We start from the raw sequence: 110652 nt of genomic DNA, 5'->3' as shown, positions 1-110652 counted from the left end.
CCCTGGTACGCGACCAACGGCGACATCTGGACCCGGTTCTCGCTGCGCGACATGGCCGCCTTCCACGCGGAGCGTGAGGCGACCGCGACGCTCGCGCTGGCGCGGCCGCGGATTCCGTGGGGCGCCGTCGAGACCAACGAGTTCGGGCACGTCCTCGACTTCATCGAGTCGCCTCCGTCGCCTTATCTGATCAACGCGGGCGTGTACGTGTTCTCCCCCGCGTTCGCCGGGCTGCTGCCCGACCGCGGCGACCACGAGCGGACGACCTTCCCCGGCCTGGCGCGCAGGCGCATACTGGCGGGCTATCCGCTGCCGCAGGGCGCGTACTGGCGGGCCATCGACACCGCCAAGGACCTCACGGAGGCCGCCAAGGAGCTGGCTGCCGTGTCGGATCCCGCCGCGCGCCCGGGAGGGCCCGGCGGAGGGCCCGGCGGAGGGCCCGGCGGCCCCGGGGCGCCTGGAGACCTTGGAACGCCCCACACGCCGCGCTGAGGCCCGCCTACGCCCTGCTGAGGCGCGCGTTGTAGCTGCTGGGGTCGCGGTAGAGCCCGCAGAACCGCACAGAGCTGCGTGGAAGCGCTGCGTCCGCTCACGAGCCGCCGCACGCGCGGCAGTTCACCAGCGCGGCGGCTCGGCGCCCAACCCGACAGGAGAGGGCGGCCACCCGCGCCGGGTGGCCGCCCTCTCCTGTCCATCGTCGTGCGCGTCAGCCGAGCAGGCCGCCGATCGGGTTGTGCGGATCGCTGCCGCCGGACGACGAGGAGCCGCCCGTACCGCCGTCGCCGCTGTCGCCGCCTCCGCTGCCGCCACCGCTGCCGTCGCCGCCGCCCGTGGTGCCGCCCGTGGAGGTCGGCCCCTGGCTGCTGGAGGGCGGCGGCGCGGGCGGCGCCACCTGCGGCGGGGCCTGGCCCGTCGTGCCCTGCGTCTGGCTGGGCCGGCCCTGGCCCACGCCGGGTCCCGCGCCGGTCGCGCCCGCCGTCTCCCGTACCGGACCGCTGCCGGGCGCCGCCGGCTGCCGCGACTGCGCGGGCGATCCCGAACTGCTCGCGGAGGGCCGGGACTGCTTGCCGTCCTTGGGCCGGCCGCTCTCCGGGCTGCCCGAGGCGCCGCTGCTCGCGGACTCCTGCGGCAGCGGGTAGCCGGGCAGCTGATTGACCGGGGGCTGGCCCGGCTTCGGCACGGTCACCATGCCGGAGGAACGTACGGCTCCGCCGAGGATCGAGCCGATCAGCAGCGTGAGGCCGATGACGACGGTCGCCATGATCGTGCCCCGGCGCAGTACGCGGCGCCGCAGGTCCCACAGCTCCGAGCGCGGGCCGAGCGTGCGCCAGGCCTCGCCCGCGAGCCTGCCGTCGACCGAGTAGACGGGCGCGCCAGCGATGATCAGCGGGGACCAGGCGGCGAGGTAGATGATGTCCGGCGCGTCGTACGCCGGTACGGTCCGCCAGCTGACGGTCAGCAGCAGCGCGGCCGACAGGAGCGCCCCGAAGGAGGCGGCGACGCGCTGCCAGAGGCCCAGGACGGTGAGGACACCGGCCACGATCTGGAGGAACGCGACGCTCAGGCCCGCGCCCACCGGGTGGGAGAGCGCGAAGTCCCTGAGGGGTTCGGCGAGGGCCCACGGATGCAGGGAGTTGAGCCACTTCACCATGGAGCCGCGTTCGCCGCCGTCGAAGTAGACGGGGTCGCACAGCTTGCCCATACCGGCGTAGATGGAGATGAAACCGAGGAAGACGCGGAGCGGGAGCAGCACCACGCCGAGGTTCATCCGGCGGCCCGGGTAGTAGGCGTGCCGGACGCCCGGCGCCTCACCGGCGCGGGCGCCGCTCCGCTCGTCCGCGTCGAGGTCGTCGTCGAACTCGTCCTCGGGGTCGAAGTCGAGGCCGGCGTCGCCGTCACCGCCGTAACCGCTCCGGCCCGGGACCGGGTCGTAGGCGCCGACGGCCTGCCGCATGGGCGGCAGCAGGGGCGCGCCGGGGCGGGGCCCGCCGACGGCCGGGGTGAGCCTCGTGGCGTCGGAGTCGAGGTCGACCCTGGGGATCGTCTGCGTGGCGCCGGTGTCGTAACCCCCTTCGGGGGTCTCGCCGAAGGAGCCGCCCGCGCGCACCACGGAGGTGGCCGGCGCCGAGCTGTTCCGTACCGCCTGGAGGAGTCCGCTCGCTCCGGGGTCGCCCGGCTCGGACCTGCCGCTCCAGACGACGGGGGCCCGGCGGCGGGCGCCGCCTCCGGGACCGCTCATCGCGGGGATGCGCGCGAGGTCCGCGCCCGCGCGTGCGGGCCCGGTGCGCTGAGGCGATGCGAGCTTCACCCGGAAGCTGGCGTGGTTCACGATGACCTGCGCGGGATCGCAGTCCACCTTGAGCATGCTCAGCGGGGGCTGATCGTCGAACCCGGGCCGGGGCGTTCTGGTGTCCACACTCATCTAACCGAGTGACTGGTGGTTAGGACACTGCCTTGACGTGCGGCATGTGTCCGAGACCCGTCAAGATCACCGCGTGACGGGCCCCGGAAGCCGTGTCAGGCCCGGCGGCGGGACGCTTCGTACAGCACGATGCCCGCCGCGACTCCGGCGTTCAGCGACTCGGCGCCACCCGGCATCGGGATCCGTACGAGGTAGTCGCAGGTCTCGCCGACGAGCCGCGAGAGGCCCTTGCCCTCGCTGCCCACGACGACGACGACCGGGCCGCCGAGCGCCTGCAGTTCGCCGACCTCGGTGTCTCCGTCGGCGGCGAGACCGACGACGGTGACGCCGGCCTTCTGGTACGCCTCCAGCGTGCGGGTCAGGTTGGTGCAGCGGGCGACCGGCGTGCGGGCCGCCGTGCCGGCGGAGGACTTCCAGGCACCGGCCGTCATTCCGGCGGCGCGCCGCTCCGGGACGACGACGCCGTGTCCGCCGAAGGCGGAGACGGAACGCACGACCGCGCCCAGGTTCCGCGGGTCGGTGACGCCGTCGAGCGCCACGATCAGCGGGTCGGCGCCCTCGTCGTAAGCGGCGGCCGCGAGGTCCTCGGGGTGCGCGTACTCGTACGGCGGCACCTGGAGGACGAGGCCCTGGTGGTTGAGGCCGTTGGTCATCCGGTCGAGTTCGGGCCTGGGGGCTTCCATCAGGTGGATGCCGCCGCGGTCCGCCGCGAGCTGGAGCGCTTCGCGTACGCGCTCGTCGTTGTCGATGAACTGCTGGACGTAGAGCGTCGACGCGGGCACGCCGTCGCGCAGCGCCTCGAAGACGGGGTTGCGTCCGACGACCATCTCGCTGGCGCCCTTGCCGCCCCTGCGGGCGATCTGGCGGCGCGCGTTAGCGGTCTGCTTCGCCTTGGCGTTGGCGACGCGGTTCTTCACATGGCCCTTGCGCGCGGACGCGGGAGGCGTGGGGCCCTTGCCCTCGAGCCCACGGCGTCGCTGACCACCGCTGCCGACCTGAGGACCTTTCTTCTTGGACGTGCGGTGGTTTTTGCGCTCGCTGTTCCCGGCCATGACCTACCTGTTTCGTTGCTTCAGAGATGCGTACGCGGCGTACGCGGCGTTCATATGTGAGCGGCGTCTGTGGAGCGGCGTCGCCCACCAGGGTACGTACCCGTGCCACCGTCCGGTCCCGGTCAGTCCGGTCCGGCCGGTCGTGCGCGGTGCGGTCAGGCCGGGCCCAGCGTCCAGCGCGGGCCCGCCGGGCCGTCCTCGATGACGAGTCCGGTCCGCTGGAGCTGGTCGCGGATGGCGTCGGCGGTGGCCCAGTCCTTGCGCCCGCGCGCCGCCTCCCGCTGGTCGAGCACGAGCTGGACGAGGGTGTCGACCACGCCGTGCAGGTCGTCCCCGCGGTCGGAGTCACCGGCCCACTGGGGGTCGAGCGGGTCGAGGCCGAGGACGCCGAGCATCGCGCGTACCTCCGCGAGCCGGGCGACCGCGGCTTCCTTGTCGTCCGCGGCGAGCGCGGAGTTGCCCTGCCGGACGGTGGTGTGGACGATCGCGAGGGCCTGTGGCACCCCGAGGTCGTCGTCCATCGCCTCGGCGAAGGCCGGAGGCACCTCGTGGGCGGCCTCGACGGGCCCCGCCTTCTCGACGACGCGCTGGACGAACCCCTCGATGCGCGCGAAGGCGGACTCCGCCTCACGCAGCGCCTCTTCGCTGTATTCGATCATCGAGCGGTAGTGCGGGGTGCCGAGGTAGTAGCGCAGCACGATGGGGCGCCAGCGCTTGACCATCTCGGAGACGAGCACCGAATTGCCGAGCGACTTGGACATCTTCTCGCCGCTCATGGTGACCCACGCGTTGTGCACCCAGTACGCGGCGAAGGCGTCGCCGTACGCCTGGGCCTGGGCGATCTCGTTCTCGTGGTGCGGGAAGATCAGGTCGAGGCCGCCGCCGTGGATGTCGAAGGCGGTGCCGAGGTACTTGTGGGCCATGGCCGAGCACTCCAGGTGCCAGCCGGGCCTGCCGCGCCCCCAGGGCGTCTCCCAGCTGGGCTCACCGGGCTTGACGGCCTTCCACAGGGCGAAGTCGCGCGGGTCGCGCTTGCACGCCTCGCCCTCGCCGGAGGGCTGGCGCAGGTCGTCGAGGTCCTGGTTGGAGAGCTGGAGGTAGCCGGAGAAGGAGCGGACGTCGAAGTAGACGCCGTCCTCGGCCGCGTACGCGTGACCGCGCTCGATGAGGCCGCGCATCATCTCGATCATTTCCGGGACGTGGCCCGTGGCGCGCGGTTCGTAGCTGGGCGGCAGGCAGCCGAGCGCGTCGTAACCCGCGTTGAAGGCGCGCTCGTTCTCGTAGCCGATGGCCCACCAGGGGCGGCCCTGGTCGGCGGACTTCGCGATGATCTTGTCGTCGATGTCCGTCACGTTGCGGATGAACGTCACGTCGTAGCCGCGGTAGTCGAACCAGCGGCGCATGATGTCGAAGTTCAGCCCGGACCTGATGTGTCCGATGTGCGGCGCGGCCTGCACGGTGGCGCCGCAGAGGTAGATCGAGACGCAGCCCGGCGTGAGCGGGACGAAGTCGCGGATCTGCCGGGCGCCGGTGTCGTACAGCCGAATAGTCACGCGACAAGGGTAGTGCGCCGAGGGCCGTGCCCCGCGACCACAGAGCGACGGGGACACATAAGCGTGACAATCGGCCGGGTCCGCGGGGTCCGGAAAGCACCATTCCGCCAGGTGTGCACGCCCCGCGGGTGCGCCGTCCCCGCAGGGCGCCCGTACGGCCGGACGCCCGCGGGGTGCCCGTACGGTCAGGCCGTACGGACGACGAGCGCCGTGGCGATCGCGGCCAGGCCCTCGCCGCGGCCGGTGAAGCCGAGGCCGTCGGAGGTGGCGGCGGAGACGGACACGGGGGCGCCGACCGCGGCGGTCAGGACCTTCTGGGCCTCTTCCCGCCGCTTGCCGATCTTCGGACGCAGACCGACGACCTGCACGGCGACGTTACCGATGGTGAAGCCCGCGTCACGCACGATCCTGGCCGCCTCCGTAAGGAGGGTGATGCCGGGGGCGCCCGACCACTCGGGCCTTCCGGTGCCGAAGTGGGCGCCGAGGTCGCCGAGGCCGGCCGCGGAGAACAGCGCGTTGCAGGCGGCGTGCGCGACGACGTCCGCGTCGGAGTGACCGGCGAGGCCCGGACCCTCGTCCTCCCAGAGGAGGCCCGCACACCACAGCTCACGGCCTTCCTCGAAGGCGTGGATATCGGTGCCGATGCCCACCAGGGGGAGCGTCATGGGCGGCGGGGTGTCAGAAGCCATCGTTGGCCCTCCTGCGGGCGAGAACGGCCTCGGCGAGCACCAGATCGAGCGGCCTGGTCACCTTGAAGGCCTCTTCGTGGCCCGTCACGACCATCACGGTCGTCCCGAGCTGTTCGACCATGCCCGCGCAGTCCGTCGCGCCGTCGCCGCCGCGTACGACGGTCTCGTGGGCGCCCACGAGCGTGGCCCGGTCGAAGCCCTGCGGGGTCTGTACGGCGCGCAGCAGGGCCCGGTCGGGCGTGGCGACGACCGGTTCGGGCTCGCCCTTCTGGCGGGGCTCGACCTGCTTGACGGTGTCGGTGAGCGGCAGCGCCGGCACGACGGCGGGCGATCCGCCGTGTACGGCCTCGACCACCGCGTCCACCGTGTCGACGGGCACGAGCGGGCGGGCCGCGTCGTGGACGAGGACGGTGGTGATGTCGTCCGGCAGCGCGTCGAGACCGAGCCGTACGGACTCCTGGCGGGTCTCGCCGCCGGGCACCACGAGGTAGTCGGTGCGCTCGGGCAGCGCGTGCTCGTTGAGGAGGTTCTTCACTCCGGGCGCGCCGTCGGGCGGCGCCACCACGACGACCAGCGAGACGGCGCGGGAGGCGGCCATCGCGCGTACGGCGTGGATCAGCATCGGCGTGCCGCCCAGCGCGCGGAGCGCCTTGGGGACGCCGGGGCCGAGCCGTACGCCGCGTCCTGCCGCGGGAATCACCGCGGCGGTGCGGTGCTGGCGGGCTTCGTCTGACATCGGTTGCTCTCCGGCAGGTTTGTATCCGCGGCCGACGTGGGTATGGCCACAGCGTGCCGGGCGCGACGCCTTGACCAGACCCTTCCGTGATACATGGTTGAGTGCGGGTGTTCGGACATGCCGCAGTGCCCGGCGACACAGCGAATTACTCATAGCTGGTCAGCGGGCACCACGGCATTTGACTGCGGCATTGACTGCCTTGCGCGTGCACGTTTAAGGCACCTGCAGTGCACGTCTACTGCTGTTGTGATCTACGGCTTCAGTCGTTACCCGGTCCTGCGCGAACGACTGCTGCCGCGATGGCGATTACCGCATCACGGGACCACCGACGAAACCGGCGGCATCATGATTCAGGACGCCATGATTCAGGACGCGAGGACCTCGTCGAGCAGAGCCTCGGCCTTGTCTTCGTTGGTGTTCTCCGCGAGAGCCAGCTCACTCACCAGGATCTGCCGCGCCTTGGCGAGCATGCGCTTCTCACCGGCGGACAGCCCGCGCTCACGCTCCCGGCGCCACAGGTCACGCACTACTTCGGCGACCTTGATGACATCGCCGGAGGCGAGCTTCTCGAGGTTTGCCTTGTACCGCCGGGACCAGTTCGTCGGCTCTTCTGCGTACGGTGCCCTGAGGACTTCGAAGACCCGGTCCAGCCCATCCTGGCCGACCACATCGCGCACGCCGACGAACTCCGCATTGTCCGCCGGTACACGCACCGTCAAGTCGCCCTGGGCGACCTTGAGCACCAAGTAGGTCTTGTCCACGCCTTTGATCTGGCGAGTTTCGATAGCCTCGATCAGCGCGGCCCCGTGATGGGGATAGACCACGGTGTCGCCAACCTTGAACGTCATGTGACAGGTACCCCTTCCGTGGCTATCCAGGGTAACACGAGAATGCCCTCTTCTGAATGGTGTTTTCGCAGGTCAGGGCGCATCTCGGGGCTTGACAACAACACAAGGAACGTGCTGCGAACGACTTCCGGAACAAGGTATTCGCAGGTCGGAGCGGCTGCGCGGGCGCAGAGAAACCTGTACGTTACGCGCCGCACAACGCGCTCCAAGCGACACGAACGTCCCGATTTGCCGGGTTCTGGACCCGGAACTTTCTGTACTCCGTTCGGATGTCGATCACCCGTACGGACAGAAAAGAAGGGATTCTGAATTTGATCACCACGGGCGCCGCACAGAATTTGCAGGGAATGTGTGGCGCCCGGGGGAATTGATGACCTTGAGATTGTGAACGGCACGCAAAACCGCCGGATCGGATACGCGCCCGGCGCGCCCCGGCGGACGGCGCGGCTCTCCCCCGGCGGACAGCACGGCCGCCCTTCCACGGACCGCGTGACTCCTCGCACCGCGTCGCCGGCCCCTCCCCCGCGGACTTCCGGGAGGCTCCGGGGGCGGGTCGGGTGCGGGACGGCGACAGCGGCTCGGTAACCTGAGGCCGCTGACGCACCTTTAGCGCCTGTTACAGATGTCCCGTCCCAGCCCCTCCGTTCCGAACGTCCTAGGAGTTGCCGCCGCCGTGAGCCGCAGCCTTCGACGCGGCGCCCTCGCCGCTACTGCCCTCGTGTTCTCGCTTGCCTCGCTCTCCGCGTGCGGCGCCGGCAACAACGCGCAGACGCTCCAGATCAAGCCGGACAGCGCCGCCACCACGTCCGGCGACATCACCATCCAGAACGCGACCGTGGTCACCCAGACCGGCGCCGGTGCCGACGGGACAGCGGCGGTCACGGGGACGGTCTTCAACAACGGCAAGAGCCGCCAGACGCTCGACACGATCACTCTGCCGGGCACCAAGGCGACGGTGAAACTCTCCCCCGACAAGGGCACCGGGCCCGTCGAGGTACCCGCCGGCGGCTGGGTCCGGCTCGGCGGCAAGGGCAACGCCTCCGCGCTCATCGAGAACGGCGGCGAGCCCACGCGCGACGGTGACGCCCAGCAGCTCGTGTTCTCGTTCAGCGAGACCGGTGACGTGAAGCTGCGCGCCTTCGTCGTGCCCGCGGACGGTTACGTGGCGAACGTCGGCCCGACCGCGCCGGCCACGCCCGTACAGAGCCCGTCAGGAGCCGCCTCCGGCACTCCGTCCGGCACACCCAGCTCACCGCCTGCGGGACACGGCTCCGAGGAGGAGACACCGGCCGGTTCGGAGTCCTCTGCGGCGGGCACGGCGGGCTGAGCCCGCTCGGTACGCGGTACACGGAAAGGCGCCCTGCCCGGAATCACCGGGCAGGGCGCCTTTTCATGTACTCGCCTGTATTACGGGCCGGTTTACGGCTCGAACTTGTAGCCCAGGCCGCGCACGGTCACCAGGTAACGCGGGGCACCCGGGTCCGGCTCGATCTTTGCGCGTAGACGCTTGACGTGAACGTCGAGGGTCTTGGTGTCACCGACGTAGTCGGCGCCCCATACCCGGTCGATCAGCTGCATACGCGTCAGCACGCGGCCCGCGTTGCGCAGCAGCATCTCCAGCAGGTCGAACTCCTTGAGCGGGAGGTCGACCTTGCCGCCGGAGACCGTGACGACATGGCGGTCCACGTCCATCCGGACCGGACCCGCCTCCAGCGCCGCGGGAGTGACCTCCTCCGGCTCGCCCCGGCGGCGCAGGACCGCACGGATACGGGCCACCAGCTCCCGCGAGGAGAAGGGCTTGGTCACGTAGTCGTCGGCTCCTATCTCCAGGCCGACGACCTTGTCGATCTCGCTGTCCTTGGCGGTGACCATGATCACCGGCACGTTGGACTTGTTGCGCAGCTGACGGCAGACCTCCGTACCCGGAAGGCCGGGCAGCATCAGGTCGAGGAGGACGAGGTCGGCGCCGTTGCGTTCGAACTCGTCGAGCCCCGCCGGCCCGGTGGTCGCGATCGCGACCTCGAAGCCTTCCTTGCGGAGCATGTAGGAAAGGGCGTCGCTGAAGGATTCCTCATCCTCGACGACGAGCACTCGGGTCACGGAAGGACCTCCGGGGCAGGAATCACGGTCGGTTGATCTAGCACGAGACTGGTGTCGCTTGGGTAGAGGGCAAGGTCGTCTTCGTCCGGCCCGGTAAGTGTGCGGTTCCGTACGGCGCCCGCCTCGGGCAGCCTCAGGGTGAAGGTGGAGCCCTGACCCTCGGAGCTCCAGACCGTGACCTCCCCGCCGTGCGAGGCGGCCACGTGTTTGACGATCGCGAGGCCGAGGCCCGTACCCCCGGTGGCGCGGGAACGGGCCGGGTCGACTCGGTAGAAGCGCTCGAAGACGCGCTCGCGGTCCTTCTCCGAGATGCCGATGCCCTGGTCGGTCACGGCGATCTCGATGTCGTCCCCTCCGGAGGAGGGGACACGCTGTACGGCGATGCCGACACGCGTGCGGGCCGGTGAGTAGTTGACGGCGTTCTCGACGAGATTGCCCAAGGCGGCGGCCAGCTGACCGCGATTGCCCCATACATGCAGATCAGCGGTGCCGCCCGCGGCCATCGTGATCTGCTTGGTGGACGCCGCGTGCCGGGACCGGTCGATGGCCTCGGCGACGAGTTCGTCCACGCGTACGGGCTCGGCGTCCTCCAGCGGGTCGTCGTTCTGCACCCGGGAGAGGTCGATGAGTTCCTGTACGAGATTGGTGAGCCGCGTCGCCTCGATCTGCATGCGCCCGGCGAAGCGGGTGACCGCCTCGGGGTCGTCGGAGGCGTCCATGACAGCCTCGGACAGCAGAGAGAGCGCGCCGGTGGGGGTTTTCAGTTCGTGGCTGACGTTCGCCACAAAATCGCGCCGTACCGCTTCGATACGACGCGCCTCCGTCAGGTCCTCCACCAGGAGGAGGACGAGACGGGAGCCGAGTGGGGCGACCCGGGCGGAAACGGCGAGTGCTTCGCCCCGGCCCGTACCGCGCCTCGGCAGATCCAGTTCCACTTGTCTTATCTCGCCGTCGCGGCGGGTGTCGCGCGCCATGTGGAGCATGGGCTCCACGGCGAGCTTCCCGCCCCTGACCAGGCCGAGCGCGTACGCGGCCGAACTGGCCTTGACCACGGAATCGCTCTCGTCGAGGACGACGGCGGAGGAGCGCAGCACGGAAAGGACCGTGTCGACGCCGGGCGGCAGCACGGCGTCGGTATGCAGCGAGGTACGGGTGGGCTTGGCTTGTTCCCGCTCGCTCCAGCGGAACGCCAGCATGGCGATCACGCCGGTACACACCCCGGCGATCGCTGCCAATGCGGCGACAGCCGCGTTCACGTCCATGCCTCCAGGTTATGCATGGACCAGGACGCTCTCCCAGCCGTCCGAGTGTCTACTGGAACACTCGCCTCTCAGAATTCACCGGTGGGTAAGTACCGGTTCACTTGAGACGGCGGCCCCGGACGCGTAACGGACAGACCGTGGGAACCTGGGGCCGGACAATTCCGTGACGCCCGGCCCCGGCCTCGGCAGGAACGTATAAGAACGTACAAGAGAGGGACACACCCATGCGGGACGCGTACCACGAGGAACTGGACTCGATAGGCGAAGACCTGGTCGAGATGGCCCGGCTGGTCGGGTCCGCCATCGGGCGTGCCACCACTTCCATGCTCGACGCCGACCTGAAGCTCGCCGAGACGGTGATCGCGGCCGACCAGAAGGTCGATGACCTGCAGCACGACCTGGAGGCGCGGGCCATCGCGCTGCTGGCCCGCCAGCAGCCGGTCGCCACCGACCTGCGGATCGTGGTCACCTCCCTGCGGATGAGCGCCGACCTGGAGCGCGCGGGCGACCTCGCGCAGCACGTCGCCAAGCAGGTGCGGCTCCGCTACCCGGAGTCGCCCGTACCGCATGACCTGCACACCACGCTGCTGGAGATGGGTCAGCTCGCTCAGCGCCTGATGGCGAAGGCCGCCGAGGTGATCATCACGAAGGACGTCGACCTGGCGCTGGAGCTGGAGCAGGACGACGACGAGATGGACCTGCTGCACCGCACGCTCTTCCAGCACCTGATGGACGACCGCTGGAAGCACGGCATCGAGACGGCCGTGGACGTGACGCTGCTCGGCCGCTACTACGAGCGCTTCGCGGACCACGCGGTATCGGTGGCCAAGCGGGTCGTCTACCTGGTGACGGGTGAGCACGCGGACGAGATCCAGCCGCTGGAAACGCCGGTCGAGGGCGCGTAAGGGCACAACAGCGCGTGGGGCGTGCGCGACGACAGGGGGCGTACGCCTGCGTACGCGCACGTGCGCCGTTGAAGTGCCCGCGGTGGTGGGCATCAAATGGTCGGAGGCGACACTCCGTACGCCTCCGAGGAGGATTCATGGCCGATTCCCCCATCACCACGACCGACACCCACACCCCGCAACAGCCGCAGACCGAAGCGCCGCACCTGCCCCTGCTGGGCGCGTGCGGCTGCGGCTCGGGCTGCGGCTGCGGCTGCCAGGCGGGCTCCCCCTGCCAGTGCGGCTGACTCCGGCGGGCGCATGCGCGTGAGCACGGGAAAGGGTCCCGGCCGTTCCTGGCCGGGACCCTTTTCGTGCGGGGCTCACTTGTGAGGGCTGGTTACTTCTTGCCCTGGTTCTTGACGGCCTCGATGGCCGCCGCCGCGGCGTCCGCGTCCAGGTAGGTGCCGCCCGGCTTCACCGGACGGAAGTCGGCGTCCAGTTCGTAGACCAGCGGGATGCCGGTCGGGATGTTCAGGCCCGCGATGTCGGCGTCGGAGATGCCGTCGAGGTGCTTGACCAGCGCGCGGAGGCTGTTGCCGTGCGCGGCGACCAGGACCGTGCGGCCCGTCAGGAGGTCGGGGATGACGCTGTCGTACCAGTACGGCATCATGCGGACGACGACGTCCTTCAGGCACTCGGTCCGCGGGAGCAGCTCCGAGGGGATCGTCGAGTAGCGCGGGTCGTCGCTCTGCGAGAACTCCGTACCGTCCTCGAGGGCCGGCGGCGGGGTGTCGTACGAGCGGCGCCACAGCATGAACTGCTCCTCGCCGAACTCGGCGAGCGTCTGGGCCTTGTCCTTGCCCTGGAGGGCGCCGTAGTGGCGCTCGTTCAGCCGCCAGGAGCGGTGGACGGGGATCCAGTGGCGGTCGGCGGCCTCCAGAGCGAGCTGCGCGGTGCGGATCGCGCGCTTCTGTACGGAGGTGTGCACGACGTCGGGCAGCAGACCGGCGTCCTTCAGCAGCTCACCGCCACGGACCGCCTCCTTCTCGCCCTTGTCGGTGAGATTGACGTCCACCCAGCCGGTGAACAGGTTCTTCGCGTTCCATTCGCTCTCGCCATGGCGGAGGAGGATCAGTTTGTACGGTGCGTCGGCCATGGGCCAAAGCCTAATCGACCCTTCCTGGCGCCCGGCAGCCTCATCGGGGTGAGCGCCCGGGGAGGTCGGCGGCGGGAATCGAGTGGCGCTCGGCGGGCACCTCTCAGTAAGGTGCACGTGGCGCCTGGGACTCTTACCGTCCGGCATGTGACGCCGCCCTGATGCCGTTCGTTTCCTGATCCGTCCTGGGGGGATGCCGTATGTCTGTCGCCGGTCCTGTACGTGCCGCCCGGGAAAGCGTCTCCGGGCTGCCCCGCGCCTTCTGGTGGCTGTGGACGAGTTCCCTGATCAACCGGCTCGGGGCGTTCGTCGCCACCTTCATGGCGCTCTACCTCACCCTGGACCGCGGCTACTCGGCCTCGTACGCGGGGGTGGTCGTCTCGCTGTACGGCCTGGGCGGGGTCGTCGCCTCGCTCGGCGCGGGCGTACTGACCGACCGGCTCGGGCGGCGGCCCACGATGCTGATCGCGCAGTCCGCCATGTCGGCGTCGGTGGCGCTGCTCGGCTTCGTGCGGGACCCGGTCGCGATCGCGGCGGTGGCGTTCCTGGTCGGCATGGCCGCGAGCGCGTCACGTCCCGCCGTACAGGCGATGATCGCGGACCTGGTCAGGCCGGAGGACCGGATCCGGGCGTTCTCGCTGAACTACTGGGCGATCAACCTGGGCTTCGCCGTCTCGTCGGCGGCCGCCGGCTTCGTCGCGCAGTACAGCTACCTCGCGGGCTTCCTGGGCGAGGCCGCGATGACGCTCGCGTGCGCGGTGCTGGTCTTCCTGAAGGTGCCCGAGACGCGGCCCGAGCGGATGAAGGCGACGGCGGAGAAGCCAGCGGAGCCTGAAGTACGGCTGGGCACCGTGCTGCGGGACGGCCGCTTCATGAGCGTCGTCGGGCTGTCGTTCCTCGTCGCGCTGATCTTCCAGCAGGCGAACGTCGGGCTGCCGGTCGCCATGGGCGCCGACGGCTTCTCCAGCAGCGACTACGGCCTGGTCATCGCGGCCAACGGCCTGCTGATCGTGCTGCTGCAGATCCCGGTCACCCGCTTCATCCAGCACCGCGACCCGCGCCGCCTGCTGATCCTCTCGTCGCTGCTCGCGGGCTACGGCTTCGGCCTGACCGCGTTCGCCGGACCGCTCGCTCTCTACGCGGTCGCCATCTGCGTCTGGACACTGGCCGAGATCGTCAACGCGCCGACTCAGACCGGGCTGGTGGTACGGCTCTCGCCGGTGCACAGCCGGGGCCGCTACCAGGGGATGTACAGCATGTCCTGGGCGGTCGCGGGTCTCGCGGCACCGCTGCTGTCGGGCTACGTCCTCGACCGCTTCGGCGCGCAGTGGCTGTGGGGGACGTGCGCGGCGCTGGGGACGGTGGCGGGGTTCGGCTACTGGCTGCTGATGCGGGGGCTGCCCCCGCAGGCGCAGGAAACGGCGGCCGGCACACTGCCGGCGCCCGCACCGGTCGCGATGCCCGCACCAGCGCCTGTCGTGACGGAACCGCTCGCGGCTGGACCGCTCGTGACGGAACCACTCGCGGCGGAGGGCGGCCCGCTCCCCCGCGTCTGACGTCTCAGGGATGGAACCGAACCGCGAAAGCTTGTCCACCACATCGCATGAGAAGGCGTGAAGGCCGGCGAGTTCGACCACTTCGCCAACCAGTTCCCGTCCGGCGGACCTTCGTGGATCAGCCCCGGGCGTCTGGTGCGGTGCATCGTAAGGCCAAGGATCATCCTCGTGCTGGACGCACTTGGATGGCTCCGACAACGCAGCGAGGCGCCGTGCCAGGCGTTCCGGGCCCACGAAAATCCGCCAGACGGGGGCCTGGCCGCCCTCGCGAAGCCCGCCACCCTCCCTGCCTCTACGGCTTCATCCGGGAGGCTCCCGCATCCCCCATCCCGAGATTGGTCCACTCACGGCAAAGAGTCCGACCACCGGGCCGTGTCCTCGCCGGGCCGACTCCTGTATGCGGCCTCGGTGGAGCTCCGCCTCGCGCAGCATCCCGACTCGCCGTCCAGGGCGCCGAGATGTGGCGGAAGAAAAGCGAGGGGCGTCATCCGGCCGGATGAGGTGGCGAGTTCTGCCGGATGCCCGCAATGAACCGCGATAGCTGAAGAGGTGGCCCCGTACGGTGCGGTCTTCGGCGTGCCCCTGACGGTGCCGATGGTGTACGTACGATGCCGTCGGGTAGCCTCCCGTGCCGGAAACATTTCGGTCGAACAACGCAGAGGAATGAATCACTTCCGGTACACCTCTGTTCGGGGGAGCATCATCGTGGGTGACCAAGAAGCGGACATAGAACGTATCAAGGAGTGTGCGGCAGCGCTGAAACGCGTTCACGACACCTTCTCCAAGAGAAGTAACCCCGCGAAGGCTTTTGGCACGGGGGAACTCGGTTCTCAGAGGCTCCTCGACGCCTTCGACGAGTTCGACAGCAACTGGAAGGTTCGGCGCCGGAAGCTGACCGATGAGCTCCTGTCCCTGCACAAGATCACCAAGACCGCTGCGGACTCCTACGAGCAGGTGGACTCCGAACTCGCCAATGCGCTGCGCGAGTCAGATAAAAGGGACGGGAGAACCGGATCATGACGGCGCGACCGGCAGCGCACCGCTGGGAGGTGCTCGGCGAGCCTTCGGACCCGATACCCGGTGACCCTGATGAGGTGGCGCGACTCGGTAAGGAACTGCGCAGGACCGCTGACACGATCGAGAAGGAAGCCCGCGAGATCAAGGCTCTGTCCTCCGTCGAGAGCTGGAAGAGTAAGACCGCGGCCGAGTTCCGTGACTCCGCCGACGGTGCGGCGGACAAGCTCCGGAAGGCCTTCAAGCGCTACGACGAAGCGTCGCGCGCCCTCGGTACCAAAGTCGTCGACGGAGTATGCGGTCAGGAATACGCCTCCGAACTACTGCGGGCCCAGCAGATGGCGGACAAGGCGCTCGTGGACGCCGAAGCGGCCGACGACGACCTCAGGTCCGCCAAGCGGTCGTTGGACGGGCAGCCGGATGACACCCCCAAGGACGACCCGGACTCCCAGAAGTACGAAAAGAGGAAGGAGACCGCAGCCAGCACTCTCGAGGACGCCAAAAAGGCGCTGAGCATCGCGAAGACCATCCGGGACCAAGCGGCGAAGCTGGCGGCCGAGGCCATCCGGGACGTCATCGAGGAGGATGGCCTCAAGGACGGCTGGACAGACAAATTCAAAAACTGGGTCCACGAGAACGCGGGTTGGCTGAAGGAGATATCCAAGTGGTCCGGGCGGATCGCCCTTTGGGCCGGAGTCGTGGCTCTGACCTTGGGCTGGATTCCAGTGATCGGCCAGGCCATCGCGGTGGTCGCCGACGCCATGGCTCTACTGGTCAGCGTGGTGGCACTCGCCACCGACCTCGTGCTCGCCCTGGGTGGTGAGGGAAGCTGGAGATCAGTTTTTCTGGATGCCATCGGTGTCGCCACCTTCGGCCTTGGACGTGCCGCCATCAGCGGAGCCAAGTCAGCGGCAGCTGGCAGCAAGGCGGTCGCCCGCAGCAACTTGTACAAGAACGCGGTTGCCTCCGGTGCAAGTCGGAAACAGGCGTGGAACCTCGCCAACCGGGGCTCGCAGGGGGCACTCCGCGGAAAGTCGACCGCTCAGGCCATGGCGAGTATGCCGAAGGGCAAGTTCCCCGGCTTGAACAACATCAGGGAGGGCTTCAGCCCCACCGCGATGGCGAAGGACACCGTGGAGGGGGTGAAGTCGGTCAGAAACGCCTTCACCGGGATCGCCGCGCCCCGTTCGGTCGGCACTCTCGACCCCGACCTCGCCAAGGCTGCCGCAGATCTGAGAAGAATTTCGCCGGCCGCCTTGAAAATGCCAGCGGTCGCCTCGGCAGTTGACACCTTCTCGTCCCAGACGAATATATGGGCGGCCTCCACTCTCGTCGGCGTGGCGGCCGGCGCGGAAGGCGCGTACGGAACGGTGACCTCAGCGCTCGGTGGGGACTGAGCAGTCCTACGCACCCCATGCGGTGTACATGCCCCTCTTCCGCTTGCCGCGCGCGTGGCCCGCTCCACCGCCCCACATCGAAATGTGCACCATATGATCCCTGACCCTGTGTCCGCAGCTCTGCCCGAGCCCCGTGAGCCCGCACTGCGTCCGGCTGCGCGACGAGGGCCGGGACTGGAGGTGTGCCGGCTTGCCCGGCTGTTCTTCGACGGCTCCCATCTGGTGCTCATACGGAGGTCCAGTGCGGGGCGGACGGCAGTGCGGCGATACGCAGTCGGGGCCGGACAAAACGGTGTCGTTCAGGCTGTCTTCGTCGACACGGCCGTCGGCGTGCCGTCGGCGTGGTTCGGCGGCCTGCTGGAGGAGCGTCCGCAGCCGTGGGCCGAGGTGCAGCTCCAGGACTCCTCAGGGGGGCTCGTCGGCCGCTTCGACCCGGCGGAGTGGCTGCCGGAGGCCGCGGATCTTCCGCACCGCGGTGTCCACGGCGAGCAACTGCTGGCCCGCTCAGGGGTCTCCGCGCTCCTCGCGGCAGCGGGAATACCGCTGTACACCGCCCGAGACGCGGCCGATCCGCGCATCGTGCGGCGGCCTGGCCGACGTACCGCGATGAGCCCGGGGCCCGCTTTTCCCCACTGGTACACGGGCGTGCGAGCTTCGGCGGGGTGCCTGTGGTTTGCGGCGTTCACGCTGTTGCTCTTCTCCGGGGCCACATCGGCCCCGCTCGTCGTGACGGCGGCTGCCGCCGCTCTCAGCGGGCCGTCGGCTCGGCTCGTGCTGCGTGGCTGGACCCGGCGGCGGCGCAGCGTCTGCCCACCCGTAGTGCTGGCTCGGATCTCTCCTCGACCGGCCGTCGCCGGCGAAGGCGCCGCCCAGGCCGACGGGCTCCCCGCGGCGTCCGTGCGCTTCTGCCTGCACACCGAACTCCGGGTCCAGAAAGACGACCTGGTCCTCAAGGACCTTGCGGGGAGCGAGTACTGGCTGCCGCGACGCGGCCCGCACGCGGTGGTCTCGCTGCGCCAGGTGAGCGACCACACAGGAGCGCTGGTCGGGATCGAGTTCCTCGGCCCCGACACGCAGACTCGGGCGCTTCTGCCCTGGGATCAGTGGTTCGGCGGACTTGGCGGTCACACCAACTGGGCCCAACTGCGGCAGGCCACCGCGCTACCGGTCCAGGAGCGCAGACTCAGCCGCAAAGCCTCCGCGTTCTGGCCCAGGCACCCCGTACTCGGAAGCCGCATGGTTCCTGTGCCCGCGAGGGAGGCCCGAGCCCTGTCCCGTTTCCCCTCCACCGCGGCAGGAGTGTCCTCCACCGCGATCATGGCGTTCGGCTCGCTGTTCTCCGTCATGACCGGGGCGCGTATTGCCGAAGGCCACCCCTGGGCAGGTGCCTCGGCCGTCCTGATGGGCGCCGCGGGGGCCCTGCTCCAGGCCACGCCCTACCTGCTCCACCAACTGCGCAGCCGCCGCACGTTGGAACGCCCCGCACCGACACGGGAGTTGCCCATCACATGACACGTCCCCCAGCAACGGCGCCGAGCTCCGTATCCGGCCAGGACGCCCCGCCGAGCGACTACCGGCTACTGCTGCCCGACGGCTGGTTCCGGATCGATCTCACTCCGCAGAGGCGGGAAGAGTCGGTGACCGCCCTGGTGGAAAAGCAGTTCGCAGGCTACGACAGCGCCCCGCTGCTGAAGGAGGAACTTCGCAAAGACCTCAAGAAGCGCGCTGCGAAGGCCTACCGCAGCGGCGGTATCGAGCTGTACCTGAGTCTCCAACAGGCCGGCCCCTTCACCGTTCCAGCGTCATTGCTCGTCACCCTGGCCCCGCTGCAACACCCGGAACCCCTTCCTCTCGAAGCGCTCGCACAATCGCTCGTCGAGGACGACGAGGACCGCGAAGTCAGCATCGGAGAACTCAGGTCGAGTCCTGCCGTACGTGTCCGCAAGAGACAGCAACAGCCGTCCGGCGAAGCCACAGGACGGTCGGCGATCTCGACCTCCGTCGACTACCACATCCCGGTGCCCGGCTCGACAGCGTTCTTGCTGCTCTCGTTCTCGACCCCCCTGGAAGTCATCGCGGATGCGATGACACATCTCTTCGACGCTATTGCCGACACCCTGGTGTGGGTGGATGGAGCAACCGGACATGACTGATCTGTCCCGCCTGGGGATCGAATGCGGCGTGGACTGGGTCCCACTGCCATTGGCCGGCACCCTGGACCTCGGCCACTGGGCTCGCGAGCAAGCCGAGCAACTCGCGGTGCGGTACGCGCGTGATGGCGAGAAGGGCGATCCGCGCGCGCTCACCAAGGACCTGCGCGCCACCGCCGCCGACAGCCAGGAGCGCACCCCTCTCGGCGCATTCGCCTGGTACGTCAGTGGCTTCAATTCTGCGGCAGCCGTAGCGGAAATCGACGCCATCCATCCCGACGCGACCACACCTGAAATCACCCTGGACTGGCTGACCCGTCTCATGAGCACGGACGACTTCGGCGAGCCCGACGTCAGCCGTATCGCTCTGCCGCTGGGTCCCGCCGTCCGGATCCGCCAGAACTTCGCCGGTGAGAAGAAGCGACTCTTCGGCCCCCGGCCGTTGATCCGCTCGCTGGCGTACGGCGTGCGCCCACCGTCGGAGGACGCGGCTCTCGTGCTGTACGCATCGTGGACCGAATCGGTCCTGGACGAGCCGCTGGAACAGGTCCTCGACCAGATGGCGCGGAGCTTGTCGCTCGGTGCGACGGAGTCCTGAAGTGGGGCGCCCGTGCCTGAAAGTCAGGTGCGGGGCTCCGCCGGGGCGTCGGCCGGTGGTTGGGTCACCCTCGTGCCCGGGTGGAACAGGGAGCAGACGAACGCGAGTGCCAGCGCCGCCGCCATCCCGTAGAACACCACCCTGTTCGCCTCGGCGAAGTCCGTCCTGATCGCGTTCATGGCCTCGCGCGTCGCACGCGCCACGGCGCCGGAGCCGGTCGGTTGCCGGGCGCCGGTGCTGCCCGTGATGGCCTCGGCGACGCCGTGTGCCACGTCGTGCGCCTGCGCCTTCGGGACGCCCTTGGCCGTCAGGGTGCCGATGACCTTGTCGGTGGTGACGTGGGTGAGGACCGTGCCGAACACCGCGAGGCCCACGCTGGCCGCGAAGTTGCGCACCGTCTGCGTGATGCCGGTGACCTCGCCGTACGACGCTCCGATCGCGCGGTTCACCGCGTCCGTCGACGCCGGGGACAGCAGAAAGCCGATCCCCGCGCCCGCCAGCGCCGCGTACGGCCACTGGGCGCTCATCGACAGGTCCGTCATCTTCCCGGCCCACAGGGCGAATCCGACCGCGCCGACGAGCGAACCGAGCCTCAGCGCCGGGCGCGCGCCGCGTTTGTCCAGGATGCGGCCGCCCAGCTGGGACGCGATGGCGAAACCGATGAAGAAGTACAGGAGGAAGAGCGCGGCCTCGTTCGCTGACGAGTTCAGCGAGACCTGTGCGTACACCGACACGAAGAAGAACACGGGCACGAAAGCGAGCATGGCGAAGAACAGCACCGCCATATCGACCGCGAAGGCCCTGTCCCGGAACACCCGGAGCTTGATCAGCGGCACCTCGACGCGCAACTCGTACACGCAGAACAGCGTGAGCACCGCCAGACCGACCACGATGCAGGCCCAGGTCGCGGCGCTGTCCCAGCCCCAGGTGGACGCCTGCTGAAGACCCAGCACCGTCAGCCCCATGCCCGCCGCCACCATCACCGCGCCCCGCACATCGAGGCGTTCGCGGCGCGCGGTGTTCGGGACCTTGGCCATCGCCGTCAGGACGAGGGCGACGGCGGCGACGGGCACGTTGACCCAGAAGATCGCCCGCCAGGTCCATTCGGTGAGCCAGCCGCCCAGCAGCGGGCCGATTCCGGTCAGCGCGCCCGACAGGCCGAAGAACAGCGCGAGCGCCCGTCCGCGCCGGCTCACCGGGAACACGGCGATGACGACGGCGAGCGCCGCCGGGAACATCAGCGCGGCGCCGAGGCCCTGGAAGGCGCGGAAGATGATGAGCCAGGACTGCGCGAAGCCGCCGTGCGGGACGACGCCGCACAGCACCGAGGAGACGACGAAGACGAGCGTGCCGATCACCATCACCCGGCGGTGCCCGAAGAGGTCGGACAGCCGGCCTCCGAGCGCGAAGAACGCGGCCAGGGTCAGCAGATAGGCGTTGATCACCCACTGCATGCCGGAGGCGGACAGACCCAGCTCGTGGATGATCTCCGGCGCCGCGATGACCACGATCGTCTGATCGATGAAGGTCATGGAGACGGCGAAGAGCATCGCCGCGAGCGTCAGAGCCTGCTTCGGTGCCCGGTCCGGCGCCCGGTCCGGTAGCTCGTCAGGCGCTTGGCCGGGCGTCTGGCCGGGCCTCTGGTTACGCGCGCTCCCTCCGGGGCCGGAGTCCGGGGGATCGGAACCCGGAGAGCTGGAGCCCGGGAAGTCCCCTTTGTCCCTCATGCACGGGATCTTGCTGTACGGTCACACGTCCCGCAACCCCGGAGGGCCGCACGGGTCACCGTCCGAACGGGGCGCCGCACACGTCATCGTCCGCAGGGGAGGGACTCGGCGCCGGAGCAGTGGGGCGCCGGGCCGCGCGGCCGTGTGGCGGCACGACCGCGCGGGGTCGAGGCGGCGCTCGGGGAACATCCTTGCCGGTGGCGGCCCCCAGGAACACTCCAGCGACCCAACCTCGCGTGAACTCTGGGTGGTTGAGTGGTGAGCACCGGAGTTACAGGCCGCTCGGACCGGGAGCCGCAAGCCGTCCAGACCCGGAGCTACAGGCCACTCAGGCCGCGCTGCGCCTCGTACAGATTGCGCGGTACGACGGCCTCGGGGCGGCCGTAATGCTCCAGCCGCGTATGCAAGTCACCCTCGAAGTCCGGGACATCGGTCTGGTCGAACTCGCGGACCTCGCTGATGCCCGCCGTCGCGCTGTACGGGGCGATCGTGTCGATCCTGACCAGACCCGCGCGCGCGTTGGTGACGGTGATGTTCCAGTGGGCGAACCGCGCGCCGTAGAGCGGGCCCGCGCTCCCGTCACCGCCGTGCCGGCCGTCGTTGGTGACGGTGATCTCCGTCCGTACGTTGGCGAACGGCATCCCGCGGTGCGTGTCGAACGTGCCCGCCTCCATCCGGCCGCGTGACCAGACGTTGTGGCTGGACAGCCCCTCGACGTTGATGCCGTGCAACTGCGTGCCCTCCGCCGCCGGGACCGCGGGCCGTTCGACGGCGAAGTCCTCGACCAGGTTGTCGTGCGAACCCTCGCGGCAGTAATACGGATGGTGCGAGCCCCGCCCGGTCACCCGGGTGGCGCGCAGTGTGCAGGCCGACGCGGCCACCAGGCCGAAGCCGTTGTCGGTGTGCCGTACGACCACGTCGTACGCCCAGCAGTCGTAAGCGCACTGGAGGACAAGGCCGTTGTGGCCCTTGTCGAGCAGGTGCGGGGACTGCGGCGTCTCGACCGCCTCCAGAGTCAGGCCCTCGACACCGGAGTCGGTGAGCGGGGCGACGGAAGTGGTCAACGCGGGGCACCACTCCGGTCGTACGTCGAGCGGAAGCGGCCGCTCCAGGGTCACTTGACGCCCCTGGACGGCGACGACACGCACCGGCCACTCGAAGGGCGTGTACGAGGTCAGCTTGGTCTTGGCCTCCCAGTCGTACGCCCGCGCGCCGGGGCCTTCGCCCGCGATGTGCGCGAGAAGGGTGTGGCCGGTGTCGTCGGCGAGCCGGAGCAGGACGAGGCGGCCCGGCGCGAGCCGTGTCGTGTCCTCGACGGTCACCGTCCGGTCTCCGCGTACGGCCGGCCCGACGGCGGTGAGGTGCCGCCAGTCGGTTCGTTCGTTGCCCGTCCAGCCCTCGCAGGGCCAGACCTCCGAGGTGATGGCGTCGGTGAGCGCCGTCAGCCGGTCGGCGGGACAGAGCCAGATCAGGCCGCCCGACCAGGACCAGCCGGATTTCCGGCCGCCGTCGCGGGCACCGGAGGGACCGATCAGTTCGGTGAGGTTCTTCGTCGCGAGGAGCGTCGTACGGCCGCTGCCCGCGCCGCGCAGGACGACGCCGCTGTGCCCGACGCGGATCACGTCGTCGATCCGGTACGTACCCGGCGGGACGGTGACGGTGCCGCCGCCGCGTTCACCGGCGTCGGCGAGGGCGCGGTTGATCGCGGGGGCGGCGTCGGCGGAGCCGTCGCCCCGCGCGCCGTACGCGCGGACGTCCGCCACGACGGGCGGACTCGGGAGGCCGGCGGCGCCGGAGCACCGGCCGGCCTGGGCCACGTACGGGATCTGGGGGTGGGTGCGGGGGGACGCGGCGAACTCGCGCCAGAGCGCCGACTCGGACGTCCCTGCGGTCATGTGCCGCGTACCCCTGTCTGCCGGCATGTGGCGCCCGGCCCTCGATGACCGCGGCGGAGTTCCGCGAGGTTCGGAGCGGTCCCAGCGCCCCTGCCGGTGATGCCTGCCCCGTCGCGGCACCCGGCACGCGCGTTCGCCAAAAGTCCAGGCAGCCCCGCTGCCTGGACCTCCGGTCGGACCATGACGACCGGCCGCGATGCGAAAAGCTCCGCATCACAGCCGGTCGCCCAACTAGAACTCGTCGCGCGGGGGCATGGCGTCGCCCTCCGGGACCACGCCTTCGGAAGGCTCCGGAGCCTCACCTTCGGGCAGAGGATAGCTATCGCCGCCGTTCTCCCCCCTCATGAACGTGAAAGTCGGCAGGGCACCATCTTCCAACTGAATGGGTTCGGGGAGGGCATCGATGGGGACGCCGCTCTGGCCGTAAACCGTTCCGTCGCCGGACTGAGGGGTCCAAATTATCTGACTCTGGTTGTCGTTCTGCTGCGCGTAGTCGGGCTCCGGGTTGTAGTTCGGCGGCGCCCAGATGATCTGGTCCGACCCGTCACCGGCCGCGGAGATGCCGGCGAGATCACCCTCGGACAGCTCAACTGTCTCTATCTGATGCTCCATCACACGGCTCCTTCTGGAAAATTAAGGCAAGGCGACCGAAAGGCCATGGGGCCGTTCATTCGGTCCCGAAGGACGACGATGTCCTCCAGTCGGCACTGAATCGGCACCGCCCACCGTGAAACCGGGCGTTGCGGAAGACATGCCCACAAAGGCGAACTCCCTTACGCCGAAGGTGACTTCACAGAGACCGGTGCACGCGCCAGCGAGCCTACACACGGCGTCTTCCCCGTCGGCCATCGCCCGGACGTGGCGAAGACGGCGGTTCGTTCAGGCCGGGCCCGTTCCGGAGAGGCGCTGCGTGAGATGCGTGAAGGCGTCCAGGTTTCGCGTCGACTCGCCCCGGGAGGTGCGCCACGCGTACTCCTTGCGGATCGCACTCGCGAAACCCAGCTCCAGCAGGGTGTTGAAGGAGCCGTCGGCCGCTTCCAGGACCGAGCCGAGCAGCCTGTCGATCTCTTCTTCCGTGACGGCCGCGAGCGGCAGTCTGCCGGTCAGGTAGATGTCGCCGAGCGGATCGACCGCGTAACTCACCACGTAGAGCTTGAGGTTGTGTTCGAGGAGCCAGCGGTGGACGCCTTCGGCGTTCTCGTCGGGGTGCCGGATCACGAAGGCGTTGACGGAAAGGGCGTGTCTGCCGACCCGCAGCGAGCAGGTCGTGGACAGCTTGCGAGTACCGGGGAGAGTGACGACGTAGGACCCCGGCTCGGGGCACTCCCACTCCACCTCGGCATCCTTCAGCGTCTGCTCAATGACCTCGGCCGCGCGCCGGGCCAGCTCGGTCGGTGGGGGTACGTCAGCCATGTTCCGAGCGTACGCCGGAAGGGCGGCGCGCACGCCGTGAGAGCGGCGCGTGCGCCGCGCACGTCAGCCGCGCCGCGTACACCAGCGCCGTCACGCACGCCAGCCGCGCGTATACGTCAGCCGCGCCGCCGGCCCCGGTGCGTACCTCAGCCCTGGTGCGTGTGCGAGCCGCTGCCGTGCTGGGCCACGGCATCCGCGTACACGTCCGCCGTCGCGGAAGCCGCCGCGTCCCAGCCGAAGGACTGCGCGTGATGCGCGGCCGCCGCGCCCATCCCGGCCACCAGCTCCGGCCGGTCGATGAAGCGCCGCAGCGCCTGCGCGTACGCCGCCGGTTCGTGGCCCGGCACCAGGAAACCCGTCTCGCCGTCCCGTACCGCGACCGGCAGACCGCCCACGGACGCGGCCACCACGGGCGTGCCCGCCGCCTGCGCCTCGATCGCGACGAGCCCGAAGGACTCGTTGTACGAAGGCATGACCAGGACGGAAGCCGCGCGGAACCAGTCCGCGAGCTTGTCGTGGCCGACCGGCGGACGGAAGCGGACGATGTCGGCGATCCCGAGGCGCGCGGCGAGCTTCTGCAGGCACTCCGGCTTGGCGAGGCCGGTGCCGCTCGGGCCGCCGACGACCGGCACGACCAGGTTCGTACGCAGCGAGGGATCCTGTTCCAGGAGCACGGCGACCGCGCGCAGCAGTACGTCTGGGGCCTTCAGCGGCTGGATGCGGCCGGCGAAGAGCGGGACGAACGCGTCCTGCGGCAGGCCGAGGCGCTCGCGGGCGGCGGCGCGGCCGTCCCGGGGGCTGAAACAGTCCAGGTTCACGCCGGGGTGCACGACGGCGGTCTTCGCCGGGTCGGCGTCGTAGAAGCGGACCAGTTCGCCGGCCTCCTCCGCCGTGTTGGCGATCAGCCGGTCGGCGGCGCGCACGATCTGCGTCTCGCCGATGACGCGGGCCGCGGGCTCGGGGGTGTCCTCCGCGGCGAGCGCGGCGTTCTTGACCTTCGCCATGGTGTGCATGGCGTGCACGAGCGGGACGCCCCAGCGCTCGGAGGCGAGCCAGCCGACGTGCCCGGAGAGCCAGTAGTGGGAGTGGACCAAGTCGTAGTAACCGGGCTTCTGTCCGGCCCAGGCCTGCATCACGCCGTGCGTGAAGGCGCACAGCTGCGCGGGCAGCTCCTCCTTGGCGAGGCCTTCGTACGGACCCGCCTCCACATGCCGTACGAGTACTCCGGGCGCCATCTCGACGGACGGAGGAAGGCCGCCCGAGGTGGCGCGGGTGAAGATCTCCACCTCGACGTCGATGGCCGCCAGGCGCTTCGCGAGTTCGACGATGTAGACGTTCATACCGCCCGCGTCGCCCGTTCCCGGCTGGTGCAGCGGGGAGGTGTGGACGCTGAGCATGGCCACCCGGCGGGGTTTGCGGGGCTCGGCGGGGGGCTGTCCGGGGACATGCGGCATCGGCGACCCCACCAACGTATTGGCGATCCGGGACACGCGCTGGCCCACGTCTACGATCCTCTCGCTCGGAGCACGACAAACCACAACAGACCACATGACAAAACAGAACAGAACAGGGCTAAGGCACGACAAAAAGAGGGTGCAACTGCCCCTCTGAACCTGGCCAACAGCGGAATGCACTCTTTCATTTCCGGCTTTACCAAAACGTTGCCGACGCCGCCTCAACCTTCGGCCCGCGTACCCGGGGGTGGATACCCTCATCCCCATGGCCGCCCGCTCCCCCTCCTCCCGTCCCGTAGGGACGGTCACCCGCGGCACCACCCACCAGAACCGGCTGCGGCGCATGGACCGCTGGATCACGGCCACGCACGGCCCGGCACTCCGGCGCAGCGACGATCCCCTCGCGGTGGACCTCGGCTACGGCGCGGCCCCCTGGACCGCCGTGGAGCTGCTGCGGCGGCTGCGTACGGCCGAGCCGCGCACCGAGGTCGTCGGCATCGAGATCGACCCGGTCCGGGTCGCCGCCGCACGGCCGTACGAGCGCGACGGGCTCCGCTTCCGGCACGGCGGTTTCGAGATTCCACCGAACGCTCTGTCGCCGGGCCCGGCCGGTCTGTCGCCGGGCCCGGCCGGGCGGCGGCCGCTGCTGATCCGTGCCGCCAATGTGCTGCGGCAGTACGACGAGGCCGAGGTGGCCGAGGTCTGGGCGCGGCTGTGCGCGCGGCTGGCCCCCGGCGGGCTGCTGGTGGAGGGGACCTGCGACGAGATCGGCCGGCGCCATGTGTGGGTCGCACTCGGCCCCGAGGGGCCGCGGACGGTCACCTTCGCCACCCGGCTCGGCTCGCTCGGCAGGCCGTCCGACCTGGCGGAGCGGCTGCCCAAGGCGCTGATCCACCGCAATGTGCCGGGCGAGCCGGTGTACGCGTTCCTGCGGGACTTCGACCGCGCGTGGGCCGCCGCGGCTCCGTACGCGCCGCTGAGCGCGCGGCAGCGCTGGATCAGGGCGGTGGGCGATCTGGCGTCGGACTGGCCGCTCGCGGATGACCCGCGCCGTAGACGGCAGGGTGAAGTCACGGTGAACTGGTCGGCACTGGCGCCCCGTTCGTCCACGTATTGATCGTTTCACCCTTCACCGTACTGATCGTCTGAATGATTAACTCGTTCGAAGTACGGACAGGGTGACGGGGAACGGGGGCGGCACCTCATTCGTCATTCACGCTTGAGTGCCTGAGGTGGCCGGAAAAAGGGGGAAATCGTGAACAGACATCGCTGTGTCATGGCCGCGATCACGGTGGTCTGCGCGCTCGCGGTGCTGTCGGCGCCCGGCCTGACGCCCGGCGCGTACGCGGCACCACCGCTCCCGCCTGCTCCGTCCACGTCCCCTCCGGCGGTCGCCCCGCCGCCCGTTGTGATGCCGCCCGGGGTCGCGGCTCCGGGTACCAAGGGCAAGAAGTCGCTCGAAGTGGTGCGTACGGAGATAGACGACCTCTACCGCAAGGCCGCGTCGGCGACCGACGCGTACAACCTCGCGGAGGAGCGGGTCGACAAGCAGTCGGACGACGTCGTCGCCCTCGCGGACGCGATAGTGCGGGGCCAGCTCCGTATCGAAGCGCTGCGGAAGCTCGCGGGCGCGGCGGCCCGTGAGCAGTACCGGGGCGGCGGGCTGCCGCCGGAGGCCCGGCTGGTTCTCACCACCGACCCGCAGCTCTTCCTCGACGGGGTCGGCAGGATCCAGCAGGGCCAGAAGGCGACCAAGGACCTCCTGGGCGAACTGACCCGCGCGCAGGAAGACTTGGAGACGTACACCCGGGACGCGAGCGCGCAGTGGCAGAAGCTGGAGTCCAGCAGGGCCAAGAAGGAAGAGGCCAAGAAGGAGATCACGAAGCGGATCGCCGCCGCGAAGAAGCTGGAAGCGAGCCTGGAGAAGGACGAGCGCGAGCGTCTGGAGCAGCTGGAGAAGGACGCGGCGGCGAAGGCGCAGTCGGCCTGGCTCAGTTCCGGCGCGCTCAAGGACATCAACCGCGAGGCGAGTCCCGAGGGCAAGAAGGCCGTCGAGTTCGCGCTGGACCAGATCGGCAAGCCGTATGTCTGGGGCGCGGAAGGCCCGTCCTCGTACGACTGCTCGGGACTGACCTCCCAGGCGTGGATCGCGGCCGGCCGGAGGATCCCGCGCACCTCGCAGGAGCAGTGGCGGCAGCTGCCACGTGTGGCCGTCGAGGACATGCGCCCCGGCGACCTCATCATCTACTTCCAGGACGCGAGCCATGTGGCGATGTATGTCGGTGACGGCATGATCGTGCAGGCACCTCGGCCGGGACGGAACGTGACGCTGTCGGGGGCGGGCGCGATGGCGATACTCGGGGTCGTGCGGCCGGACAAGTAGGCGCACGGCCGGACACGGAGTGAGCGAGCCGACGCGCCTGGTGTGGCTCGTGCGGCTGCTGTGCCCGCTCTGCCTGTCGCGCCTCGCGTGCCTGGCTGCGGAGTGTGACGCAGGCCATGGGCAGCGGGGTGTCGGCCGGGTGGAGCGCGTGATGTTTGTCATGGCCACCGACCGCGGCACCCCCGGAATCCCGCCTGATGCGTGCCGGGAAGCGGCATATGACGGTGGCGCTTCTCGGGAGAACCCATTCCACTCGGGCGGCGGCTACCGCTAAGGTCCCCGTCGGTGGGGCGTCGATCGTCGCTCCACCGCGCCCTCGGGGGGAGGGAAGGAAGCCCAGACCGATGCCCGTACCCATTCCCGTACCGCGGCAGCGCACAGGTCCATCCGTGGTGAGACACCGTGCCATGGACACCACCGCGAATCGTGCCGCGCCCAACACAGCGCACAGGCCGGCGCACCAGACCGTGGATACGCCCAGGAGCGCCGACGCCGACGCGACCGCCGATACGACCACCGACACGGACGTGGACCCGGACGTGGACCCGGACGTGGACCCGACCGCGGGCACCGCCGAAATCGGCGACCTCATGATCCTGGTGATCGAGGACGGCCCCGCGCACGCGTTCACCGCGTCCGAGCTGCCCGAAGGCGGCGGGACGCACGTCCGTATCCGTACGGCGCGCAACCTGACCGAGGCCGAGCGGCTGCTCACGGACGACATCGACTGCATCCTGGTCGACCTCGCCCTGCCCGGCACCGACGACCTCGACGAACTGACGCCGCTCAAGCGCGTCCTGCGGCTCGCACCCCGGCACGCCGTACTCGCGCTGGCGGCCGAAGGCGACGCCGCGCGCGCGGCGGCGGCGGTACGGGTCGGCGCGCAGGACTACCTCTTCCGCGACGAGCTGGACGGCCGGCTGCTCAGCCGCGCCATCCGCTACGCCGTGGAGCGCAAGCGCGCCGATGTCGCCCAGCGCCAGCTCACCGAGTCCCGGCTGCTCGCCAAGGAGAACGCGCGCCTTGAGCGCGGCCTGCTGCCCACCCCGCTGCTGCAGGGCTCCGACCTGCGCTTCGCCGCCCGTTACCGGCCCGGCCGCTCACGGGCGCTGCTCGGCGGGGACTTCTACGACACGGTCCGTACGCCGGACGGCACGGTCCACGCAATGATCGGCGACGTCTGCGGCCACGGCCCTGACGAGGCCGCGCTCGGTGTGGAGCTGCGGATCGCCTGGCGGGCGCTCACTCTGGCGGGGCTCTGCGGCGATCAGCTGCTCCACACACTCCAGCAGGTCCTGGAACACGAGCGGGAGAGCGAGGAGATCTTCGCGACGCTCTGCATGGTCGACATCGCACCCGACGGCCGCCGCGCCGGACTCTGCCTGGCCGGCCACCCGGCGCCGCTGATCACCCGGCACGGCCGGGCGGCGCAACTGCTCCCGTACGAGGACGGCGGCCCGGCCCTCGGCCTGCTGCCGCGCGCCCGCTGGCCGCGCAGGCAGGTGGAGCTGGGCGGCTCGTGGAGCCTGATGATGTACACCGACGGCCTGATCGAGGGCTACGTCGGTCCCGGCTCGCGGGAGCGGCTGGGCGAGCAGGGCATGGTCGACATGATCAACCAGCAACTCGCGAAGGGCCTGAGGGACGACGAGCTGCTGGAGGCGGCGGTCGCTCATGTGCGCGAGCTGAACGGCGGAGAGCTGACCGACGACGTGGCGGTCCTGCTGCTGGGACGCGGCCCGGCGACGGCGGCCTGAGGCGAGCCCGGAGTACTGCCCTGAGGCGAACCCACATGACGGCCCGAGGCGACGCGAGCCCTCCGCACGGCCCGCCTCGCGCCCGGCCCGCCTCCGTACTCACGGACCACGCCTGACCGCCGCCGCACACACGCTCACCCGGCGCACCGCCGCACGCACGAACAGACGGTGATCACCCTGCGGCCCGGGCGCGAGCCGCGCCACGCGCCGGGGCGGCTCGGCGACCGCCGTTGACCACGCGCCGGGCGGCTCAGCGGCCGCCGTTGTAGGGCCCGTAAGGACCGTCACTGCTCGACCCGCCCCGGCGTCCGGGGCCGGAGACCGCGCGGACCGCGGGCCGTACGTCGACCATGAACACGATCGTGGCGACGAGCCCGGCGATCTGGAGCATGAACGCGAGCCCGCCGAGGTTCACGACTTGTCCGAGAAGATTCACCGCGACGACGGCACCCAGCAGGCCCATCCAGAAGTTCTTGGTCTTCTTGTCGGCCGCGCGGTAGGCATCTCCGCGGGCCATCACGGCGATGACCAGCGCGACCAGCGCGAGACCGAGGATCGCCAGATCGATCAGCAAGAAGAGAATGCCGAGGCCGAACAACGTGAGCACCGCCTAATGAGTGGTCGTCTGTACCGGTCCGACCGGTCCGTCCGGTCCGCCTGATCTGGTCCGGTCTCGTCAACGTACCCGGAGAACGGGCCGGGCATCCAAGAGATGCCCGGCCCGTCGCCTCCGTTTCGCTGCCCGAGGAAGGCGTTACTCCGCGGGCGGCGGCGTCTTCTTCTTCGCCGCCGTCGTCTTGCGCGGGGTGTCCCTCCGGCCGGCCGGCTTCTTCGCCGCGGCGGCCTGCTGAGCCTCCGCGGCCGGCTTCGCGTCGCCGGGGGCCGTCGTGGCGGTCGACGCCGAGGCGGGCTTCGGGGCCGTCGGTGCGGTCCGCTGCGCGGCGGGCTTGGGCGCGGCCTCAGTCTTCGTCGCGGGCTCGGGCTCGACCGCGACGGCGATCTCGGTGATCTCCTCGGCGGCCTCACCGCGCCACGACCGTACGGTCTGCTCGCCGCGCTCGGCGACCTTCTCGTACGCCTCACGCGCCCGGACCGCGTACTCGGCGGCCACACCCACACTGCGCAGCGCCAGGTCCTGCGCGGATTCGCCCAGCTTCCTCAGATCGGTGTCGAACGACCCGAACACCTCGTTGACCTTGGACTGGACGTTCGCCTGGGCCTCCTTGGCCTGCCCGGTGAACTTGTCCTGCACGGCCTTGGGATCGGTGTTGCGCACGGCGTCGATACGCGCCGGGGCCTCGGCCCGCAGCTGCTCGATCAGACCGGGCACCTTCTTGGCCTGCTCCACGGCGAGATCGGCGGTACCGGCCGCGAAGTAGAGGGGCTTCGGGTCGGTGAGGGTCTTGCGCAGGTCATCGGCGATGGCCATGACTGTGGTCCTTCCCGGATCAGGTTGAGGGTGGTTCGACAGCACTGCCGCCGGCCGTCGGAGGCTCGTCGGCGGAAACGTTTTCCGTACTCGCGGCACTCTGTACGTCGAGCCCGTTCTCCTTGCGGAAGGACTCGTAGATCTGGAGCAGCACCTGCTTCTGCCGCTCACTGATCGAGGGATCGGCCAGGATGACCGCACGCGTCTCCAGCTCCTCCCGCTCCCGCTCGTCGAGCATGCCGGCCTGGACGTACAACGTCTCGGCGGAAATCCGCAGCGCCTTGGCCAGCTGCTGAAGGATGTCCGCGCTCGGCTTGCGCAGTCCGCGCTCGATCTGACTGAGATACGGATTGGACACCCCGGCAGCCTCGGAAAGCTGCCGCAGCGACAACTGCGCATGACGGCGCTGCTCGCGCAGGTACCCGCCGAGGTTGCCGACGTTGAGTGATGCCATGCGCTCCATCGTGCGCCACCCTGCTAACTATTGCAAGCACCCGCTTGCAATAGTGTCCCACCGAACGCCTTCGGGTGGTTGAGCCTGAGCACGATAGGTGTCGTATGTGCAGGACCACTGTCGTCATCCGCGTGCGGCCTCCTCGTGCAGGTGCTCTTGAGTCGGCCTGCGCGGGTCGCCGAAGAGAGGCGTTGTCGGTGGGCTCTGCCATGGTGCGCGTCGTGGATGAATTGGTGGAGCGTGTCGACGGTCAAGATCGTGTGGTGAAGGTGGTCAGCCGTCGGGAGGCCGTCCGGGAGGGTTGGCTGCACCGGGTCGCCGTGACGGGGTGTCGTGATGAGCATGGCCGGATCCTCGTTCACCGGCGGTCGGAGCAGTTGTCGCGCTTCCCCGGGCTCTCCGAGGTCGTGGTGGGTGGCGCCGTCGGTGTCGGGGAGTCCTATGAACAGGCCGCCGCGCGGGAGCCGGCCGAAGAGCTGGGCATTCGTGTACCTCCGTGCCTGCTGTTCACGTGCCTCACTCGCAGCGGTTTGAGCCCTCACCGGCTCGGCGTGCACGAAGCCGTGGTGCCTGACAGCGTGGCCGCCGATCCTGATGAGGTCGCCTGGCATGGCCTGCTGACCGAGCCGGATCTGCGATCGGCCCTGCAGGAGTGGCGCTTCACTCCCGACAGCCACGAAGCCTTCGGCCGGTATCTCGCGTTCCGGACCGCGCAGTCCTGACCGTGCCCGCCTCGCGAGCTGGGACGCCTGCGGTGGCAAGAGGCTGAAGCGGTCGAGGTCAGTCGTCTCCGGCCACATGCCGCGCGAGACTCTCGCGCAGTCCGGCCAGCCGGTCGATCTCGGCGTCCAGGGCGGCGAGCCTGCGGCCGACAACCCCGGGGTCGCCGGGTTCGACAGAACCGCACCGCGGCGGCGGGTCCTGCGCGAGCAGATGGAGACGGTCGGCCAAGCTGCGCAAGTCCTCGATGGTGAATCCGAGGGTCAGCAGGTCGCGGATGATGCGAAGTCTCACGATCTCGTCGGGCCCGTATTCGCGCTGGCCGGAGGCCGTGCGGACGGGCGGGGGCAGTAACCCGCGCTCCTCGTAGAACCGTAATGCCCTGGGCGTAGTACCGGCCGCTGCCGCGGCTTCACCGATCCGCATCCTGTCCCCCGCTCCCCGTCCCCTGTCCGCCTGCGGCCGCCGAACAAGTGCCGCGGCCCTCACTACCGCTACAACTCCACGACGACGGCCCCGTAGTGTCTTCCCTCAATCATTTCCCGCAACGCCTCTGGTGCACGATCGATGCCCGCGATCCGTGTGTGGGGGAAGCTGATCTCTCCCGAGCGCAGCCAGGCACCGAAGCGGCTGGTCCACTCCTTCTCCACGTCCGGGTGGTCCACGCCGCTGTATCCGCGCAGCGAGATGCCCTTGACAACGAGACAGAAGGCATCGATCTCCACCGGCGCGCTACCGCCGGCCCGTTGCGGCGACATCTGCCCCGACAGCGCTCCGACCAGGGCGAACCGCGCGCCTTGCCGCGCCGCGCCGAGTGCCGCCACCAGTTGCTCGCCGGCGACGGTGTCCACCAGGACATCGATACCCTCGGGCGCCGCCTCCGCGAGCTGGGCCGCGATGGCCCCAGCTCCTCGCAGCACGACCGCGTCGTAGCCCAGTTCAGAGATCAGCCGCTCCGCCTTCTCCGACGAGCTGGTGCTGCCGATCACCTTCGCGGCGCCCAGCAGCCGGGCGATCTGCCCGGCCAGGGAGCCCACCGCTCCTGCCGCTCCGGTGACGAAGACGGTGTCCCCCGCGCGGACGCCGGCGAGGCGGGTCAGTGCTCCGTAGGCGGCCGATCCCTGCGAGAGGTACGCGACCGGATCGGGGAGCGTGTCGTCCAAAAGGGTGCACTCGGCGGCGGCCACGAGGGCGTACTCCCGCCAGCCGAGCATGTGGGCGACGGTATCGCCGGTGCGCAGCGGGCTGTCGGACGGCGCGGCCACGACCTCGCCGACCGCGGGACCGAACAGCACATCTCCGTTGCGCAGCGGCGGCAGCGGCACGCCGTCAACCTCCCCGCCGATCAAGGTACGCAGGCCGGGAAAGACCAGGAAGTGCCGGTTCCTGACCAGAACTTGGCCTGCCCCGGGCTCGGGCAGCGGCGTCCTGACGAGGGCGAAGTGTTCCCGCGCGGGCAGTCCCTCAGGGATGGCGGCGAGCCGGACTTCACGGACGGTACGAGGCAGGGCTGCGGTCATGTTCGGCCTCCTGGGCAGGTTCGGGGCAGCGGCACCGCGCGCGTCCGCCGCCAAGGTTGCGGTGACGCTAACTCCTGACGCGCACGTCAGGGTCAAGCCGATTCTGGTCGGTGCTCCGGTGCGGGCTGATCCTCCGAGCGCTGTGTTCGCTCCTCGGAACTGGTGACAGAGGCCTGCGACATGGCCGGTGATGACAAGCAGCGTGCCTTGTTGGTGACGACCGGCTTGCTTCAGGGGACCCGAGAGGGCAGCTCACCCCGTCCCGAAAGTGACACCAATCGTGCTTCGGCACAGGTGTTTTGTGCCTCGTCACGCTCAAGTTCTTTGTAAGAGAGGGCAGTTCGGCGGGGCACCGCGCGCCGCCGTATGCCGTCGCGGGTCTAATTGCCTCGACAGAGCCCGAACGTGGCTGCCAGGCGGCACGCATGACCTATGGAATCGAGTCCCACTCCGCCCGGTGAGCGCCCAGGAAGAGCGCGACGCGCTCGCCCTCCCGCCCGCCCTGTACGACCAGGCTCTGCACCTGCTGAGCCAGTCTCCCGAACAAGTCCCGCCCCGGCGCGGTTTCTCCTTCTCCCCGCGGCCCGGACCGGACACGGTCCCGGTGGACAAGGGCCCGCTGGACGCGACGCTGCCCCGCGAAGAGGCGCAGAGCGCCTTCCGGGATACGCAGCACGCCATCCGAGAAGCGCTGAACCCTCTACCGGCCGACTCGGCCACCCTGCACCGCCGCCTCGCCCCGCTCGGCACGGGCGACCGCCACCTGTACCTGATCCGGTCCGCCGTCGCGAAGCTGCCGTTGCCGGACGATCAGCGGGAAGCGGCCCGTTCCCTGGGCCGGCAGCTCACCCGGACCGGGACCACGGGACCCGCCGTCGCCGTCGGCCTCGCCTTGCTCAGCCGCCTCGGAAAGCCTGAGGACATCCCGTGTCTCGTTGCTCTCAGCGTGTTCCGGAAGTTCACCCGCCTGGCCGTCGACGCGCGGCCGTCATCTGGCTCCACTTTCGCGCGCGCCGCGAAGAGGCCCTGCCACTGGTTCGCGCCCTGTGGACGGGGGACCAGCGGACCATCCATACGGAGCTGGTCGCCTTCCCCGCCAGACGCCAAGTTCTCTGAAGCACCCTCGCCCGCCGGATCGCAGAGGCCGTCCAGCTGCCCGACCTGCTCAATCAGCACCCCTCCGACACGGCTCTGCTCACCCTGGCGGCCAGGCTCCTGGTCGTGACGGGTCGCTCGCATGACGAGCCGACCGACCTCCTCGCCTACCGCGACGCGCCCGCCCTGTACGAGAGCGTCGTGACACGGGCCGGCCTCCTGCCTCCCACCCTCGACACCCACGCCACGATGCTCTCGCTCGCCCTTGACCTGAGCGGCGATCTCGGCATGCTGCTCGAGTGGCCGCCCGGCCGGCGCGAGGCGCTGCTGGAATCACTGGGACGGCTGCTGGCCGAGCCCGAGTGGGCCTCGTTGACGGACTCCGACGCGGGTGCGGCGGACCGGCCGACGGGCGAAGCGGCACAACGGCCGACGGGCGGCGCGGACCAGCGGCTGCGGGCCGAGTGGATCCGGCGCACCGGTCGGCGACCCTTCCGGCGTCCGGCGACGCCCGACAGGCTGCGCGTCGAGGTGGCGGCGAGCCAGCGCTCGTCTCCCGGCTGTCGCCACAGGCACACCGTCACCACCGGCGTGCCGTCCTCATCCGTGAAGGCGGGCTCGTCGACAAGGTGCCGGAAGACATCGGGGACGGCGTCCACCACGCCGGGCCACGGCGTGGGCACGTCGTCCTGGAGGTACGGGGTCAATGGGGACGCGTGATCGAAGCCGCGTGTGTATGCACCGGCGGGAGAGAAGACGACGTCGAACTCGTCGCCCGATCCGTCGCGCATCGAGGCGAGTTCATCGGTCTCCGACCAGTTGGCGTTGAACGCGTAGTACCGCTCGCCGTCCGGGTTCAGCACCGCCTCGGCCATGGCGATCGACCGGCAGAGGTCTCGCAGCGACGGGATGTCGGGCAGCATCCCGGCAACGTCGTGAACAGTCATACGGCACATCCAAGCGGATGCCACTGACACCGCTCCCGACCACCGGCCGGCCGCCGCCGCGCCCGGCGACAGCGCGCGGGACGACGTAGCCGAGCCGGTGTCAGTGCCTGGTGGCATGCTCTGCGGGCATGAGCACCCGTCCTTCGCGCGACATCGCCGACGCCCGCGAACTGATCCGCGCGCGCCTGGAGCCGGCCGTGGCAGAGCCGTTGGCTGCCTTGATCCGGCCTTCCCTGGCGTTGGCCGTCATAGCGGCGGATGACGCGGCGACCAGTGCGGCCGGTGAGAGTGCCTTCGGCGGTCTTCCACGCCTTCCCGCGGACACCGACTGGCCCGCCTGCCTCGGTCGGCCGATGCATCTGCTCGCCCAGCTCGACTGCGCTGCCCTGGCGCCGCTGTTCGACGGGGACTGGCCTCTGCCGACCGACGGGCACCTGCTGTTCTTCCACGACGACGACTTTGCCGCCCCATTCTCCGCCGACCGCGGCGACGACGGCTGCCGCGTCCTGCACGTGCCCGCCGACGCGGCGGTACGGCGGCCGGCGCCGGGAACCGGCAGCCTCGCCGCCCGGCCCTGGACCGCCGGCCCTCAGCCCTCGCTGCCCACCTACATGGACGACGAAGCCATACGCGCGGTCCCTGGCGACGGCCTGGTGCTGTTCGAGCTCGACGAGGACTTCACGGCCCGCTTCCCCACCCCGCGCCAACGGCTCCTCGGCTGGTGCGACGACACGAACACCCCGAGGCCCGAGGGGCATCGCCCGCTCCTGCAACTGGAAGCCGAGGCCGGCACCGCGTGGGGCGAGGTCGTCAACGTCTCCTTCTGGATATGCGAACAAGACCTGCTCGCCGGGAACTTCGACCGCGTCCGCCGCTCCTACGACGTCGCGTGAGCGCGACACCACCGCAGGCGTGGCCACCGTACGGAACCTCTCGCGCGGCCGTGTACCGCTGTCCGCTCAGACACCGAAGCGGAGTTCTGGCCGGGACCAGAGGGTGATGTCGCTGCTGGTGGCGACCGCCAGAACGAGGCCTGAGGGAGAGAAGCCGGCGGCGCGGAATTCCGAGTACCGGGAGTGGAAGACGTGCCACCACGTCCCTCCCGCCGGTCCTTCGTTCAGCCCTCCGTCGGTGGAGAGGATCACCCGGTCGTGGGGCCATTCGGGGCTGACGACGTCCAGGGTCCAGCCGTCCGGTGTGGTGCTGTGCAAACCGCCGCCGAAGAGCCCGGCGATGCGAACCTGGGTGCCCGCGATCGGGCCGAGTCCGGGGCAGCTGAGGTCCGGCGACGCGTCGGGGGTGCTGGTGTCGGGGTCGGGATCCCGGTCGCGGGCGATCTTCTCGCCGGTGACCGCGTCGAACAGCCCATGGCCGTCGCCGGACACGACCATGACGAGGTCGTGCCCGCTGTCGGGATGAACGGCGAAGCCGATGCCGAGCAGCCCGCCGATGGGGATCTCACCGTCCGACACCTGCCGCCACGGCTCCGGGGCCTGCGTGACTGGGGCGTCGATGTAGCGCTGACGCAACTTCTGTTGAAACTCGGTGATCAATTCGTCTCCTCGGTTCTGCCCGCGTCGAGGGTCTCCCGGGCAGCGGCCCCCGCCGCTTGGCCGGCGTGGTCAGCCGCAGGAACAGGTTGGCTGGTGGATCACGCACGGCGCGCCCCGGGTGGGTGCCTCAAGCCGTGAGGAGACGGCTGTCGAAGCCGGCGGCGAGGAGAGATTCGTACGCGGCATGCACGTCTTCCGGGACGTCCTGTTCGATGGCGAAACCGAGCTTCGGATACTCGATCACTCGCTGGAGGTCGCCGACGAGCATGTCCAGGACGAGTTTCTCGTCGCCGATGCTCTTGAGGTAGTCGTTGAACTCCAGTGGCTCCGAGGCACAGATGATCTCGACCTCGGGCCACAGCTTCCGAGCAGTGGCGAAGGAGCGTCGCTCCATGTAGGGCTTGGAGACGAGCAGCACCGTCTTGGGTGTGATCCCGGCGGCGGCCAGCACTCCGCGGGACAGGGTGATGTTCTGGCCGGTGTTCCCGGCGTTCGGCTCCAGCAGGATCGCCTCGGCGGGGACGCCGTGGTCGATGGCATGCTCGCGGAAGTGCACGGCCTCCCCGCGCGGGAACACCTTGGCAGTGGTGGGGCTGTTGCCGCCGGTGAAGACCAGGTGGGGGAAGAGCCCGGCGCGGTACAGCTCGGCGGAGAAAGCCGCCACCCCCAGGTCGTGGCTGCCCAGGCCGATCGCCACGTCGGCGGTCCGGACCTCGTGACGCATCTGGTGATAGTTCCAGATCAGCTCTGCCTGCTGCCACTGGTCCTCGGTGAGGGCCTTCTGGCTGTCGCTCACGCGTGTCTCTCCCTGATCACCGTCGCCGGGGCTCGGCCGGCCCCTCGCTCATGGCCTTGATGCCCTCGATACTGCGCAGTTGGTGCACGAGTCCGAACTGCGCGGCCACCTTCGCGGTCCGGTCGAGGACGACCAGGCCATCATCGCGGGTGTCCCGGTCGGAGAGCAGGATGTGACCGTGAGCGGTGTCCAGTCGCACGCGTTGCACGTGCTCGCGCTGCCCGACACCTACGGCGTCGTGCTGCCCGCCGCCTCCCACCTTGGGCGCAAGGCGATAGAGGCCGAGCGGGAGAAGCGGATCGAGACGGCCGGGGCCCGTCTGCTGCTGGTCCGCGGCACGCGCCGTGCCCGCTCCAGGCACGGCCACTCCAGCCCTGCCGGCGGACCCGTCCGCCGCGAAACGCCGGGACACGCCCCGGCCCCGAACGCCGAGACATGAGGCTCACCGTGCCAGACCCTGTGCAGCAGTTCTTCACCGCGAAGCCCGAATCGGTCGGCCAAGCCCGCGACTTCGCCTTGACCACTCTGTACTCCTGGGGGCTGTCGGCCCACGCCGAGGACATCCGCCTCTGCGTCTCGGAGCTGGCATCCAACGCGGTCGTCCACGGCTCCGCCCCCGGCCATGGCTTCCTGGTCAAGCTCGAAGCCGATGAGGACTTCGTACGCCTGGAAGTGCACGACAGCCGCAGCAGTTGCCCCGAAGTCCGGCATCCCTGCGCCAGTGACCCGTCAGGCCGCGGCCTGCTGATCGTCGAGGAGTTCTCCGACGGCTGGGGGGTCGAGGAGCGCCTGCCGCTCGGCAAGGTCGTCTGGTCCCGCTTCAAGGCCGGGCAGGCGCCGTGCTGACCCTCACGAGCGACAGCCGCCTGCACATCGGCATTCACCCCGTCCCCGCGAACGACACCAAGGGCGACCCCGAGCACTGGCATATCGACTTCCGGTACCTCTTCCACACCGGCGCCGAGGTCGGACCGCTCCCGACCGAAGAGGTCACCGACGCCGCCTGGCGCGAGATCGACAGCATCAGCGAAGACCGCCTCCGCCGGCGAATCGGCAGGGCTCATCGCTGATGCCCTCAGTCGGCCGTCCTCGCTCTCTCCGTCCCTTACGGCGCGGGGACGGCCTGATCACTGCCCACTAACTCAATTGGCGGCCGCGCCGAACCACTTCGGCAGGTGGTCGAGCAGGGCCGCCTGGTCGTCGCCGGCCCACGCCACGTGGCCGTCCGGTCTCAGCAGCACCGCGGGTACGTCCAACTCCTCGGCTACGTCGGCTACATGGTCGACGCGGTCCGCCCAGCCCGCCACGGACAGGCGGCCGGTCCGGTCGAGCAGCAGGCCGCGACCGTCGTGCATCAGTGCGTAGAGGCGGCCCTGCTTCAGGTTCATGTCCCGCATGCGCCGGCCGAGCAGTTCGTGGCCCTCGCCGAAGTCGTAGTTGACGCCGACCGCGGTGATCAAGCCGGTCACGTAGCGGTTCACCTCCTCGAAGTCCATCAGCTTCGAGAACAGCCCCCGCAGCGCGGTCGCGCCCGGGTCGGTGCCCAACAGGGTCATCTGCGCACGGGTGTTGTTCAGTACGTCCGCGCCCACCGGGTGCCGCTCGGCGTGGTAGCTGTCCAACAGCCCTGCCGGTGCCCAGCCGTTGACCTCGGCGGCCAGCTTCCAGCCGAGGTTGAACGCGTCCTGCACGCCGAGGTTGAGACCCTGCCCGCCGGTCGGCGGGTGGATGTGCGCCGCGTCGCCGGCCAGCAGCACCCGGCCGAACCGGTAGCGCTCGGCCTGCCGGGTGGCGTCGCCGAACCGGGAGAGCCAGCGCGGCGAGTGCGCGCCGAAGTCGGTGCCCGCGGCGGCCCGCAGCCCGTGCTTGAACTCCTCCAGAGTTGGCGGAGTCGTACGGTCCTCGGCCACGCCTTCGGCGGGCGTGACGATGCGGTACACCCCCTTGTTCCCGTCCACGTCGGGAATGGCACCGAACCGCAGTTGGGTCTTGCGGACCTCCTCCACGACGGCGGCGACCGCTGCCGGGTCCTCGGTCAGCTCCATGTCGCCCAACAGCGTCTCGACCTTGGCCGGTTCACCGGGAAAGCCGACGCCGAGCAGCTTGCGCACCGCGCTGCGGCCGCCGTCGCAGCCGACGACGTAACGCGAACGCAGCCGCGTGCCGTCCGTCAGCTCGACGGTCACCCCGTCGTCCTCCTGGCTCAGCCCGACCACTTCGCGGCCGCGCCGGATCTCGGCGCCGAGTTCGAGTGCGCGCTCGGTGAGCAGCCGCTCGGTGACCTGCTGCGAGGCGGCGATACCGTACGGATGCGCCGTGTCCAGCCGTTCCGGCCACTGCTTGTGGATACCGCCGAAGAAACCGCCGACCTGGAACTTCTCGCTGACCGCGAGGAACCGTTCCAGCAGGCCGCGCTGGTCCATCAGCTCGACGCTGCGCGCGTGCAGGCCGCGCCCTCGGGACTGCTTTGTCGGCTCGGTCAGCTTCTCCAGCACGACCACGTGCACGCCGTGCAGGCGCAATTCACCGGCCAGCATCAAGCCGGTCGGTCCGCCGCCGACCACGATCACGTCCATCACGAAAACCCCCAGGGAACGAAAATGAATTCCGGCCGGCCGGTTTGACGTTCCCGCGCGGCCCATACGATGCCAAAACCGCACACAATCTACGAACCCTCGGTTTCCGGCCTTCGGTCGGTGATTCTGCGGCACGACCGGGGCCTTGCCGCAAGCCCCCCAGCGCGCTATACGTTGAATACGGAAGGGAGTGGACAGTCCTCCTTTCCTTTTTCACGAGGCACCGGGACCCTGTGGCGGCTACCGTCTTCCGCCATGACCGAAGCGGCCGACGAGGCGACCACCGAAGCGAGCTACCTGCGTGCCACGCGGACGGCCTACGACACCGTCGCCGTCGCCTACGAGGCGCTCCTCCGCGACGAACTGAGCGCCAAACCGCTGGACCGCGCCATGCTCGCCGCGTTCGCCGAATCCGTGCGGACACCGGGCACCGGGCCGGTCGCCGATCTCGGCTGCGGACCCGGCCGCGTCACCGCTCACCTCCGCGCTCTCGGCGTGGACGCGTTCGGCGTCGATCTGTCGCCCGAGATGGTCGCGGTCGCCCGCCGGACGTACCCGGGCCTTCGGTTCGACGAGGGATCGATGACCGGTCTGGACCTGGCGGACGGCTCCCTCGGCGGCGTCGTCGCGTGGTACTCCACCGTCCACACCCCGCCGGAGCTGCTGCCGGCCGTGTTCGCGGAGTGCCACCGGGTGCTCGCCCCCGGCGGCCGGATGCTCCTGGCGTTCAAGGCCGGGGCCCAACGCCGGCACCTGGTCCACGGGTACGGCCACGACCTGTCGCTCGACGTCTACTGGATGCCTCCCGACCAGATCGCCGACCTCATGGGTCGGGCCGGCCTCGTCGTGGACGCCCGGATGGTCCGCGAACCCGATGCGAGCGAGAAACCACGGCAGGGTCGGCAGGCCTTCTTCCTCGCCCGCAAAACCGATGGATCTTGATCGCGGCGGCGGGCCCGCGCCTCCGTGCGATGCTGGGGAGCATGACCCTGGAGGACCTCGTACGGCTGCGCCGCGCGCGGGACACGATGGACCGCGACTACGCGCGTCCGCTGGACGTTCCCGCGCTGGCGCGCGTCGCCCTCATGTCGCCGGGGCACTTCTCGCGCAGCTTCCGCGCCGCCTTCGGTGAGACTCCGTACCGCTACCTCATGACCCGCCGGGTCGAGCGCGCCAAGGCGCTGCTGCGGCGGGGCGACATGAGCGTGACGGAGGTCTGCTTCGCGGTCGGATGTACGTCACTGGGGTCGTTCAGCTCGCGCTTCACCGAGCTGGTCGGCGAGAGCCCCAGCGTCTACCGGGCCCGCCGCCACGAGGCCGGCGCCGCGATCCCGCCGTGCGTCGCCAAGATCCTCACCCGTCCGGTCAGGATGATCGAGGAACCGGTCAGGATCGGAGAAGCGGAATCAGCCGCCGCCTCGTAGCTTCGAAGACATGAACATCAAGCTCGCACAGTGCTTCATCGCCGTCGACGACCACGACAAGGCTCTCGCCTTCTACTGCGACGCCCTCGGTCTGGAGATCCGTAACGACGTCTCGTTCGAGGGGATGCGCTGGGTGACCGTCGGTTCACCCGCACAGCCCGGCGTGGAGATCGTCCTCGAACCGCCGCTCGCCAACCCCAACGCCTCGCCGGCCGACAAGCAGGCGATGGCGGAACTGCTGGCCAAGGGCATGCTGCGGGGCGTGAACTTCTCCACCGACGACTGCGACGCCACCTTCGAACACATCCGGGCCGCCGGCGGCGAGGTGCTGCAGGAGCCGATGGACCAGCCGTACGGCGTCCGCGACTGCGCCTTCCGCGACCCGGGCGGCAACATGCTCCGCTTCACGCAGCCCATCAAGCGGTAAGCACCCGCTCGACCGCGCCGGCGCGCGTCCGTGGGGATGCGCGTCCGCGCCGACAATGGGAAGCACACGCGCTGCTCGGCGCCCAGCCGCACACGCCCGGCCCTTCGGCGCCCAGCCCCTCACGCCCAGCCCCGCACACGCCCCGCCTCACACCTGGAGACCCGATCAGCATGGCCACGAGGAAGGGCCCGCAGTCACCCGCGTCCGTACCGTCGCCCGCGTCCGTACCGCCGCCCGCGTCCGTCCAGTCGCCCGCGGCCCACGCCGCCGACGTCCACGACCTGATCCGCGTGCACGGCGCGCGCGTGAACAACCTCAAGGACGTCAGCGTCGAGATACCGAAGCGCCGGCTGACGGTGTTCACCGGCGTCTCCGGCTCGGGCAAGAGCTCGCTGGTGTTCGGCACGATCGCGGCCGAGTCGCAGCGGCTGATCAACGAGACGTACAGCGCCTTCGCGCAGGGCTTCATGCCGGCGGCGGCGCGGCCCGAGGTCGACGTACTCGACGGGCTGACGACCGCGATCATCGTCGATCAGCAGCGGATGGGGGCCGACACCCGTTCCACGGTCGGCACCGCCACCGACGCCAACGCGATGCTGCGCATCCTCTTCAGCCGGCTCGGGAAGCCGCACATCGGCCCGCCCAACGCGTACTCCTTCAACGTCGCCTCCGTCCGCGCGAGCGGCGCGATCACGATCGAACGCGGCGCCGGGAAGACCGTGAAGCGGACCTTCACGCGCACCGGCGGCATGTGCGTGCGCTGCGAGGGCCGGGGCACGGTCTCCGACATCGACCTCACCCAGCTCTACGACGACTCCAAGTCGCTCGCCGAGGGCGCGATCACCATCCCCGGTTACAAGGTCGACGGCTGGTGGACCGTACGGCCGTTCATCGAGTCCGGCTTCCTCGACCCGGACAAGCCGATCCGCGACTACACCGAGACCGAGCTGCACGACTTCCTCCATCACGAGCTGACCAAGATGAAGGTCAACGGCGTCAACATGACGTACGAGGGCCTGATCCCGAAGGTCCAGAAGTCGTTCCTCTCCAAGGACAGGGCGGCGCTGCAGCCCCACATCCGGGAGTTCGTCGACCGCGCGGTCACCTTCACCGCGTGTCCCGACTGCGGCGGAACCCGGCTCAGCGAGGCCGTCCGGTCCTCGAAGATCAAGAAGATCAGCATCGCCGACGCGTGCGCGATGCAGATCAGCGACCTGCACGCCTGGGTGAGCGGCCTCAAGGAACCGTCGGTCGCGCCGCTGCTGACGGCGCTCGGCGAGACCCTCGACTCGTTCGTCGAGATCGGCCTCGGCTACCTCTCGCTCGACCGTCCTTCGGGCACGCTGTCGGGCGGCGAGGCGCAGCGCGTCAAGATGGTCCGCCACCTCGGCTCGTCGCTCACCGATGTCACGTACGTCTTCGACGAGCCGACCGTCGGCCTCCACCCGCACGACATCCAGCGGATGAACGGTCTGCTGCTGCGGCTGCGCGACAAGGGCAACACGGTGCTGGTCGTGGAGCACAAGCCGGAGACGATCGCGATCGCCGATCACGTCGTGGACCTCGGTCCCGGCGCCGGTACGGCGGGCGGCACGGTCTGCTTCGAGGGCACCGTCGACGCGCTGCGCGGCAGCGGCACGCTCACCGGCCGCCATTTCGACGACCGGTCCGCGCTCAAGAAGAAGGTACGTACGGCGACCGGCACGCTGGAGATCCGCGGCGCGAGCACGCACAACCTGCGCGCTGTCGACGTCGACATCCCGCTCGGGGTGCTCGCCGTCGTCACCGGCGTCGCGGGTTCGGGCAAGAGTTCGCTCGTGCACGGGTCGATCCCGGCCGGTGCGGACGTGGTGTCCATCGGCCAGGGCGCGATCCGCGGCTCGCGGCGGAGCAACCCGGCGACGTACACCGGACTGCTCGACCCGATCCGCAAGGCGTTCGCCAAGGCCAACGGCGTGAAACCTGCGCTGTTCAGCGCCAACTCCGAGGGCGCCTGCCCCAACTGCAACGGCGCCGGTGTCGTCTACACCGACCTGGCGATGATGGCCGGCGTCGCCACCACGTGCGAGGAGTGCGACGGGAAGGGGTTCCAGGCGTCGGTGCTGGAGTACCACCTCGGCGGCCGTGACATCAGCGAGGTGCTGGCGATGCCGGTGACGGAGGCCGCGGAGTTCTTCGCCGCCGGTGAGGCGCGCACCCCGGCCGCGCACACCATCCTCGGCCGCCTGGCCGACGTCGGCCTCGGCTACCTCCGCCTCGGCCAGCCGCTCACCACCCTGTCCGGCGGCGAGCGGCAGCGGCTCAAGCTGGCCACCCACATGGGCGAGAAGGGCGGCGTCTACGTCCTGGACGAGCCGACCGCCGGCCTCCACCTCGCCGACGTCGAGCAACTGCTCGGCCTGCTGGACCGGCTCGTCGACTCCGGCAAGTCCGTCATCGTCGTGGAACACCACCAGGCGGTCATGGCCCACGCCGACTGGATCATCGACCTCGGCCCCGGCGCGGGCCACGACGGCGGCACCATCGTCTTCGAAGGCACCCCGGCGGACCTCGTCGCGGCCCGCTCCACGCTCACGGGCGAGCACCTGGCGGCATACGTCGGCGCCTGACGGACGGCCGCGCGGAGGTATCTGCCGGAGGTCCCCGTGCGGACCCGTACGGAGCAGGCGCACGGGCGTTCTCAGGCGATCCCTGCCCCGGGGCAGGACCGTGTGCTCCTCTGCGGTGGCCGTGCCGGAGAAAAGTCAGAAGAATTCCAGGAGCGCTGTCGATTCGGGTGTCCCTCGTTCGACGCACAGGTGAGAGGCGGCGGAAAGGCCCCGCCCTCCCGCACCGAGGAGTCACCATGCCGCGTTATCTGACACTGATCCGTATGGACGAGCAGACCGTGCCCAGCGGGCCCAGCCCCGAGACCGCGCAGCGGATGGGCGCGCTGTTCGAGGAGATCACCAAGGCCGGGGTCATGCTGGACACGGCCGCGCTCACGCCGACCTCCGAGGGCACCCGGGTCACCTGGTCCGGTGGGAAGGCCGGGTACACCGACGGGCCCTTCACGGAGACCAAGGAGGTCATCGGCGGGTACGCCATCCTCCAGGCGAAGGACAAGGCGGAGGCCCTGGAGTGGACCAGGCGGTTCCTTGAGGTCCACGAGATGGGCGTCACCGCCGAGGTGCGCGAGATCGCCGAGGGCTGATCGGGCGGCCGCTCCTTCACCCCGGCCGCACCCCGCTGCCGTCGCGTTTGCTCCGTCACCCCGCTGCTGTTCTGATGGGTGGACGTGACGGCAGCAAGCGCGACCGAAACGGTCGAAGCGGTCTTCAGGATCGAGTCCGCGCGGATCATCGCGGGAGTCGCCCGCATCGTGCGGGATGTCGGCATCGCCGAGGAGCTGGCGCAGGACGCACTGGTCGCCGCGCTGGAACAGTGGCCGGAGTCGGGTGTCCCGGACAGGCCGGGCGCCTGGCTCATGGCCGTCGCGAGGCGCCGCGCCATCGATCTCGTACGGCGCAAGGAGACGTACGCGCGGAAGATGGCGGAGGTCGGCCGGGCGCTGGAGGACGTGCCGCCGCCCGGCCCGGAGGCCACCGCCGTGAGCGGCGACGACATCGACGACGATCTGCTGCGGCTGATCTTCACCGCGTGCCATCCCGTGCTGTCGGCGCAGGCCCGGATCGCGCTCACCCTGCGGCTGCTCGGCGGCCTGACGACCGGGGAGATCGCGCGCGCGTTCCTCACCTCGGAGCCGGCGGTCGCCCAGCGCGTCGTCCGCGCGAAGCGGGCCCTCGCCAAGGCCGGGGTCCCCTTCGAGGTGCCGTACGGCGACGACCGCACCGCCCGGCTCTCGTCGGTGCTCGAGGTCATCTACCTGATCTTCAACGAGGGGTACTCCGCGACGGCCGGCAACGATCTCGTACGCCCGGCCCTGTGCGAGGACGCGCTCCGGCTGGCCCGTGTCCTGGCGGGGCTGATGCCCGGGGAGCCCGAAGTGCACGGCCTGACGGCCCTCCTGGAGATCCAGGCCTCCCGGATCGGGACACGCACGGGCCCCGACGGCGAGCCGGTGCTGCTCGCCGACCAGGACCGCTCCCGGTGGAACCGCATGCTCATCCACCGCGGCATCGAGTCCCTGCACCGCGCGGGCCGCGGCCCGTACGCCGTCCAGGCCGCCATCGCCGCGTGCCACGCGCAGGCGGTCCGCTACGAGGACACGGACTGGGCGACGATCGCCGCGCTGTACGACCGGCTGATGACGCTCATCCCGTCACCGGTGGTGGAGCTGAACCGCGCGGTCGCCGTCTCCATGGCGCAGGGCCCGGCAGCCGGTCTCGGTCTGCTGGACGACGCGCTGGCGCACGAACCGGCCCTGGCCGGCTACCACTTGCTGCCGAGCGTCCGCGGAGACCTGCTGGAACGCCTGGGTCGTACGGAGGAGGCGCGCGCCGAGTTCACACGGGCCGCGTCCCTGACCCGCAACGAGCGCGAGCGGGACCTGCTCCTGGGACGGGCCGCGCGCTCCGCCGCGTCCGGCTCCTGACCGCGCACTCCTGGCCGGCCGGTCCTGACCGCGCGCTCCCGGCCGGCCACGGCTGAACGCAGTGCTGATCAGCCCGCCGGTACCGGCGCGTCCGGCGCGATCAGCCCCTCCTCGCGCAGCGCCGACCAGAACGCTGCGGGGATCTTCTCGTCCAGTGCCGCGACATCCTCGGCGATACGGCTGGGCCTGGTCGCGCCGGGGATCACGGCGGCGGTCGCCGGGTGCGCCAGGGAGAACTGCAGCGCCGCCGCCTTGATGGCCGTGCCGTGCCGCCGCGCGAGATCCTTGATCCGCTCGACCCTGGCGATGATCTCCGGCGACGCCTTCTGGTACTCGAAGTGCTGTCCGCCGGCCAGGACGCCCGAGCTGTAGGGGCCGCCGATCACGATGTCGACGTCCTGTTCGGCGGCCGCCGGCAGCAGGCGCTGAAGTGCGCGTTCGTGGTCGAGGAGGGTGTAACGGCCGGCCAGCAGGAAGGCGTCGGGCCGCGGCTCTTCCAGGTCCAGGGTGAGTTCCAGGGCTTCGACGCGGTTGACTCCCACGCCCCACGCCTTGATGACGCCTTCCTCACGCAGCCGGGTCAGCGTACGGAAGGCCCCGGTGCGGGCGCTCTCGTAGACCGCGAGCCATTCGTCACCGTAGAAGTCCTGCGCGATGTCGTGCACCCACACGATGTCGAGACGGTCGGTCTTCAGGCGCGCGAGACTGTCCTCGACGGAGCGCAGGGTGGCGTCCGCCGTGTAGTCGTTGATCATCTTGTTGGGCCGTCCGTGCTCGAACAGGCCGCCCTTCTCGCCCAGATCACGGACGGCCGGGTCCTCGGACTCGTCCAGGATCACGCGGCCGACCTTGGTGCTCAGGACGTACTCGTCTCGCGGGTGGTGCGCCAGTACGTCGCCGAGCCTGATCTCGGCCAGCCCCGCCCCGTAGAAGGGCGCGGTGTCGAAGTAGCGGATGCCCTGGTCCCAGGCGGCCTCGACCGTGGCCGCGGCCTCGTCGCCCGGGATCGCGCGGAACATGTTGCCGAGCGGGGCGGTGCCGAAGCCCAGGGGGCCGGGGAGCAGTGGTGCGAGGGTCACGGTGTTCCTTCATGGTGGGGAATGTGTACGGGGGCGGCGTCCGACCGGTGGAGTACGGGTCCGCGCCGCCTGCGCCTTCGAGGCTAGGCTCGGCTTGTTGAGTCTGTCCAAGACTCACTCAGTCATAGTTGAGTCCTCAGAGGTCTTACATCGTGGATCTACGTCAGCTCCGCTACTTCGTGGCCGTCGCCGAGAGCGAACACGTCGGCCGCGCCGCCGAGCAGCTGCACATCTCCCAGTCCCCGCTCAGCCGCCAGATCGCCCAGCTGGAGAAACACCTGGGCCTGACCATGTTCGAACGCACCCAGCAGCGCCTGCGCCTCACCTCCGACGGAAGGGTCTTCCTCGCCGAGGCGCGCGCACTGCTGCGGCATGCCGACCGGCTGGAGAATCTGGGGCGCAGACTCGGCCGTGGCGAGGAGGGAGGGCTGTGCGTCGGGTACGTGACGGACGCCATGCACACGGGGCTGCTCCCGCAGGCGCTCCGGCTGCTGCACAACGACAGGCCGGACGTCCATGTCGCCCTCTACAGCCTCCGGCCGGCCGAGCAGTTCGAAGGACTCAGGCAGCGCAGCCTGGACATCGCCCTCGCGAGCGAGCCGCCCGGTCCTGACGACGCGGACCTCACCGGAGCCCTTCTGCTGGAAGATCCGCTGCTGCTCGCCCTGCCCGCGGACCACCCTCTGACGCGACGGGACCGGCTGATCCCCTCCGACCTCGGCGAACAGCCGTGGATCGCGGTCAAGAACACCCCGGCGCCCGGGTGGCGCGACCGTTTCATCGCTTCGTGCGTCGAGGCCGGATTCAGGCCGAACGTAACGATGGAGGCCGCCGAGCCGCTGACGGCGCTGGGGCTGGTCGCCTCGGGCCTGGGCGCCGCGCTGATCCAGAAGAGCCTGTTGCGCGGCGCGCCGGAAGGGGTCGTCGTCCGCGAACTGCCCTGGTACACAGCGTCAGTTCAGCTGTGGGCCGCGTGGCACCGCATCGACCTGCGGCCCCTGGTCGCCGCGTTCCGCGAGGCGGTCCTGAACAGCGGCGGGTGACCGGGCCGTTCTCCGCGAGCCCGCACGGATCCGCTCCCGCGGGCGCCGTCGCGGCCGGGCGCGCGCTCCGGGGTCCGCGTGCTCAGGAAACGGGAAGATGGCATGTGAACACCCGCAACGGGGTTGGGCTGTTGATGGATCTCTGCGTAACGTATGGGGCTGAACACCCGCCGTGGGGATCGTATGTGACGCTCCGCCATGTCCGTACGCGGCCGTACCGGCATGCCCGGAGACGCCGAGGACAGCAACCGCACGGCTCACTGGACAAGTTGGCGCGCGAGTCGGTCTCCGGGCACCTTGCGCGCGTGCTCCCGTACGACGTACGACCCGACCACCGTCCAAGGGACCCATGACCACGACGACAGCGACAAGCGAACGCCGCGCGCGCAGAACGCGGATCCGGCACCTGAGCGTACGGTTCCGGCTGATAGCGGCCGCGGTGATCGCCATTACCGCGCTGCTCGTCCTGGTCGCCTTCGACTCCTCCTCTGACTGGCAGCAACAGACCAACCTCCGCAACGATTCGGCCACCGGCGAACTGGGCGGCGAGGCGTCTCTGCCGCTCTTCTCCGCCGCACAGGCCGAACGGCGTCTGAGCGCCGTGTATCTGGCCCGTCCGACCGCCGCCGCGAAGGAGGCCCTGGACAAGCAGCGTACGGCGACCGACGCGAGCGCCACGGCCTTCCGGCGCCTGTCGGGCTCGACACTTGAGGTCGACCACCGGCGCAAATGGGAATACGTGGAACGGGTCTACGACCATCTGAGCGCGCTCGAAGCGATCCGGGGCGAGGTCGACGACCGTACGGGAAACCCCGACCGGTCCATCGGCTACTACACCGATCTCCTGGGCAAGATGATCGAGTTCTACCAGGAGCTGTCGGCCATGGACGACCGTGATCTCGCGGTGGAGACCAGGTCGCTCGTCGCTCTCTTCTGGGCGTCCGAAGGGCTGTCCCAGGAGGACATGCTCGTCGCCGCGACCCGCGCGTCCGGCATGATGAGCACGGCGCACCGCACCATGTTCGCCGAGGCGTACGGCACGCAGCGCGTGATGTACCAGCGGTGGGTCGCCCCGGACCTCCGCGCCGGGGAGCGTGCGATGTACGACCGCATCGTCGGCAGCGACGCCTGGAGGACCAAGGAACGCCTCGAACAGGCCATCATCGCCGCACCCACGTCCAACAGCGCCGGTTCGCTCAGCGAGCCGCCCGCGCATCTGGACGAGTGGGACCCCGCCTACCAGCAGATCACCGGCGAGATCGCCGCGCTCAACCTCGCCAGGACACAGGGCCTCGTCGAGCACGGCTACGACCGCTCGGCCCAGATCCGCAACGCGGTCTACTGGAAGGTGGGCGGCAGCGGCGCGGCCGTGTTCGCGATCGGCCTGCTGCTCATCGGACTCATCGTCACGGTCCTGCGCCGCACCGGCGAGGTGCGCGCCGGGGCACTGACCGTCGCCGAGGACCAGCTCCCGCAGATCGTGCGGGACCTGCAGCACGGCAGGAGCACCGACCTCTCCGTTCTCCCGCCGCCGCAGGAGACCGCGTACGACGAGTTCGACCAGATCAGCAACGCCATCGCCCTGCTGGCGCGGCAGGCGGCCGAGGCGGCGCTGACGGTCTACGACGAACGGCGCGGCTTCGAGCAGTTCACGGCGGGCGTGAGCACCCGCGCGGTCGTCATCGTCGGCAGGCGGATGCTCACCCTGCTCGACGAGCTTCAGGAGCGCTACGGCGACGATCCCGAGCTGCTGGGGAAGCTGTACGAGCTGGACCACCAGAGCGTGCGCGTAAGGAGGTTGATCGAGAATCTGCTGCTGCTCTCGGGCAGTGAACTCGACCACCCGCACGACCGGCCCGTCCATGTCGCGAACCTCCTCATGGACTCCGCCGGCGAGTCCTCCGCCTTCAAGCGCGTCGTCAAGGACTTCCGCGCCGAGGCCTGGATCCAGCCGCACGCGGCCGGCGAACTGACCCATCTGCTCTCCGAGTTGATCGACAACGCGGCGACCTTCTCGCCCAAGGAGTTCGAGATCACCGTCCGCTCCATCCAGGCGGCGGCCGGAGTGGCCATCGAGGTGGAGGACCGGGGGCATCCGCTCGCGGCCGAGCAGATCGCGGAGCTGAACGCCCGCCTGGAAGAAGTGCCGTTGTACGGGACGCTCGCCAAGGCGTCTCATCAGCTGGGGCTGTTCGTGGTCGGACAGCTGGCGAAACGGCTGGGCGTCACCGTGACGCTGCGCGAATCGGCGTACCGGGGCGTGCTGGCCACGGTCCTCGTACCCAACGAGCTGCTGACCGAACGGCCGCAGCCACGCGAGCAGTCGGCTCCCCAGGAGCCGCAGCCGTCCGGTGAGCCGGCGCCGCCGGAGACCACCCACAGCGGACTGGTGAAGCGGGACCCGGGCCGGTCGGCGGACCGGAAGAACCCGGCCGACGCGCGCACACCCGCGAGCCCGCCGGCAGGCGGAGAAGCACCGGCACCCGCCCCCGCACAACCGTCGACCGGCCTGCCCGCACAGGCGGCAGCGCCCCGGTTCCGCACCGCCGCACCCGCGGGGCTGCCCCAGCGCCTGCCCGGCACCCACCTGGTGGAACAGCTGCGCGACGACGACGAACCTCCGTCGACCACCCAGCGCCGGCACGCGGTCGACACCCGCACGCTGGACGAGATCCAGGACGCCTTCAGCGCACTGGACGAGATCAGAACCCTCACCCCGGAGAACCACGATGAGCCTCAGTGAGCTGCCCAACGTCATCAAGGCCGAGAACGACGGCGACGCGAAGACGTACGACAACCTCCGCGACAATTTCGCCGATGTGCCGGACGTGTTCGCCCTCGTGCTGCTCTCCAACGACGGCCTCGCGAAGTGCGGTTACGGTCTGGACGACGGTGCTGTCCAGACCGTCGCCGCCGCCTGTTCAGGACTGGCCAGCCTCGGCAGGGGCGTGTCACAGCCCGTCAGGGGCGGCGAGGTGCTGCACACCAACGTGACCATGGAACACGCGCATCTGATCATCACGGCGTGCGGAGAGGGCAGCAGCCTCGTCGCCTACGTCAAACCCGATGGCTCCATCAGCGCCGCGATCCGCGAGACCGTTCGCGTCGCCCAGGCGTTCGGCCGGCAGATGGGCACCGCTGCCCGTCTCCAGTGACCGGTCCCCAGCGCCCGCGCAGGACGCGCACCTTCGCCCTGACCTCCGCCCAGGCGGAGGTGCGGGGCGGCCAGGACCCCTCCGAGCGGATCACCATGGAGTCGCTGATCCGCACGGCCGTCGAGATCGGGGCCGCGGAGAACATCCCCGAGGAGTGGCAGACCGTGATGCGGTGGTGCGCCGGTACGGGCATCGCCGTCGCCGAGATCGCGGCCCGCATGCGGATGAGACTCACGCCGACCACGGTGATGCTCGCCGAACTCCGCGCGCGCGGCCTGGTCACCCACCACGCGCCCGTGAACCGGGCGCCGGATGTCGCATTCCTCCGTAGAGTCAGGAACGGCCTTGCGAACAAGCTCTGAGGCGGACACGACCGGCGCCACCGCGCCCGCCACCGCGCCCGCCACTCTGAAGATCCTCGTCGCCGGCGGGTTCGGTGTCGGCAAGACCACCCTCGTCGGCACCGTCAGCGAAATCCCTCCGCTGCGCACGGAAGAACGCCTGACCACGGCGGGCATAGGCGTGGACGATCTGGCCGGTACGCCGGCCAAGACCGCGACCACCGTGGCGATGGACTTCGGCCGCATCACGCTGGACGACGCCGTACTGCTGCTCTTCGGCACGCCGGGGCAGGAGCGGTTCTGGTTCATGTGGAAGGACCTGCTGCGAGGTTCGGCCGGAGCCGTCGTCCTCGTCGACACCCGGCGCCTGGAACGCAGCTTCGCGGCCGTCGACTTCTTCGACAAGTACGACCTGCCGTACATCATCGCCGTGAACTGCTTCGACGGTGAACAGGCCTACACCGCCGACGAGATCGCCGGCGCCCTGCAGATCGACACGCGCACCACGCCGGTGCTGATGTTCGACGCCCGCAAGCGGACGGACAGCCGCGCCGTCCTCCTCGCCCTGCTGGATCACCTCATCGAGCGGGCGCACATCACCACCGACTGAAACTCTCGACCACCGCGCAGGCAAGTCCGCGTGCCAAGAAAGAGGAATCCGATGCCGACCGAGGCCGCTCCCGCCGGCAAAGCCGATCTGTTCGCCGACGACGTCCTCCACGATCCGTATCCGCTCTACGCGACCCTGCGCGAAACCGCGCCCGCCGTCTGGCTGGAGCAGCACGACGTCTGGGCCGTCACCCGCCACGCCGATGTCAAAGCCGCGCTCGGCGACCCGGAGACGTTCTCCTCGGTGGACGGGCTGGCCCTCACCGAGGCCGCCAACTCCACCATCATGCGCGGCACCGTCCTCGGCTCGGACGGTGCCGACCACGCACGGCTGCGGCGCCCGCTGTCCCGGCAGCTCAACCCGCGCGCCATGCGCGACCTCGTGGACAGGGTCAGGGACCGCGCCGACCGGCTGGTGGCCGGATGCATCGGACAAGGTTGCCAGAGCGAGCGAGCCCCTTTGGGTGAACAGGACTTTTTTCAGGGCGAGTTCGACGCGGCGCTCCTGGCGCAGCGGTTCGTCGCCGACATCGTCATGGAGCTGATGGGTCTGCCGGAGTCCACCCGGGAGAAGCTGATCCACGGCGCGGCGGCCACGTTCGACATGTTCGGCCCGGACAACGACCGGTTCAAGGCCTCGGCCCCGACAGCCGGCGCGATGATCGAATTCCTCTACCAGGAGGTGACCCGCGAGTCCGTGGCGCCGGGGTCCTGGATGGCGGCGATCTACGCGGCGGCCGACGCGGGCGAGCTGGACGAGGCGGATGTGGTGCCACTGATGTCCGCGTACACGGCGGCCGGGATGGACACCACCATCGACGCGATATCCGGCGCGATCCACCGGCTCGCGACCCACCCCGAGCAGTGGGAGCACCTGCGCGCGGGCCGCGCCGACGGCGAGGACGTCTTCCGCGAGACGATGCGGCTGGACGCCCCGATCCAGGCGTTCGGCCGCAGGGCCACCCGCGACACGAGCATCGACGGCGTGCCGATAGCGGCGGGCGAGCAGGTCTGGCTGATCTTCGGCGCCACCGGCCGCGACCCGCGCAAGTGGGGCCCCGACGCGGAGGAGTTCCGGGTCCGGCGTCCGGACACGGCCGACCATCTCGCGCTCGGCTACGGCCCGCACACCTGCGCGGGGAACCACCTGGCAGCGCTGGAGGCCCGCAGCCTCCTCGAATCGCTGGCCGCCCACTGCACCCGCCTGGAGCCGGCGGGCGAGCCCGTACGGACGCTGAACAACGTGCTGCACGGCTGGCGGAGCGTCCCGGTACGCGTCACGGCCGCGTGAGCGTACGAGGCGTACGAGCCTTACGAGGCGTGCGAGGCGCACGAGCCGCGTGAGCCCGGCGCGCCAGGTCCGGCGCGGTGAGGCGCGGTGAGGTGACCGGGGTCGGAGCACGGGCCGACCCCGGTGGCCTTCCCGTCCGTGACCGCGAGGTGAACCCCCACCCGCGGCCCGTGACCGGCCCGTGACGCGTCGCACATTCTGAGCGAAACCGGCCGAACGCCCGGGTCGCGCGTTCATGCTGGAGCCATGAGCGACCGTTTCCCTTGTCCGTGCTGCGGCCACCGCGTGCTGGGAACCTTCGGCTTCTACGAGATCTGCCCCATCTGCCGCTGGGAGGACGACGTGAGCCAGCTCCGCTGGGTGACCTCGCTCGGCCAGAACGGCACGTCCCTGGTGCAGGCGCAGCGCAACTACATGGAATTCGGCGTCAGCGACGAGAAGTGGCGCAGCCACAGCCGCCGGCCGTTCCTGGACGAGCACATCGACCCGGCCTGGCGCCCGGTCGACCTGCGGCGCGACTCGTTCGAGGACCCGTCCGACACCTCGGTCCCGCCCGCTCCCTGGCCCGAGGACCAGCTGACACTCTGCTGGTGGCTCCCGACCTTCTGGCGCCGCGTCAGCCTCCTGCCGCCCGGGTGAAACGCGGCGAGCTGGAGCGCGGTCTACAGCCCGAGGCCCGTGCGCAGGCGGTCGAACGCCTGCTCCGCCGTGGCCACGGCGTCCGGATGGACCTGCGCGGCGCTCTCGCCCGCCGCGATCCGCCGCCAGTTCTCCAGCGCGAGGACACGCTGTACGGCGATGATCTGGGCGGCTGCGAGCCGCCCGCCGATCCCGTCGCCGAGAGCCGCGGCCAGCGCGTCTTCCGAGCGCCGCTGGTAGCCGTACAGCCGGGCGACCAGGCTCGGGGTGCCGTACAACAGCCCGTGATACGCGAGGACTTGTTCGTCGTCATTGAGACCGGTCACCGGGTCGCGCCGCTCAAGACCCGCCAGGAAGTGCCGTTGGAGCGCGTCCAGCAGCCGTTCGCCGTCCGCGCGCCCCGCCACCACCCGCGCCGCCTCGTCCTCGTGGTCCGCGAAGCGGTGCAGGACGAGGTCTTCCTTGGTGGGGAAGTAGCGGAAGAGCGTCGGCTTGGAGACCTCGGCCGCCGCCGCGACCTCGGCGACCGGCACCGCGTCGAAGCCCTTGGCCAGGAAGAGCGCGACGGCGGTGTCGGAGATCGCCTGGAACCGCCGCTGCTTCTTGCGTTCGCGCAGGCCGGGCGCACCGGAGGCGGCGGAGGTGGGTGGCTGGTCCTGGACGCTCATGACCACGAAGCGTACGCAGGATCAGAAGATGTCCGGGCTCCACGGGCGGCGCGGGGTGCGGAACACCGCGTCCGCCAGTGCCGCCGCGCCGGGCTTCTCCTCGCTCAGGACGCCGAGCGCCGCCAGCCGTACGGCCGAGGCGTCGCCGAGGTACAGCGCGCCCAACTCCCGCACGTCCAGCGCGAGGTCGGCCGACTCCGTGGTCGGCGCGCAGGAGGCGCCGGCCGGTGAGACGTCCAGGCGGAAGCGGCCCGGTGTCAGGCCCGCCCGGTCGTGGATCTCCAGGACGAGGGTCCCCGGGACCGCGTACGTACGGGCCTCCAGGGCGCGTACGGCGTCGAGGACCCGCACCCACAGGAAGTCCGCGTGGGCCACGACCCGCGCCGCGCGCGGATCGGGAAGCAGGTCCGGGAGCAGGTCGTCGGGGGCGCGGTAGCCGGTCCTGACCGTGGTGACCCAGTCGATCGAGCAGACGAAGTGCCACAGGGCGCGCTGCGCCGCCGGGGTCAGCGCGAGCAGGTGACGCACGGACAGCGTGTTCCGCGGAGTTTTGTCCTCGGCCCACCCCCCGTCCGAGCTGTACGTGACCAGGCCCTCGATCTCGCCGGCCGCCGAGCGGTACACCGCGAAGAACCGTTCGGCCCACGGCGGCCCCACGGTTTCCTGGCCGGTTTCGAGGCGCCACCAGCGGGCGTCGCGGTCGGTCGCGCCCGGCTGCGTCACCCGGAAGCGGTCGTGGAAATCGGGGCCGAGCTTCCGTACGCCGGCCGGGTCGATCAGATCGATCCGGCCGCCGTCGTCCGGGCCCGCCCAGCGCGGGTCGAGGCCCGAACGCGGCACATCGACGCTCCAGTCGGTGAGCCAGGTGGCGGGCCCGAAGCCGTAGCGTCCGTAGATCGGGTGCTCGGCGGCGACCAGCGTGGAGAGCGCGTCCCCGCGCTCCTTGGCCGCCGCCAGATCCGCCGCCATCATCCTGCTGAGCAGCCCGCGCCTGCGGTGCGTGGCCGAGACGGTCACGTTGGAGATCGCGTTCACGGTCGGCGTCGCGCCGCCGACCAGCGTCAGCTCCTGGTCGAAGGAACGGAACGTCGCCACGCACCGCCCCTCGTCGAACGCCCCGTACACACGGTGGAGTTCGGTGTGGGCGCGTTTGGCCTCCACCGCCTCCGCCGGGGCGAGCTGCCGCAGGAACCCGGTGTCCAGGGCGCGGTGCCAGTCGGAGAACTCTGACGCGGTGACAGTACGGACCTCAAGGCTCATACGCCCCACGCTAAGCGGTCCAACAGACCGGCCGCACATGCGTTTCCACCGCCACTGGCGCGACCCGAACAGCCGGGAGCCGGGAACGGCACGCGGCTCAGAACACCGCGCGCACCCCGCCCACCACGGCCCCGCCGCCCAGCAGCGGCGAGCTTCCGATCCGCCCGACCACCTCGTTCTCGATCCCCAGCAGCTCCAGCGCACGCGCCAGCACCGGGCCGATCGCGCGCGACCCGCCGTCCTCGATCTTGAACGCCAGCGCCCGGCCGTCCGCCAGCGCCACCGCCTGGACCGCCTCCGCGCCCATCTTCGACAGCGCGCCCGGCACCTCCCGCATGAGCCAGGTGTCGTGCCGGCGCGTGCCCGCCACGTACTCCGGGTGGGCGCGCATCGCGTCCGCCACCCGCCGCTCGGCCGTACCGGGTTCCGCGAGCACGAAGGTGCGGAAGGCGCGGGCGAGTCCGGTGAGGCTGAGCGCCATCAGCGGGGCGCCACAGCCGTCCGTACCGACCGCCGCGACCCGCTCGCCGGCCGCCTCCTCCACCACGATGCGCACCAGCTTCTGCAACGGGTGGTCCACGTGCAGATAGCTGTCCGTCGGCCAGCCGTTGAGCGCGCAGGCCGCGAGCATCGCGGTGTGCTTGCCCGAGCAGTTCATCGTGACGCGCTCGCGCACCTGGCCCGCCGCGAGGTACGCCTCGGCCGCGACCGGGTCCAGCGGCAGGTCGGGCGGCGTCTGGAGATCGCCGGCCGTCAGCCCGTACTCGGCGAGCATCGTACGGACGAGGTCGAGGTGGAAGGGCTCGCCCGAGTGGCTGGCGGCGGCGAGCGCCAGCCGTTCGCCCGACAGGTCGAGTCCCGCCCGCAGCAGGGCCGCGGCCTGCATCGGCTTGTTGCTGGAGCGCGGGAAGACGGGACGGTCCGGGTCGCCGAGCGCCCGCTCCACACTCCCGTCGGCGGCGAGGAGCACCAGCGACCCGCGGTGCAGCCCCTCGACGAAGCCGGAACGTTCATCCTCGGCGAGGACCGGCGAGATCCCGGGCGGAGTGGTGGCGGGCGGAGTGGTGGTCATCATCGGCCTCCGGAGCTACGGACCCGGCCCCGCAGGCTTCGTGGGCGTTACGTGAGCAGGTCGTCTACTTGCGCTTCGCCCTCACGGTACCTGCGGGCGATCTCGGCGATGCAATCGTCCGCGGTCCGTTGCAGCAGGTGACGGCGGCGGGAGAGCTGCTGCTCGTGCTGGACGAGACGCGCCATCGCCGTGTGCAGCTCGTCGTCCGTGCGCGCCACCAGATCCGACAGCTCCACCTCGGCGAGCGTCTCGGCGGCCAGCTGCCGGTACTCCTCGCTGCGCGGAACGCCGAGCGTGACATGGCGGGCGGAGGAGCGGTGGCTCGACGGGGCATCGGCGAGGATCTCGGAGAGCCGGTCGACCACCGGGGTCTCGGGCGCGGCTCTGCGGGCCAGTTCGGCCCGCAGGATGTCGATGCGCCCCTGGAGCAGCCGCCGCAGATAGCTGAGGTCGGCCTCGTCGCGCTGCGAGTCGCGGCGCAGCGCGCGCAGTTCGGGCAGCAGCAGCACCGTGAAGTCGTACGGCCTGGGGGCGGGCAGCGCGGGATCGGTGGCGGTCCGCTGCACCGGTGGCCGCGTCCCGGTGCCCGTCGCCGTGCCCTTGCCCGCGCCGGGGCCGGACACGACGGCGGCGCCGCCGAGGGCGCCCGCGCTCGTGGTGCCCGTACCGCTGGTCGTACGGGTCGTCGGTACGGGACCGGGCGGCTGCCCGGCGCCAGATGTGTTCATCACGCGTACTCCCCATCCCTCGACCGGCACGCGAACGCACCGCCTCCGAGCATCGTGCCACTCATGCACCCGCACATGCGGGCACTCTGCACCCGTTCGGCCCCCGATAGGTTGGTCCGTATGCGAGCAGTGGTGCAGAGAGTCGACGGCGCGAGCGTCGCCGTGGTGACCGGGTCGGGGACGGAAACCGTCGGTGAGATCTTCGGTGAGGGACTGTGTGTGCTGGTGGGAGTCACCCATGAGGACACCGCGGAGCAGGCGGAGCGGCTGGCCCGCAAGCTCTGGTCCCTGCGGATCCTGGAGGGCGAGAAGTCGTGTTCGGACACGAACGCCCCGCTCCTGGTGATTTCGCAGTTCACTCTCTACGGGGACGCCCGCAAAGGCCGCCGCCCCACCTGGAACGCGGCGGCGCCCGGTCCGGTGGCCGAGCCGCTGGTCGATGAGGTGGTGGCGCGGCTGCGGGCGCTCGGAGCGCAGGTGGAGACGGGCCGGTTCGGCGCGGACATGCGCGTCTCGCTCACGAATCACGGCCCGTTCACGGTGCAGCTGGAGGTGTAGCTCCCGGACCGTCGGCCCTGCGTCCGGCTCAGGAGGGAGCCGGACTCAGGCCTCCACGACGGTTTCCTGCGCGGCGGCCGTGCCGCCCGCCATCAGCTCCGCGTCCACCGGCACGTTGCGCTTGACCAGCGCCAGCGCGATCGGCCCCAGTTCGTGGTGGCGGGCCGAGGACGTGATGAAGCCGAGCTGGCGGCCGTCCTCGCCGTCGGCGGCGAGCCGTACGGGCGTGCCGTGGCCGGGCAGCAGCACCTCACTGCCGTCGAGATGCAGGAAGACCAGCCTGCGCGGCGGCTTGCCCAGGTTGTGGACGCGCGCCACGGTCTCCTGGCCCCGGTAGCAGCCCTTCGCCAGATGGACGGCGGTGTCGAGCCAGCCCAGCTCGTGCGGGATCGTCCTGTGGTCGGTCTCGAAGCCGAGCCGCGGCCGGTGGCCCTCGATGCGCAGCGCCTCGTACGCGAGGATGCCGGCCAGCGGGCCGTGCGCGCCGGCGTACGCCTCCAGGTCACCGCGCGGCAGGAAGACGTCCCTGCCGTGCGGGGTCTCCCGTACGACGGCCCCCTCCGGCGCCTCCGTGATGGAACCGGCCGGCAGATGCACCACCGCGAAGTCGTCCGTGCGGTCCGCGACCTCGACCCGGTAGAAGAACTTCATCGACTCCAGGTAGCCGACCAGCGCCTCCCGCGTGCCGGGCTCGACGTGCGCCCACACCGTCTCGCCGTCGTCCACGAGGTAGAGCGCGTGCTCGATGTGGCCGTTCGCGGAGAGGATCAGCGACTCGGTGGCCCGGCCGGCCGGAAGCTCGCTGACGTGCTGGGTGAGCAGCAGGTGCAGCCAGGTCAGCCGGTCGGCTCCGGTGACGGTCACCACGCCCCGGTGCGAGAGGTCGACCAGGCCGGTGCCGTCGGCGAGGGCGCGCTGTTCGCGGAACAGGTCGCCGTAGTGCGCGGCGACACCTTCGTCGGGGCCTTCGGCGGCGACGGCTCCGGGCAGGGAAAGCAAAGGGCTGGTGGTTGCGTGTCGCTGCATAGGGATAAGCCTACGACTCGTCCTCCGAAGCGAGGGCGGAGCAGTTCCGGCAGCGGCCGAAGATCGCGAAGTGCTTGAGGTCGGTCGTGAAGCCGTAGGCCTCGCGCAGCTTGTCGGTGAACTCGTCCGCGACCTCGACGTCCGCCTCGATGACGTTCGTACAGTCCCGGCACACCATGTGGATGTGGTGGTGCCGGTCGGCGAGGTGGTACGTCGGCGCGCCGTGCCCGAGGTGGGCGTGCGAGACGAGTCCCAGCTCCTCCAGCAGCTCCAGTGTCCGGTAGACGGTGGAGATGTTGACCCCGGAGGCGGTTCTGCGCACTTCACCGAGGATCTCGTCGGGCGTCGCGTGTTCGAGCGAGTCGACGGCTTCCAGGACAAGCTGGCGCTGCGGGGTCAGCCGGTAGCCGCGCTGCCGCAGATCGCTCTTCCAGTCGGTGCTCACCACAGGGCCAGTGTAGGTGCGACCCGGCGGATCGGGGGGCGCGTGCGCGCCCCCGCTTTCCCCCTCGCGGCTCCTACTTGAAGAAGGCGATGCCGTCGTCGGGCAGATCGCCGAGGTCCTTGGCCCACTCCGCGACCTGTTCGGGAGAGACGACCTTCTTCAGGTGCGCCGACATGTACGGGCGCATCGGGACGTCCGGGGTCGACTTCTCGCCCACCCACATCAGGTCGCTGTTGACGTAGCCGTAGAGCCGCTTGCCGCCGCTGTAGGGACCGGACGCCGCCGTACGCGCCACCGCGTCGGTGACAAGGTCGATCTGCGGCTTCTGGTCGGCCAGCTCGCCGTACCAGACCTCCACGACGCCCTGGTCGCGGACCATCACGACCTCGACCTTGCGGTCCTTGTCGATGCGCCAGAAGCCGGACTCGGACTCGATCGGCCTGACCTTCCGGCCCTCCGCGTCGAGCGCCCAGGTGTGCGAGACGTACTCGACGAAGTCCCGGCCGTCGTGGCTGAAGGTGACTTCCTGGCCGAAGTTGGCCTTCTCGTCACCGGGGAAGTCGAAGACGCCGACGCCCTCCCAGTTGCCGAGGAGGAAGGCGAGGGGGACAAGGTCCGGGTTCAGGTCGGACGGGATCTCGATCATGGGCAGCTCAGGCGATCTGTAGTGGCGGCCGGGTCAGGCCGACGAGGTGACGGAGATGGCTCGACGGGGCCTTATCGCTGGCCCTGGTAGAGCTTCTTCACGACGAGGCCGGTGAAGGCGAGCACGCCGACGCAGACCAGGACGAGCAGGGAAGTGTAGAAGTCCTCAAGCACGGGGTGCTCCTCGGATGCGCGGTGAGTCGGTCAGGGGCCGGGCACCAGCCTAATGGGTGGGTGCCCGGCCCTCTCCCCGAGGCCCGAGCCGGTCTTCGCCGGACAGGACGCCGGACAGGACGCCGGAACCTAGCCGAGCAGCTGGCTCTGCAGGATCACCGTCTGGTGGAAGGGCACGGCGGGAGCGCCGCCCTTCTTCTCGGTGACGACCAGCGCGAGGGTGTCGCCCGCCATCAGGTACGCCTGCCTGACCTGGGTGGGACCGTACGGCTCCGGCTCCACGAACACCGTCTGCTTGACGCCGTCCACGGTGCGGGCACGCGGCCAGCCCGGGTCCAGCTCGGTCGCCGGAGCCGCCGCGAGCGGGGCGGCCGAGGCGTTCAGGACGGCCGAGATGTGCCGCTCCGCGTACTCCTGCGCGAACGCGACCGACCCGAAGCGCAGCAGATAGACGCGCGCGACCGTGCCGTCCGCCATGGTCCAGCCGCGCGCCGCGATGTCCCGTACGGCGAGGTCCCGCAGGCCCGCCCTGAGGCCGTCGCGCTTGTCCGGCGCGTACTCGGACAGGTACGTGTCGGCGCCGGCCCAGCCGCCGGTCAGCTTCTTGTCGGCGGTGGCGCCCGCCGGCGCGGGCAGCACCAGCCGGCGCAGGTCCGCGTGGTGGATCTGCGCCGTGTTGGCGTCGCTGAAGGGGCGCGGGGAACCGGCGGGCAGCGCGGGCAGCGACAGCTCGGGGTAGTCCCAGCGGCCGTCGTCGCGGGTCGCGAGCCCCGGTACGTCGGTACGTTCCATCCCGCTGATCCCGAGGGCCGCGCCGGTGCCGAGACCGCCGCAGACGAGCACCGCGGCCGTCCAGCGGGCGACGGCGCGCAGCGCCCTGCGGGGCGGGCGGGACAGCGCGGCCGGCGCGGGTGCGAGCGGAGCCGCCTGCGGGGCGTGCGACGGCATTGGGGGCACGGCGGACGCGGAGGGCGCGGCGGACGCCACTGCGGGGGCCGGCTCGGGGGCCGGTGCCTCGGGTGTGAGCTGCTCGGTCATATGTACTTCCCCGGGGATGCGATGTGGTCGAGCTGATCGGCGACCAGCCCGACGGCGGCGGACCGGTCGAACGGCTTCGGTCCGTCGGCGGTGACCTGGATGAACAGGTCGCCCTCGTGCGCCAGGCAGATCATGCCGTCCAGCTCGCTCTCGCCGTCCTCGGGCGCGAGGAAGCACGTGGCGTTCGTGTGGCCCGCGACGGAGGGTCCCTTCCGGCCGATGACGGACAAGGCGCGCGACGAGGTCGCGTACCAGCTCCGGGCCGCCTTGTCGTCGGCCATGCGCACGAGGGACGTCTTCACCAGGAGTTCGTCCGTGTCCGCGAGGTACGAGCGCGCCACGATGCCGTCGATGCCCAGCTTGTCGACCGCCTTGTCCATCTCCTCGCGCAGCTCACCCGTGAATCCCTTCCCGGAAGCCTTCATGAGCGCCGTCGCCTGCTGTCCGGAGAGCTGAGCGTCGTTGCCGAACTCGGACACGTCGGGGCCGAGCCGGAAGTCCTCGGGCACCGGCAGCAGCTTCTTGCTGAGATCGGAGTCCGTACGGCCCTTGTCGGCTTTCCCGGCCGGGTCCGCGCTCTGCTCGTGCTTCGGGTCCGGGCTCTGCCACACCTGGGTGGGCGCCGCCTTGTCGGCACCGCCGACCGTGGTCCCGATGTACACGGCCCCGCCGCCGAGTGCGCCGAGAACGAGCACGGCGGGCAGCACCGTCCCGGCCAGGCGCCGTCCGAGGGGGTGTCCGGCCGGCGCGGCCGTGTCCGGTGTCCTGGGCCCGCCGGGTGCTTCCCGGGGTTCCGGGGATTCCTGAGGAGTGGTCACGTTGTCGTCGTTCACAGCCGCTCCAACTGCCTTTCGGCCAGCGTCCGGATGTCCTTCATGCTGATCGGCTTGGCGTCGAAGATCTCGATGGAGAGCACCACGTCGCCCCGCTGAGCGAGCGCGCGGGCCTCATGGAGCGGCAGGTAGCCCGCCTTGGCCGGGGCCTCGTACACCCAGCAGCGGCCGTTGCCGCTTCCCTTGAGCGGCTCGGCCTCGGCGTCCTGGTGATCCAGCATGAAGCCCGTCTGGTCCCGCGCGTATTCGACGGCGTTCAGCTCCGAACCGGCGCGGAACTGGACGAGGTCGATGTACGTCGTACGGTCCGCACCCGAGTCCCATGCCGTGGACGCGACCCTGCGGAAGTCCAGACCCGCCAGGTAGCCGAACATCCCCGCCGCCGAGTCGGCGCCCTCCGCGTAGACCTGCAGCGGCGACCAGCCGTCGACCGATGCCTCCGGCTCGGTGTCCCGCGCTCCGGCCGGCTTGCCGAGCAGCAGCCTGCGCAGATCACCGTCCGTCTTGAACGGGCGTGCTCCCCCGGCGGCGGGCTCACCGGCCTTCCCCTTGGCGGCGGACGCGGGATATGCCAGGGCGGGCTGCGACAGCGCGGCCGCCGGGGTCGGCGGGCGTTCGGCCTGGACGCCGTATCCGACGGAGGTTCCGCCGACGAGGCCGAGCAGCGCCGCCGCGGTGATGATCAGCGTCGTACGGCCGCGTCTTCGCGACGGCCTCACGACGATTGGCTGAGGCTCCTGAGCGTCCGTCTGCTCCGGAGCGGGGAAAGCTTCCACGGTGGTACCCCACAAGACCTGAAGCGCGGATTCTGTTACCCGCACACTCACCTGACCTGCGGAGAGAGGAGGTAGTTGTATCCCGAAGGATTACAGTTCGATATATGAATCCTGCGAAGAAGCTCGTGATCAAAGTGACTGCCGGGGCCGACGCTCCCGAGCGCTGTTCCCAGGCATTCACGGTGGCCGCCGTCGCGGTCGCCAGCGGGGTCGAGGTCTCGCTGTGGCTGACGGGCGAGTCGGCGTGGTTCGCGCTGCCCGGCAGGGCCGCCGAGTTCGAACTGCCGCACGCCGCGCCGCTGCCCGACCTCATCGAGTCGATCCTGGCCGGCGGGCAGGTCACGCTCTGCACGCAGTGCGCGGCACGGCGGGAGATCACGGAGACGGATGTACTGGAGGGCGTACGGATCGCGGGCGCGCAGGTCTTCGTCAGCGAGATCATGGCGGACGGGGTGCAGGCGCTCGTCTACTGACCGGCTGCTCCGGTGACACCGGCTGCTCCGGTCACTGACGGCGGTGCGTGTCGTCCTCGTCGTCCCACGGGCTGTGCCGCGGCGGTTCGTCCCGATCACCGGGCTGCTCGTCGTCCGACCGCTCGTCCCACCAGCGGTCGTCCCTGCCGCGTGCGTTGCCGACGATCGCCGCGACCGGCGGGATGACCATCGCCACGGCGCACATGCCGATGGCCGCCGGGATCGACCAGATGCGCACGAAGGCCCAGGCGGAGATGAAGAGGACCAGACATCCGCCCATGAGTACGAAGTAGCCGCGACGGCGCCGCGTGTACATGACTCCAGCCTACGACCGGACGGCCCGCCCGGCCCGGTCGCGGAATGTCCCCGCCGCAGACGGCACGAAGGGCCGTACCCCGTCCAGTGAGAGCGTCCAACCCCCTGGGGCACGGCCCTTCGGCCGGTCACACATCATGGTGCCCGATGACACGGTCGCGCGAGTGGTTCGGCGGATCTTGGTGCGGTGAAAATTGGCGCGGTGGTGCTCAGACCGCGATCGCGACCTCGGAGAGGCCACCGGTCTGCGCCACGACCGTACGGTCCGCCGTACCACCGGGTACGAGCGCACGCACCGTCCACGTGCCCTCGGCAGCATAGAAGCGGAACTGGCCGGTGGCCGAGGTCGGCACCTCCGCCGTGAACTCACCGGTCGAGTCCAGCAGGCGTACGTAACCGGTGACGGGCTCGCCGTCGCGGGTCACAGAGCCCTGGATCGTGGTCTCACCGGGCTTGATCGTCGAGGCGTCGGGGCCGCCGGCCTGTGCTCCACACATACTGTTCAGTCCTCCGGGTCGGGCGGTCGTGGCTTACTGCGTACGGACGTACTGGCGTAGTCGCGTACGGACTACTTGTTGGCGCCCAGCTCGATCGGGACACCGACGAGCGAGCCGTACTCGGTCCACGAACCGTCGTAGTTCTTGACGTTCGGAACGCCCAGCAGCTCGTGCAGCACGAACCAGGTGAGCGCGGAACGCTCACCGATGCGGCAGTAGGCGACGGTGTCCTTCGACAGGTCGACCTGCTCCTCGGCGTACAGCTCCTTCAGCTCGTCGTCCGAGCGGAAGGTGCCGTCGTCGTTCGCGTTCTTCGACCACGGGATGTTGCGCGCGGACGGGATGTGCCCCGGACGCTGCGACTGCTCCTGCGGGAGGTGCGCCGGGGCGAGCAGCTTGCCGCTGAACTCGTCGGGCGAGCGCACGTCGACGAGGTTCTTCGTGCCGATCGCGGCGACCGCGTCGTCACGGAAGGCGCGGATCGAGGTGTCCTGGGCCTTGGCCTTGTACGTCGTGGCGGCGCGCGACGGGACGGCGTCGACCAGGTCGCGGGAGTCCAGCTCCCACTTCTTGCGGCCGCCGTCGAGGAGCTTGACCGAGTCGTGCCCGTACAGCTTGAAGTACCAGTACGCGTAGGACGCGAACCAGTTGTTGTTGCCGCCGTAGAGGATGACGGTGTCGTCGTTGCCGATGCCCTTGGCCGACAGGAGCTTCTCGAAGCCCTCCTGGTCGACGAAGTCACGGCGGACCGGGTCCTGGAGGTCGGACTTCCAGTCGATCTTCACCGCGTTCTTGATGTGGTTCTTGTCGTACGCCGAGGTGTCTTCGTCGACCTCGACGATCACGACCTTCGGGTCGTCGATGTGGGCCTCGACCCAGTCTGCGTCTACGAGAACGTCGCTGCGGCTCATGCTTTTCTCCTCCGGGGCGGTGTGCGGCGAGATGGTGCGGTGGGTCTGCGGGCACAGAGGCGCGGAGACCGGCTACGGCACGGGTGGCCCTGACGAGGTCGAAGGGCCCGGGGGAAACGCGGGAAGGTGGAAACCCGCTCAGAAAGTGCGACAGAGCATGGCGGCGACGCGGCACAGGTCCACTGCCCGCCGCTTCGTGAAGTCCGCCTGTTGCTTCATGGGTCCGATCGTAGGGACGTCACGGCGGCAATGTCACCGCCGTGTCGAATGATGAGACGGGATCGTCCACCATGCGGGACGAATCCATGACGCGTACGAATCACGGCCGCCCGCGTCCGCCGGGTCGGCCACTCATCGGCCACCCTTCGACCACCCGCAGTCGCCCACTGCCCGCGTGCCGGCCTCCGCCGTCCGTCCGCCATCTGCGGAGCGGACGCCGGAGTCTCACCATACGGCCGCCGCGGCCCTCAGCCGGTGAGCGGAACGTTCGTGCCCTTGCCCGAGAACTGAAGTCCGTCCGGTGTGGCGGCGACCCGGTCGAGCTTGATCGTCGCCGGCATCCGGTCGATCTTCAGGGCGTACTCGTCGATCAGACCCTTCACCTGGTCGTCCAGACCGGGCACCGGCAGGTCCGCGATGTCGACCGTGCGGAACAGGATGGTGTCGCCGCCCTTCAGCGACACCGTGCAGTACGCGGTGAGATCCAGCCCCTTCAACAGCGCCTCGACGGGTCCCGGGACCGGGATGTCGGCACCCTTCAGCACATCGGTCATCGCGCCGGACACCTTCACCTGCCCCTTGGCCGCGCGCTCGGGCCCCGCGTAGCCGATGGTCGCGCCCTTCGGCGCGGCCTGGCCGAGATCCGTGTAGGAGAGGCGCGCCGAACCGCTCGCCTCCCCCGCCGTGGCAGAGGAGAAACTGCTGTCGATCGCGACGTCCTTGAGCACCGCCCGCACCTCGGTCACCTTGACCGAGTGGCCGCCCGCCGTGGCGGTCAGGCCGCCGACGTTGATGTCGACCTCGTCCAGCGAGGAGCCCACAACCTGAGTCAGGAACGGGAAGCCCTTGATGGACACGTCGGGCTTGGAATCCAGCCCCTGACTCTCCTGGACCTTGTCCGCCACCTTGCCCTGGGCGAAACGCACCGCAAAACGGTCGGCGGCCACCAGCAGCCCGCCGAAGACGATCACAAGAACCAGCAGTATTCGCAGTGCTCGCATTACTCGGTGTCCCCCACCCTGGTTGTATTCAGCCCCCTGAAGGACCGTGAGCCTAACCCGGCCCGGTTACGGAAAGGTGCTCAGACCAGGGCCCGGCCCAGAAGGTAGATCGCCGGCGCCGCGGCCGTGAGGGGCAGAGCGACGCCCGCGGTCATGTGCACGAAGCGCGACGGGTAGTCGTAGCTCGCCGCCCGCAGGCCCACCAGCGCGCACACCCCGGCGCCCGCGCCCAGCAGCGCGCCCTGGGTGCCCAGATCGGTGAACCCGCCCGCCAGGACGCCCGCACCGGCCGCGACCAGCAGCGCCACCACGACGGAGACGGGACCCGGCAGCGGCAGCGCGCGGGCGACGGTCGCGGCGGCGACCGCGATCGCGCCCACGACCACCGCGTCGGACACGGCCGCCAGTACGCCGGTGGCGAGGATCGCGAGCGCGGCGGAGGCGACGGTGGCCATCAGGCCCTGCATCCGCTCGTCGGCGCCCGCGCGGCTGCGCAGCTGCAGGACGACCGTGAGCAGCACCCAGACGCCGAGCGTGCCCATGATCGCGGCGGGGGCGTTCTCCTTGCCCGCGACGAGCAGCGCGGCATCGGCGGCGAGACCGCCCATGAAGGCGAGCGCGATGCCCTGCCTGGCGGGCCACATGCCGTTCAGCCGGAACCAGCCGGCGGCCGTGACCGCCTGGAGCAGGACGAGCGGGACGAGCAGCGCGTACGGGCCGAGCGCGGCGCCGCCGGCCAGCAGCAGACCGAGCACGGCGGTGAGCCCCGCGGGCTGGATGCCGGGCGGGATGATCGGCGACCGGCCCTCGGCGCGGGCGCGCTGGGCGTCGGTGACGCGGGCGTTGCCCATGACCGTGGGCGCGCCGAATCCGGCGGACGCGGGGGCACCGCCGGGCTGTGCCTGCGCGGGAGCCGGTGCCTGCGCCGCGTACGCCTCCGCGGATCCCTGCGCGGGTCCCTGGGCACCGGCGCCGGGCGCCTCCGGAGGCAGCGGGTAGGCGGTCTGCCTCGGCAGGTACGCGGTCTCGGCGGCGGGAACGGCCTCGGGGGCGGGGGCCGCGTGTCTCGGCGGCTGCGCGTGGCGCGGCTGGTACGACGCCTGCGCCTGGGGAGCCTGGGGGGCCTGCGGGGCCGGCGCCTGGGAGTACTGCTGTTCCGGCGCGTACGGGCTCGGCGCGGCCTGCTGGACGTACTGCCCCTGCTGGGTCTGCTGAGTGTGCAGCCCCGGCTGGACCTGCTGGGCGTGCTGTCCCGGCTGGACCTGCGGCTGGTACTGGGTGTCCCAGGTCTGGCCCTCCCACGTCTGGGCGGACCGGGGCTCCTCGTGACCCTGACCCTGCCCCTGGCCCGGGAAGTGCGGCTGCCCCGAGCCCTGTGCCTCGCGCCAGGCCGGGTCGCCGTACTGGCCCTGCCCCTGGCTCTGGCCCTGTTCCCCGTACGGATACTGCTGTTCGTCGTCGCTCATGTTCTGCGGTTCACCCTCCTGCGAACGGCGGGAGCACCTCGACCGTGCCGCCCTCGGCAAGCCGTACGGTCTCATGACGGCGGCCTCCCACGGGATCCCCGTCGATGAGGAACGAACATCTCCGGAGCACCCGGACGAATTCGCCGGGGTGTCTCTCCCGTGCCGCGTCGAGCGCTTCGGCCAGGCTGTCCGCGGCGTACGGCTCCTCCGCGATCCCCGCCGCGGCTTTGGCCGCGGCCCAGTACCGGATCGTGCCCGCTGCCATCGCGGACTCCCTTCGTCAGCTCACCATGATGGCCGACGCCCGGCGCCTCCCCACCGCCGGGCGGTCGTCAGCGGGCGGCCAGCCAGTCCCCGATCCGGGCCAGCAGCGCCTCGTCCGCCGCGTTCTCCGCGTGACCCATGCCCGGTTCGAGCCACAGCTCCGCCGGTCCCGCGGCCGCCAGCATGCGCGGGTGGTCGAGCGGGAAGTACGCGTCACGGTCGCCGTGCACGACGAGCAGCGGTGTCGGCGCGATCAGCGGGACCGACTCCACCGGGGACAGCGGTACCGGGTCCCAGTCCCGGCTGTGGATGCGGGTGCGGAACCCGTACCGGCCGACGAGCCGCCCCACAGGGCGCGTCACGATCCAGTGCAGACGGCGCATCGGAGCCGTCCCCCGGTAGTACCAGCGGGCCGGCGCGCTCACCGCCACCACCGCGTCGGTCCGCGACCCGGGCCGCTCCTTGTGCAGCGCCGCGTGCCGCAGCACGACGGATCCGCCCATCGAGAACCCGACCGTCACGACACGTTCATGTCCGAACGAACGCGCCCACTCCACCACCGCCGCCAGATCGAGCACCTCGCGGTCCCCGACCGTGGAACGCCCACCGGAACGGCCGTGCCCGCGGAAGGAGAAGGTGACCACGGCCGCACGGCGTAGGAACACCTGCGCCGCACGGCGTACGGCGGGCCGTTCGACTGACCCGGAGAAGCCGTGGGCGACCACGATCGCGGTTCCGCGCCCCGCCGCCGAATCCCTCCCGAAATCCGCTGTACACGGCTCGTACACCGCCTCGATGAGCACTCCGTCAGCCGTCCTGAGCGCCCCGCGTACGGCCCCCGGCGCGAGGGAGAGAACAGGTGATCTGCGGTCTTGACCCTCTGAAGTGGCAGACATGTGGGTTATTCTGCTGGGTACGAGGATCCGGGCAACGCAGCCCCCGGGTCCTTTTGTGTTTCCCGATCGTTGTTACAGACAGATGAACAGCAGTAACCAGTGTTACCAGCAGTGCCGCATACGTCCTCGCAGGGACCGAGGAGGAACCGACGTAATGGGCAAGCGAACCGCGTACGACCACAGTCCGGCTCAGGCAGGTGAGCGGCGATGAGTTCTCTGCTGCTCCTGACCAACGCCCTCCAGCCGTCGACGGAGGTGCTCCCCGCACTCGGACTGCTTCTTCACCACGTGCGGGTCGCCCCCGCCGAGGGGCCCGCTCTCGTCGACACGCCTGGTGCCGACGCCATTCTGATCGACGGCCGCCGCGACCTGCCGCAGGTCCGGTCGCTCTGCCAGCTGCTCAGGTCCACGGGACCCGGCTGCCCGCTGATCCTCGTCGTGACGGAGGGCGGACTCGCCGCCGTCACCGCGGACTGGGGCATCGACGACGTCCTGCTCGACACGGCGGGGCCCGCCGAGGTCGAGGCCCGGCTGCGGCTGGCCATGGGACGCCGGCAGATCTCGGCCGACGACTCCCCGATGGAGATCCGCAACGGCGACCTGTCGGTGGACGAGGCGACGTACAGCGCGAAGCTCAAGGGGCGGGTCCTGGACCTGACCTTCAAGGAATTCGAGCTGATCAAGTACCTGGCGCAGCACCCGGGCCGGGTCTTCACCCGCGCCCAACTGCTCCAGGAGGTCTGGGGCTACGACTACTTCGGCGGTACGCGGACGGTCGACGTCCACGTCCGGCGGCTGCGGGCCAAGCTCGGCCCCGAGCACGAATCGCTGATCGGGACGGTCAGGAACGTCGGTTACCGCTTCGTCGCCCCGGAGAAGAGCGAGCGGACGGAACGGACCGCTGAAGCACCGCGCCGCGAACGGCCCGAAGAGGGCCAACTCGCCGCGCACGGCGGGTCCGGGAGCAGTGAGCGGGACGCCGGGAAGGAAGCCGCGGTACAGCCTGCCAAGCGGTAGGTCACCACGCGTAGACTGCCGCGCGTGGCCAAGGTGACGCGGGACGATGTGGCAAGACTGGCGGGGACTTCGACCGCGGTCGTCAGCTATGTCATCAACAACGGACCGCGGCCGGTCGCCCCGGCCACGCGCGAGCGGGTACTCGCCGCGATCAAGGAGTTGGGCTACCGGCCCGACCGGGTCGCACAGGCGATGGCCTCACGACGTACCGACCTCATAGGGATGATCGTCCCCGACGCCCGGCAGCCCTTCTTCGCGGAGATGGCGCACGCGGTCGAACAGGCCGCGGCCGAGCGCGGGAAAATGGTCCTGGTCGGCAACTCCGACTACCGCGACGAGCGTGAAGTCCACTATCTGCGGGCCTTCTTGGGCATGCGGGTCTCCGGACTGATCCTGGTCAGCCAGGGCCCGAGCCAGCGCGCGGCCGCCGAGATCGAGGCGTGGGAGGCGCGGGTCGTCCTGCTGCACGAGCGCCCCGAGGCGATCGACGACGTCGCGGTCGTCACGGACGACATCGGCGGCGCGCAGCTGGCGACCCGTCACCTCCTGGAGCACGGCCACCCGTACGTCGCCTGCCTCGGCGGCGTCGAGTCCACGCCCTCCGTCGGCGACCCGGTGACGGACCATGTGGAGGGCTGGCGGCGGGCGATGCTGGAGGCGGGCAAGCCGCTGGAGGGCCGCCTGTTCCAGGCCCCGTACAACCGGTACGACGCGTATCTCGTCGCCCTGAAACTCCTCGCCGGTCCCGACAGACCGCCGGCGATCTTCTGCGCCACCGACGACCAGGCGTTCGGCGTGCTGCGCGCCGCGCGCGAGCTGCGGCTCGACGTGCCGGGCGAGCTGGCGGTGGCCGGCTTCGACAACGTCAAGGAGGCGGGGCTCACCGACCCGCCGCTGACGACGGTCTCATCGGACCGCCCGGCGATGGCGCGGGCGGCGGTGGACCTGGTGCTGGACGACGGGCTGCGGGTGGCGGGGTCGCGGCGGGAGCGCGTGAAGCAGTTCCCGTCGGCGCTGATCGTGCGGCGCTCGTGCGGGTGCGAGCCGGTGGCGGAAGCCGTCGCTACGTAAGCCGGTCGCTGTCCGGCGGGGGCGCCGTCCGGCGGGGGTCGCGTGGTTTGTTGCGCGTTGCGGTCGCTGTCCGGCGCGGTTTCGCCGTCCGGCGGGGGTCGCGTGGTTTGTTGCGCGTTGCGGTTGCGCCGTCCGTTGCGGGCCGCCGTGGGCTGGTGTGACTTGGGTGCGGTCGGTGCCGGGTTCCGCGCAGGGGAAGTGTCCGCCACTGCATGATTTACGGCGTGTGAAGGCGTAGCGGACACCGGGCCGGTCGTTTCTACGCCGCAAAGTCACGCTTTACGTTCTGGACACCACCCCTCCACGGCCCCCTTCCACCCGCGGACCGCCGGTCGCTGGGGTGATCGGGGTGCCGGCCTTCGCCCGGGCCCACGCCGCCGCTCGCCGGGGCGTGGGCCCGGGCCGGATGTTGCGCGTCGAGGGTGCGCTGTGCAGCATGGGCCCTCCGGTGCGGGTCCGGCAGGGTTTCCGCCACTCCACCGCCCCTGCCACCAGCGGACCGCCGGTCACTCCGGGCGCATGAGTGGGCGCTCTTTATATCGGGCATACGTGGTTCTGTCGGGCTTCTCAGGGGCTCTTCAGTCTGTTCTCATCTCGGGCCCCGACAGTCAGTGACATGACGAACTTCCACCGCCACGGCGGCGCCGAGAGCAACGGTCAGCAGCAGCCCCAGCAGCCGTACGGGTGGTTCGACCCGGCTGCCTACCCGCAGTCGCCCGCGTACGCGCCCGTCCAGCCGCCGGAGGGCCACGCGCGCCGGGCCGGTCGGCCGGCGGCTCTGCTCGTGGCCGTGGCCCTCGCGGCGGCGGTCGTCGGTGGCGGTGCCGCCTCGCTGGTGGAGCAGCTGGCCGGCAACGGTGGTGGCGGCACGGGAGGTCCGGGCGTCAGCGGTGCGCCGGTCGCCGCGAGCAGCAGGGGCACGGTCACCGGGGTCGCCGCCGCCGTGTCGCCCGCCATCGTCGAGATCAACGCGACCTCCGACAGCGGGAAGGCGACCGGGGCGGGCGTGATCATCACGTCCGGCGGTGAGGTCGTCACCAACAACCATGTCATCGCCGGGGCTTCGGCGGTGAGCGTCCGGCTCAGTACCGGCAGGACGTACACCGCGCAGGTCGTGGGCGCCGACCCGGGCAAGGACCTCGCGCTCATCAAGCTGAAAGGTGCGAGCGGCCTCAAGACCGCCTCGTTCGGCGACTCCTCCCAGTTGAGAGTCGGTGACGAGGTGGTGGCGATCGGGTCCCCCGAGGGTCTGAGCGGCACGGTCACCAGCGGTATCGTCTCGGCGCTCGACCGCGATGTCACCGTCGCCAAGGAACAGGGCCAGAACCAGAGCCAGGAGCAGCAGGGCGGGGTCGGGGACAGCTGGCCGTTCCGGTTCGGCGGGCAGCAGTTCAACGGTGACACCGGCGAATCGACCACCACGTACAAGGCGATCCAGACCGACGCCTCGCTCAACCCGGGCAACTCCGGTGGCGCCCTGCTCAATATGGCCGGTCAGGTCATCGGGATCAACTCCGCTATCTACTCGGCCGGTTCAGGCAGCAGCGCGGGCGCGGACAGCGCCCCGGCGGGCAGTGTCGGGCTGGGCTTCGCCATCCCCGTCAACACCGTCAAGGCCGATCTCGGCGCCCTGCGCGCCGGCGGCGGCAACTGACCCTCTCAGCACCGGAGACACCGTATGGCCCGCACTGAAATCGACGTCACGCTTCCCGTGGGACCGGCCGACCTGGCACTGCCGCTCGCGCTCGCCCGTGAACTGGCCCGCTCCTGCGCGGCGCCCGGGCGCGAGCGGCGTCCTGTGACGCGCCGCGCCGCCGCCGTGCGACGCTGATAGCGCGCCGTACGTACCACCCACCCGCTGCCGCCGAGCTGACGAGGAAGAACCGACATGAGTGCCGCCGAGGGCGATTCCCAGCGGATCCTGATCGTCGACGACGAACCCGCCGTGCGCGAGGCGCTTCAGCGGAGTCTCGCCTTCGACGGATACGGGACGGAGGTCGCGGCCGACGGCGTCGACGCCCTCACCAAGGCCGAGGCGTACGCACCGGATCTGATCGTGCTCGACATCCAGATGCCGAGGATGGACGGCCTGACCGCCGCGCGCCGGCTGCGGGCCGGTGGTTCGAAGGTGCCGATCCTGATGCTGACCGCCCGCGACACGGTCGGCGACCGCGTGACCGGTCTCGACGCGGGCGCCGACGACTACCTGGTCAAGCCGTTCGAGCTGGACGAGCTGTTCGCCCGGATCCGCGCACTGCTGCGGCGCAGCTCGTACGCGAGCGAAGCGGGCGGTGTCCCGGAGAGCGACGTGCTCACCTTCGCCGACCTGCGGATGGATCTGGCGACCCGCGAGGTCATGCGCGGCAACCGGCGTGTGGAGCTGACCCGTACCGAGTTCACGCTGCTGGAGATGTTCCTCGCGCACCCCAGACAGGTGCTGACCCGTGAGCAGATCCTCAAGGCGGTGTGGGGCTTCGACTTCGAGCCCAGCTCCAACTCCCTCGACGTGTACGTGATGTACCTGCGCAGGAAGACCGAGAGCGGCGGCGAACCGCGCCTGGTCCACACGGTGCGGGGCGTGGGATACGCGCTGCGCGCCCCCGGGGGCACGTCCGGGAACGTCTCCGGAGGCGCCCCCGGGAGCGCGGAGTGAGCTGGCCCGCGGGCAAGGACCGTACGCTCTCGCTGCGGTCGAGGCTGGCGTTGCTGGTCGCGTCGGCGGTCGCGATCGCGGTGGCGGCGGCGGCCATCACCTGCTGGCTGCTGACGCGCGCCCAGCTGGAGAGCGAACTCGACACCTCCCTGGAACGGACCACGGCCTCGCCGGGCTCTGTGCAGGACGCGCTGAACAACTGCGACGCCCCGCCTCCGTCCAGCAAGCCCGGTTTCGCCTACGTCCAGGTGGTCCTGCCCTCGGGCGCCCGCTGCGTCGCGCCCGACTCGCAGCCCGTCAAGGTGCAGCCCGCGGACGTGGCGATCGCGCGCACCCCCACGCACAGCTCCTCCCTGCATTCGAGCACCACCGACGACGGCGCCGAGGTACGCGTCAACACCTCGCAGGTCTCCTTCCGCGGGCTCGGTGTCTTCACCGTCTCCGTCTCGCGCCCGCTCAGCGAGATCGACACCTCGCTGAACCGCCTCGCGCTGCTGCTCGCCGCCGTCGCGGGGCTCGGTGTGGTCGGCGCGGGCGCGGCCGGGCTGTGGGTCGCGAGGACCGGGCTGCGGCCGGTGAACGGACTGACCCGTACGGTCGAGCACGTCGCGGCCACCGAAGACCTCACGGTCCGCATCCCGGTCGAGGGCGAGGACGAGATCGCTCGGCTCTCCCGCTCGTTCAACGCGATGACCGCCGCGCTCGCCTCGTCCAGGGACCGGCAGTCGCAGCTGATCGCCGACGCCGGGCACGAGCTGCGCACCCCGCTCACCTCGCTCCGTACGAACGTCGAACTGCTCGCCCGCAGCGAGGAGACGGGCCGCGCGATCCCGCCCGACGACCGCAAGGCGCTGATGGCGTCCGTCAAGGCGCAGATGACCGAACTGGCCGCGCTCATCGGGGACCTCCAGGAGCTGTCACGCCCGGACGCCCCGGGTCCGGGACCGCTCCAGGTCGTCGCGCTGCACGACATCGTGGAGAGCGCGCTGGAGCGCGCGCGGCTGCGCGGCCCCGATCTGACCATCGACGCGCGGCTGAACCCCTGGTACGTACGGGCCGAGCCGGCCGCCCTGGAGCGCGCGCTGGTCAACGTGCTGGACAACGCGGTGAAGTTCAGCCCGGCCGGCGGCTCGGTGGAGGTGGCGCTCGGCCGCAGTGGTGAGCTGACCGTACGGGACCACGGCCCCGGCATCCCCGCCGAGGACCTGCCGCACGTCTTCGAACGGTTCTGGCGCTCGCCGAGCGCCCGCGCGCTGCCGGGCTCGGGACTCGGCCTGTCGATCGTGGCCCGTACGGTCCAGCACGCGGGCGGCGAGATCGCGCTGCGCCCGGCGGCGGGCGGCGGAACGGTCGCGGCCATCCGGATCCCGGGAGCGGCGAAGCCACCGCCGGACGAGCCGCCGCGCACCTGACGGGGCCGGGCGTCCCGCGGTCTCCCGGTCAGTCCGTGCCGCCGAGGGGGATTCCGGGGCCCGCCGGCTCCACCCGGATTCCCTCGCGCTCCACAGTGATGTGCTGGAGCCGGAGATCGCCGGGGGGCTTCGGGAGCGTGAAGGAGAGCGCGAGCCGGTCGGACCGCTCGGGCAGCCTCAGGTGCGGGAGCGCCTGGATCAGCGCGGGGTCGACTCCGGCCTTCTCCAGCAGCCACGGGTGCTCCGCGACCGCGTCCACGAGGTTCACCTGCGCCGACTGCCGTCCGGCGCGCCGTACGCTCTGCGGCGGCGCCGGCGGTCACACGCCGGCGCCGCGCTGGTGTCAGCCGTGGTGCGGGGTCAGCCGTTGTGCGCGATCAGCGACTCGACCAGTCCCGGCCGGGTGGTGGGGAAGTCCAGCGGTACGATCCCGAGCCCGCGCCAGCCGCTCGCCTCGGATCCGTCGATGAACGCGTGGACCCTCGGGTTGAGGTTGTCGGAGTTCCAGCGGGGCGGCAGGTACGCGGCCGTGGACACGTAGTTGATGAACACCTTGCCCGGCTGTCCGGAAGCCTCGCGGAACTGGTCCTCGATCTGCGGGTACTTGGCGTCCGGCAGCGCCTGGTAGTCGTCCTGGATGTCGAAGAGGTTCCCGTCGCCGTAACGCACCCCGGGCAGACCCGCGTTGTCGGCGAGCAGGACAACGCGTCCGCGCGCCTCACCGAGCGCCGGCAGGGCCGAGTCGAGCCAGAAGAGCGAGCGCCAGCCCTTGTCGTCCAGGTAGGTGTCGAAGATCCGCCGGAATTCGGCGTCGCTCTCCGTGGAGTACTCCTGCTTGACCCGCATCAGGACGGTCTCCGAGGGGTGGGCCTGGAGGAAGTCCCGGCAGGCGCCCAGCACATCGTCGAAGTTGAGGTTCTGGTAGAAGGCCTCGTGGTGGATCGGGAAGGCGTTCTCGAACGCCCGGCAGCGGACGTCGAGGAAGCGGATGCCGCTGTTCAACTGCTCGGCGATGCCGGTCTCCTGGCAGGCCACGTAGAGCCCGCCGACGGTCGCGCCGGAGTCGTGCGTGCCGGGGATGGTCAGCTGGTTGAGGGCCGTCCCGTCGCCGAGGCCGCCCATCCAGTCCGAGACGGCGAGCGTGCTCGGGGGCGCGGCGGGCGAGGCCGCGAGGGCCGGGACGGCTCCCGCGCCGACGAGCGCGGTGGCGGAGACGGCAAGAGCGCCGGCGAGGAAACCTCTGCGGCCGAGCCTGCCCGCTCCGGCGTCCGGGGCTGAGCCGGGGCCTGCGCTGGTGCGAATGTCCATGTCGGGGGGCCTCCGTGGGCCGTGTGGGGGATGTGGAGGAACAGCCACCGAATTATGACCGGTACACGTCACAAGAGGAAGAACAAACGGCCACCGACATGCGGAAGGGCGGTGAGCATCCGCCCACCGCCCCTGAACGCCTGCGCGCTCTCCGCGCCACGCACGCGCTCCGTGCCTGCCCGTGCGGCAACTCGCCGCGCGTTACGGCTCGTTGGCGCCCGCCACTGCTACCGCTACCGCTACTTGACGACCGTGATCCGGTCGGCGGCCGGCGGCGCGAGCGGCGCGTCCGCGCTGGAGTTCGCTGCCAGGTAGGCGTTGAACATGTCCAGGTCCGATGCGCCCACCAGCTTGTTCGCGCCCTCGCCCAGAGCGGCGAAGCCGTCGCCGCCACCGGCCAGGAACTCGTTCATCGCGACGCGGTACGTCTTCGCCGGGTCGATCGCCTCGCCGTCGAGCCGGATCGAGTCCTTCACCACGCGGTCGGCGCCCGACTTGGTCATGTCCAGCGTGTAGTGGAGGTTCTTCGAGATCTGGAGGATCTTCGGCGACGCCTCGTTCGCCCCGCTGACCTGCTGCTGGAGTGCCGTGACCAGCTGGGTGCCCGTCAGGTCCACCGCGTTCATCATGTTCGTGAACGGCTGGACCGTGAACGACTCGCCGTACGTCACCACGCCGTCGCCCTCACTGCCGGAGGCCGCGTACACCAGGTCCGCCCTGATCCCGCCCGGGTTCATGAAGGCGACCTGCGCACCGCCCTTGTCCGCCGGAGCCATCCCCGCCAGCTGCGCGTCCGCGATCACGTCACCGAGAGGCAGCTCGGGCGTGTCCGTGCCGCGGCCGTTGATGTCCGCCGAGATGAAGCCCTGCGGGGTGTTCGCGATCGGCGCCGCCACCTTGTTCCAGCGGGCGATCAGGTCGGTCATGTCCTTGGCCTTCGTCTGCTCGCGGCTGACGATGTGGTTGGCCGACTTCACGCCCGTACGGACGATGTCGTTGGTCTTGCGGTCGTACGTCAGCGTGGTGTCGGTGTAGAGCTTGCCGAACGACGACGCCGACGTGACCATGCGCGGCTTGCCCGACGGGTCGGGGATCGTGCAGACGTACGCGTTGTGCGTGTGTCCGGTCACCAGCGCGTCGACCTTCGGCGAGATGCCCTTGGCGATGTCCACGATCGGCCCGGAGATCCCGGCGCCCGCACTCGGGCTGTCGCAGTCGTAGTCGTACGAGCCCGAGGCGGGCAGGCCGCCCTCGTGGATCAGCGCGACGATCGACTTGACGCCCTGCTTGTCGAGTTCCTTGGCGTACTTGTTGACCGTCTCGATCTCGTCGTGGAACTTGAGCCCCTTGACGCCCTCGGCCGTGACGACGTCCGGTGTGCCCTCCAGCGTCACCCCGATGAAGCCGATCTTGACGCCGCCCTTCTTCCAGACGGTGTACGGCTTGAGGATCGGCTTGCCGGTCTTCTCCGACGTCACATTCGCCGCGAGGTAAGGGAAGTCGGCGCCCGGGAACTTCTTGCCCTTCTCGTAACAGCCGTCCGTCGGGTGGCAGCCGCCGTTCTGAAGACGCGCCAGCTCGGTGGCGCCCTCGTCGAACTCGTGGTTGCCCACGGACGTCACATCGAGATCTATCTTGTTGAGCGCCTCGATGGTCGGCTCGTCGTGGAAGAGCCCGGACAGCAGCGGACTCGCGCCCACCATGTCGCCGCCCGCGGCGGTGACGGAGTACGGGTGGCCCTTGCGCGCGGTGCGCAGCGAGGTCGCCAGGTACTCGACACCACCGGCCGGGACCGCCTCCGTCGTGCCGTCGGCCTTCGTCCGCGTCACGGTGCCCGCGGAGCCGGCCGGCGGCTCCAGGTTCCCGTGCAGGTCGTTGAAGGACAGCAGCTGCACGTCGACGGTGCTCGGCGCCTGGTGACCGTGCCCCTTGCCGTGGCCATGACCGCGGTCATGGGCCGAGGCGGCCGGCATCGCGGCGATCAGCGCGCCTGCGGTGACCAGCCCGGCAGCCGCGGCGAGCACCCGCCCGGCGGCCCGGTTCTTCTGCGGTGTCGCTGACATCGTTCCCCTTGTAAGTGCGGCGTGATGGTGGAGACATGATCGCGAGAAGGCGATCGTGGAGCCTGATCGCGAAGAGTCGTACGGTCCTGCGGGCCCGTGAGAGCGCATGAGGATTCCCGTGCGCAGCCTAGAGTCCACGCGCGTAGCGCGACAGAGATGGCGGGTTACGACCTGGTTGCCATCACGGCAATGCCCCGAACGTCCCCCGCCCCGCCGGACTTCCCGGGCCGGCCGCGCTCCCCCTCCCGGGCCGGCCGCGCTCCCCTCGCCCACCAGCTCCCCGGGCCGCCGAACATCCCGCCCCCGCCGGACTCCCCGGGCTCCGCCGCGCCTCCCGGGTACCGCCGAACGTCCACTCCCACCGGGCTCCGCCGCGTGTCCCGGGCCGGCCGCGCTCCCCTCCCGGGCCGGCCGCGCTCCCCTCGCCCGCCGGTTCCCCGGGGCCGCCGAACGTCCCGCGTCCGCCGCGCTTCCTTCGTCCGCCGCCCACGCGCGAGGCCGGGACCAGGGCGGTTCCGGCTTCTCGGGCCGGGGTCGCCGTACCCTCGACCCCATGACTGACGCAGCAGCCCACGAGCCCGGCCGACAGATCCTGACCCTTGACGCGCTCACCCCCGAACAGGCGGAGGACGTCCTCGGCCTGCTCGCCCTGGCGGCGGAATCCGACGGTGTGCAGGCCGTGTCGGAACAGGGCCGGCTCCAGTTGCGTGGCGGACACCGCGCGGGTGTACGGCACTTCCTCGTCACGGCCGGCGACGAACTGGTCGGGTACGGGCAGCTGGAGGACACCGACCCCGTCGAGGCACCCGCCGCCGAGTTGGTCGTCCACCCCGAGCGGCGCGGCCGGGGACACGGCCGCGCGCTGGGCAACGCGCTGATGGCCGCGTCCGGGAAGCGGCTGCGCGCCTGGGCGCACGGCGGAAAGTCGGCGGCCCGGCATCTGGCGCAGGTCCTCGGCCTGACGCTGTTCCGTGAACTGCGCCAGCTGCGCCGCCCGTTGAACCCGCTGAACATCCCCGAGCCGGTGCTGCCGGCCGGCGTCACCATCCGTACCTTCGTGCCCGGCCAGGACGACGCCGCCTGGCTCGCCGTCAACTCCGCCGCCTTCGCCCACCACCCGGAGCAGGGCGCGCTGACCCAGCGGGACCTGGACGACCGCAAGGCCGAGCCGTGGTTCGACGCCAAGGGCTTCTTCCTCGCGGAACGCGACGGCGAACTGATCGGCTTCCACTGGACGAAGGTGCACGCCGCCGAGCAGCTGGGCGAGGTGTACGTCGTCGGCATCAGTCCCGACGCGCAGGGCGGCGGCCTCGGCAAGGCGCTCACCGCGATCGGCCTGCGCCATCTGGCGGCCGAGGGCCTGCCGACCGCGTCGCTCTATGTGGACGCCGACAACACGGCCGCCGTGTCGGTCTACGAGCGGCTGGGCTTCAGCACGCACGAAGTGGACCTGATGTACCGCACGGAGCACTGACCCGGGCAGCGAGATCCCGGGACGGACGGGAAGCAGGCCCGCCCCGGCGGACATCCCGGACGGGCGGGGAAGCGGGCCCACCCGGCGGAAGTCCGGACGGCCGGGGAAGCGGGCCCCGGGGCCGCGATCCGGAGCGCGGAATCCGGGCCGCGCGGCGCCGGCGTACGCCCGCCCGGCCGCCCGCCCGGCCGTCCGTGGCGCGAATTCGGGGCCGTCGGCCGCCGGCGTACGCCCGTTCACCCGGCGCTCAGGCCTGTGACCGGCGGTGACTCCGGCGCGCGGGGACGATTCCCGCCACCCTCAGCAGGCGCTCCGGGGCTTCGCGGCCCCGGGGGGCCCTGCCGCGCTTCCCTTCACGTCATCTCACCGTTACCGACCATTCAGACGCCCTTGGGACTCTCTCCCAATGCAGCCCGCTGTGCCCCCCGCTCCGAACGGCATGATCCGCCACCTCACCCCCGCTCTCTCCGACGCGCCTGTCTTGCCCTCAGCGCGGAAGAATAGGGATATGAGCCAGCAGCCCGCCGAGGTCCCGGTCCAGCATCCGCAGCCGTCCGTCGGTTTCATAGCCGCCCACCGGCCACATACGGTCTCCGGGCACGCCTCCGATCTCGAACCCGATCTCGACACCGACCTCGACTCCTACGAGGGCGGCACCGGTCCCGACGGCACAGAACTGCCCCAGGGACGGTTCCTCGACCGCGAACGCAGCTGGCTGGCGTTCAACGAACGCGTCCTCGAACTGGCCGAGGATCCGGCCACCCCGCTCCTCGAACGGGCTAACTTCCTCGCCATCTTCGCGTCCAACCTCGACGAGTTCTTCATGGTCAGGGTCGCCGGACTCAAGCGCCGCATCGCGACCGGGGTCGCCACCCGCTCCGCGTCCGGCCTCCAGCCCCGCGAAGTCCTCGACCTGATCTGGACCCGCTCGCGCGAACTCATGGCCCGGCACGCCGCCTGCTACCAGCAGGACATCGCGCCGTCCCTCGCGGACGAGGGCATCCACATCATCCGCTGGCCCGAGCTGACCGAAAAGGAGCAGGCGCGCCTCTTCACGCTCTTCCGCCAGCAGATCTTCCCGGTCCTGACCCCCCTGGCCGTCGACCCGGCCCACCCCTTCCCGTACATCTCCGGGCTCTCGCTCAACCTGGCCGTGGTCGTACGCAACCCGGTCAGCGGCCACCGCCACTTCGCGCGGGTCAAGGTGCCGCCGCTGCTGTCCCGCTTCCTGGAGGCGTCGGCGCACCGCTTCGTCCCCCTCGAAGACGTGATCGCCGCGCACCTGGAGGAGCTGTTCCCCGGGATGGAGGTGCTGGCGCACCACATGTTCCGGGTGACGCGCAACGAGGACCTGGAGGTCGAGGAGGACGACGCGGAAAACCTCCTCAAGGCCCTGGAGAAGGAACTCATGCGGCGCCGCTTCGGGCCGCCGGTGCGCCTGGAGGTCGAGGAGTCCATCGACCCGTACGTCCTCGACCTGCTGGTCCGCGAGCTGAAGATCTCCGACGCGGAGGTCTACCCGCTGCCCGGACCGCTGGATCTCACGGCGCTCTTCGGGATCGCCTCGCTGGACCGGCCCGAGCTGAAGTTCCCCGCGTTCATCGCGGGCACGCACCGCGACCTCGCCGAGGTGGAGTCCGCCTCCGCGCCGGACATCTTCGCGGCCCTGCGCGAGCGCGACGTCCTGCTGCACCACCCGTACGACTCGTTCTCGACGTCCGTCCAGGCCTTCCTCGAGCAGGCGGCGGCCGACCCGGACGTCCTGGCCATCAAGCAGACGCTCTACCGGACCTCCGGCGACTCCCCCATAGTCGACGCGCTGATCGACGCGGCGGAGTCCGGCAAGCAGGTCCTCGTCCTCGTCGAGATCAAGGCACGCTTCGACGAGCAGGCCAACATCAAATGGGCCAGGAAGCTCGAAGAGGCCGGCTGCCATGTGGTGTACGGGCTCGTCGGGCTCAAGACGCACTGCAAGCTCTCCCTGGTGGTACGCCAGGAGGGCGAGAACCTGCGCCGCTACAGCCACGTCGGCACCGGCAACTACCACCCCAAGACGGCACGGCTCTACGAAGACCTCGGCCTGCTCACCGCCGACCCGCAGGTCGGCGCCGACCTGTCCGACCTGTTCAACAGGCTCTCCGGCTACTCGCGCCGCGAGACCTACCGCAGGCTGCTGGTCGCGCCGAAGTCCCTGCGCGACGGGCTCGTCACCCGCATCAACAAGGAAGCCGCCCACCACCGCTCGGGCCGGCCCGCGTACGTCCGCATCAAGGTCAACTCGATGGTGGACGAAGCCGTCATCGACGCCTGCTACCGGGCCGCGCAGGCCGGGGTGCCCGTCGACATCTGGGTGCGCGGCATCTGCGCCCTGCGCCCCGGCGTCCCGGGGCTCTCGGAGAACATCCGGGTCCGCTCGATCCTCGGCCGGTTCCTGGAACACTCCCGGATATTCGCGTTCGGCAACGGTGGCGAGCCCGAGGTGTGGCTGGGCAGCGCCGACATGATGCACCGCAATCTCGACCGCCGCATCGAAGCGCTGGTACGGGTCATCGACCCGGCCCACCGCGCCTCGATCACCCGGCTGCTGGAAACCGGCATGTCCGACAGCACCTCCTCCTGGCACCTGGGCCCGGACGGCAACTGGACCAGGCATGCCACGGACCCGGAGGGCCAGCCGCTGCGGCACGTTCAGGAAATGCTCATAGACGCCCGGAGGCGCCGGCGTGCAGCACCATGAAGTCGACACCGAACGGCTGACCGCGGGCGAGGTCCTGGCCGGATACCTGCACGCCCGGGCCGGGGATTTCCTGCGCAGTCTGCGGCAGTACAGCGAGTGCGGCTCGGACACGGCGGCGGCGGAACAGGCCGCCCGTGCCCTGCGCGGCTCCGCCCGAAGAATCGGCGGCAGCCTGCACACGTACCGTCCGCTGCTCGACCCCGCGTGGGCCGACGACCTGCGTACGGAACTGGCCTGGCTGTCCGGCACCCTCGCGCAGGAACACGCCTGTACGGCCCGGCTGCACCGCCTCGTCACGGCGCTGGCCCGGCTGTCGGGCGCGAGCACCGCCGCCGTACCCGCCGCCCGTGCGGGAACCCCGGCGGCCACGCAGCCGCCCAGCACCCTCACCGTCGGGGCGTCGCGCGCCGGCGCGCTGCTGGAGCGTCAGCTCACGCTCCAGCGGACGCGCTCGCACTCGGCGGCGCTCCAGGCGCTCGGCTCCTCCCGCTTCCACGCGGTCGCGGACGCCGTGGCCGTCCTGGCCTCCGACGTGCCGCTCTCACCGATGACCGCCGCGCCCGCCGTCGAGGTCCTCGCGCAGCCCGTCGAGGCCACCGAAGGGCAACTGCTCGACGCCGTCTCCCGGCTGCCGCTGGAACTCGCCGCGCACCCGTACAACGCGGAGGCGCTGGTGCACGGCCTGGCCACCCCGGCGGACGGTGAGGCGCAGGACGCGCCGTGGCACCACGTACGCCAACTGCTGCGCCTGCACCGCTACGGCCAGGAGGTCTGGTGCGCCGGAGGCGTCCCCGACCCCGTACTGACCGCCGCCGGTCAGACCCTGGACCACCACCGCGACGCGGCAGAGGCCTCCGCCGCCGCCGCGAACGCGGCCCGCACCCCGCGCATCGCCCCCGCGACGGCGTACGCCCTCGGCGTGCTGCACGCCGACCAGCGCCTGGAAGTCGAGGCGGCCCGCTTCGCGTTCCAGCAGGTGTGGCAGCGGACGGCGGTGGTCGCGCCATGAGCGAGAATCAGCACGTGACGAGCGGCGAGAACCAGCACGCCGTGGAAAAAGACGGGGATCAGGACATGGCAGGCACGCACCGGCGCGACGACCTGGTGCTCGCGGCGGGCTGCGTCCTGTGGCGCCGCTCACCGCACGGCGACGGCGGCACCGAGATCTGCTTGGTCCACCGCCCCAAGTACGACGACTGGTCCCACCCCAAGGGCAAGCTCAAGCGCGGCGAGGAAACCCTGACCGCCGCCCTGCGCGAGGTCCTGGAGGAGACGGGCCACCACTGCGCGCCGGGCGCGCACCTGGGCACCATCCACTACCAGGCCCAGGCCCGCCCGAAGCAGGTCACGTACTGGGCCGCGGAAGCCACCGGCGGCGAGTTCAGCGCGAACGACGAGGTCGACCGCGTCCTCTGGCTCTCCCCCGAAGGCGCGAGGGCCCGCCTCACCCAGGCCCGCGACCGCGCCCTGATAGACACCCTCCTGGAAAACCTGCCCACCCTTTCTTAGGGGCTCCGTTCGCCTCCGGGGCGCCTTGTGCCACTGCCGACAGCCGACCGTGCTCGGTTCGTTCGTTCCTCACGGCCTCCGCGCGCTCTCCCTTTCGGCAGCGGCGCGCCCCTTCGGCTCACTCGCCAGGGGACGTGAGGCGGCCCGCGCCGAGTCGTCCGGGGCATTGTGTGGCGCTGCGGACGACTGAACGTGCTCGGTGCGTTCATCCGTCACGAACCTCCACACACGCCCCCTCCCGGCAACGGCACGCCCCCTGGACTCACTCACCAGGGCGCGCTGTTGCCAAGACACCTCGCCCCCGGCCCGCCCCTAGCCGCCCTGCGAGTGAGCCGAAGGGGCGCGCCGGCACAGAGCGCCCCGGAGGCGAACCGAGCCTCAAAAAATACAAGCACCAGTCCGCCCATCACGGTTCACTTTCCGTTCACCTTTCTCCGTCGGCGCCTTCACCTGGTCTGCCTAATTTCGGTCCTACACGGTGGAGAGCAGACAGCTCACCACCAATCACCCCGACGCACGCCGCCCGCGAACCCAAGCAGCCGGCGGCTCTTGGAAGGAAACACCCGAAGTGAAGCTTCTGCGCAAGAACGGGCTGCGCGCCACCGCGCTCGGTGCCCTCGCCGTCTCCGGCGCCCTGGTTCTCACGGCGTGCGGCTCGGACAACAACAGCGGAGAGCAGTCCGACTCTTCCTCGAAGCCTGCGGCCGCTTCCTCCATCGCCTGTGACGGCGCCAAGGGCCAGCTGCGCGCGTCCGGTTCGAGCGCCCAGAAGAACGCTCAGGACGTGTGGGCCAAGGACTACATGGCCGCCTGCTCCGGCGTCGAGATCAACTACAAGGCCTCCTCCTCCGGTGAGGGCATCGTCGCCTTCAACGCGGGCACCGTCGCCTTCGCCGGCTCGGACTCGCCGCTGAAGCCCGAAGAGGTCGCCGAGTCCAAGAAGGTCTGCACCGGCGGCCAGGGCATCGACCTGCCGATGGTCGGCGGCCCGATCGCGGTCGGTTACCACGTCGAGGGCGTCGACAGCCTCGTCCTGGACGCTCCGACGATCGCGAAGATCTTCAACTCGAAGATCAAGAACTGGAACGACGCGGCGATCGCCAAGCTCAACCCCGACGCGAAGCTCCCGAACAAGCCGATCCAGGCGTTCCACCGCTCGGACGAGTCGGGCACCACGCAGAACCTCGGCAAGTACCTCGCCGCGACGGCCAAGTCCGACTGGACGTACGAGCCCGAGAAGAAGTGGCCGGCCCCGGGCGGCCAGGCTGCCTCCGGTTCCTCCAGCGTTGCCCAGCAGGTGAAGCAGGTCGACGGCTCGATCGGTTACTTCGAGCTCTCGTACGCCACCTCGCAGCAGATCAACACGGTCAAGGTCGACACGGGCGCCAGCGCCCCGGTCGAGGCCACCGCTGAGAACGCCTCCAAGGCCATCGCGGCCGCGAAGGTCGTCGGCACCGGCAAGGACCTGTCGCTCTCCCTCGACTACACCACCAAGGCCGACGGCGCCTACCCGCTCGTCCTGGTGACGTACGAGATCGTCTGCGACAAGGGCAACAAGGCCGAGACGCTCGACACGGTCAAGTCCTACCTGAACTACACCGCCGGCGATGAGGGCCAGAAGAAGCTCACCGCCGCCGGTTACGCGCCGATCCCGGCCGAGATCAACGCCAAGGTCCGCGAGACGATCGCCGGTCTTTCCTAATCCGGTCCGATCCTCGCCGCCTTCGCTGAAGGAATGAAGTGACAACGGCCGGTCCTGACCACGAGGTCCGGGCCGGCCGTCGTCCGTCCATCCGGTGCACCGCCGCCAGGGGAGCAGCAGTTCCCCAACCACAGACCGGAAAGATGATGGCTTCCACCACACCGATAGAAACCCCACCCGCCCCACCTGCCCAGCGCCCGTCCAGCAGTTCGACGGGCCGCGCGGGCGACAAAGTCTTCCTCGGCCTCTCCCGCGGCTCGGGCATTCTGCTGCTCGTCGTCATGGCCGCGATCGCCGTGTTCCTCACGTACCGCTCGGTCGTCGCGATCTCGGCGGACGAGGGCAACTTCCTCACCACGTTCGACTGGAACCCGTCCGGGAAGCCGCCGGTCTTCGGCATCGCGGTCCTCCTGGTCGGTACGGTCGTCAGCTCGATCATCGCGATGGTCATCGCGGTCCCGATCGCTGTCGGCATCGCGCTGTTCATCTCGCACTACGCGCCCCGCAAGGTGGCCACTCCGCTCGCCTACGTCGTGGACCTGCTGGCCGCCGTGCCCAGCATCATCTACGGCATCTGGGGCGCGCTCGTTCTTGTGCCCTATCTCGACGGCCTGAACCTGTGGCTCGACCACTACTTCGCGTGGACGTACGTCTTCGACCAGACGCAGCCCGGTGTGGCCCGCAACATGCTCACCGTCGGCATCCTGCTGGCGATCATGATCCTGCCGATCGTGACCAGCGTCAGCCGTGAGGTCTTCCTCCAGGTCCCGCGGATGAACGAAGAGGCCGCCCTCGCGCTGGGCGCCACCCGCTGGGAAGTCATCCGGCTGTCCGTCCTGCCGTTCGGACGCTCCGGTGTCATCTCCGCGTCGATGCTGGGCCTCGGCCGCGCGCTCGGCGAGACGATGGCCGTCGCCACGGTGCTCTCGCCGAACTACCTGATGTCGTTCCATCTGCTCAACCCGGGTGGCGGCACGTTCGCCCAGAACATCGCGGCGAACTTCGACGAGGCCAACGAACTCGGGCGTGACGCCCTGATCGCCTCCGGCCTCGTACTCTTCATCCTCACTCTGCTGGTGAACGGTGCGGCACGCCTGATCATCGCGCGCCGCAAGGAGTACTCGGGAGCCAACGCATGAGCCACGCAGTCATACCGGAAACGCCGGCCCCGGTCCCGCCGTCGCCCCACCGCAACGGCAGCCTCGGCGCCCGCAGTCTCCCGCGCTGGGCTCCGGCCGGCTTCGCCGTCGTCGCGATCGCCCTGGGCGTGGCCATCGGCGCCGCCGCCGGACTGACGAGCAAGGTCCAGTGGGGCCTGATCGCCGTCGTGGCCTTCCTCGTGCTCTCGTACGTCACCACCACGGTGGTCGAGAACAAGCGCCAGGCGAAGGACCGCCTCGCCACCAGCGTCGTCTGGGTGTGCTTCATCCTCGCCGTCATCCCGCTGTTCTCGCTGCTGTACACCACGATCAGCCGTGGTGTGGCGGACTTCAGCCCGTACTTCCTGTCCCACTCCATGGCCGGTGTCCTCGGCTCCGAGCAGGGCGGCGGTGTCTACCACGCGCTGCTCGGCACGCTGGAGCAGGTCGCCATCGCCACCGTCATCGCCGCCCCGATCGGCCTGCTCACCGCGGTCTATCTGGTGGAGTACGGCAAGGGCTCACTGGCCAGGGCCGTGACCTTCTTCGTCGACGTCATGACGGGCATCCCGTCCATCGTCGCGGGTCTGTTCATCCTCTCGATCATGCTGATCGGCAAGATCGAGCCGTCCGGCCTGATGGGCTCGCTCGCCCTGACGATCCTGATGGTCCCGGTCGTGGTCCGCTCGACCGAGGAGATGCTCAAGCTCGTCCCGAACGAGTTGCGCGAAGCCGCGCTCGCCCTGGGCGTACCGAAGTGGCGCGTGATCCTCAAGGTCGTCCTGCCGACCGCGATCGGCGGAATCACCACCGGCGTGATGCTCGCCATCGCGCGTATCGCGGGCGAGACCGCTCCGATCATCCTTCTGGTCTTCGGCAGTCAGCTGATCAACTCGAATCCCTTCGATGGTGCTCAGTCGTCGCTCCCCTTCTACATCTACGAGCAGTACAAGATCGGCGAGACGGCATCGATCGACCGCGCCTGGGCCGCTGCCCTGGTGCTGATCGCCTTCGTCATGATCCTCAACCTCGTCGCCCGCGGCATCGCCCGCTGGAAGGCCCCGAAGACCGGCCGCTGAGGCCGCGATATCCGGCTCCGCGGCGCGGGGCCACGAAAGAAGCAGTGAATTCACATGGCCAAGCGAATAGACGTCAGCGGGCTCTCCGCCTACTACGGATCCCACCTCGCGATCGACGACATCTCGATGACCGTGGAGCCCCGCTCCGTGACGGCCTTCATCGGTCCGTCCGGCTGCGGTAAGTCCACGTTCCTGCGCACCCTCAACCGGATGCACGAGGTCACCCCCGGCGGCCGCGTCGAGGGCAAGGTCCTCCTGGACGACGAGAACCTGTACGGCTCGAACGTCGACCCGGTCGCCGTACGCCGTACGGTCGGCATGGTCTTCCAGCGTCCCAACCCGTTCCCGACCATGTCGATCTTCGACAACGTCGCGGCCGGCCTGCGCCTCAACGGCAGGTACGGCAAGAAGGAACTGACCGAGATCGTCGAGAAGTCCCTCAAGGGCGCGAACCTCTGGAACGAGGTCAAGGACCGCCTGAACAAGCCGGGCTCCGGCCTCTCCGGCGGCCAGCAGCAGCGTCTGTGCATCGCCCGCGCGATCGCGGTCGAGCCGGACGTCCTGCTGATGGACGAGCCGTGCTCCGCGCTCGACCCGATCTCCACGCTCGCGATCGAGGACCTGATCGGCGAGCTGAAGGAACGGTTCACGATCGTCATCGTCACGCACAACATGCAGCAGGCCGCGCGCGTCTCGGACCGCACTGCCTTCTTCAACCTGGCGGCCGTCGGCCAGCCCGGCAAGCTGATCGAGATCGACGAGACCGAGCGCATCTTCGCCAACCCGTCGGTCCAGGCGACAGAGGACTACATCTCCGGCCGCTTCGGATAAGCGACCGGGGATCACTGAGCCGTCCTGCGGTGCTGCATGGCGGTGCCACCGCAGGACGAAAGGGCCCGCCCCCTCTCCCAGGGGGCGGGCCCATTTACGTTCCGGTTCAGGCGCGGAGCACGCGTCAGCCGAAGAAGAGCTGCACGATCCAGAAGCTCACCGCGGCCACCAGCCCGGCGGCCGGCATCGTGATGAACCAGCCGAGAATGATGTTCTTGGCGATGCCCCAGCGCACCGCGCTGACCCGCTTCGTCGCGCCGACACCCATGATCGCCGAGGTGATGACGTGCGTGGTGGAGACCGGGGCCTGGAAGATGTACGAGGTGCCGTAGAGGATCGCCGCGCCGGTCGTCTCCGCCGCGAATCCCTGCGGCGGGTCCAGCTCGATGATCTTCCGGCCCAGCGTCCGCATGATGCGCCAGCCGCCCGCGTACGTGCCCAGGGACAGTATCAGCGCGCAGACGATCTTCACCCAGACCGGGATCGGGTCGTTGGACGTTTCGACATCGGCGATGACCAGGGCCATCACCACCACACCCATGGTCTTCTGCGCGTCCTGGAGTCCGTGCCCGAGCGCCATGCCGGCCGCCGAGACGGTCTGGGCGAGCCGGAAACCGCGCTTGGCCTTGTGCGGGTTGGACCTGCGGAACAGCCACATGATCGCGACCATCACCAGGTACCCGACGACCAGGCCGACTATGGGGGACAGGAACATCGGGAGGACGACCTTCTCCAGCACCCCGCTCCAGATCACATGCGTACCGCCCGCGAGCGCGGCGCCCACCATCCCGCCGAACAGCGCGTGCGAGGACGACGACGGCAGCCCGAAGTACCAGGTGACGAGGTTCCAGACGATGGCACCCACCAGCGCGGCGAAGAGGATGGTCATCCCCCGCGACCCCGTCGGCGTCGCGATGAGTCCCTTGCTGACTGTCTCCGCGACCCCCTGCCCGAGGAAGGCGCCCGCGAGGTTCATCACCGCGGCCATCGCGAGAGCGGCCCTGGGGGTCAGCGCCCGTGTTGACACCGATGTCGCGATGGCGTTCGCGGAGTCGTGAAAGCCGTTGGTGTACGTGAAACCGAGCGCGACCGCGATGGTCACGATCAGTGCGAAGGTGTCCACGAGGGTCAGGACTCCTTGACCGTGATGGTCTCCACCGTGTTCGCGACGTGCTCGAACGCGTCGGCGGCCTCTTCAAGCACATCGACGATCTGCTTGAGCTTGAGCACCTCCATCGCGTCGTACTTGCCGTTGAAGAGATGGGCCAGCAGCTTGCGGTGGATCTGGTCGGCCTGATTCTCCAGGCGGTTGACCTCGATCCAGTACTCGGTCAGGTTGTTCATCGTCCGCAGATGCGGCATGGCCTCCGCGGTCAGATCCGCGGCCCTGGCCAGCACCTCGATCTGCTGCTCGACGCCCTTCGGAAGTGCCTCGATGTTATAGAGGACAACGAGGTCGACCGCTTCCTCCATGAAGTCCATGATGTCGTCGAGCTGGGACGCGAGGCTGTAGATGTCCTCACGGTCGAACGGCGTGATGAACGACGAGTTGAGCTGATGGAAGATCGCGTGGGTGGCGTCGTCGCCCGCGTGCTCCGCTGCCCTCATCCGCTCCGCGATCTCGGCTCTGGCGGAGGAGTCCGCACCGAGCAGTTCCATCAGGAGCTTGGAGCCCGTGACGATGTTGTCCGCGGACGCGGAAAACATGTCGTAGAAGCTCGTCTCCCTGGGGGTCAGACGAAATCGCACGTGGGGTCCTCGGGTTACATGGGATTCGGTCAGGCTGATGCTAGGCGCAAGATTCGGCCACGGCTAACCCGCCGGACCGGACCCCAGTGTGGCCCATACGGGGCCAATGAGCGGCACAGGGCCCTGCCCCAAGGCTCACGGACCGGGTACGCTATACCCACGTGGGGTATATCCGCCCCTTTCCGGACAACCCATCCTGGACAGCCCACCGACCCGGTCGTCCCCGACCGGACAGCTGGAGGACCCGATGACGACCACCGAGGCCGCCGACGGCACGACGGCGAGCGCCGCGCCCTCCACCACCGACCAGGACCCAGCGGTGTACGGGTACCACGCGCGGAAGAATGAACACCTCAAACGGCTCCGCAGAATCGAGGGCCAGATCCGCGGGCTTCAGCGCCTCGTGGACGAGGACGTCTACTGCGTCGACATACTCACGCAGGTCTCCGCCTCCACCAAGGCGCTCCAGTCCTTCGCGCTCCAGCTCCTCGAAGAGCATCTGCGGCACTGCGTCGCCGACGCGGCGGTCAAGGGCGGCGAGGAGATCGACGAGAAGGTGGCGGAAGCGACGAAGGCGATCGCCCGGCTGCTTCGCACGTGACATGCGCACGTGGGCGTGCGCCCGTGACATTCGCACGTGAAAGAAGGGGGAACCGGGGGACTTCGCCGGGGCTTGGGACGGCCACCAGAATCTAAGGGGCCTCCACGGGGGCTTCCGGCGAGGCTGCCCCGGGAGCGGGCGGCGCTGCGGCGGACGCGGGAAGGGCGCGTACCACTTGCAGTACCTCGTCGATCCGGTCGGGGCTGAGCCGCTCCCCGTCCACGGCGGAGGCCGCGATCATCAGCTCGCCGCACAGTTCGATCTCGGCCAGGGCCACGTGGTCATGAACGGCCGGCGTACGCAACGAAGCCACGCGCTCCCACCTCTCCCTGCCGGTGTCGCCTTCCCTGAAAAGGACAGGGTCGCCTTCCCTGAAGGACAGGTCCTAGCGTAGGGAGAGGGACACACACCCCGCATGGCACGTCCGGACCATTTTCGCCGTGGCCTTCCGGGCTCGCGTCTTGATCCTGTCGGTCTACGCCGTGACCTTCCCGGCGAAGATGTCGCGCTCCGGCGGCAGCGCCACGGTGACCGGCGAGCCGAAGGCGTACAGCAGCGTCGTGGACGCGACCGCCACCGCACTCCCCTGGTTGAGATAGCTGAACTGATGCCTGACCTTGCGCAACCGCCCCGCGTCGTCCAGGTAGGCGTCGAAGGGCACGACATCCTTGGCCAACCCTTTCGCCGCCGCGTTCAGCGCCCCGCGCGCGTACGGCGAGGCCACCTTCGCGGCCCGCGCGATGTCCGTGACCCCCTTGTAGTGCCAGACCCGGGTACCGGCCAGATCCTGCTCACCGACCAAGGTCACATTCCTGGCCGTACGCAGCAGTTCGGCCGCGGCCAGCGGATCCGTCGCCCCGCCCGTGACGAGATTGCCGTCCTCCTGGGCGGTCGCGTCCACCCTGACCCACTTGTCGGCGGGCACCCCGGCTCCGCGGTTCTTCATGTACAGCGCCGCGGGCGCCAGCAGTTCGGTGAGCGGCCGGTGCTCGCTCGTACCCGCCGGATCCTTGGGCAGGACGAGATCGAGGCGGCCCATCTTCTTGCGGAAGTCGTAGCCGCCCTTGCCCCTGATCGTCACGCGCGTCCCGCCGGCCGCCATCTCCATGGACGTACGGGCCTTCGAACTGCCCGCCGCGAGCAGTTCGTCCGCCGCCCCGCGCACGACCGCCTGACCATCTCCGGGACGGTCGTCGGCCGCCGCGCCGCCGCTCGCCGAACATCCGGCGGCCGTGGCGACGACCCCCGCGACAGCCATGACGGCGAACGTCACGCCCCTGCGTCTGTGCTGCTGCGCCACCATCGCCTGCCGACCCCCAACGCCTTACCGCTGCTCGTCCGGATCCCGCCCGTCCCTCATGACTCGGATAACGACGCCTCACGTCACCCGTCACGCCAAGACGGCGGACAGATGGTCACGGAATCTGTTCCACCCGCGGGGCACGAGCGGTGTACCGCGCCGGTACCGTTGAGCCGTGTCCGAGCACGAGGTCTCCGAACCCCCCACGCCCTCAACCACCCCGCCGGCCCACACCACCTCCACCACCGAGCGCGGCTCGTTCTGCCTGGCACGCTGCACCTGCGGCTGGTCGGGCCCCGCCCGGAGATCGCGCGACCTCGCGCGTACGGACGCGAAGGGCCACGTCGGACCCGCCGGCCCCGCCGGCTCGGCCTGAATCCGCGCGTCCCCTTGTCCCGGCAGCCCCGCGCTTCCGGATCCCGCAGCCCGGCACGTCCGGATCCCGTGGTCCCGCGCTTCCGGAGCCCGTGACCCGGCGCTTTCCGTTCCGTCGTCCGCGCCCCCGGTCTCCGCCGTCCGCGCTCACGGATTCCGGCTGGGTGTGGAACCTCCCGGCGGCTGGGTACCGTCCCGTTCTCCGCAGGGCCGACCGCGGTCCCGCCCCAGAGCACCATCAGGAGGTCGCTCCATGGAACGGCGCACACTGCTCACCGCCGCGGCGGCACTCGTCACGGCCACCGCCGTGACCGCATGCTCCGGCGGCCGTGACAGCGGGAACGGCGGCAGCGACACGGGCAAGGCGGGCGGTACGCCTCCCGACGGCCGGACCGCCGCCCCCTCCGGCACCCCCTCCGGTACGCCGGCGACAGTGAAAGCGGCTCCGAACGGCCCCAGTTGGAGCACCCTCGCGAAGGGCCTGGACGGCGACCTCGTACGTCCGGGCGACGCCGAGTACGCCACGGCCAGGCAGCTCTACAACACCCGGTTCGACACCCTGAAGCCCGCGGCCCTCGCGTACGTCGCGAACGAGGACGACGTCAAGGAGTGCCTGGCCTTCGCCCGCGCGCACGGCACGCCCGTCTCCGTGCGCGGCGGCGGCCATTCGTACGCGGGCTTCTCCAGCGGCAACGGCCGGCTGGTCATCGACGTCTCGAAGCTCGACTCGCTCGACAGCGCCACCTCGGACGGCACCGTCGGCGCGGGCGCCAGACTCGGCGACGTCTACCGGACGCTCGCCACCCGCGGCCGCACGATCCCCGCCGGTTCCTGCCCCACCGTGAGCGTGGCGGGACTGACCCTCGGCGGCGGCCACGGCGTCGCCGCCCGCGCGTACGGCCTGGCCTGCGACAGCCTCACCTCCGCCACGGTCATCACGGCCGACGGCACCCGGCTGACCGCCGACGCGAAGCAGAACACGGACCTCTTCTGGGCGCTGCGCGGCGCGGGCAACGGCAACTTCGGCGTGGTCACCGACCTGCGCTTCCGCACCCACCCGGCCCCCGACGGCGTCTCCGCCTTCCTCAGCTGGCCCTGGTCGAAGGCCGACGCGCTGCTCGCCGCGTGGCAGGACTGGGGCCCCTCGCAGCCGGACGAGATCTGGTCCTCGCTGCACCTCGACGGCGGTCCCGGCGGCGTCACGCCCACCCTCTCCGTCTCGGTCTTCTCCCTGGGCAGCGAGGCCGGTCTGCACCACGCCGTCGACAATCTCGCCGACCGTACGGGCGGCCCGGGGCCCGCACGCTCCGTCTCGATCAAGAGCCGCGCCTACGGGGAGGCGATGCAGGTGTACGGGGGCTGCTCCGGGCTCACCCAGGAACAGTGCCGCCTCGGGGGCAGCACGCCGGGCCGCTCGCTGCAGGGCGCGCTCCAGCGCGAGACGTACACCGCCGCGTCCGACTTCTTCGACCGCGCGCTGTCCGCGGCGGGCCGCCGGGCCCTGATCTCCGCCGCCGAGGACTTCACCCGTATCCCGGCCGGCCAGGGCGGTGGCGGCGGCTCGATCGCCCTGACGGCGCTCGGCGGCGCGATCAACCGGGTGGACCCGCTGGCCACGGCCTTCGTCCACCGGCGTTCGCGGATGCTGGCGCAGTACATCGCCTCCTGGCAGTCGGGCACCCCGGGAACGGCCCAGCAGGCGTGGCTGAAAAACGCCCACGCCTCGATCCGTCGGTACGCCTCGGGCGCCGCGTACCAGAACTACGTCGACCCGGCCCTGAGCGACTGGCGGAAGGCGTACTACGGACCGGCGGCGGACCGGCTCACCAAGCTGAAGAAGCGGTACGACCCCGACAGGCTCTTCGACTTCGCGCAGGCGCTGTAGCCACGCGCCGGCGACAACGGCGGCGCGTCCCCCGTACGGCTCACCGAGGTGGCCGTGCGGGCGGCCCGGCGGTGGCCTGGACACATGCACCGAAACGGACCCCGGACAGCGGCACCCAGGACAGCACCTCCGCCGATCAGGCTCGTCACCGCCTCGGCCGTCGCGGCCCTCCTGCTCGCGCTCGGGGGCACCGCGGTGGCGGCGGGCGCGCAGGACCCGCCGGGCGTGACGGCTTCGCAGACGACGTCCTCGACGTCGAGACCGCTGCCGTCGCCGTCCCCGGTGTCCCCGTCCGTATCCGCGATTGAGTCCGCGTCACCGTCTGTACGGGCGCCGACGACCGCGTCCGTGCCGACCTCCGCGCCCGCGTCCCGCTCGGCCGGCGCGCTGGCGGTCACGCCGTCGGGCGCGGCGCGCGGCGGCGCGGTCCATCCGGCCGCCGCGGACGGAGCGGACCAGTCGGGCACGGCCGGGCTCGTGCTGGCCCTGGGCGGGGCCGCCGCGCTCGCGGCCGGAGCGCTGCTCGTCGTCCGCGGGCGCGGGCGCCACGGCCCGGCGGGGCGGCACTGACCGGCGCGGCGGGACCGCCGGGCCCCGCGAGCCGTACGGGTCCCGCGGCGAGCCGTACGGGTCCCGGCGGTCGCGTGAGCGCGGTGGCGGCCGGGGCGCTGATCTCCTTCGCCGCGCTGTGCGTCGTGGCCGCCGTACTCCTGTACCTGTTCCCGCACCGCCCGGTGAACGGCCCGTCACGTCCCTCCACCGCAGCCGACGCCGAGCCGGGCCGGGTCACGGTCACCGACCCGCTCTCCGCGCCCGTACGGCTGCGCATCCCGGCGCTGCGCGTCTCGGCGGACGTCCTGGCGCTCGGCGTCGACGCGGCCGGCGCGCTGGAAGTCCCGGGCCTGCGCAGCCCGATGAAGGTCGGCTGGTACGCGCTGGGCCCCCGCCCCGGCGATCCGGGGCCCGCGGTGCTCGTCGGCCACCGGGACGCGCCGGGCCGCGCGTACCTCCACGGGAAGCTCGTCGACCCGAACCACATCAGGAACGCGGTCTTCGCGAAGCTCGGCAGGCTGAGTCCGGGCGACCGGGTCGAGACGGAGCTGAGGAACGGCAGGCGACTGCGCTTCCGGGTGACGGCCGTGGACACGTACCCGTCGAGCCGGTTCCCCACCGAGCGGGTCTACGGGCCCGTCCCCGACGCGCAGTTACGGCTGATCACCTGTGGCGGCGTCATCGACCGCAATGGCCACTGGGATTCGAACGTGGTGGTCAGCGCCGTGGCGGCCGAGCCGTGAGCAACCGGTGGGCGGCGTGCGACCGGCCTTACGCGGCGAGGTTGTTGTCGTCGGGCCGGGCCTCGGTGATGTCGAGCGGGCGCGCGTCACCGAGCGGCACCTCGGCGGCGGCCGTACGGTCCGCCTCCCGGGCGGCCCTGGTGCGTACGATCCATCCGAAGTGCGCCGAGCCCTCGACGGCCGACAGCAGCGGCGTCAGGAGGGCGAGGGCGAGCGGCGTCAGGAGCAGGGCGACGGCCGTACCGAGCGCGAAACCGCCGACCACGTCGGTCGGATAATGGACGCCCATATAGACGCGGCAGAAGCCTTCGAGGAGCGCCAGCCCTATCGCTGCGAGGCCAAATTTCTTGTTTGCGATGAAAATCCCGACGCCGACGGCCATGGCCATCGTGGCGTGGTCACTGACGAACGAGAAATCCGTTTTGCCCGCGACCAGGACATCAAGCCCCTTATGGTCCACAAAAGGCCGCGGCCTTTCGACGAAGCCCCGGATCGGGATATTCACCAGCACCGCGAAACCGGCCGCGAGCGGCGCCCAGACGAGCCCGGCGACCGCAGTCACGGAATCCCCGGCGGACCCGCGCCCGCGCACACACCACCAGCACCAGAGAAGGACCAGGACCAACGCGAACAGGATCCCGTACTCGCCGGTGAACTCCATCGCACGGTCGAACCACGACGGGGCGTCCTTGGCGAGTCCGTTGATGTCGTAGAGCAGGCCGACATCAGGGTTCGACCCATCGAGTACGAGTCCAGCCATACGGTGCGGCCCCTTAGCCTTTGTCGCCTGCCGCGCAATCAGTTCCGCAGCTGTAGTTCAGGAAACGGCCTACGCGTCGAGTACGTTCCGGTCTCCACCGAAAGATCACCATGACGTTATCGAAGAGTGACACGTCGTCGCAGCTCAGAACCCGCGTGCGCCGGACAGTTCCAGCCACTCACATCTCCGGCCGCACCGCCGGGGACGGCCGGATCAGACCGTGGGACGGTTCCCGGGGAGGTCGGTCGGCAGCGACCGCGCGCCGTCGCCGGTGACCCTGGTCGCCCCGAAATAGTCAGCACTGTCAATTTTGTCGAACCGGATCACGGCCCCCGTGTACGGGGCGTCGATCATATATCCGCCGCCCACATAAAGACCCACATGATGAATGGCCCGTGAATTGGTCAGGTCCTCGGAGAAGAAGACCAGGTCACCGGGGAGCAGTTCATCGCGCGAGGGATGTTCTCCGGCGTTGTACTGGTCGTTGGCGACGCGCGGCAACTCGATCCCCACGGAACGGTACGCGGCCTGCGTAAGACCGGAGCAGTCGAACCGTCCGCCCTGGTCCGTCGTACCGGTACCGCCCCACAAATAGGGTGTGCCGAGCTTCTGCTGGGCGAAGTAGATGGCCGAGGCCGCCAGCTTGGACGGCGCCACCCGGCCGACCGGCCTGGAAAAACTCTTCTCCAGCGTCCGGATGACTTTGGCGTAATTCTGCGTCTCCTTGTACGGAGGCACCCCGCTGTACTTGATGACGGCATACGCGCCCGCGTTGTACGCCGCGAGCATGTTGTCCGAGACGTCGCCGGGAACGTCCTTGACGTATCCGGCCAGTTGGCAGTCGTACGTGGCCGCCGAAGGGATCGCGTCGGACGGGTCCCAGATGTCGCGATCGCCGTCCTTGTCCCCGTCGATCGCGTGCGCCTCCCACGTCGCGGGCATGAACTGACCGATGCCCTTGGCGCCGACCGGGCTCTGCGCGTTGGGGTTCCAGCCGCTCTCCTGGTACAGCTGCGCGGCGAGCAGCCCCGGCGTGATCGCCGGACAGAGGGTGCCCCACTCCCTGACCAGCCCCTGATAGGCGGCGGGCACGGCCCCCTCGGCCAGCCCCTCGGGCTTGCCCGCGTTCCCGCCGAGGAGCCCGGAGGCGGCCGAGTACGTCCCGACGACCAGCAGGGCGACGAAGCCCACTCCGACTCCGCCGACGGCGCCGCCGATCAGCAACGACTTGCGCACCGTCACACCCCCTCGCGTCAGGGCCTCTGTCGTGCCGTCAGTGTAGGCGGGCAGGCCATTGATCAGGGGACGGCCGGCGACGGCTGTCCGGAAGAGCACGCACCACCGGCCGGCCGCGGGAAGTCCGCCCCACTGAATCTGGGCAGCCCCGGATGTCTTCAAACCGCGCCGCCGCCTCCCGCCCGCGGGCGGCGCCGAGCGGCACCCGGTCGGCGCCGCCGAAACCGCGCTCCGCCCGGAATGTGCGGACAGGGGGCCGGCAAGAAGGTCATTGCCCGGAGTCATGCACCGTGATACACAGAGTTACCATTCACGCTCGTACGCCCCGGTCCGTGCCAGGTCAGGGCATCAGGATCGGTCATACGTGCGGGGATCGGGTAAAGAGAGCCGCCGAGCGGCATACGAGGGCGGTTCCATCAGCGAAGATAGAACGTGACTCGTGCCGTGGGGCACGGGCGACGAACGACCCAACAGGGGCGGTGAGTTACATGGACCTGGCGGCCGAAAAGGGCGACATCACCACCATCATCGGTGGCATCGCCCCGGACTGGGGGCCCTTCGGGACCCTGGGGAACGAAGCTCGGGTGATGATCGAGGTCGTGATGGCCGTGGCCATCCTGCTCTGCCTCGGCATCGCCATCTGGGGCGCGGCCAAGCAGCGGATCGGGGCGACGGCGCTCCGGGACACCTTCAGCGCGGAACAGGGCAAGGGGCTGATTGTCGCCGGGCTGACCGGCGTCTTCATCATCGGATCCCTCGGGACGCTCTTCACCATCGTCTACGGCATGGCTGTCTGACGCCGGCACGGCTGTCCGGGCCCGGGCAGAACCACCCATCCCACCAACACCACCCGTCCGTCGCGCCCACCGGCTGAGGTTGCGTCTCCCTGATGTCCCCTGATGTCTCTGATATCGAGTCACCACACCGCGCCCGCGCGGCCACCCGCACCGCTACCGTCGGAGTAAGCGGACCGCACACGGCCGAAGGGGAGTCTGCGGCATGAGCTTCGGTGACGAGCACGGCCACGGCGGCGACCAGGGCCGCCCGGACAGCGGCTTCGGCGGCTCGGGTCAGACCCGTACCCGCCTGCCGGACGGCAGAGGCGGCGACGTGTACGGCGGCGCCCGCCGTCCCGCGCGCGGATCGCGCTCCCTCATCGCCATGGTCGGCGTCATCGTCCTCCTCGTCGCGGCCATCGCCTTCGCCAACCGGGGCGGCGGCGACGCCAAGGCCTCGGCCGGCGCGGGGGGTGGCGGTGGCGTCACCAAGGGCGCGAAGGCGGACCCGACGGCGGCGACGGGCACGAAGCCGGTGGAGGGGAAGAACGGCGCGATCCCGACCGGCTACGCGAAGACAGAGCAGGGCGCGGCAAGCGCCGCCGCCAACTTCACGGTGGCCATCAATTCTGACGGCATGTTCAAGAAGGACAGCCGCGACCTCATCCTGGACACCCTCTACATCCCCGACGAGGCGGCAAAGCTGAAGACGGCGCTGGACCCCGCTTACGCACCCGCCGAGTTGGGAAAGCTGGGTCTGGACGCCGCGGGCAACCCCCCGCAGGGCAGCACCTTCGTGTCCCGCGCGATCCCTGTGGGCACGAAGGTCGTGGACATCAGCGGAGACACCGCCAAGGTGTCCGTCTGGTACACGGGCCTGATCGGTATGGCGGGACCGGGATCCACCGACCCGGTGAAGACCACCTGGCAGACCGGGACCTTCGACCTCCGGTGGCTCGGAAACGACTGGAAGATCGCCACGGACACGCAGAAGGACGGGCCGGCCCCGGTCCCCGGCGACAACGCGGCCTCCAGCGCGGACGAGATCAGCAAGGCTGTCGAGCAGTTCGGAGGCTTCACGTATGCCAGGTAGCTCCCGCCGCCGCGCACGGTTGTCCCCCGTCCGCTCCCGGTCCGCACGCGCACGCTCCAGGTCCAGGTCCACCGTCGTCAGCTGCCGGTCGGCCGCCGTCCGCTCGCGCACCGCCGTCCGGACGCGGTCGTTCGTCGCCGTGCTCGCGGGCATCCAGGCCACGCTGCTCCTCTTCGCGACCCGAGCCGCGGCGGCGCCCTCCCCGGACGACGGCAAAGAGGACTGCAGCCTGCTCAAGGGCCTCTCCAAGGACTACTGCGAGTCCGGCGGCTCCGGCTCCGGTTCCGGCTCCGGCCTGCCGGGCAACCCCGTCGACGACGTCCTCGACCCCCTCGCCTCCCTCGCGCGCGGCTGCGCCGACGCCGCCGCGTGGATCGTCGGCAAGCTCAGCGACGCCGTGAAGAACACCGCCAACGTCGACTTCACCAACCAGGCCTTCCTCAAGCAGTACGCCGTCATCTTCGCGGCCTCCACCGTCCTGACCCTGGTCCTGTGGCTGCTGGCCGTCGCCAAGCGCGCGATCCGGGGCGTCCCCCTCAGCACCGCGCTCTCCGAGGCCATCGGCTTCCTCTGGCTGACCGTCCTCGCCTCGGCGTTCACCCCGCTCATCCTCTATACGGTCGTCTCCGCGACCGACGGCGTCACCGAGGTCATCTCCGCCTCCACCGGCGGCCAGAGCGACGTCTTCTTCGGCAGCTTCGGCGAAGCCCTCAAGAAGGGCGACGACATGGGGGGCGGGCCGATCATGCTGATCGTCGTCTCCCTGGTCTCGATCCTCGCCGCCGGCGTCCTGTGGCTCGAACTGGTGATCAGGGCCGCACTTCTGTACGTAGGCGCGCTGCTCGGCACCGTCGTGTACGCCGGACTCGTCGACAAGAACATGTGGGGCCACGTCCGCCGCTGGGCCGGCATCATGATCGCCGTCATCATGGTCAAACCCGTGATCGTGATCGTCCTCGGCCTCGCCGGCGCGCTCTCCACCAACGACGGCCCCGACGCGTTCTCCGCCGTCGTCTCCGGCCTCTCCATCATCCTGCTCGCGATCTTCGCCTCCGGGATGATCTACCGCTTCGTGCCGGGCTTCGGCGACGAGATCGCCGCCTCCCGCACCAACCGCAAGCAGGCCACCGACGGCGCCCAGGCCGCCGCCCTCATCAGCTCCCCCGCCGCACTCGTCTCCCAGGGCATCAAGACCCACAGCAGCCGCAACAACGGCGACGGTGGAGGCGGCGGAGGCGGCGGCAGCGCAAGGCCGCAGAACCCGATCTCCGGCGGCGTCGCGGCCCACAGCTCGCGCCCGTCGTCCGGCGGCGGAGGCGGAGGCGGCGGGTCCGCCGCGCCCTCACCCCGTAGCAGCGGTCCCACGAGCGGCACGCCGCACAGCTCACGCGGCACAGGCAACAACAGCACAGGAGGTGGAGGGCGTTGACGACACAGTCCCAACCGATGGCGCCCCGCCGTACGTATCTCGTCGGCCGCGCCAGGCCGAACGCGATCGTCGGAAAGAACCGTGAGACCGGCGAGATCGCGCTGATCATCGCCGGCGCGTTCCTCGGCATGATGTGCGGCCTGCTGGTGCCCGTGCTGTCCCTGCGGATCGTGACGCTGACGGGCTTCCCGCTGCTCGCGTTCGCCGCGGTGTACGTCCCGTACAAACACCGCACGTTCTACAAGTGGTTCGAGATCAACCGCAGCTTCAAACGGACCCTGCGCAACGGCACCGCCTACCGCTCCACCGCCATGGAGGCCGGTACGTACAGCGACGGCCGCGAGGTCGAGGTGGGACCGCCGCCCGGCATCGGCAGGATCAACTGGCTGGCCGCGCCCTTCGGCCCCGACGAGATCGCCGTCCTGCTGCACGCCGACCGCCGCACCGTCACCGCCGCCATCGAGATCGAGGGCCCCGGCGTCGGCCTGCGCGACAGCGAGGACCAGGAGGCGCTGGTCGACCGCTTCGGCACGCTCCTCAAGCACGTCGCCAACGGCGACGGCTTCGTCACGCGCCTCCAGATGCTCGCCCGTACGCTGCCCGCCGACCCCGACGCGCACGCCAAGGACGTCGCCCAGCGCGGCGACGCCTCGTCCCCCGGCTGGCTCCAGGACTCGTACGACCAGCTCCAGTCGATGGTCTCCACCTCCAGCGAGCAGCACCGCGCGTATCTCGTCGCCTGCATGCACTTCACCCGCGAACTGGCCGCGGAGGCCCAGGCCATGGCCCGCGCGGCCCGGCAGACCGGCGGCAGGAAGAAGCTCGACCACGACGCCGGCCTCGCCGTCGTGATGGCGCGCGAGCTGACCGACATCTGCGCCCGGCTCGCCGAGGCGGACATCCGCGTACGGCAGCCGCTCGGCCAGGGCAGGCTCGCCTCCCTCGTGCACTCCATGTACGACCCCGACCACCCCATCGACCACATCCAGGCCATGACGAAACGAAACGCCTGGCCCGCCGAGCTGGACGCGATGGAGCCGACGTACCTCCAGGCCAAGACCCGCGAGTCGTCCACCCGCGCGCCCTGGTGCCACGCCACGGCCTGGGTCAAGGAGTGGCCGATGACCCCGGTGGGCGTGAACTTCCTCGCGCCGCTGCTCGTCCACACCCCCGATGTGATCCGTACGGTGTCGGTGGCCATGGATCTCGAACCCACCGAGATCGCCATCGAGCGGATGCTGACGGAGAAGACCAACGACGACGCGGAAGCCAGCCGCGCCGCCAAGATGAACAGGACCGTCGACCCGCGCGACATCGCCGCACACGGCCGGCTCGACCAGCGGGGTGAAGATCTCGCCAGTGGGGCTGCGGGGGTCAACCTCGTCGGGTACATCACTGTGTCGTCCCGCTCGCCCGAGGCTCTGGCCAGGGACAAGCGCACCATCAGGGCCTCGGCCGGCAAGTCGTACCTCAAGCTGGAGTGGTGCGACCGCGAACACCACCGCGCGTTCGTGAACACCCTGCCGTTCGCGACCGGCATCCGCAGGTAGCCGGCCGCCCGGCCGGATCGCCCGCCCCGACCCGCCTGACCCGACCCGACCCGACCACCCGACCCGACCAGCCGACAGCCGTCGAATCAGAGGTCTGTGATGCGAGATCCGCTGTCCATCCTCACGGACGCCTTCACCACGTTTCTCTTCGGAGCGGTGGAGACGACGCGGCTGCCCGTCCGTACGTCGACGGGCCAGGCGCAGGCCGTCTACCTGCCCACCGCGGCCCCCGGCCTCGGCGACTCCGGCGTGATCATCGGCCGAGAGGTCTACAGCGGCAAGGGCTACATCTACGACCCGTTCCAGCTGTACGGGCAGCAACTTCCCGCCCCGCACTGGCTGGTGCTCGGCGAGTCCGGCAACGGGAAGTCGGCGCTGGAGAAGACGTACGTCCTGCGGCAGCTGCGCTTCCGCGACCGCCAGGTCGTCGTCCTCGACGCCCAGGGCGAGGACGGCTCGGGCGAGTGGAACCTGATCGCGCAGCAGCTGGGTATAACCCCCATCCGCCTCGACGCGATGGCCGCGCTGGACCACGGCATCCGCCTCAACCCCCTCGACCCCGCGATCACCACGACCGGCCAGCTCGCCCTGCTCCGCACGATCATCGAAGTCGCCATGGGCCATGGCCTGGACGAACGCTCCGGCTTCGCCCTGAAGGTCGCGCACGCCTATGTCAACGAGACGATCGTCGAGCGCCAGCCCGTGCTGGTGGACATCGTCGAGCAACTGCGCCACCCGGAACCGGAGTCGGCCGAGGCGATGAACGTCGCCCTGGACGACGTACGGGCCTGGGGCCTGGACGTCGCACTGGTCCTCGACCGCCTGGTCGACGGTGACCTGCGCGGCATGTTCGACGGCCCGACGAGCATCGGCATCGACCTCGACGCACCGCTGATCGTCTTCGACCTCTCGCACATCGACCGCAACTCGATCGCGATGCCGATCCTGATGGCGATCGTCGGCGTCTGGCTGGAGCACACCTGGATCCGCCCCGACAGGAAGAAGCGCATCTTCCTGGTCGAGGAGGCCTGGCACATCATCAACTCCCCTTTCGTCGCCCAGCTGTTCCAGCGGTTGCTGAAGTTCGGCCGGCGGCTCGGCCTGTCGTTCGTCGCGGTGGTCCACCACCTCTCGGACGTGGTCGACGGAGCCGCCGCACGGGAAGCGTCGGCCATCCTCAAGATGGCCTCCACCCGCACGATCTACGCCCAGAAGGCCGACGAGGCGAGAGCCACGGGCCGTGTGCTCGGCCTGCCCCGGTGGGCCGTGGAGATCATCCCCACGCTCACCCCGGGCATCGCCGTATGGGACGTCAACGGCAATGTCCAGGTCGTCAAACACCTGGTCACCGAGGCGGAACGACCCCTGGTCTTCACCGACCGGGCGATGACGGAGAACTCCGAGGCGTCGGACGCCGCCGACGCGCGGCTGGAGGCCGGACTGCCGCCGCACATGCAGGCCGCCGAGTGGGAGGCGGAGCAGCGCGCGGCCCTCCTCGAACGACAGCGGCAGTTGAACGAATCCTCCGAGTCGACGGTGGCGTGAGGGACATGGCGGGCCGTGACGATCGTGCGGGAGATGGTCAGGGAATCCGCCGAGGAGGCGTGCCCGACGGGCTGTTGGTCGCACTGCTCGCGTTTCTGCTCGGGCTGTCCCTGCTGGTCTGGACGGCCACCGGGCTCGGCGGCCTCTTCGCCCACGGCGCCTGGCCGGACGGCGTCACCTACACCCGGACGCCCATGGCCATAAGGGAGTTGGCCGCGCAGCCGCACGACCTGGCAGGGGCGTGGCCGCACACTCCGGCGGGTCAGCTCTCCGGATACGGGCTGTTCTGGGGCCTGTTGATCAGCCAGCTGATGGTGCTGACCGTGCTCACGGTGTTCGTGCTGGGCGTGGTGACCCGCGGCCGCGCGGTACGCGCGCGACGGCGCGAGGAACAGCGGAACCGCTTCCGGGCGGCCGACCCGGACACACCGGCCACGTACGCGCGTCCCGCCGTGCCGCCCCCACCCGCCGCACCCGTACCCGCCACGGCGGCCCCCGCGCCCCCGCCGTCCCCGTTCTCGCCGTCCCCGTTCCCGCCCACGGCCCCCTTCGCGCCCGCCGCTCACCCGACGCGGCAGGAGCCGCCCACGGAAACCCTGCCGCCGGTGGTCACGGCGGCCGCGGTCCCGGCGGCCGCGGTCCCGGCCCCCCGCGCCGCCTCCCCGCTGCGGTACGGCGACCCCAGCAGCCGTCGCCCCGCCGCGATCCAGGCCATCCAGGACGCCGAGGGCCCCGCCCTCGTCATCACGTCGGACCCCGTCGTATGGGCGGAGACCAAGGACGCGCGCGCCAAGCTCGGCCCCGTCCTCGTCTACGACCCCGGCCACCTCTGCGACACCCCTGCCCGGCTCCACTGGTCGCCCAGCAGCGGCTGCGAGGACGCCGCAGGCGCCGACACCCGCGCGGCCGCGCTGCTGGCCCCCGTACGCCCGTACGCGCCCGTGGACGCCGCTCTGGCCGACACCGCGCAGACGCTGCTGCGCTGCTGGCTGCACGCCGCCGCCGTGGACGCGCGGCCGTTCAAACAGGTGCACCGCTGGGCCCAGGGCGGCAGCGCCCACGAGGCCGTACGGATCCTCCGCACGCACCCGAAGGCCGCCTCGGGGCTCGCGGGCCTGCTGGAGTCCTCGCTCACCGCGCACCCCGAACGCCGCGAGGCAGCACAGCAGTTGACGGCCCGTGCGCTGTCGTCCCTCTCGTCGGTCCACGTCCGGGAGACCTGCACGCCGAACAGAACCGATGCGCTCGCACTGGATTCTTTCGTGGCAGAAGGGGGGACACTTTATGTGGTGGGCGAGCCGATCGAAGATCCGCGCTCCCGCCCCGGTGCGATGCCGCTGCTCACCGCACTGGCCTCACACGTGGTCGAGCACGGCCGCCGCATGGCTGCGAGGTCATCTGACGGTCGGCTCGACCCACCAATGGCGCTCGTCCTGGACGATGTCGCCGCGGTGGCCCCGCTCCCCCAACTCCCGGGCCTGCTGGCCGCCGGCCGCGACAGCGGCCTCACCACCCTGGCGCTGATCCGCTCGCGCGAACAGGCACGCGCCCGCTGGCCCCGGCACGAACTGCCCTACGAAGCACGGTAATCCGCGTTCCGACACCGAAAAGCCGGTAGCCGCGCTTGAGTTCAGGTCTGAACGCGCCGGGTGAAACGGCCCGGGGCAAAGTGCCCGAGGGCGGCTGTGCCGGCGGTGAGTGCCGTGAAACGGGCCCAGACCGGCGTGTGCCCGGTGTCGGGCGGCGACGGTTGTCACGGGAAGCGCTCGTAGGGGTGTTGCGGCGTACCTATGGGATTACCGCCGCGGGATCCCGTAACCCGGAAGCCCGGTGCCGCCGAGGCGGGTCAACAGGGCGGTCACGCTGCCGACGTCCTCCTTTCTCCACGAAGGGGCGGCGAAGATCTCGGCGGCGACATGTTCGGCGGTGACGAGCATCTCCGTCAGGCGTTCGCGGCCTGTGTCGGTCAGCGCGGCATAGGCCACGCGCCCGTCACGGGCGTCCGTCTCGCGCGTGACCAGTCCGATCCGCTCCAGCGGAGCCAGACCCCGAGTCACCCCGGAGGCGGTCATCCCGAGCGCCCCGGCGAGGTCCACGCGGCGCATCCGGCCACCGGGCGCCTGTCCCAGACACAGCAGCGTCGTGAAATCGGCCAGGCTCACGCCGTGCAGCCCCGACAGGCTCGCGTCGAACCGCTTCGTCAGGGCCATCTGGGCCCGCACGAGACGCAGCGACGCATCCAGCGCTTCACTCATTGCTTCCTCCTTGACTGCTCAAGCATATCCCGATACTTGAGCAGTCAAGGATGTGTTCGGTTGAGGGCGGCGGAGAAAAATGCCGAGGGGTGAGTGCGGCCGTGAGGTCAGACGTTCTTCTGGGCAGCGGCGCGACGCTGCCGCTTGCCCAGCGGAGCCTGGGAAAGGTCCTCGGCGCTGCTCCTGAGGTTCTTGCAGCCGTAGCCGCGTTCGGCCAGCCACGCCTTCGCCGTTTCCTCGGCGCGTTCGGTCGCTTCCAGGATGTCCTCTTCTTCCTCCCCCGAGTCCTGGAAGCGGAAGGTGAAGGCAGATCGCGCGGCCAGGTCGTAGCTGAGGTGACCTTCAGTGGTGAAGGCCGCCCGCAGGACGTCGTGCTCCGGGGCACGGGCCAGGAGTTCGGCCCGCTGATCAGCGCTGAGTCCGTCGAAGACGCCACGGACGGTGATACGGAAGGTACGAGTACTCATCCCACGAGCCTAACCAGCGCGATCGGCGTAGCTCCACCGCGTTTCCGGCGGACGCGGCCGGGCGCGTCCGGGCGCGTCCCGGCCGCTCGACACGGCGCTGCTCCTCGACACGGCGCTGCTCCTCGTCGCGGCACGGTCTCTTGTCCGCCGCCGTCTCTCGTCCGCCGCCGTCGCGACGGCCGGCCACGCCTGGCGAACCCGCCGTCTCGGGCGCTTCAGGGGCGCGGGATCACCAACTCCAGCTCCTGCTGGGACGGTTGCGGCTCGAAGGGTACGGTCACTCCGGTCGCTGTGAAGCCCATCTTGCGGTAGGCGGCCCGCGCCCGCGCGTTGTCCTCGTGGACGTACAGCCGCACCCGGCTCAGCTCCGGCTCCTCGAGCGACCAGGCCCAGTCGAGCGCCGCGGCGATCAGCTCCTTGATCAGCCCACTGCCGCGGTGCTCCGGGCGTACGTACACCCCGACCAGGTGTCCCTGCGCGCGCTCGACGGTGTGCTGCATGAAGTCGATGTAGCCCGGCTCCTCAATGAGCAGCGCCACGGAGGCGGACCAGCTGCCGTCGGCGGCCTCGGCGATGAACTGCCGGCTCTTCAGGCCCTGTCCGGAGCCGCCTGCGGCCTGTTCCTGCCAGAAGGAGTCGGGGCGCTTCACCGCTTCCTCGTACGTGGCCAGGAAGGCGAGCGGCGCCGCCGGGTCCTGCAACGCCAGCAGCCGCAGCTCCTTGACCTCGGCCCATTCGTCGGCCCGTACCGCGCGTATCACGTGATTCATCCCCCGATCTTCTCAGAGCCGCCGCGCGTCGTGGCCGGGGCGTTTCGGGTGCGGTCGGTCGGGTTCCGCGCGCTTCGCCGTCCGGCGCGGGACGTGTGTGCGCCGGTTGCGGGGCCGCCGTCCGGCGCGGGTGGTCGTGGGCTGGGGTGTGGTGGCTGGTGTCGGTGCCGGGTTCCGCGCGCTTCGCCGTCCGGCGCGGGACGTGTGTGCGCCGGTTGCGGGGTCGCCGTCCGGCGCGGGTGGTCGTGGGATGGGGTGTTGTGGCTGGTGCTGTCGCCGGGTTCCGCGCAGGGGAAGTGTCCGCCACTGCATGATTTACGGCGTGTACAGGCGCAGTGGACACCGGGCCAGTGGTGTCCACGCCGCAAAGTCACGCTTTACGTTCTGGACACCACCCCTCCACGGCCCCCTTCCCACTGCAGACGAGCGATCGCTCCGGTGCTGGCGCGGGCGGGTGCGCCGTTCAGCGCGGGTGGCCGTCCGGTCTGGCCTGTCTGGCCCGTTGTTGGGCGGGGCAAATAAATTGGTCGTGAACGCAGAGAAGCCCCGTACCATAAAGGTACGGGGCTTCCCCATAAAAATTGTTCGGCGGCGACCTACTCTCCCACAGGGTCCCCCCTGCAGT

General features: G+C 70.4%; 113 protein-coding genes (1 of these 113 only partly in view). 59 read left to right on the top strand and 54 right to left on the bottom strand.

Annotation, left to right across the window (positions count from 1 at the left end):
• A protein-coding gene (locus ACIP6N_RS13850; RefSeq protein WP_401815436.1) for an NDP-sugar synthase crosses the window boundary here: on the top strand, positions 1–492 show its 3' portion. Its footprint begins 321 nt before the window's first position; the window shows 492 of its 813 coding nt (coding positions 322–813); its start codon lies off the left edge, out of view; the stop codon is at positions 490–492.
• 214 nt (positions 493–706) lie between these two features.
• On the opposite strand, the gene ACIP6N_RS13845 is transcribed toward ACIP6N_RS13850, so the two are convergent.
• From ACIP6N_RS13845 to ACIP6N_RS13820, 6 genes are all read right to left on the bottom strand, one after another.
• Positions 707–2422 (bottom strand): DoxX family protein, encoded by a 1716-nt coding sequence (locus tag ACIP6N_RS13845; RefSeq protein ID WP_401815434.1) that lies wholly within the window; start codon positions 2420–2422, stop codon positions 707–709.
• Positions 2423–2517: 95 nt separating this feature from the next.
• The gene (gene rlmB / locus ACIP6N_RS13840; protein ID WP_401815433.1) at positions 2518–3474 is read right to left on the bottom strand and encodes a 23S rRNA (guanosine(2251)-2'-O)-methyltransferase RlmB; all 957 of its coding nucleotides are present in this window, start codon (positions 3472–3474) and stop codon (positions 2518–2520) included.
• A gap of 155 nt (positions 3475–3629) precedes the next feature.
• Positions 3630–5027 (bottom strand): cysteine--tRNA ligase, encoded by a 1398-nt coding sequence (cysS, locus tag ACIP6N_RS13835; RefSeq protein WP_401815431.1) that lies wholly within the window; start codon positions 5025–5027, stop codon positions 3630–3632.
• Positions 5028–5212: 185 nt separating this feature from the next.
• On the bottom strand, positions 5213–5716 hold the full coding sequence (gene ispF / locus ACIP6N_RS13830) for a 2-C-methyl-D-erythritol 2,4-cyclodiphosphate synthase (protein WP_401815429.1): 504 nt from the start codon (positions 5714–5716) through the stop codon (positions 5213–5215).
• The gene (gene ispD, locus ACIP6N_RS13825; protein ID WP_401815427.1) at positions 5706–6452 is read right to left on the bottom strand and encodes a 2-C-methyl-D-erythritol 4-phosphate cytidylyltransferase; all 747 of its coding nucleotides are present in this window, start codon (positions 6450–6452) and stop codon (positions 5706–5708) included. Before ispD ends, ispF begins: the two co-directional genes overlap by 11 nt.
• Before the next feature lie 365 nt (positions 6453–6817).
• Complete coding sequence (locus ACIP6N_RS13820; protein ID WP_003953493.1) at positions 6818–7300, bottom strand: CarD family transcriptional regulator; 483 nt, start codon at positions 7298–7300, stop codon at positions 6818–6820.
• Between the two features lie 673 nt (positions 7301–7973).
• Here ACIP6N_RS13820 and ACIP6N_RS13815 point away from each other — a divergent pair.
• Entirely contained in the window at positions 7974–8627 is a 654-nt protein-coding gene (locus ACIP6N_RS13815) for a DUF461 domain-containing protein (RefSeq protein ID WP_401815425.1), read from the top strand.
• A 92-nt stretch (positions 8628–8719) separates the two neighbouring features.
• On the opposite strand, the gene ACIP6N_RS13810 is transcribed toward ACIP6N_RS13815, so the two are convergent.
• Both ACIP6N_RS13810 and ACIP6N_RS13805 read right to left on the bottom strand, forming a co-directional pair.
• Positions 8720–9400, bottom strand: a complete 681-nt coding sequence (locus ACIP6N_RS13810; protein ID WP_401815424.1) for a response regulator — start codon at positions 9398–9400, stop codon at positions 8720–8722.
• Positions 9397–10662, bottom strand: coding sequence for a sensor histidine kinase (locus ACIP6N_RS13805; RefSeq protein WP_401815422.1), 1266 nt, complete (start codon positions 10660–10662; stop codon positions 9397–9399). The genes ACIP6N_RS13810 and ACIP6N_RS13805 overlap by 4 nt, the downstream gene beginning before the upstream one ends.
• A 224-nt stretch (positions 10663–10886) precedes the next feature.
• On the opposite strand from ACIP6N_RS13805, the gene phoU reads away from it, so the two are divergent.
• Both phoU and ACIP6N_RS13795 read left to right on the top strand, forming a co-directional pair.
• Positions 10887–11567: a phosphate signaling complex protein PhoU gene (gene phoU / locus ACIP6N_RS13800; RefSeq protein ID WP_401815421.1), complete on the top strand. Its 681-nt coding sequence runs from the start codon at positions 10887–10889 to the stop codon at positions 11565–11567.
• 137 nt (positions 11568–11704) lie between these two features.
• On the top strand, positions 11705–11854 hold the full coding sequence (locus ACIP6N_RS13795; RefSeq protein WP_401815419.1) for a hypothetical protein: 150 nt from the start codon (positions 11705–11707) through the stop codon (positions 11852–11854).
• 92 nt (positions 11855–11946) lie between these two features.
• Here the strand turns inward: ACIP6N_RS13795 and ACIP6N_RS13790 are convergent, their stop codons facing one another.
• Entirely contained in the window at positions 11947–12705 is a 759-nt protein-coding gene (locus ACIP6N_RS13790) for a phosphoglyceromutase (RefSeq protein ID WP_401815418.1), read from the bottom strand.
• Between the two features lie 200 nt (positions 12706–12905).
• Here ACIP6N_RS13790 and ACIP6N_RS13785 point away from each other — a divergent pair, with 200 nt between their 5' ends.
• From ACIP6N_RS13785 to ACIP6N_RS13760, 6 genes are all read left to right on the top strand, one after another.
• On the top strand, positions 12906–14261 hold the full coding sequence (locus ACIP6N_RS13785) for an MDR family MFS transporter (protein ID WP_401815416.1): 1356 nt from the start codon (positions 12906–12908) through the stop codon (positions 14259–14261).
• Positions 14262–14966: 705 nt separating this feature from the next.
• Positions 14967–15281 (top strand): hypothetical protein, encoded by a 315-nt coding sequence (locus tag ACIP6N_RS13780; RefSeq protein WP_401815414.1) that lies wholly within the window; start codon positions 14967–14969, stop codon positions 15279–15281.
• Positions 15278–16672 carry a hypothetical protein gene (locus tag ACIP6N_RS13775; protein ID WP_401815412.1) on the top strand — a complete coding sequence of 465 codons (1395 nt, stop codon included), beginning with the start codon at positions 15278–15280 and terminating at the stop codon, positions 16670–16672. The genes ACIP6N_RS13780 and ACIP6N_RS13775 overlap by 4 nt, the downstream gene beginning before the upstream one ends.
• Positions 16673–16930: 258 nt before the next feature.
• On the top strand, positions 16931–18184 hold the full coding sequence (locus ACIP6N_RS13770) for a hypothetical protein (protein ID WP_401815410.1): 1254 nt from the start codon (positions 16931–16933) through the stop codon (positions 18182–18184).
• On the top strand, positions 18181–18825 hold the full coding sequence (locus tag ACIP6N_RS13765) for a hypothetical protein (protein ID WP_401815408.1): 645 nt from the start codon (positions 18181–18183) through the stop codon (positions 18823–18825). The genes ACIP6N_RS13770 and ACIP6N_RS13765 overlap by 4 nt, the downstream gene beginning before the upstream one ends.
• Positions 18818–19420, top strand: coding sequence for a hypothetical protein (locus ACIP6N_RS13760; RefSeq protein ID WP_401815406.1), 603 nt, complete (start codon positions 18818–18820; stop codon positions 19418–19420). The genes ACIP6N_RS13765 and ACIP6N_RS13760 overlap by 8 nt, the downstream gene beginning before the upstream one ends.
• 23 nt (positions 19421–19443) lie before the next feature.
• Here the strand turns inward: ACIP6N_RS13760 and ACIP6N_RS13755 are convergent, their stop codons facing one another.
• The 5 genes from ACIP6N_RS13755 to mshA all read right to left on the bottom strand — a co-directional run bounded on the left by ACIP6N_RS13755 (position 19444) and on the right by mshA (position 25957).
• Positions 19444–21147 (bottom strand): MFS transporter, encoded by a 1704-nt coding sequence (locus ACIP6N_RS13755; RefSeq protein WP_401815404.1) that lies wholly within the window; start codon positions 21145–21147, stop codon positions 19444–19446.
• 317 nt (positions 21148–21464) lie between these two features.
• Positions 21465–23042 carry a glycosyl hydrolase family 28-related protein gene (locus ACIP6N_RS13750; RefSeq protein ID WP_401815403.1) on the bottom strand — a complete coding sequence of 526 codons (1578 nt, stop codon included), beginning with the start codon at positions 23040–23042 and terminating at the stop codon, positions 21465–21467.
• 231 nt (positions 23043–23273) lie between these two features.
• A complete protein-coding gene (locus ACIP6N_RS13745) occupies positions 23274–23654 on the bottom strand; it encodes a hypothetical protein (protein WP_401815401.1) in 381 nt (126 codons plus the stop codon).
• 267 nt (positions 23655–23921) lie between these two features.
• Positions 23922–24455, bottom strand: coding sequence for a YbjN domain-containing protein (locus tag ACIP6N_RS13740; protein WP_401815399.1), 534 nt, complete (start codon positions 24453–24455; stop codon positions 23922–23924).
• A gap of 146 nt (positions 24456–24601) precedes the next feature.
• Positions 24602–25957: a D-inositol-3-phosphate glycosyltransferase gene (gene mshA, locus ACIP6N_RS13735; RefSeq protein WP_401815398.1), complete on the bottom strand. Its 1356-nt coding sequence runs from the start codon at positions 25955–25957 to the stop codon at positions 24602–24604.
• Positions 25958–26174: 217 nt separating this feature from the next.
• Here mshA and ACIP6N_RS13730 point away from each other — a divergent pair, with 217 nt between their 5' ends.
• From ACIP6N_RS13730 to ACIP6N_RS13720, 3 genes are all read left to right on the top strand, one after another.
• Entirely contained in the window at positions 26175–27026 is an 852-nt protein-coding gene (locus ACIP6N_RS13730) for a class I SAM-dependent methyltransferase (RefSeq protein ID WP_401815397.1), read from the top strand.
• A gap of 138 nt (positions 27027–27164) precedes the next feature.
• Positions 27165–28292, top strand: a complete 1128-nt coding sequence (locus ACIP6N_RS13725; RefSeq protein ID WP_401815396.1) for an NlpC/P60 family protein — start codon at positions 27165–27167, stop codon at positions 28290–28292.
• A gap of 590 nt (positions 28293–28882) precedes the next feature.
• The gene (locus ACIP6N_RS13720; RefSeq protein WP_401816165.1) at positions 28883–30049 is read left to right on the top strand and encodes a PP2C family protein-serine/threonine phosphatase; all 1167 of its coding nucleotides are present in this window, start codon (positions 28883–28885) and stop codon (positions 30047–30049) included.
• Positions 30050–30299: 250 nt separating this feature from the next.
• On the opposite strand, the gene ACIP6N_RS13715 is transcribed toward ACIP6N_RS13720, so the two are convergent.
• The 3 genes from ACIP6N_RS13715 to ACIP6N_RS13705 all read right to left on the bottom strand — a co-directional run bounded on the left by ACIP6N_RS13715 (position 30300) and on the right by ACIP6N_RS13705 (position 31932).
• Positions 30300–30656, bottom strand: coding sequence for a DUF2516 family protein (locus ACIP6N_RS13715; RefSeq protein ID WP_401815395.1), 357 nt, complete (start codon positions 30654–30656; stop codon positions 30300–30302).
• A 147-nt stretch (positions 30657–30803) separates the two neighbouring features.
• Positions 30804–31478: a hypothetical protein gene (locus ACIP6N_RS13710; protein ID WP_401815393.1), complete on the bottom strand. Its 675-nt coding sequence runs from the start codon at positions 31476–31478 to the stop codon at positions 30804–30806.
• Between the two features lie 19 nt (positions 31479–31497).
• Positions 31498–31932, bottom strand: coding sequence for a helix-turn-helix domain-containing protein (locus ACIP6N_RS13705; RefSeq protein ID WP_401815391.1), 435 nt, complete (start codon positions 31930–31932; stop codon positions 31498–31500).
• A 209-nt stretch (positions 31933–32141) separates the two neighbouring features.
• Between ACIP6N_RS13705 and ACIP6N_RS13700 the strand changes: the two genes are divergently transcribed.
• Positions 32142–32654, top strand: a complete 513-nt coding sequence (locus ACIP6N_RS13700; protein ID WP_401815389.1) for an NUDIX domain-containing protein — start codon at positions 32142–32144, stop codon at positions 32652–32654.
• A gap of 58 nt (positions 32655–32712) precedes the next feature.
• On the opposite strand, the gene ACIP6N_RS13695 is transcribed toward ACIP6N_RS13700, so the two are convergent.
• Together ACIP6N_RS13695 and ACIP6N_RS13690 are read right to left on the bottom strand one after the other, a co-directional pair.
• Positions 32713–33078: a MerR family transcriptional regulator gene (locus ACIP6N_RS13695; RefSeq protein WP_401815387.1), complete on the bottom strand. Its 366-nt coding sequence runs from the start codon at positions 33076–33078 to the stop codon at positions 32713–32715.
• A gap of 68 nt (positions 33079–33146) precedes the next feature.
• Entirely contained in the window at positions 33147–34172 is a 1026-nt protein-coding gene (locus tag ACIP6N_RS13690; RefSeq protein WP_401815385.1) for an MDR family NADP-dependent oxidoreductase, read from the bottom strand.
• 457 nt (positions 34173–34629) lie between these two features.
• Between ACIP6N_RS13690 and ACIP6N_RS13685 the strand changes: the two genes are divergently transcribed.
• The gene (locus ACIP6N_RS13685; protein WP_401815383.1) at positions 34630–35397 is read left to right on the top strand and encodes a hypothetical protein; all 768 of its coding nucleotides are present in this window, start codon (positions 34630–34632) and stop codon (positions 35395–35397) included.
• A 37-nt stretch (positions 35398–35434) separates the two neighbouring features.
• On the opposite strand, the gene ACIP6N_RS13680 is transcribed toward ACIP6N_RS13685, so the two are convergent.
• On the bottom strand, positions 35435–36214 hold the full coding sequence (locus ACIP6N_RS13680; RefSeq protein WP_401815381.1) for a hypothetical protein: 780 nt from the start codon (positions 36212–36214) through the stop codon (positions 35435–35437).
• Positions 36215–36342: 128 nt separating this feature from the next.
• On the opposite strand from ACIP6N_RS13680, the gene ACIP6N_RS13675 reads away from it, so the two are divergent.
• Positions 36343–37107, top strand: coding sequence for a DUF1963 domain-containing protein (locus tag ACIP6N_RS13675; RefSeq protein ID WP_401815380.1), 765 nt, complete (start codon positions 36343–36345; stop codon positions 37105–37107).
• A gap of 66 nt (positions 37108–37173) precedes the next feature.
• Here ACIP6N_RS13675 and ACIP6N_RS13670 read toward each other — a convergent pair whose 3' ends face one another.
• From ACIP6N_RS13670 to ACIP6N_RS13660, 3 genes are all read right to left on the bottom strand, one after another.
• The gene (locus tag ACIP6N_RS13670) at positions 37174–37767 is read right to left on the bottom strand and encodes a hypothetical protein (protein WP_401815378.1); all 594 of its coding nucleotides are present in this window, start codon (positions 37765–37767) and stop codon (positions 37174–37176) included.
• A 127-nt stretch (positions 37768–37894) separates the two neighbouring features.
• On the bottom strand, positions 37895–38563 hold the full coding sequence (locus tag ACIP6N_RS13665) for a YdcF family protein (RefSeq protein WP_401815376.1): 669 nt from the start codon (positions 38561–38563) through the stop codon (positions 37895–37897).
• Between the two features lie 16 nt (positions 38564–38579).
• Complete coding sequence (locus ACIP6N_RS13660; protein ID WP_401815375.1) at positions 38580–38762, bottom strand: hypothetical protein; 183 nt, start codon at positions 38760–38762, stop codon at positions 38580–38582.
• Between ACIP6N_RS13660 and ACIP6N_RS13655 the strand changes: the two genes are divergently transcribed.
• The 3 genes from ACIP6N_RS13655 to ACIP6N_RS13645 are packed head-to-tail and all read left to right on the top strand — an operon-like array spanning position 38742 to position 39633.
• Positions 38742–39002, top strand: coding sequence for a hypothetical protein (locus ACIP6N_RS13655; RefSeq protein ID WP_401815374.1), 261 nt, complete (start codon positions 38742–38744; stop codon positions 39000–39002). The two genes, ACIP6N_RS13660 and ACIP6N_RS13655, sit on opposite strands and share 21 nt — an antisense overlap.
• A gap of 8 nt (positions 39003–39010) precedes the next feature.
• Positions 39011–39409 carry an ATP-binding protein gene (locus tag ACIP6N_RS13650; protein WP_401815372.1) on the top strand — a complete coding sequence of 133 codons (399 nt, stop codon included), beginning with the start codon at positions 39011–39013 and terminating at the stop codon, positions 39407–39409.
• Positions 39403–39633 carry a hypothetical protein gene (locus tag ACIP6N_RS13645; protein ID WP_401815371.1) on the top strand — a complete coding sequence of 77 codons (231 nt, stop codon included), beginning with the start codon at positions 39403–39405 and terminating at the stop codon, positions 39631–39633. Before ACIP6N_RS13650 ends, ACIP6N_RS13645 begins: the two co-directional genes overlap by 7 nt.
• 72 nt (positions 39634–39705) lie before the next feature.
• Here ACIP6N_RS13645 and rox read toward each other — a convergent pair whose 3' ends face one another.
• Complete coding sequence (rox, locus tag ACIP6N_RS13640; protein ID WP_401815370.1) at positions 39706–41142, bottom strand: rifampin monooxygenase; 1437 nt, start codon at positions 41140–41142, stop codon at positions 39706–39708.
• Between the two features lie 252 nt (positions 41143–41394).
• On the opposite strand from rox, the gene ACIP6N_RS13635 reads away from it, so the two are divergent.
• The 6 genes from ACIP6N_RS13635 to ACIP6N_RS13610 all read left to right on the top strand — a co-directional run bounded on the left by ACIP6N_RS13635 (position 41395) and on the right by ACIP6N_RS13610 (position 47524).
• Positions 41395–42081: a class I SAM-dependent methyltransferase gene (locus tag ACIP6N_RS13635; RefSeq protein WP_401815369.1), complete on the top strand. Its 687-nt coding sequence runs from the start codon at positions 41395–41397 to the stop codon at positions 42079–42081.
• 41 nt (positions 42082–42122) lie between these two features.
• A complete protein-coding gene (locus tag ACIP6N_RS13630) occupies positions 42123–42563 on the top strand; it encodes a helix-turn-helix domain-containing protein (RefSeq protein WP_401815367.1) in 441 nt (146 codons plus the stop codon).
• 10 nt (positions 42564–42573) lie between these two features.
• The gene (locus ACIP6N_RS13625) at positions 42574–42990 is read left to right on the top strand and encodes a VOC family protein (protein WP_401815365.1); all 417 of its coding nucleotides are present in this window, start codon (positions 42574–42576) and stop codon (positions 42988–42990) included.
• 170 nt (positions 42991–43160) lie between these two features.
• Entirely contained in the window at positions 43161–45599 is a 2439-nt protein-coding gene (locus ACIP6N_RS13620; protein ID WP_401815364.1) for an ATP-binding cassette domain-containing protein, read from the top strand.
• Between the two features lie 236 nt (positions 45600–45835).
• Positions 45836–46183 (top strand): YciI family protein, encoded by a 348-nt coding sequence (locus tag ACIP6N_RS13615; RefSeq protein WP_401815362.1) that lies wholly within the window; start codon positions 45836–45838, stop codon positions 46181–46183.
• 84 nt (positions 46184–46267) lie between these two features.
• The gene (locus ACIP6N_RS13610) at positions 46268–47524 is read left to right on the top strand and encodes an RNA polymerase sigma factor (RefSeq protein ID WP_401815361.1); all 1257 of its coding nucleotides are present in this window, start codon (positions 46268–46270) and stop codon (positions 47522–47524) included.
• A gap of 68 nt (positions 47525–47592) precedes the next feature.
• On the opposite strand, the gene ACIP6N_RS13605 is transcribed toward ACIP6N_RS13610, so the two are convergent.
• The gene (locus ACIP6N_RS13605) at positions 47593–48603 is read right to left on the bottom strand and encodes an aldo/keto reductase (RefSeq protein ID WP_401815359.1); all 1011 of its coding nucleotides are present in this window, start codon (positions 48601–48603) and stop codon (positions 47593–47595) included.
• Positions 48604–48752: 149 nt separating this feature from the next.
• Between ACIP6N_RS13605 and ACIP6N_RS13600 the strand changes: the two genes are divergently transcribed.
• From ACIP6N_RS13600 to ACIP6N_RS13570, 7 genes are all read left to right on the top strand, one after another.
• Complete coding sequence (locus ACIP6N_RS13600) at positions 48753–49646, top strand: LysR substrate-binding domain-containing protein (RefSeq protein ID WP_401816163.1); 894 nt, start codon at positions 48753–48755, stop codon at positions 49644–49646.
• Positions 49647–49995: 349 nt separating this feature from the next.
• Positions 49996–52389 carry a nitrate- and nitrite sensing domain-containing protein gene (locus ACIP6N_RS13595; RefSeq protein WP_401815357.1) on the top strand — a complete coding sequence of 798 codons (2394 nt, stop codon included), beginning with the start codon at positions 49996–49998 and terminating at the stop codon, positions 52387–52389.
• Positions 52376–52801: a roadblock/LC7 domain-containing protein gene (locus ACIP6N_RS13590; protein WP_401815356.1), complete on the top strand. Its 426-nt coding sequence runs from the start codon at positions 52376–52378 to the stop codon at positions 52799–52801. Before ACIP6N_RS13595 ends, ACIP6N_RS13590 begins: the two co-directional genes overlap by 14 nt.
• Positions 52798–53163 (top strand): DUF742 domain-containing protein, encoded by a 366-nt coding sequence (locus tag ACIP6N_RS13585; protein ID WP_401815355.1) that lies wholly within the window; start codon positions 52798–52800, stop codon positions 53161–53163. Before ACIP6N_RS13590 ends, ACIP6N_RS13585 begins: the two co-directional genes overlap by 4 nt.
• The gene (locus ACIP6N_RS13580; protein WP_401815353.1) at positions 53147–53752 is read left to right on the top strand and encodes a GTP-binding protein; all 606 of its coding nucleotides are present in this window, start codon (positions 53147–53149) and stop codon (positions 53750–53752) included. The genes ACIP6N_RS13585 and ACIP6N_RS13580 overlap by 17 nt, the downstream gene beginning before the upstream one ends.
• A gap of 51 nt (positions 53753–53803) precedes the next feature.
• Positions 53804–55042, top strand: coding sequence for a cytochrome P450 (locus ACIP6N_RS13575; RefSeq protein WP_401815352.1), 1239 nt, complete (start codon positions 53804–53806; stop codon positions 55040–55042).
• Positions 55043–55288: 246 nt separating this feature from the next.
• A complete protein-coding gene (locus ACIP6N_RS13570; RefSeq protein ID WP_401815350.1) occupies positions 55289–55681 on the top strand; it encodes a CPCC family cysteine-rich protein in 393 nt (130 codons plus the stop codon).
• 23 nt (positions 55682–55704) lie between these two features.
• On the opposite strand, the gene ACIP6N_RS13565 is transcribed toward ACIP6N_RS13570, so the two are convergent.
• The 4 genes from ACIP6N_RS13565 to ACIP6N_RS13550 form a co-directional block, all read right to left on the bottom strand.
• A complete protein-coding gene (locus tag ACIP6N_RS13565; protein WP_401815348.1) occupies positions 55705–56349 on the bottom strand; it encodes a TetR/AcrR family transcriptional regulator in 645 nt (214 codons plus the stop codon).
• Positions 56350–56370: 21 nt separating this feature from the next.
• Positions 56371–57609: a GNAT family N-acetyltransferase gene (locus ACIP6N_RS13560; RefSeq protein ID WP_401815347.1), complete on the bottom strand. Its 1239-nt coding sequence runs from the start codon at positions 57607–57609 to the stop codon at positions 56371–56373.
• Between the two features lie 97 nt (positions 57610–57706).
• The gene (locus ACIP6N_RS13555) at positions 57707–58681 is read right to left on the bottom strand and encodes an asparaginase (RefSeq protein ID WP_401815345.1); all 975 of its coding nucleotides are present in this window, start codon (positions 58679–58681) and stop codon (positions 57707–57709) included.
• A 47-nt stretch (positions 58682–58728) separates the two neighbouring features.
• Positions 58729–59409 carry an ABC transporter substrate-binding protein gene (locus ACIP6N_RS13550; protein WP_401815343.1) on the bottom strand — a complete coding sequence of 227 codons (681 nt, stop codon included), beginning with the start codon at positions 59407–59409 and terminating at the stop codon, positions 58729–58731.
• A 120-nt stretch (positions 59410–59529) separates the two neighbouring features.
• Between ACIP6N_RS13550 and dtd the strand changes: the two genes are divergently transcribed.
• Positions 59530–59967 (top strand): D-aminoacyl-tRNA deacylase, encoded by a 438-nt coding sequence (gene dtd, locus ACIP6N_RS13545; RefSeq protein WP_401815341.1) that lies wholly within the window; start codon positions 59530–59532, stop codon positions 59965–59967.
• Positions 59968–60012: 45 nt separating this feature from the next.
• Here dtd and ACIP6N_RS13540 read toward each other — a convergent pair whose 3' ends face one another.
• The 6 genes from ACIP6N_RS13540 to ACIP6N_RS13515 all read right to left on the bottom strand — a co-directional run bounded on the left by ACIP6N_RS13540 (position 60013) and on the right by ACIP6N_RS13515 (position 64847).
• Positions 60013–60993 carry a YgfZ/GcvT domain-containing protein gene (locus tag ACIP6N_RS13540; RefSeq protein WP_401815339.1) on the bottom strand — a complete coding sequence of 327 codons (981 nt, stop codon included), beginning with the start codon at positions 60991–60993 and terminating at the stop codon, positions 60013–60015.
• 10 nt (positions 60994–61003) lie between these two features.
• The gene (locus tag ACIP6N_RS13535; RefSeq protein ID WP_401815338.1) at positions 61004–61441 is read right to left on the bottom strand and encodes a Fur family transcriptional regulator; all 438 of its coding nucleotides are present in this window, start codon (positions 61439–61441) and stop codon (positions 61004–61006) included.
• 70 nt (positions 61442–61511) lie between these two features.
• The gene (locus ACIP6N_RS13530) at positions 61512–62084 is read right to left on the bottom strand and encodes an FABP family protein (RefSeq protein WP_401815336.1); all 573 of its coding nucleotides are present in this window, start codon (positions 62082–62084) and stop codon (positions 61512–61514) included.
• A gap of 302 nt (positions 62085–62386) precedes the next feature.
• Positions 62387–63295, bottom strand: coding sequence for a hypothetical protein (locus tag ACIP6N_RS13525; protein ID WP_401815334.1), 909 nt, complete (start codon positions 63293–63295; stop codon positions 62387–62389).
• Positions 63292–64128 carry a hypothetical protein gene (locus tag ACIP6N_RS13520; RefSeq protein WP_401815332.1) on the bottom strand — a complete coding sequence of 279 codons (837 nt, stop codon included), beginning with the start codon at positions 64126–64128 and terminating at the stop codon, positions 63292–63294. Before ACIP6N_RS13520 ends, ACIP6N_RS13525 begins: the two co-directional genes overlap by 4 nt.
• Positions 64125–64847 (bottom strand): hypothetical protein, encoded by a 723-nt coding sequence (locus tag ACIP6N_RS13515; RefSeq protein ID WP_401815330.1) that lies wholly within the window; start codon positions 64845–64847, stop codon positions 64125–64127. Before ACIP6N_RS13515 ends, ACIP6N_RS13520 begins: the two co-directional genes overlap by 4 nt.
• Positions 64848–65008: 161 nt before the next feature.
• On the opposite strand from ACIP6N_RS13515, the gene ACIP6N_RS13510 reads away from it, so the two are divergent.
• On the top strand, positions 65009–65377 hold the full coding sequence (locus ACIP6N_RS13510; protein ID WP_401815328.1) for a DsrE family protein: 369 nt from the start codon (positions 65009–65011) through the stop codon (positions 65375–65377).
• Between the two features lie 31 nt (positions 65378–65408).
• On the opposite strand, the gene ACIP6N_RS13505 is transcribed toward ACIP6N_RS13510, so the two are convergent.
• The 7 genes from ACIP6N_RS13505 to ACIP6N_RS13475 form a co-directional block, all read right to left on the bottom strand.
• Entirely contained in the window at positions 65409–65693 is a 285-nt protein-coding gene (locus ACIP6N_RS13505; RefSeq protein ID WP_401815326.1) for a DUF3099 domain-containing protein, read from the bottom strand.
• Positions 65694–65901: 208 nt separating this feature from the next.
• Positions 65902–66189, bottom strand: coding sequence for a DUF1416 domain-containing protein (locus ACIP6N_RS13500; RefSeq protein ID WP_028439550.1), 288 nt, complete (start codon positions 66187–66189; stop codon positions 65902–65904).
• A 71-nt stretch (positions 66190–66260) separates the two neighbouring features.
• Positions 66261–67100, bottom strand: a complete 840-nt coding sequence (locus ACIP6N_RS13495; RefSeq protein ID WP_401815324.1) for a sulfurtransferase — start codon at positions 67098–67100, stop codon at positions 66261–66263.
• Positions 67101–67567: 467 nt separating this feature from the next.
• Positions 67568–68320 carry a DUF2993 domain-containing protein gene (locus ACIP6N_RS13490; RefSeq protein WP_401815322.1) on the bottom strand — a complete coding sequence of 251 codons (753 nt, stop codon included), beginning with the start codon at positions 68318–68320 and terminating at the stop codon, positions 67568–67570.
• An 80-nt stretch (positions 68321–68400) separates the two neighbouring features.
• On the bottom strand, positions 68401–69786 hold the full coding sequence (locus ACIP6N_RS13485; RefSeq protein WP_401815320.1) for a hypothetical protein: 1386 nt from the start codon (positions 69784–69786) through the stop codon (positions 68401–68403).
• A 10-nt stretch (positions 69787–69796) separates the two neighbouring features.
• Entirely contained in the window at positions 69797–70051 is a 255-nt protein-coding gene (locus ACIP6N_RS13480) for a MoaD/ThiS family protein (protein ID WP_401815319.1), read from the bottom strand.
• Positions 70052–70118: 67 nt separating this feature from the next.
• Positions 70119–70946, bottom strand: a complete 828-nt coding sequence (locus ACIP6N_RS13475; RefSeq protein WP_401815317.1) for an alpha/beta hydrolase — start codon at positions 70944–70946, stop codon at positions 70119–70121.
• 207 nt (positions 70947–71153) lie between these two features.
• Between ACIP6N_RS13475 and ACIP6N_RS13470 the strand changes: the two genes are divergently transcribed.
• The 6 genes from ACIP6N_RS13470 (at position 71154) to ACIP6N_RS13445 (ending at position 77099) form a co-directional block, all read left to right on the top strand.
• A complete protein-coding gene (locus tag ACIP6N_RS13470; RefSeq protein WP_401815315.1) occupies positions 71154–71963 on the top strand; it encodes a response regulator transcription factor in 810 nt (269 codons plus the stop codon).
• A gap of 24 nt (positions 71964–71987) precedes the next feature.
• Positions 71988–73034 (top strand): LacI family DNA-binding transcriptional regulator, encoded by a 1047-nt coding sequence (locus ACIP6N_RS13465; RefSeq protein WP_401815313.1) that lies wholly within the window; start codon positions 71988–71990, stop codon positions 73032–73034.
• Positions 73035–73650: 616 nt separating this feature from the next.
• A complete protein-coding gene (locus ACIP6N_RS13460; RefSeq protein WP_401815311.1) occupies positions 73651–74688 on the top strand; it encodes a S1C family serine protease in 1038 nt (345 codons plus the stop codon).
• Between the two features lie 24 nt (positions 74689–74712).
• Complete coding sequence (locus ACIP6N_RS13455; protein ID WP_401815310.1) at positions 74713–74865, top strand: hypothetical protein; 153 nt, start codon at positions 74713–74715, stop codon at positions 74863–74865.
• Between the two features lie 57 nt (positions 74866–74922).
• Positions 74923–75687 carry a response regulator transcription factor gene (locus ACIP6N_RS13450; protein WP_401815308.1) on the top strand — a complete coding sequence of 255 codons (765 nt, stop codon included), beginning with the start codon at positions 74923–74925 and terminating at the stop codon, positions 75685–75687.
• On the top strand, positions 75684–77099 hold the full coding sequence (locus tag ACIP6N_RS13445) for a sensor histidine kinase (RefSeq protein WP_401815306.1): 1416 nt from the start codon (positions 75684–75686) through the stop codon (positions 77097–77099). Before ACIP6N_RS13450 ends, ACIP6N_RS13445 begins: the two co-directional genes overlap by 4 nt.
• 28 nt (positions 77100–77127) lie before the next feature.
• Here ACIP6N_RS13445 and ACIP6N_RS13440 read toward each other — a convergent pair whose 3' ends face one another.
• The 3 genes from ACIP6N_RS13440 to ACIP6N_RS13430 form a co-directional block, all read right to left on the bottom strand.
• Positions 77128–77358: a hypothetical protein gene (locus ACIP6N_RS13440; RefSeq protein WP_401815305.1), complete on the bottom strand. Its 231-nt coding sequence runs from the start codon at positions 77356–77358 to the stop codon at positions 77128–77130.
• Between the two features lie 101 nt (positions 77359–77459).
• Entirely contained in the window at positions 77460–78407 is a 948-nt protein-coding gene (locus tag ACIP6N_RS13435; protein ID WP_401815304.1) for a phosphatidylinositol-specific phospholipase C, read from the bottom strand.
• Between the two features lie 239 nt (positions 78408–78646).
• Entirely contained in the window at positions 78647–80470 is a 1824-nt protein-coding gene (locus tag ACIP6N_RS13430) for a bifunctional metallophosphatase/5'-nucleotidase (protein WP_401815303.1), read from the bottom strand.
• Between the two features lie 553 nt (positions 80471–81023).
• Between ACIP6N_RS13430 and mshD the strand changes: the two genes are divergently transcribed.
• From mshD to pstB, 8 genes are all read left to right on the top strand, one after another.
• On the top strand, positions 81024–81944 hold the full coding sequence (gene mshD, locus ACIP6N_RS13425) for a mycothiol synthase (protein ID WP_401815302.1): 921 nt from the start codon (positions 81024–81026) through the stop codon (positions 81942–81944).
• 508 nt (positions 81945–82452) lie between these two features.
• Positions 82453–84681, top strand: coding sequence for an RNA degradosome polyphosphate kinase (locus ACIP6N_RS13420; RefSeq protein ID WP_401815301.1), 2229 nt, complete (start codon positions 82453–82455; stop codon positions 84679–84681).
• On the top strand, positions 84668–85690 hold the full coding sequence (locus ACIP6N_RS13415; RefSeq protein ID WP_401815299.1) for a CHAD domain-containing protein: 1023 nt from the start codon (positions 84668–84670) through the stop codon (positions 85688–85690). The genes ACIP6N_RS13420 and ACIP6N_RS13415 overlap by 14 nt, the downstream gene beginning before the upstream one ends.
• A 65-nt stretch (positions 85691–85755) precedes the next feature.
• Positions 85756–86190 carry an NUDIX hydrolase gene (locus ACIP6N_RS13410; RefSeq protein WP_401816160.1) on the top strand — a complete coding sequence of 145 codons (435 nt, stop codon included), beginning with the start codon at positions 85756–85758 and terminating at the stop codon, positions 86188–86190.
• A 568-nt stretch (positions 86191–86758) separates the two neighbouring features.
• Positions 86759–87892: a phosphate ABC transporter substrate-binding protein PstS gene (pstS, locus tag ACIP6N_RS13405; RefSeq protein ID WP_401815298.1), complete on the top strand. Its 1134-nt coding sequence runs from the start codon at positions 86759–86761 to the stop codon at positions 87890–87892.
• Positions 87893–88038: 146 nt separating this feature from the next.
• Positions 88039–89031 (top strand): phosphate ABC transporter permease subunit PstC, encoded by a 993-nt coding sequence (pstC, locus tag ACIP6N_RS13400; protein ID WP_401815296.1) that lies wholly within the window; start codon positions 88039–88041, stop codon positions 89029–89031.
• Positions 89028–90110 (top strand): phosphate ABC transporter permease PstA, encoded by a 1083-nt coding sequence (pstA, locus tag ACIP6N_RS13395; protein WP_401815295.1) that lies wholly within the window; start codon positions 89028–89030, stop codon positions 90108–90110. The genes pstC and pstA overlap by 4 nt, the downstream gene beginning before the upstream one ends.
• Before the next feature lie 54 nt (positions 90111–90164).
• Positions 90165–90941 carry a phosphate ABC transporter ATP-binding protein PstB gene (gene pstB, locus ACIP6N_RS13390; RefSeq protein ID WP_401815294.1) on the top strand — a complete coding sequence of 259 codons (777 nt, stop codon included), beginning with the start codon at positions 90165–90167 and terminating at the stop codon, positions 90939–90941.
• Positions 90942–91065: 124 nt separating this feature from the next.
• Here pstB and ACIP6N_RS13385 read toward each other — a convergent pair whose 3' ends face one another.
• The gene (locus tag ACIP6N_RS13385; protein WP_401815293.1) at positions 91066–92064 is read right to left on the bottom strand and encodes an anion permease; all 999 of its coding nucleotides are present in this window, start codon (positions 92062–92064) and stop codon (positions 91066–91068) included.
• A 5-nt stretch (positions 92065–92069) separates the two neighbouring features.
• Entirely contained in the window at positions 92070–92690 is a 621-nt protein-coding gene (locus ACIP6N_RS13380; RefSeq protein ID WP_401815291.1) for a DUF47 domain-containing protein, read from the bottom strand.
• Positions 92691–92937: 247 nt separating this feature from the next.
• Here ACIP6N_RS13380 and ACIP6N_RS13375 point away from each other — a divergent pair, with 247 nt between their 5' ends.
• A complete protein-coding gene (locus ACIP6N_RS13375) occupies positions 92938–93291 on the top strand; it encodes a metal-sensitive transcriptional regulator (protein ID WP_401815289.1) in 354 nt (117 codons plus the stop codon).
• Between the two features lie 91 nt (positions 93292–93382).
• On the opposite strand, the gene ACIP6N_RS13370 is transcribed toward ACIP6N_RS13375, so the two are convergent.
• Both ACIP6N_RS13370 and ACIP6N_RS13365 read right to left on the bottom strand, forming a co-directional pair.
• Positions 93383–93604: a hypothetical protein gene (locus ACIP6N_RS13370; RefSeq protein WP_401815288.1), complete on the bottom strand. Its 222-nt coding sequence runs from the start codon at positions 93602–93604 to the stop codon at positions 93383–93385.
• Between the two features lie 162 nt (positions 93605–93766).
• Positions 93767–94594: a hypothetical protein gene (locus tag ACIP6N_RS13365; protein WP_401815286.1), complete on the bottom strand. Its 828-nt coding sequence runs from the start codon at positions 94592–94594 to the stop codon at positions 93767–93769.
• 172 nt (positions 94595–94766) lie between these two features.
• Between ACIP6N_RS13365 and ACIP6N_RS13360 the strand changes: the two genes are divergently transcribed.
• The 4 genes from ACIP6N_RS13360 to ACIP6N_RS13345 all read left to right on the top strand — a co-directional run bounded on the left by ACIP6N_RS13360 (position 94767) and on the right by ACIP6N_RS13345 (position 98146).
• Positions 94767–94967 (top strand): hypothetical protein, encoded by a 201-nt coding sequence (locus ACIP6N_RS13360; protein ID WP_401815285.1) that lies wholly within the window; start codon positions 94767–94769, stop codon positions 94965–94967.
• Between the two features lie 252 nt (positions 94968–95219).
• Positions 95220–96851: an FAD-binding oxidoreductase gene (locus ACIP6N_RS13355; RefSeq protein WP_401815283.1), complete on the top strand. Its 1632-nt coding sequence runs from the start codon at positions 95220–95222 to the stop codon at positions 96849–96851.
• An 84-nt stretch (positions 96852–96935) separates the two neighbouring features.
• A complete protein-coding gene (locus ACIP6N_RS13350) occupies positions 96936–97421 on the top strand; it encodes a hypothetical protein (RefSeq protein WP_401815281.1) in 486 nt (161 codons plus the stop codon).
• Between the two features lie 74 nt (positions 97422–97495).
• Positions 97496–98146: a sortase domain-bontaining protein gene (locus ACIP6N_RS13345; RefSeq protein WP_401815279.1), complete on the top strand. Its 651-nt coding sequence runs from the start codon at positions 97496–97498 to the stop codon at positions 98144–98146.
• A 28-nt stretch (positions 98147–98174) separates the two neighbouring features.
• Here ACIP6N_RS13345 and ACIP6N_RS13340 read toward each other — a convergent pair whose 3' ends face one another.
• A complete protein-coding gene (locus tag ACIP6N_RS13340) occupies positions 98175–98906 on the bottom strand; it encodes a phosphatase PAP2 family protein (protein ID WP_401815277.1) in 732 nt (243 codons plus the stop codon).
• A gap of 213 nt (positions 98907–99119) precedes the next feature.
• Positions 99120–100142, bottom strand: coding sequence for an NlpC/P60 family protein (locus ACIP6N_RS13335; RefSeq protein ID WP_401816158.1), 1023 nt, complete (start codon positions 100140–100142; stop codon positions 99120–99122).
• A 488-nt stretch (positions 100143–100630) separates the two neighbouring features.
• On the opposite strand from ACIP6N_RS13335, the gene ACIP6N_RS13330 reads away from it, so the two are divergent.
• From ACIP6N_RS13330 to ACIP6N_RS13305, 6 genes are all read left to right on the top strand, one after another.
• Complete coding sequence (locus ACIP6N_RS13330) at positions 100631–100939, top strand: hypothetical protein (RefSeq protein ID WP_401816155.1); 309 nt, start codon at positions 100631–100633, stop codon at positions 100937–100939.
• Between the two features lie 202 nt (positions 100940–101141).
• Positions 101142–102011 carry a hypothetical protein gene (locus ACIP6N_RS13325; protein WP_401815276.1) on the top strand — a complete coding sequence of 290 codons (870 nt, stop codon included), beginning with the start codon at positions 101142–101144 and terminating at the stop codon, positions 102009–102011.
• Complete coding sequence (locus ACIP6N_RS13320; RefSeq protein ID WP_401815275.1) at positions 102001–103440, top strand: hypothetical protein; 1440 nt, start codon at positions 102001–102003, stop codon at positions 103438–103440. Before ACIP6N_RS13325 ends, ACIP6N_RS13320 begins: the two co-directional genes overlap by 11 nt.
• Positions 103437–104990 carry an SCO6880 family protein gene (locus ACIP6N_RS13315; RefSeq protein ID WP_401815274.1) on the top strand — a complete coding sequence of 518 codons (1554 nt, stop codon included), beginning with the start codon at positions 103437–103439 and terminating at the stop codon, positions 104988–104990. Before ACIP6N_RS13320 ends, ACIP6N_RS13315 begins: the two co-directional genes overlap by 4 nt.
• 99 nt (positions 104991–105089) lie before the next feature.
• On the top strand, positions 105090–106535 hold the full coding sequence (locus tag ACIP6N_RS13310; RefSeq protein WP_401815272.1) for an ATP-binding protein: 1446 nt from the start codon (positions 105090–105092) through the stop codon (positions 106533–106535).
• 5 nt (positions 106536–106540) lie between these two features.
• Complete coding sequence (locus ACIP6N_RS13305; RefSeq protein ID WP_401815271.1) at positions 106541–108124, top strand: type IV secretory system conjugative DNA transfer family protein; 1584 nt, start codon at positions 106541–106543, stop codon at positions 108122–108124.
• Positions 108125–108331: 207 nt separating this feature from the next.
• Here ACIP6N_RS13305 and ACIP6N_RS13300 read toward each other — a convergent pair whose 3' ends face one another.
• From ACIP6N_RS13300 to ACIP6N_RS13290, 3 genes are all read right to left on the bottom strand, one after another.
• Complete coding sequence (locus tag ACIP6N_RS13300) at positions 108332–108790, bottom strand: MarR family winged helix-turn-helix transcriptional regulator (RefSeq protein ID WP_401815269.1); 459 nt, start codon at positions 108788–108790, stop codon at positions 108332–108334.
• A gap of 107 nt (positions 108791–108897) precedes the next feature.
• Positions 108898–109257 (bottom strand): DUF6204 family protein, encoded by a 360-nt coding sequence (locus ACIP6N_RS13295; RefSeq protein ID WP_401815267.1) that lies wholly within the window; start codon positions 109255–109257, stop codon positions 108898–108900.
• Positions 109258–109472: 215 nt separating this feature from the next.
• Positions 109473–110027 carry a GNAT family N-acetyltransferase gene (locus ACIP6N_RS13290; RefSeq protein ID WP_401815265.1) on the bottom strand — a complete coding sequence of 185 codons (555 nt, stop codon included), beginning with the start codon at positions 110025–110027 and terminating at the stop codon, positions 109473–109475.
• Between the last annotated feature and the right edge of the window lie 625 nt (positions 110028–110652).

Origin of the sequence: Streptomyces sp. NPDC088725, assembly GCF_044751305.1 — a bacterium.
Taxonomy (GTDB): domain Bacteria; phylum Actinomycetota; class Actinomycetes; order Streptomycetales; family Streptomycetaceae; genus Streptomyces.
The sequence above is the reverse complement of the archived record's forward strand: the minus strand, read 5'-3'. Positions and strand labels throughout refer to the sequence as shown.

What these genes read in the sequence shown, in the direction of transcription:
- ACIP6N_RS13845 (WP_401815434.1), bottom strand. Translation starts at nt 2,422, where the DNA reads ATGAGTGTGGACACCAGAACGCCCCGGCCCGGGTTCGACGATCAGCCC.
- rlmB (WP_401815433.1), bottom strand. Translation starts at nt 3,474, where the DNA reads ATGGCCGGGAACAGCGAGCGCAAAAACCACCGCACGTCCAAGAAGAAA.
- ispF (WP_401815429.1), bottom strand. Translation starts at nt 5,716, where the DNA reads ATGGCTTCTGACACCCCGCCGCCCATGACGCTCCCCCTGGTGGGCATC.
- ispD (WP_401815427.1), bottom strand. Translation starts at nt 6,452, where the DNA reads ATGTCAGACGAAGCCCGCCAGCACCGCACCGCCGCGGTGATTCCCGCG.
- ACIP6N_RS13820 (WP_003953493.1), bottom strand. Translation starts at nt 7,300, where the DNA reads ATGACGTTCAAGGTTGGCGACACCGTGGTCTATCCCCATCACGGGGCC.
- ACIP6N_RS13805 (WP_401815422.1), bottom strand. Translation starts at nt 10,662, where the DNA reads ATGGACGTGAACGCGGCTGTCGCCGCATTGGCAGCGATCGCCGGGGTG.
- phoU (WP_401815421.1), top strand. Translation starts at nt 10,887, where the DNA reads ATGCGGGACGCGTACCACGAGGAACTGGACTCGATAGGCGAAGACCTG.
- ACIP6N_RS13795 (WP_401815419.1), top strand. Translation starts at nt 11,705, where the DNA reads ATGGCCGATTCCCCCATCACCACGACCGACACCCACACCCCGCAACAG.
- ACIP6N_RS13790 (WP_401815418.1), bottom strand. Translation starts at nt 12,705, where the DNA reads ATGGCCGACGCACCGTACAAACTGATCCTCCTCCGCCATGGCGAGAGC.
- ACIP6N_RS13785 (WP_401815416.1), top strand. Translation starts at nt 12,906, where the DNA reads ATGTCTGTCGCCGGTCCTGTACGTGCCGCCCGGGAAAGCGTCTCCGGG.
- ACIP6N_RS13775 (WP_401815412.1), top strand. Translation starts at nt 15,278, where the DNA reads ATGACGGCGCGACCGGCAGCGCACCGCTGGGAGGTGCTCGGCGAGCCT.
- ACIP6N_RS13765 (WP_401815408.1), top strand. Translation starts at nt 18,181, where the DNA reads ATGACACGTCCCCCAGCAACGGCGCCGAGCTCCGTATCCGGCCAGGAC.
- ACIP6N_RS13760 (WP_401815406.1), top strand. Translation starts at nt 18,818, where the DNA reads ATGACTGATCTGTCCCGCCTGGGGATCGAATGCGGCGTGGACTGGGTC.
- ACIP6N_RS13755 (WP_401815404.1), bottom strand. Translation starts at nt 21,147, where the DNA reads ATGAGGGACAAAGGGGACTTCCCGGGCTCCAGCTCTCCGGGTTCCGAT.
- ACIP6N_RS13750 (WP_401815403.1), bottom strand. Translation starts at nt 23,042, where the DNA reads ATGACCGCAGGGACGTCCGAGTCGGCGCTCTGGCGCGAGTTCGCCGCG.
- ACIP6N_RS13745 (WP_401815401.1), bottom strand. Translation starts at nt 23,654, where the DNA reads ATGGAGCATCAGATAGAGACAGTTGAGCTGTCCGAGGGTGATCTCGCC.
- ACIP6N_RS13740 (WP_401815399.1), bottom strand. Translation starts at nt 24,455, where the DNA reads ATGGCTGACGTACCCCCACCGACCGAGCTGGCCCGGCGCGCGGCCGAG.
- ACIP6N_RS13730 (WP_401815397.1), top strand. Translation starts at nt 26,175, where the DNA reads ATGGCCGCCCGCTCCCCCTCCTCCCGTCCCGTAGGGACGGTCACCCGC.
- ACIP6N_RS13720 (WP_401816165.1), top strand. Translation starts at nt 28,883, where the DNA reads ATGATCCTGGTGATCGAGGACGGCCCCGCGCACGCGTTCACCGCGTCC.
- ACIP6N_RS13710 (WP_401815393.1), bottom strand. Translation starts at nt 31,478, where the DNA reads ATGGCCATCGCCGATGACCTGCGCAAGACCCTCACCGACCCGAAGCCC.
- ACIP6N_RS13705 (WP_401815391.1), bottom strand. Translation starts at nt 31,932, where the DNA reads ATGGCATCACTCAACGTCGGCAACCTCGGCGGGTACCTGCGCGAGCAG.
- ACIP6N_RS13700 (WP_401815389.1), top strand. Translation starts at nt 32,142, where the DNA reads ATGGTGCGCGTCGTGGATGAATTGGTGGAGCGTGTCGACGGTCAAGAT.
- ACIP6N_RS13695 (WP_401815387.1), bottom strand. Translation starts at nt 33,078, where the DNA reads ATGCGGATCGGTGAAGCCGCGGCAGCGGCCGGTACTACGCCCAGGGCA.
- ACIP6N_RS13690 (WP_401815385.1), bottom strand. Translation starts at nt 34,172, where the DNA reads ATGACCGCAGCCCTGCCTCGTACCGTCCGTGAAGTCCGGCTCGCCGCC.
- ACIP6N_RS13680 (WP_401815381.1), bottom strand. Translation starts at nt 36,214, where the DNA reads ATGACTGTTCACGACGTTGCCGGGATGCTGCCCGACATCCCGTCGCTG.
- ACIP6N_RS13675 (WP_401815380.1), top strand. Translation starts at nt 36,343, where the DNA reads ATGAGCACCCGTCCTTCGCGCGACATCGCCGACGCCCGCGAACTGATC.
- ACIP6N_RS13635 (WP_401815369.1), top strand. Translation starts at nt 41,395, where the DNA reads ATGACCGAAGCGGCCGACGAGGCGACCACCGAAGCGAGCTACCTGCGT.
- ACIP6N_RS13630 (WP_401815367.1), top strand. Translation starts at nt 42,123, where the DNA reads ATGACCCTGGAGGACCTCGTACGGCTGCGCCGCGCGCGGGACACGATG.
- ACIP6N_RS13625 (WP_401815365.1), top strand. Translation starts at nt 42,574, where the DNA reads ATGAACATCAAGCTCGCACAGTGCTTCATCGCCGTCGACGACCACGAC.
- ACIP6N_RS13620 (WP_401815364.1), top strand. Translation starts at nt 43,161, where the DNA reads ATGGCCACGAGGAAGGGCCCGCAGTCACCCGCGTCCGTACCGTCGCCC.
- ACIP6N_RS13615 (WP_401815362.1), top strand. Translation starts at nt 45,836, where the DNA reads ATGCCGCGTTATCTGACACTGATCCGTATGGACGAGCAGACCGTGCCC.
- ACIP6N_RS13595 (WP_401815357.1), top strand. Translation starts at nt 49,996, where the DNA reads ATGACCACGACGACAGCGACAAGCGAACGCCGCGCGCGCAGAACGCGG.
- ACIP6N_RS13590 (WP_401815356.1), top strand. Translation starts at nt 52,376, where the DNA reads ATGAGCCTCAGTGAGCTGCCCAACGTCATCAAGGCCGAGAACGACGGC.
- ACIP6N_RS13575 (WP_401815352.1), top strand. Translation starts at nt 53,804, where the DNA reads ATGCCGACCGAGGCCGCTCCCGCCGGCAAAGCCGATCTGTTCGCCGAC.
- ACIP6N_RS13570 (WP_401815350.1), top strand. Translation starts at nt 55,289, where the DNA reads ATGAGCGACCGTTTCCCTTGTCCGTGCTGCGGCCACCGCGTGCTGGGA.
- ACIP6N_RS13565 (WP_401815348.1), bottom strand. Translation starts at nt 56,349, where the DNA reads ATGAGCGTCCAGGACCAGCCACCCACCTCCGCCGCCTCCGGTGCGCCC.
- ACIP6N_RS13560 (WP_401815347.1), bottom strand. Translation starts at nt 57,609, where the DNA reads ATGAGCCTTGAGGTCCGTACTGTCACCGCGTCAGAGTTCTCCGACTGG.
- ACIP6N_RS13555 (WP_401815345.1), bottom strand. Translation starts at nt 58,681, where the DNA reads ATGACCACCACTCCGCCCGCCACCACTCCGCCCGGGATCTCGCCGGTC.
- ACIP6N_RS13550 (WP_401815343.1), bottom strand. Translation starts at nt 59,409, where the DNA reads ATGAACACATCTGGCGCCGGGCAGCCGCCCGGTCCCGTACCGACGACC.
- dtd (WP_401815341.1), top strand. Translation starts at nt 59,530, where the DNA reads ATGCGAGCAGTGGTGCAGAGAGTCGACGGCGCGAGCGTCGCCGTGGTG.
- ACIP6N_RS13540 (WP_401815339.1), bottom strand. Translation starts at nt 60,993, where the DNA reads ATGCAGCGACACGCAACCACCAGCCCTTTGCTTTCCCTGCCCGGAGCC.
- ACIP6N_RS13530 (WP_401815336.1), bottom strand. Translation starts at nt 62,084, where the DNA reads ATGATCGAGATCCCGTCCGACCTGAACCCGGACCTTGTCCCCCTCGCC.
- ACIP6N_RS13525 (WP_401815334.1), bottom strand. Translation starts at nt 63,295, where the DNA reads ATGACCGAGCAGCTCACACCCGAGGCACCGGCCCCCGAGCCGGCCCCC.
- ACIP6N_RS13510 (WP_401815328.1), top strand. Translation starts at nt 65,009, where the DNA reads ATGAATCCTGCGAAGAAGCTCGTGATCAAAGTGACTGCCGGGGCCGAC.
- ACIP6N_RS13505 (WP_401815326.1), bottom strand. Translation starts at nt 65,693, where the DNA reads ATGTACACGCGGCGCCGTCGCGGCTACTTCGTACTCATGGGCGGATGT.
- ACIP6N_RS13500 (WP_028439550.1), bottom strand. Translation starts at nt 66,189, where the DNA reads ATGTGTGGAGCACAGGCCGGCGGCCCCGACGCCTCGACGATCAAGCCC.
- ACIP6N_RS13495 (WP_401815324.1), bottom strand. Translation starts at nt 67,100, where the DNA reads ATGAGCCGCAGCGACGTTCTCGTAGACGCAGACTGGGTCGAGGCCCAC.
- ACIP6N_RS13490 (WP_401815322.1), bottom strand. Translation starts at nt 68,320, where the DNA reads ATGCGAGCACTGCGAATACTGCTGGTTCTTGTGATCGTCTTCGGCGGG.
- ACIP6N_RS13485 (WP_401815320.1), bottom strand. Translation starts at nt 69,786, where the DNA reads ATGAGCGACGACGAACAGCAGTATCCGTACGGGGAACAGGGCCAGAGC.
- ACIP6N_RS13480 (WP_401815319.1), bottom strand. Translation starts at nt 70,051, where the DNA reads ATGGCAGCGGGCACGATCCGGTACTGGGCCGCGGCCAAAGCCGCGGCG.
- ACIP6N_RS13475 (WP_401815317.1), bottom strand. Translation starts at nt 70,946, where the DNA reads ATGTCTGCCACTTCAGAGGGTCAAGACCGCAGATCACCTGTTCTCTCC.
- ACIP6N_RS13470 (WP_401815315.1), top strand. Translation starts at nt 71,154, where the DNA reads ATGAGTTCTCTGCTGCTCCTGACCAACGCCCTCCAGCCGTCGACGGAG.
- ACIP6N_RS13460 (WP_401815311.1), top strand. Translation starts at nt 73,651, where the DNA reads ATGACGAACTTCCACCGCCACGGCGGCGCCGAGAGCAACGGTCAGCAG.
- ACIP6N_RS13455 (WP_401815310.1), top strand. Translation starts at nt 74,713, where the DNA reads ATGGCCCGCACTGAAATCGACGTCACGCTTCCCGTGGGACCGGCCGAC.
- ACIP6N_RS13450 (WP_401815308.1), top strand. Translation starts at nt 74,923, where the DNA reads ATGAGTGCCGCCGAGGGCGATTCCCAGCGGATCCTGATCGTCGACGAC.
- ACIP6N_RS13435 (WP_401815304.1), bottom strand. Translation starts at nt 78,407, where the DNA reads ATGGACATTCGCACCAGCGCAGGCCCCGGCTCAGCCCCGGACGCCGGA.
- ACIP6N_RS13430 (WP_401815303.1), bottom strand. Translation starts at nt 80,470, where the DNA reads ATGTCAGCGACACCGCAGAAGAACCGGGCCGCCGGGCGGGTGCTCGCC.
- mshD (WP_401815302.1), top strand. Translation starts at nt 81,024, where the DNA reads ATGACTGACGCAGCAGCCCACGAGCCCGGCCGACAGATCCTGACCCTT.
- ACIP6N_RS13420 (WP_401815301.1), top strand. Translation starts at nt 82,453, where the DNA reads ATGAGCCAGCAGCCCGCCGAGGTCCCGGTCCAGCATCCGCAGCCGTCC.
- ACIP6N_RS13410 (WP_401816160.1), top strand. Translation starts at nt 85,756, where the DNA reads ATGGCAGGCACGCACCGGCGCGACGACCTGGTGCTCGCGGCGGGCTGC.
- pstC (WP_401815296.1), top strand. Translation starts at nt 88,039, where the DNA reads ATGGCTTCCACCACACCGATAGAAACCCCACCCGCCCCACCTGCCCAG.
- pstA (WP_401815295.1), top strand. Translation starts at nt 89,028, where the DNA reads ATGAGCCACGCAGTCATACCGGAAACGCCGGCCCCGGTCCCGCCGTCG.
- pstB (WP_401815294.1), top strand. Translation starts at nt 90,165, where the DNA reads ATGGCCAAGCGAATAGACGTCAGCGGGCTCTCCGCCTACTACGGATCC.
- ACIP6N_RS13375 (WP_401815289.1), top strand. Translation starts at nt 92,938, where the DNA reads ATGACGACCACCGAGGCCGCCGACGGCACGACGGCGAGCGCCGCGCCC.
- ACIP6N_RS13365 (WP_401815286.1), bottom strand. Translation starts at nt 94,594, where the DNA reads ATGGTGGCGCAGCAGCACAGACGCAGGGGCGTGACGTTCGCCGTCATG.
- ACIP6N_RS13355 (WP_401815283.1), top strand. Translation starts at nt 95,220, where the DNA reads ATGGAACGGCGCACACTGCTCACCGCCGCGGCGGCACTCGTCACGGCC.
- ACIP6N_RS13350 (WP_401815281.1), top strand. Translation starts at nt 96,936, where the DNA reads ATGCACCGAAACGGACCCCGGACAGCGGCACCCAGGACAGCACCTCCG.
- ACIP6N_RS13340 (WP_401815277.1), bottom strand. Translation starts at nt 98,906, where the DNA reads ATGGCTGGACTCGTACTCGATGGGTCGAACCCTGATGTCGGCCTGCTC.
- ACIP6N_RS13330 (WP_401816155.1), top strand. Translation starts at nt 100,631, where the DNA reads ATGGACCTGGCGGCCGAAAAGGGCGACATCACCACCATCATCGGTGGC.
- ACIP6N_RS13325 (WP_401815276.1), top strand. Translation starts at nt 101,142, where the DNA reads ATGAGCTTCGGTGACGAGCACGGCCACGGCGGCGACCAGGGCCGCCCG.
- ACIP6N_RS13320 (WP_401815275.1), top strand. Translation starts at nt 102,001, where the DNA reads ATGCCAGGTAGCTCCCGCCGCCGCGCACGGTTGTCCCCCGTCCGCTCC.
- ACIP6N_RS13310 (WP_401815272.1), top strand. Translation starts at nt 105,090, where the DNA reads ATGCGAGATCCGCTGTCCATCCTCACGGACGCCTTCACCACGTTTCTC.
- ACIP6N_RS13305 (WP_401815271.1), top strand. Translation starts at nt 106,541, where the DNA reads ATGGCGGGCCGTGACGATCGTGCGGGAGATGGTCAGGGAATCCGCCGA.
- ACIP6N_RS13300 (WP_401815269.1), bottom strand. Translation starts at nt 108,790, where the DNA reads ATGAGTGAAGCGCTGGATGCGTCGCTGCGTCTCGTGCGGGCCCAGATG.
- ACIP6N_RS13295 (WP_401815267.1), bottom strand. Translation starts at nt 109,257, where the DNA reads ATGAGTACTCGTACCTTCCGTATCACCGTCCGTGGCGTCTTCGACGGA.
- ACIP6N_RS13290 (WP_401815265.1), bottom strand. Translation starts at nt 110,027, where the DNA reads ATGAATCACGTGATACGCGCGGTACGGGCCGACGAATGGGCCGAGGTC.